Here is a 115,343-nt window from a genome sequence, read left to right on the forward strand (position 1 = left end):
GCCCCGCCCCGCGATCTTGCACTTTTGGTCGCGGCATATGGGGCGTATCGCCCATATCAGCGACCGAAACTGCAAGATCGGCAAGGGGGCGGGGGCTCCTGCCGTAGCATCCGGCAGGATTGCGCTGACCGGGTACCGACGTACAGGAGAACCCACATGAACCAGGCGACCAAGCCTGAGATCGGTCCGATCGAGGGCGCCCCACCGGCCGACCTCGTGATCGAGGACATCACCCTCGGCGAGGGAGCCGAGGCCCAGCCCGGCCAGGTGGCCCGCGTCCACTATGTCGGCGTCTCGCACTCCACCGGCGCCGAGTTCGACGCCTCCTGGAACCGCGGCCAGGCGTTCGAGTTCCCGCTCGGTGGCGGGCGGGTCATCGCCGGCTGGGACCAGGGCGTGGTGGGGATGCGGGTCGGCGGCCGGCGCAAGCTGACCATCCCGCCGCACCTCGGCTACGGCAGCCGGGGAGCCGGCGGCCTGATCAAGCCCAACGAGACCCTGGTCTTCGTGGTCGACCTGCTCGACCTCCGCTGACCCCGGAGCGTCCGGCGCCGGCCCCCGTGCCCGGCGCCGGACGCTCGCCCACGGCTCACACGGCGGCGAGCAGCGGCTCCGGTGCCGCCCCGACGACGACCGGGATGACCCGGCGCAGGCCGGTGGCCCGCAGCACCCGCTCCACCACCGGCGACGGGTTCACCAGCACCAGCTCGCCACCCTGGGCGCGCACTCGCAGTCGCGCGGCGACCAGCGCGCGCACCCCGGCAGCGGAGAGCATCAGCAGGTCGGAGAGATCCACCCGCAGCTCCGGCCGCGCCGGTGCCGCCCAGAGCGCACCACGGAACGCGGCGACGGTGGCGACGTCGATCACACCGACCGCTCGTACGCACACCGCCTCGTCGAAGACAGTCGTCTCGACGTGGAACCGCTCCTCGCGCTCTCGCATGAACCGAACCTATCGTCCGGCACCGACAGTTCCACCCTGCGTAGCGATGGTTCCGGGGTAATCCCAGGGCATGACCCGGGTGACCTCGGTGTCCACCCTAGGGTGGATCCCCAGGGTGGCGTGCTCCGCGTCACGCAGCGTACGGCCGGGCGGGTCCACGACGGACCGGCCCGGCGGGTACGCCCCGGTCAGCCGCCGCTGGCGGACGGCGTCGGTTCCGGCGAGCCACCGGCCACCGCCCCCGGATCCGGTGCCTGGGTCGGTGTTGGCCCCAGCCCGGGCGGCACGGGCAGGGCGCTGCCCTTGGCGAACTCGTCCCAGCTGACGTTCCAGGCCGTCCAACCGTTGCCCTCGTCGAGCGTCACCTCGGTGCCCTTGATGGTGACCAGGTCGCCGACCTGGGTGACCCCCATCAACCAGTCGGCGTTGGCCGCGGAGAGGTTGGTGCATCCGTGCGACACGTTGGTGTAGCCCTGGTCCCCCTCCGACCAGGGGGCACCGTGGATGAACTCGCCACCCCAGGTGAGCCGCTGGGCGTCCTCGACATCGACCACGTAGGGATCGGCCGAGCCCCGCGTGTCGAAGGTGGTGAGCTCGTGCTTCTCCATGATCACCATCTTGCCGCTGGAGGTCGGCGTGCTCGGCTTACCGAGGCTGACCGGCAACTTGCGCAGCAGCTTGCCGTCCCGGAGCACCGCCATCTGCTTGGTCGCGCCGTCGATCTCCAACTCGACCTGCCGGCCGATCTTCGAGGTGGCCCGCCGGTCAGCGTCGCCGACGTTCTCCTTGCCGATCGGGAGGCCCTCCAGCGCCGCACGGACGCTGATCGTCGTGCCCGGCCGCCAGAAGTCGGGTGCCCGGTAATAGACCTGGCTGCCGTCGGACACCCAGGACCAGGTGCCCGGCTGGGGCGGGTCCGTCTTCACAAACAAACGGCGCTGCACATCCACCCTGGCCTCTTTGGGAATTGGCGGGTCAAAGGCCACCGTTACTGGCATGGCCGTGCCGTACGTCCGGTTGCCTTCGAAGTAAAGGGTGCTGGTGATGGCCGGTTTTGACGATTTCGGCTGGGTCGTGAAAGTTGTCTTGCGGGTGACCGTCTTTCCGCGATCGCCGGTGGCGGTCACCTCCGCGGTGTAGGTCCGCTTCGGCTGCAGGGTCTTGCTCGGCACCCAGCCCGAACCGTCCTCGCGGGGCTCCGCCGCGACCGTGGCGCCCTTGTCGTCGGTGATCTGTACGGCGGTGATTCGACCATGCTTGACCTGGGTGCCGATCTCACCGCTGATCGGCACGTCCCGCGCCCCCTCGGCCGGCGTCACGGTCAACTCCGGCACGGCGGACCGCCCCTCGTTGCCCTGTTTACGGTCGATGGTGCACGCGCCCAACGCCAGCGGTGCCGCCGCGACGGTCACCGCCAGCAGCGCCAATCGCCCCCTCAGCGTCATGATTGTTCCCCCCGTTTGCTCCGTCCTCCGCCACATTCTCACCGGCAGCGCGGTGTCGATTTCGCAATTTCCCAGGAACAGCACGAATATTGCCAGGGACTTTTTCCGAGAATAGCGCCAGGCGTACCGGCGAACACGTCCGACGTACCGTCTGCGAGCGTTATCCGGCAAACCGAGGTCCGGTGCGTCCTGCCCGGCCGTGTCACGGCCGTACGTCGGCGGGCCCGGCGTCCGTTACGAGACGCCGGGCGCGCGGGGTCGGGGTCAAACAGCGGCGATCAGCAGTGCCGGCTGCTCAACGCAGTCGGCGACGTGCCGCAGGAAGCCGCCGGCCACCGCACCGTCGCAGACCCGGTGGTCGAAGGTGAGGCTGAGCTGCGTCACCTTGCGCACCGCGAGGTGCCCGTCGACCACCCACGGCTTGTCCACGATGCGCCCCACACCGAGCAACGCCGCCTCGGGATGATTGATGATCGGGGTGGAGCCGTCGACCCCGAACACCCCGTAGTTGTTCAGCGTGAAGCTGCCCCCGGTCAGCCGGGCCGGCGGCAACTCACCGGCCCGTGCCGCCGCGGTGGTCGCGGCGAGTTCGGCGGCCAGTTCCACGGTGGTGAGCCGGTCGGCGTCGCGCAGCACCGGGACGACCAGACCACGCTCGGTCTGTGCGGCGATGCCCAGATGCACCCCGGCGGACTGGATGATCCGTTGGCCCTCGGTGTCGACTCGGGAGTTGAGCTGTGGGTAGCGGCGCAGCCCCGACAGGCAGATCCGGGCAAGCAGGGCCAGGATGCTCACCGGACGGTCGGGACGGGCGGCGTTGATGGCGGCCCGGGTCTCCAGCAACGCGGTGGCGTCGGCGTCGACCCAGATCGTCACGTCGGGGATCTCCCGCCGGCTACGGGAGAGCTTGTCGGCGATCGCCCGGCGGATGCCGGTCAACGGGACGACCACGTCCGACGTACCGGGCGGGGCGAGCCCGACGTGCGCCGCCGGCAGGTCGGGGACGGCGGTTAGCCGGCCCTTGCCACTCGCGGCATCCGCCAACTCCCGGTCGGTCCCGACGACTGGCGGCGCCACGGCTCCGACGCCGCCCGAGGGGCCGGCCACGATCGCCGCGCCGGCGGCCGCCTCCACGTCGGCGCGGCGGACCACCCCGCCGGGACCGCTGCCGCGCAGGGTGGTCAGATCCACCCCATGCTCCCGGGCGAGCCGCCGCACGATCGGCGAGATGACCAGTGCCGGCGACCGATCCGACACGGCGGACGCGCCGGGCAGCGGGGCCGCGGTGGGTGCCAGCGGCGCGAGGCTCGGGTGCGGCTGCGCGGACACCGGTGGGCCGGCCGGCGCGGCAGGGTGCGCGACGGGCGCCACCCGGGGGCGGCGCCGCCGCCGGGCGGTGCTGTGACCGGTGCCGTACCCGATCAGCACGTTGCCGGAGCCGGCGCGCTCCTCCTCGCGGTAGACCGCGTGCCCGACGGGCTCGTCCGGCGCGCGCCGGGCACCGCCGCCGGCCGGCCCGGCGGCCTCGGTGCCGGCCGCGGCAACGGTGATCAGCGGCTGGCCGACCGGACGCACCTCACCCTCCGCGCCGTGCAGGGCGACGACCAGGCCGGCGTACGGGCAGGGCACGTCCACGACCGCCTTGGCGGTCTCCACCTCCACCACGCTCTGGTCGACGGTGACGATGTCGCCGACCGCGACCCGCCACCGCACGATCTCCGCCTCGGTGAGCCCTTCCCCGAGGTCGGGCAGGAGGAAAACACGTTCGCTCATGCCGGCACTCCGCTGCCTTCGGTCAGCCAGCGCGGGTCGGGCTGGTCGTCCCACTGCAACCGCGCCACCGCGTCCAGCACCCGGTCGACCGAGGGCAGGTGGGTGTGCTCCAGCATCGGCGCCGGGTACGGGATGTCCAGCCCGGCCACCCGCAGCACCGGGGCGTGCAGGGCGTGGAAACAGCGCTCCTGCACCCGGGCGGCGATCTCCGCGCCGACCCCGGCGAAGCCCTGCGCCTCCTGCACCACCACGCAGCGGCCGGTGCGGCGCACCGAGTCGGTCACGGTGGCGTCGTCGAACGGCACGATGGTGCGTACGTCGATCACCTCCAGGTCCCAGCCCTCCTCCCCGGCAGCCTCGGCGGCCTCCAGCGCGACCGGCACCGCCGGCCCGTACGCGACCAGGGTCGCGTCGCGTCCGGGCCGGCGGACGACGGCCCGGCCGAACGGTGCGGTGCGCGCCGGCAGGTCCGCCTCGGCGCTGGCGAAGTAGAGCTTCTTCGGCTCCATGAAGACCACCGGGTCCGGGTCGTCGATCGCCTCGCGCAGCAGGGAGTACGCGTCGGCGACAGTCGCCGGCGTGACCACCTTCAACCCCGGGGTGTGCGCGTAGTACGCCTCGGAGGAGTCACAGTGGTGTTCCACGCCCCCGATGCCGCCGGCGTACGGCACCCGGATCACCATCGGCACGCTCAACGCGCCCCGGGTGCGGTTGCGCAGCTTCGCCACGTGCGAGGCGATCTGCTCGAACGCCGGGTACGCGAACGCGTCGAACTGCATCTCGACCACCGGGCGCAGCCCGGACATGGCCAGCCCGACGGCGAAGCCGACGATGCCGGCCTCGGCGAGCGGGGTGTCGAAGCAGCGCTTGTCGCCGAAGCGGGCCTGCAGGCCGTCGGTGATCCGGAACACCCCACCGAGTTGCCCGACGTCCTCGCCGAAGACGACGACCCGCTCGTCGTCGAGCATCGCGTCGGCGAGCGCGGCGTTGAGCGCCTTCGCCATGGTCATGGTGGCCATCAGGCGTCTCCCTCCTGCGCCGCGGCCAGCTCGGCGCGAAGGAGTTCGCGCTGCTCGGCCAGTTGCGGGGTGGGCTGGGCGTAGACGTGTTCGAAGAGGCTGAGCGGGTCGACCGTGGGCTGGGCGTTCATCCGGTCGCGCAGCCGCGCGGCGTACGCCTCGGCTTCTTCGGCGATCTCGGCGACGGCCGCGTCGTCGAGCATGTCGCGCGTGCGCAGGTAGCTCTCCAGCCGGGTGATCGGGTCACGGTCGCGCCACGCCTCGACCTCGTCGGCGTCCCGGTAGCGGGTGGCGTCGTCGGCGTTGGTGTGCGGCTCCATCCGATAGGTGTGCGCCTCGACCAGGAACGGTCCCTTGCCGGCGCGGGCGTGGGCGACGGCCCGGCTGAGCACGGCGAGTACCGCCACCGGGTCGTTGCCGTCGACCTGCTCGCTGGGTACGCCGTAGCCGACGCCCTTGTAGGCCAGCGAGGGGGCGGCGGTCTGCCGGGACAGCGGGACGCTGATCGCGTACCGGTTGTTCTGCACGAAGTAGACGACCGGTGCCTTGAACACGGCGGCGAAGTTGACCCCCTCGTGGAAGTCGCCCTCGCTGGTGGCGCCGTCGCCGATGTAGACCAGCGCCACGGTGTCGCGCCCCTGGTAGGACTCGCCGTAGGCCAGGCCGGCGGCGTGCACGCACTGGGTCGCCAGGGGGGTGCACTGGGGGGCGGTGTACCGCGCGGCGGGGTCGTACCCGCAGTGCCAGTCGCCGCGTAGCAGGGTGAGCACCTCGACCGGGTCGATGCCGCGGGCGGTCAACGCCACCGACTCCCGGTAGGTGGGGAAGACCCAGTCGTCGTCATGCAGGGCCAGGACACCGCCGACCTGGCACGCCTCCTGGCCTCGCGAGGACGGGTAGACGGCGAGCCGGCCCTGCTTGGTCAGCGCGGTCGCCTGCGCGTCGAAGCGTCGTCCGACGACCATCCGCCGGTACATCTCGCGCAACGCCGCCAGCGGCGGCTCGGGGTAGTCGGCGCGGGCCGGTAGCGGGCTGCCGTCCGGGTTGAGCAGCCGGACCGGTTCGGCCTGGGGCAGCAGGGCGGCGGACGGGTGGGGCGCTGCCGGGGTGGCCGGCCGGCGCTTCCGCGGGGATGCCCTGCGGACCGCCTGGGGGGTGCTCGTCACGGCGGGACCTCCTGGACGTGTGGTGGCACTATGCTCCTGTGCTCGGATGATTGACTCAAGATGCCCGGTGAACGCGGGACGAATGACACGGCCGGGGGGGCGGAGATGAGCCAGGAGGACAACCTGAGGCCGGGCCCGGCGGCCGGAACGGGACGAACGGCCGTCGCGCTGGACGAAGTGGACCGGCGCATCCTCGACGAACTGGTCCGCGACGGCCGGATGTCCATCCGTACGCTCGCTGAACGCGTGCACGTCTCGCGCACCAACGCGTACGCGCGGGTGGAGCGGCTGCTGCGCGACGGTGTGCTCACCGGGTTCGGGGCACGGATCGCGCCGGAGGCGGCCGGGCTGGGCACCTCGGCGTACGTCGCGCTCACCATCGAGCAGAACACCTGGCGCGAGGTGTCCGCGGAGCTGGCCCAGGTGCGCTACGTCGAGCACGTGGCGCTGCTCAGCGGCGAGCACGACGTGCTCGCCCTGGTCCGGGCGCCGGACAACGCCACCCTGCGGGACGTGGTGCTGGACCGGGTGCAGGGCATCGCCGGGGTGCTCGCCACCCGCACCTGGCTGGTCTTCGACGAGTTCGACGGGGAACGCGGCCCGTGGACGTGACCGGCGCTCAGCTCTCGGGCGGCGCCTCCAGACCCTCCCGGTCGGCCAACGCCAACAACGGTTCGAGGGAGAAACGCCGCTCGTCGAGGCCGGCGTGCGGGTCCCCGCGCTCGGCGAACCGACCCGGCATGCTGGTGACGTCGAAATCCTCCGGCCGGACGTCGTCCAGCTCGGCCCAGTCCAACGGGGCCGAGACCAACGCGGCGGGGGTGGGCCGGATCGAGTACGCCGAGGTCATGGTGTGGTCCCGGGCCATCTGGTTGTAGTCGACGAAGACCGGCCGGTCCCGCTGCTCGCGCCACCAGGTGGTGGTGACCAGATCCGGGCGACGACGCTGCATCTCGCGCCCCAGCGCCAGCACCGCCCGCCGGCAGTCGCCGAAGCTCCACCGTGGCTCGATCGACACGTAGACGTGCAGACCCCGCCCGCCGGTGGTCTTGGGGTAGCCGGCCAGGCCCAACTCGTCGAGGAAGGCGCGCACCTTGTGGGCCACCGGCACCACCTGGTCGAACCCCACCCCCGGCAGCGGGTCCAGGTCGATGCGCAGCTGGTCCGGCCGCTCGACGTCGTGCTTGGTGACGGGCCACGGATGGAAGCGCAGCGTGCCCAGGTTGACCGCCCAGATCACCACCGCCAACTCATCCGGCGCGACCTCGTCCGCCGTCCGGCCGCTGGGAAAGGTGATGTGCGCGGTGCCCACCCAGTCCGGCGCCCCCGCCGGCACCCGCTTCTGGTAGAACGCGTCGCCCCGGTTGTCCTGCCGGGTGGCGATGGTCGCCCCCTCGAACACACCCCGGGGCCACCGCTCCAGCATGGTCGGCCGATCCCGCAGCGCGCGCAGGATGCCGTCACCAACGGCGAGGAAGTAACGCACCACGTCGAGCTTGGTCAGCCCCCGGTCGGGGAAGTACGGCTTGTCCGGGCTGGAGACGCGGACCGTCCGCCGCCCCACCTGGATCTCCTCAGCCGCGCCCGCCACGGCTCACAGGGTACGACGGGTCACCGACACGGGTGGGCGTACGGACGGACCGGGCGGCGCGGGCCCCACCCGGTCCACGGTGTCCGCGTCGATCAGCCGTTCTCCCGCTGCAGGCGCGAGATGAGCATCTGCTTGCCCTGCTCGCCCGCCTTGCGGTTGTTCTCCTGGATCTTGCGGAACCAGGTGGCGAGTTCGTTGTCCCCCCGCGACTCGGCGTCGGCGATGTACGTCTCCATCTGCCAGATGTGTTCCAGCGACATCTGAATCGCGTGGATCAGGTCGTAGTTCTTGTCCTTCACCGGGCTGGCCGGGTGCGTCATCGTGGCCACGGTTCACCTCCAGGTAGCTCCGTCAGGTCCCCGCCGGGTACCCCCGGCTCGGGCCGGCACACCCACCGGGCCGAAAGTGCGGCGACGGACCCGCCGACCGGGACCGGACAGACCGGTCGGGTGCCCCGGCCGGGGCGGGCGCGACGGCGTGGCGGCGGCGTACCCGGTAGGATTCCCTGCGGGCCGTGACTGGCGCATTGGAGATGGAGAACCATCGGGGAGCGGCCCCGTCACGAGGACGCATGCCGAGCGCCTGGGCCTTCCGCACGTCACCAGGAGGTCGCATGCCGCGCAACGTCGAGTCCACCGCCTTCAGCAGCGCACTCGAGGTGATCGGCGGTGTCGAGCCGCGCATCGCCGACGCCATCCGCGCTGAACTGGCCGACCAGCGCCAGTCACTCAAGTTGATCGCCAGCGAGAACTACGCCTCGCCGGCCACCCTGCTGGCCATGGGCAACTGGCTCAGCGACAAGTACGCCGAGGGCACGGTCGGCCGCCGCTTCTACGCCGGCTGTCAGAACGTCGACACGGTCGAGGCGCTCGCCGCCGAGCACGCCCGCGAGCTGTTCGGCGCGGCGCACGCGTACGTGCAGCCGCACTCGGGCATCGACGCCAACCTGGTGGCCTTCTGGGCGATCCTGGCCGACCGGGTGGAGGCCCCCGCGCTGCAGCGGGCGAAGGCCCGGCACGTCAACGACCTGACCGAGGTGGACTGGTTCGCGCTGCGTCGGGAGTTGGGCGACCAGCGGATGCTCGGCATGTCGCTGGACGCCGGTGGGCACCTGACCCACGGCTTCCGGCCCAACATCTCCGGCAAGATGTTCGACCAGCGCAGCTACGGCACCGACCCGGCGACCGGCCTGGTCGACTACGACAAGGTGGCCGAGGCGGCCCGCGAGTTCCGGCCGCTGGTGCTGGTCGCCGGCTACTCGGCGTACCCCCGGAAGGTGAACTTCCGGATCATGCGGGAGATCGCCGACTCCGTCGGCGCGACCTTCATGGTGGACATGGCCCACTTCGCCGGCCTGGTCGCCGGCAAGGTCTTCACCGGCGACTTCGACCCGGTACCGCACGCGCACATCGTCACCACCACCACCCACAAGTCGCTGCGCGGCCCGCGCGGCGGCATGGTGCTCTGCGGCCCGGAGCTGGCCGACCAGGTGGACCGGGGCTGCCCGATGGTGCTCGGCGGCCCGCTGCCGCACGTGATGGCCGCCAAGGCGGTCGCGCTGGCCGAGGCCCGTCGCCCCGACTTCGCCGACTACGCCCAGCGCATCGTCGACAACGCCCAGGCGCTGGCCGAGGGCCTGCTGCGCCGGGGCGCGAAGCTGGTCACCGGCGGCACCGACAACCACCTGGTGCTGATCGACGTCACCGGCTACGGGCTGACCGGCCGGCAGGCCGAGCAGGCGTTGCTGGATTCGGGCATCGTCACCAACCGCAACGCGGTGCCGCAGGACCCGAACGGCGCCTGGTACACCTCCGGCATCCGGATCGGCACGCCCGCACTGACCACCCGCGGGCTGGGCCTGGCGGAGATGGACGCCACCGCCGAGCTGATCCACACCGTGCTGAGCCAGACCACCGCCGGCACCGGCCCGGACGGCACCGCCAGCAAGGCGAAGTACGTGCTCGACCCGGCCCTCGCCGACAAGGTCAGCCGTCAGGCCACCGAGCTGCTTGCCGGCTTCCCGCTCTACCCGAACGTCGACCTGACCTGACCGGCGCACGGTTCGGCCGGCCCTGGCGCTGGTGAAGGCAGCCTGGGCCGGCCGGTCGGCGTTCAGTTGAGTGGGCGCTTGAGGTGGTAGCGGTGCACCTCGGTGCTGCCCTGGACGTTGTTCACGTCCTCGGCGGCCGTGACGAGTTCCCAGCCCTCCCGCCCGACCCGGTTGAGGTGCGCGACCGCGGTGTCGCCGTACGCCGTGACATCCGTTCGGGACCCGTCCGGCCCGTACCAGACGAAGGTGACATGAAAATTCCGGCCCTGCCCCTGGTAGCGGCGGACCAGCAGGGCGTACTCCCAGGCAATCATGCCGCCCATTATGACCGTCCACCCAGGACGGCGGCAGGGCGGCCGTCACAGGTTGCCAAGCGGTGAACACGGCAGGTCGAAGCTGTCGCTCAGCCGACCGGCACGGTCCGTAGCGCGCGGGCGGCGGCCGGATCCGCGCAGCCGGCGAGGGCCAGCGCGTCACGCAACTCGTCGGCGAGCAGCGCCAACCCGACGCTCGCCCCGGCCTCTCCCCCGGCAGCCAGCGCCCAGAGCATCGGCCGGCCGACCAGCACCCCGTGAGCCCCCAGGGCCAGGGCCCGCAGCACGTCGAGGCCGCCCCGGATGCCGCTGTCCAGCAACACCTCGCACCGGTCGCCCACGGCGGCGACCACCTCGGGCAGCATGCTGGCGCTGGCCGGCGCTCCGTCGAGCTGCCGTCCGCCATGGTTGGACACCACCACCGCACGCGCACCCGCGTCGACCGCCCGTACCGCGTCGGCCGGATCGAGGACGCCCTTGACCACCAGCGGCAGCTCGCAGTGCTCGCCCAGCCACCGCAGGTCCGCCCAGCCCAGCGCCGGTGCGAAGGCCCCGCCGCTGGTCGCCGCGACCGGGTTGACGCCCGGCGTACCGCCGTGGGCCAGGTCGTCGCGACCGCCGGGCAGGTTCGCCGGCACCAGATCCGGCGGCAGGCGGAAGGCGTTGCGCAGGTCCCGGTACCGTCGGCCGAGCACCGGCACGTCCACAGTCACCACCAGCGCCCGGCAGCCGGCGTCGCGCACCCGGGCCAGCAACTCCGCCACCAGTGCCCGGTCACGCAGCCAGTACAGCTGGAACCACACCTCGGCGCCGGTCGCGGTGACCTGCTCGATCGGCGTGCTGCCCAGGATGCTGGCCAGGTAGGGCAGATCGGCGGCCCGGGCCGCGCCGGCCAACCCGATCTCGCCGTCGGGGTGCACCAGCCGCTGGTACGCCATCGGCGCCACACCGACCGGCATCGCGTACTCCCGATCGAGCAGCCGGGTCCGCAGGCTGGCGGTGGCCACCCCGGCCAGCACCCGGGGCAGCACACCCACCCGGTCGAGCGCCCGTCGATTCGCCTCGAGGGTGATCTCGGTGCCGCTGCCGCCGTCCAGGTAGTCCCACACCTCCGGCGGCAGCACCGCTCGGGCCCGCTCAGCAAAATCAGCCAGACATACCGGCACGTCAATCTGCATGACCACACCTTAAGGAAGGGCCCCCTATTAACGCCTCGTGCATAGGAAGGGCCCCTTATTAACAAGTTCGGCTCGGGTGGCGGCGGTCACGGTGTGCTCCGGGTGCAGTACGGAAGCGTATGGTCGGGCGATGGCCAGTTGGGAAGACGTACGCCGGATCGCGCTGAGCCTGCCGGAAAGCGCGGAGCGACCCTCGTACGACGGACTGCCTGCGTGGAAGGTCCGGGACAGGTCCTTCGTCTGGGAGCGCCCGTTGCGCCGCTCCGACCTCGACGCTCTCGGGCCGGCGGCACCGGACGGGCCGATCCTGGGCGTACGGGTGGCTGACGTCGGCGTCAAAGAGGCACTACTCGCCGACGACCCGGGTCTCTACTTCGCCACGCCACATCTCGACGGCTACCCCATCGTGCTGGTCCGGCTGGACCGGATCGAGGTCGATGAGCTGACTGAGTTGATCGTGGAGGCGTGGTACGCCCGCGCCCCGAAGCGACTCGCCGCCGCCTATCGAGCCGAAACGGCACCGCCGCGCACCTGACCCGTGGGCTCGCCGAGTGCGCCCGGCGGCAGCCGGGCGCACTCCCATCACGGCCGAGGTGCAGGCAATCTTGGGCACTTTCTGCCCTCAGGGAGGCCTCGCGCGTCCAAGATCTACTGAGGTGCGTCCCGCAGGGCGGCGGGCAGCGCCTCGTGGTGCAGGACGACCAGGGTCGCGACGGCTCGGGTGAGCACGACGTACAGACGGTTCATGCCACGCGGCTCGGCGGCCACGATCTCGGCCGGTTCCACGACGATGACGTGGTCGTACTCCAGGCCCTTGACCAGACTGGCCGGGACCACCGCGACGTCGGGCGCGTCGATGAGCCCGGCGAGCGCCTCGGCCCGGTCGTCGGCGGCGATGACGGCGACGGCCGCGTCGCGCGGGGCCTGGCGGGCCGCGTCGCGGAGCGCGGCGTGGAGGTCGTCGACCTGCCGTACGGAAAGTGTGCCGCCGGGCCGGTACGACCGCGTGGGCGCGATCCCGGGGGCGAGAGCCCGTGCCGCGTATTCCGCGATGACCTGCGGCACCCGGTAACCGGTGTGCAGCTCCAGGGTCCGGATCTCCCGCTTGCCGATCCGGGCGAGCAGCTGCGGCCAGGACTCCGCCGCCAGCGGATGGGTCGCCTGCCCGAGATCACCGACGACGGTCATCGAGGCGTACTCGACGCGGCGTGCGATCATCCGGCACTCCATCGGGGACAGGTCCTGGGCCTCGTCGAGGATGACGTGCAGGTACGGCTCCTCGATGGCGGAGTCGTCGTCGGGTCCCTCGACCGGCAGCGGCTCGGCCAGCACCGGCACGTAGCCCTCCTCGCCGTGCGGGTCGAAACCGTCGGTCCAGCCGACGACGTGGTGCCCTTCGCGGAGGATGACCGCCTCGGCCCACCGCTGCGCGGCGCCGATCGCATCGTTGTCGATGGTCGGCCCGGCGAGCGCGATCGGGGTCGGGAGGTGGGGTGCGTACAGTTCCCATCCTTCCTGCAGCCCGCAGCTGAGCACGAAGGTCGCCACTGTCCGGGTGCCGATGGTCAGCTCGCGGAGCCGCCACTCGGGTTCCGGTGCCTTCGGTGCGGCTGGTGGCTCACCGAGCAGTTCGGCCAGTTCGTCGAGGAGCGGTACGTCGTCCACGGACCAGTCGGACCGGCTGCGGTACGTCGCGGCCAGCGTCTCGGCGTCCTCGGGGGCCAGGCCGATCACGCGTGCCGGGTCGCCGAGCCAGGAGAGCACCTCCGTCGGGGCCAGCGTGGGCCACCATGCCTGCCGGAAGCCGAGCAGCTCGTTGCGATCGCCGACGTCCTCGGCGAACAGCTCCCGATCGAGGTGCCTACCGTCCACCTTCTGCCACAGGGCGTCCACCAGCACGGCGGCGGCGGTCGGGCCGGCCGCGTTGGGCCTGGTGCCGCTCGCCTCGCACCGCGTGCGGACCCGACGGCGGACCACCGCCAGGTCCTCCGCGTCGAGCGTGAGCACCTGACCCGCGTACACCAGTCGCAGCCGGCGTGGTGCGCTCGGCGGCGGCTGCCAGATCAGCTCGACCAGCACGTTCCGCATGCGATCGTCGCCCTTGATCCGCGCGACGTGCGCGCGATCCCGGCGCGTGGCGGTCACCGAATCGACCAGCTCGCCGAGGGCCCGCAGGTGCACGCTCTCCTCGCCGAGCGAGGGCAGGACCCGGCTGATGTAGCGGGTGAAGACCGTCGAGGGGCCGACCACCAGGATGCGGCCGTCGGTGAACCGGCCCCGGTTGGTGTAGAGGAGGTACGCGGCCCGGTGCAGCGCGACCTGGGTCTTGCCGGTCCCCGGGCCGCCGCTGATCAGGGTGACGCCCCGGGCCGGTGCCCGAATGGCCTCGTCCTGTTCCCGTTGGATGGTGCTGACGATGTCGCGCATGTGCGGCCCACGGGAGCGGCGCAGCGCGGCCAGCAGTGCCCCCTCACCGAGCACGCGAAGGTCACCGGCCCGGTCCGGGGAGAGCACGTCGTCGTCGAGGTCGACCACCTTCGAACCGCGGCAGATGATGACCCGGCGGCGTACCACGCCGAGCGGCTCCCCCGGCGTCGCCCGGTAGAACGCCGCGGCGGCCGGCGCCCGCCAGTCGATCAGGAGCGGTTCCAGACCGTCGCGTACGCCCAGCCGGCCGATGTGAAAGCTCTCGCCGTCGTCGAAGTCGAGCCGGCCGAAGACGATGCCCTCCGCCTCGACGTCCAGCGCCCGCAGCCGCACGGCCGCCTGGTGCACCATCGCGTCCCGCTCCACCAGGCCGGTGGCCGGGCCGGCGGCCGCCCGCCGGTGGCCCTCACCGGCGAGGTCGTTCGCCCGCCTGCGCATCCCCTCCAGCAACTCGTAGACCCGGTCCACGACCTGCTGCTCGGCAGCGATCTCCCGGCCCCTGGCGTCAGACACAGTGCCCCCCGATACGCATGGCTTGACACGTCCGGCGAAGCGTATGACCAGTTCAGGGGTGGATAAATCAGTCTTCGCGACGATCCGAAAGGCTGTTTTGCCTCCTACAATGAAAGTGGCATCGGGAGGACGGGTCACTTCACGCCGGGGCGCTCCTGCGCCGCACCGGACGGCGACGCCACCGCAATCATCCGAGTCTCGTCCCGCCTTGGCGGCGCGGCGGGCGGTGCAGCGGGCGGTGCGGCGGGCGGAAGGACGATCCGGGGCCGAAGCTCGGCGGGTTCGGTCGGACAGTGCAGCGGGCCGGTCATGGAATCGCCACCCCCACGTCGGTGCGCGCGGGTGCGGCCCGCGGGTTCTACCTGCAGAAACCCTATGGCAGCACGCATTCACGTTGCCAGATGCAAATGGCTGATCGAAACGGCCGACTGGCGGGATTGCCGACGCGGTTCCCGAGGAGGCAGGATCGGTTCCATCTGTCGACGCTCGGTGAGCAACGGATGACACAGGCGATCAGGCCGGGACGGGGCCCGCAGGAGGTCCTCGGTGGGTCCGGCCGGCACCCGGACCAGGAAGACCACCGTCCCTCGTGTCATCGTCGCTCCTCTCCGGCCGGTGTCGATCCGCGCAGCACCAGCGCGCTGTTGAATCCGTCGAAGCCCCGTGCGCAGACCAGCGCCACCCGGGTACGCGGACGCCGATGCTGGCGCAGGAAGTCCAGCTCACAGCCGTCGGCGACAGTCTGCGGGCCGGCCGACGCGGGCAGCGTGTCGTGCCGGTAGGCGAGCAGGGCGGTGGCGACGTCCAGCGCCGATCCGCCCTGGTGTGCCCGCCCGGTCAACGCCTTGTGGGTGCTCACCGGCGCCGCCTCGCCGAAGACCGCCCGCAGCGCGGTGGCCTCGGCGCGGTCGTAGCGGGGCACCCCGAGCGCGTCGGGGACCACCATGTCCACCTCGGCCGGCTCGGCGTCGGCCCGGCCCAGGGCCAGCCGCATTGCCCGGGCGTACTGGTGCGGGTCGCCGATAGAGGTGGGCGAGGTGTGCGCGGCGTCGTGGGTGGCGCCCCAGCCGGCCACCTCGCCGTAGATCCGGGCGCCGCGGGCCGCCGCGTGATCGTGCTCCTCGACCACGAAGACCGCGCCGCCCTCGGCCGGCAGGTAGCCGCAGGCCGCGGCATCGAACGGCCGGTAGGCCCGCTCCGGGTCGGTCACCTCGCTGAGCAGGCCGGAACGCAGCTGGCAGGCCAGCGCGTACGGGCTCAGCGGGCACTCGGTCGCCCCGGCCAGCACCACGGAGGTGCCGCGCCGGATCGTGCGTACGGCGTGGGCGAGGCTGTCCAGCCCGCCGGCCGACTCGGTCACCAGCACCCCGCACGGCCCCTTGGCCTGGTGCCGGATGGACAGCTGCCCGACGCTGGCCGCGTAGAACCAGGCGATCGACTGGTACGCGCCGACCGTACGCGCCGGTGACGACCAGAGTCGTTGCAGCTCCCGCTGACCGAACAGGTTGCCGCCGGAGGAACTGGCCAGGGTGACCGCCCAGTCGTACGGGTCGGGTGCCTGCTCGGGCAGACCGGCGTCGGCCAGCGCCAGCCGGGTGGCCGCGAACCCGAGGTGGGTCCAGCGGTCGGTCTGCACCAGGATCCGGTTGTCGACGTGGCGGGCCGGGTCGAAGTCCGCCACCTCGCCGCCGAGCCGGGTCGGGTATTCGCTGGCGTCGAAGAGGGTGATCGGCCCGGTGCGGCGCTGGCCGGACAGCACCGTACGCCAGTGCTGCTCCGCGCCCACGCCGCTGGGGGCGACCACCCCGATCCCGGTCACCACCGCCCGACGCCGCCGCTCGGTCACGCCGGCACCTCCCGGGCGAGCCGGCGGAACAGCATCGCCGACTGGAAGCCGCCGAAGCCGCTGCCGACCGAGAGCGCCACGTCGACCGGCACTTCCCGGGCGGTGTTCGGCACGTAGTCCAGGTCGCACTCCGGGTCCCGGGTGGTCCAGTTCGCCGTCGGCGGCACCACGCCGAACTCGATCGCGAGGGCGCAGGCGGCCATCTCGATCGAGCCGATGGCGCCCAGCGAGTGCCCGACCATCGACTTGATGGAGCTGATCGGCACCCGGTACGCGGCCGGCCCGAGCGCCCGCTTGAACGCGGCTGTCTCGTGCCGGTCGTTCTGTCTAGTGCCGGAGCCGTGCGCGCTGATGTAGGAGATGTCCTCGGGACAGAGCCGGGCCTGCCGCAGCGCATCGGTGATGGCCAGCCCCATCTCTCGGCCGTCCGGGCGCAGCCCGGTCATGTGGTAGCCGTTGCTGCGACTGGCGTAGCCGGCGACCTCGCAGTAGACGTGCGCGCCGCGTCGCCGGGCGTGCCCGGCATCCTCCAGTACCAGCACCGCCGCCCCCTCTGCCAGCACGAAGCCCCGCCGATCGGCGTCGAAGGGCCGCGAGGCGTGTGCCGGATCGTCGTTGTCCGGGCTGGTGGCCTTGATGGCGTCGAAGGAGGCGACGGTGACCGGGGAGATCGGCGAGTCGGCCGCACCGGCGAGCACGATGTCCACCTCACCGTCGACGAGGAGCTGGTGGGCGTACCCGATGGCGTCGATGCCGGAGGTGCAGCCGGTGGAGACGACCTGCGCCGGGCCGTGCAGCCCGTACCGGCAGGCCACGTCGGCGGCCAGGCTGCTGGGCACCAGCGCCGGATAGAGGTACGGGCCGCCGAGCGCGGCGTCGACCAGCCAGTGCCGGCCACCGTCGCTGACGGTGACGTACTCCTGTTCCAGGGCCATGGTGCCGCCGACGGCGGTGCCGAGCACGACTCCGGCCCGGTCGCGGTCGGCGTCGGTCAGCTCCAGGCCACTGTCGGCGACCGCTTCGGCGGCGCAGGCCAGTGCGAACTGCACGTACCGGTCGGCGCGTTGTTGCTGCTCTGTGTTGAGGCCGGCGGCGTACGGGTCGAAGTCGCACTCGGCGGCGATCTGTGAGCGGAACGGCGACGGGTCGAAGAAGCTGATCCGCCGGGTCGCCGTACGCCCCTCGGTGAGGTTCTTCCAGAACCGGTCCCGGGTGACGCCGCCGGGCGCGACCACCCCGATGCCGGTGACCACGCTGCGACGGCCGGTCATGATGTTTCCCGCTGCTCGGCCGGCTCGGTGTCGACGTGACCCAGTTCCGGCCGGGGTGCCAACGGTCCGAGGTGGAAGACCACTTCGGCGGGCAGGTCGCCGGTGTTGCGCAGCCGGTGCCGGACGTTGCGAGCCACGAACAGCGCCTCGCCGGCGGCCAACGGCACCGGTTCGTCGTCCAGGTCGACGGTGATCGAGCCGCGTACGACGTAGAGAAACTCCTCGCTGTAGGGGTGGTAGTGCTCGGCGATGCGCTCCCCCGGCGCCATGGCGGCCACCCCCATGAAGCCGGAGGTGCTGCCGACGGTACGGGGACCGAGCAGGACCCGCAGCTCGCCGCCGCGACGCCGGTCGGCGGGCACGTCCCGGGCGGCGACCAGGGCCAGGTCAGTCATCGTCGTCCCCCGTCCCGGCACCGCGTTCCCCCGCCAGCCGCTCGATGCGTTCCTTGATCACTGCCAGCTGCACCGCGCTGTTGGTGTTGATCCGCTCGGTCATCCCGGCGTTGTCCACCGGTGCGGTCGGCTTCATCGCGAAGTCCTGCGTCCAGGTCATCCGGACGCCCTCGGGTTCCTGTCGATAGGTCCAGTGGATGTGCATGTACTCGAAGGGGCCGGTCTCCACCCGGTGGGCCCGCACCTGCCACGTCGTCGGATCGGGGGTACGCTCGCTGACCCAGCTCCACTTCACCCCGTTCTCGTCGGGGTGCATGGTCAGCCGGAACCGGACGGTGTCGCCGTCGCGCCCGAGGATCTCGACCTTCGCGTACTCGGTGAACAGGTCGGGCCAGCCGGCGACGTCGTTGGTGACCGACCAGACCAGCTCCAGCGGCGCGGCGATGAGGATGCTGTTCTCGGTGTGCCCGGGCGGATCGCTGGGCGGCGGCTCGGCGGACGCGGGCGTGTCGGCGGGGATCGCCGGTTCGGCACGCCCGGCGACCAGGTCGGCCACGGCGGGGATGCTCAGCTGGGCGGCCTGCTCGGGAATGGTCACCTGGTACCGGTCGGCGACGACCGCGGCGAGTTCGAGCAGCGCGAGGGAGTCCATCCCCAGCTCCTCCAGGGAGGCGGTCGGTGCGCGGGCAGCGGCGTCCGGGTCCAGGCCGCAGTTGGTCACCAGGATGTCGGTTATCTCGCCGGTCAGCGAGCGGCCGTCGGTGACGGTCATCGTCTCCTCCTCGGGGTGTATGGGGCTAACCGCGCGCGGTGGCGGTCACGCGCACCGTCCGTCGAAGCTGTAGAAGCAGCGGGCCATGGCGTCCCGGGGCGAACGCCAGTGGGGCAGGTACGGTGTGATGAAGGGCGCAGCCGGTACAGCGACCGGTGCCGGACACCCACCAGGCGTGGCAGTTCGGTCGTGACGGACTCGGCGAAGATCTCGGCCACCGCGTCCGCGGCGCCCGGAACCACCTTCGCGACGATCACCGTTCGATCCATGCCGGTCCTCCCCCGTGATTCGGTGGCGACGCCTCCCGGCGTCCCCGACGACTTCCGACACCATGCGGAGCCCGGCGTCACCGGAGCGTCATCGAGGCGGCGCGGCACGACCGCTCTTAGTGACGCTACGTTGACGCAATCTGTGAATATGCTGAACGCGCCGGATCGCACGGTCGGCAAGGTTGCCCAGTTCAGAGCCGACTTCATGGATGGCAACAGGTCGGTTTGTCGACATCGATGTTGACTCAGAGTAATCGCTATTGATAATCTTCGCGACGGTCTGACCCGGCTCCGCACGCACCCGCGCGCGGCCCAGCTAGTCGACGGCGGCGTCCCCGGCGAACGCGCCGGGGCCTGACCGAGACCCGCAGCCGACGTGTCAGGGGGTGCCGACGTGGCCGCCGATCCGCCCACCCCGACCACCGGAGAACACCGGTACGTCGAGGTAGAGCTGCACCTGCTCGGCGGCTTCCGCCTGATGCACGGCGGCACGCCGGTGCTGGTGCCCCGGGGCCTGCAACGGATCATCGCGCTGATCGGGCTGCGACCCGACGCGACCCGTACTCATCTCGCCGGGTTGCTGTGGCCCGAGGCCACCGAGGAACGGGCGCTGTCGTCGCTGCGGACCGCGCTGTGGCGGCTGCGCCAGGACCCGTACTGCCCGCTGATCATCACCGCCGACACGGTCCGTCTCGACCCAGCGGTACGGGTCGACGTCGACGAGCTGGAAGCCACGGCCGCCCGGGTACGCGACGGCCAGGCACCGGACGACGCCGCGCGGGCGCTCACCGCCGGCCGCCACGACCTGCTCCCCGGCTGGTACGACGACTGGGTGCTGACCAGCCGCGAGCGGTTGCGCCAGCTCCGGCTGCACATGCTCGAACAGGTCGCCAGCCAGCACCTGGCCGCCGGACGGCACGGCGAAGCCCTCGAGGCGGCACTGGAGGCGATGGCCGCCGAACCGCTGCGGGAGACACCGCACCGGCTGGTCGTCCGCATCCATCTCGCCGAGGGAAACGCCTTCGAGGCGGTGCACGCCTTCTACGTCTACCGGGATCTGTTGCTCCGGGAGCTGCGGCTGGAGCCCTCCCCCGCGATGACCGCGCTGCTCGACGAGACGCTCGAACCGATCCGCCGGGCCAGCCGGCCGGCACCCCGGCCACCCGGCCACCCGGCCACCCGGCCGACGTTCCAGGCCCGCTGACCGCCGTAACCGCGGCGTTCGGCCCGTTGAGGGGCAGGTTTGAGAGCCCTGGATACAGGGTGAGCCGACCCGGGCAGCGCCCTGCCGATCGGGGTGTCCACCTCGGAGCCGATGCCGACGTGGAAGGGCAGCACGGTCACCCTGCTCGGCGACGCGATCCACACCATGACTCCCGGACGGGGGTCGCGCCCCGTCGCCCTTGCCTCTCGTGAAAGCTCACCGGCTGCGCACAGGGGAGGTTGTCACCAGTCGTGTGATGTCACAGAGAAATATTTATGTCCGTGTGACATCACGACTGTTCGATGATGCACCCTTGGTGGCGATGCCCCTGCGGCGGCCCACATCCCACCCGCTCATCCCTGTCGATCAACCCCACACAGTCCGCTTCGTACCGGCCACCTGCGGTAGCTCTCCGCGCGTCCGCATGGACTGTTACCGAGGCTGGCTGTTGCCTCCGCCGCACGTGTGCAAAGCTGCGGCGAGCTTTTTTCGGGACGATCGGACGTGAACTTCAGGGAGGTTTGCCGTGGGCGAGTCCTTCGGTAACTGGCTGATACTGCTCGTGGTCCTGCTGGCCGGGCTGGCCGGAGGCTGGCTGCTGCTGCGCAGCCGGCGCAACGATGCGCCCGCGCCGACGAGCGACGCCACCGCGCAGGCGACCCAGCCGGCACAGGCGACCCAGCCGGCACCAGCCACGACCAACGACACCCAACAGTCGAGCACCACCGCAGCACCCGCCGAGCCGGCCGGCGCCGCACCAGCCGACGCCAAACCGGCCACCACCGCGCCAACCGCCGCCGAACCGGCCGACGCCGCACCAGCCGGCGCCGCACCGGCCACCACCGCGCCGACCGACGCCGAACCGGCCGACGCCGCACCAGCCGCCGCCGAGCCAACCACCTCCGACCCGGTCACCGCGCCCGTGGCGAGCACCGAACCGCAACCGGCGAGCACCGAGCCGCAATCGGCGAGCACCGAGCCGCAATCGGCGAGTGTCCCGGACGAGTCGCCGGTGACGCCTGTCGAGAAGACGACGGCGACGATCGTTGCCGGCTCATCGCCGGGACGTAAGGCGACCGCCAAGCGAGCTCCGGCCGCCAAGAAGACTCCGGCCACCACTGCCGAGGACGCCGACGACGACTTCCGGCGCATCCAGGGTGTCGGGCCGAAGATGGCCGCCGCCCTGCACGGCGCAGGAATCCGGACCTACCGCCAACTGGCGGACCTGGACGAGGCGGCGCTACGGGACGCGATCCGGGGTGCCGGGATGCGGGCCACGGCCAGCGTGGCCACCTGGCCCCAGCAGGCGAAGATCCTGGCTGCGCAGACCGGCGACGACGCCTGACAACTGTCGCTGAGCCGCCGGCAGCCTCCGCTGACCGGCGGCAAGATCCGCGCAACATCGGGGAAAGTGCTGCCTCGCCGACTGACGAGGCCGCACTTTCCCCGAAACTGCTGTCGAGGTCGAGCCCGCAGGGCTTGTACGTGCAAGCGAGGCGGCGAAGTCATCGTTAGCCGAGCGGTCGGGGTGGGTACAAGGCCCGTCACCTCGTACCCACCCCGACCGTGGAGGAACGCCATGCGCGGCACGTCGATATTCGGAGTTCTCGTCGTGATCTGGCTGATCATCGGCGCAGTCGCCGCCGGCCAGCGCGGCTACTACAACGACGAGGAGACCAACTGCGCCGAACTCGGCACCATCCTGGTCACCATCGTCGCCGGACCGTTGAACTACGTCGGTGCCAACCCGAAGGTCGACTGCGAACTGCCCCAACCCTCCGAGTGACGGCGGTGCGGGAATCGTTCCGCCCGCCTTCGGTCGGCGGGACCGGCGGCGGGCGGAGTGACGCGTCCCGAGGAATTCAGCGGAAGCAGTGCGAGACCGGCACATGTTGATGACTGCGCCATTCGCGCTCATGTTCCCGATGTCCTGGCAACGGCCGAGCCGGCACCGGACATGCGGGAGGGCCGGCCGACACCCCCCGGAGCCGGCCGACCCCCTGATCCCCCGTGGTCTGATCCGGGCGATGCCGCCCGGCTGATCGGACCGCCCCCGCGCTCCGCGCAGCGGAGCGCGGGGACCCCCCGTCCCGGCTACTGCAGGAACGCCCCGAGGGGCGACAGCAGCAACCGACCGAGCGCCGCGGCCGCGTCGTCGAGTCGCTTGCGCTCGCGTTCGTGTCGGTGCGGATCGTGCCGGCACCGCCAGATGCGTTGTGCGTTGCGCCAGGCGACATCGCGCGTGTACCCGATCAGCTCACCCTGGTACCAGTCGTCGATGTTGCCGTTGAGCATGTCGATGAGCAGTTGCCACCGATCCAGGTAACCCCGGCGCAGGTCGGGGATCTTGTCGGCGAAGATCTTGTTGATCTCCAGATAGTCGTGGTGCTGGTCGCTGCCGTCGACCGGCTCGGATTCCAGGTGGGCGAAGGTGGTCACCAGCGCGAACGGCAGATCGAAGTTGATGTGCGCGTTCACGCCGGCCGCCGCCGAGGGCAGTGGGCGCGCATCCGGGCCGCACATCCGCTCGAACAGGCACGCCCAGGCCTTCGGCGTGCCAGGGCTGCGGTCGCTCCACAGCCGCAGCGCGTCGAAGTAGCGAGCGGCGAACTCCACGTCCAGACGGGACATGAAGATCGGGTCGATGAACCGATCGGCGTAGAGGCCGTCCAGCACGCTGCTGGTGATGACGAGATACAGCCGGTTGAAGTCGGCCAGTGGACAGCTCTCCATCAGCGGAGGCAGCCGGACCAGCAGATTCTGCAACTCGGTCAGATGCTCGACCACGGCGGGCACGTCGGCCGGGTGATCGGCGAGCAGGTCGACCATGTCCTGATGGACCGGCCCCCAGACCGGTTCGGTCGCGTCGTCGCGGGACACCACCGCACCGAGTCCAGTGACTCGCTCACCCATGCCTTCTTCTCCGCCCTGGTCGCCAGCACCGCCGTACCTCGCCGGCACCGGGCTCAGCCTGTCAGTCAGGCGGAGCGGCGACATCAGTAGAACGACGTATCCGACACCTACCGGCGGCTACGCAGAAAGATGGCGCTGGCCTGGACCCGGGTACGCACATGCAGCTTGTCGAAGATGTGCGAGACGTGGACGCCGATGGTCCGTTCGCTGATGAACAGCCGCTGGCCGATCTCCTTGTTGGTCAGGCCCTCGGCCACCGCGGCGAGCACCTCGCGCTCGCGGGGGGTGAGCGCGGCGAGTTCGTCGCCGCCCGTCCCGGCCGGCGGCGCGGCGTCCACCGCCCGTTCCGCCAGCCCGATCCGGGCCCGGCCAGCGAGGGTAGCGATCTCCTCGGCCAGCGGCACCGCGCCGAGTCCCTGCGCCGTCTGGTAGGCCTGCCGCAACAGTTTGCCGGCGGTGGCGGTCTGGCGACGGCGGGACAGCAGCGCCTCGGCCTGCCGCAGCCGGGAGTAGGCCGCCGGATAGGGGTGGTTGCGGCGATCCCACTCGGCGGCGGCCCGCGCCCACAGTTCCGGGTCCGCTCCGTCGAGGCGGCTCACCTCGGCCGCGCAGAGCGCCAGGTACCCGTCGACGACGTCGCGTACCGGTCGGGCCGCCCGCTCGCTCTTGCGGGCCACCCGGTCGGCGATCTCCCTCAGCCGGCGCACCGCGGTGTCGTCGACCGCGACCGTGCGGCCGGCGTGCGCCTCGGCCTCGGCGCGCAGACCGTGCCAGACCAGCACGGCGAGAATGACCAGGTCGTCGGAGCGGGTCTCGGTGAGGCCGCGCTGCACCGTGTGGCGGGCCAGGTCGTGGCGTCCCTGCCACATCGCCAGCCCGGCGCGCAGGGTGAGCAGGGGGATGACGTGCCGGGCCCCGCCGCCGGCGAGCATGGTGGCGGCGGCGTCGAGATCCCGATCGGCGGCCTCGGTGTCGCCGTAGCCGACCGAGAGCCGGCACCGGGCCAGCAGCAGTTCGACCGCGTCCGCGCCGGAGGGCCGGTGCCGCAACGCCGCCGAGACGACCTTCTCCGCTTCGGACCACTGCCCCACCCGGAACAGGCCGTTGGCGGCGATGGCCAGCAGCCGGGTTCCGTAGCTGCGGCCCAACCCCAGTTCGGCCACCCGCTCGGCGCCCCGCCGGGCCACCACCACCCCCTCTTCGAGGATGTTCAGCGGGCCGGTGAGCAGCTCCGCCAGGTGCAGGTAGGCCAAGGCCACGTCCTCGGGGCGGCCCGCGCGCTCGGCGGTCGCCAGCGCCCGGCGCAGCACGGCCAGCCCGGCGTCCGGATCCTGGCGGTACGCCTCGGAGAAACCCAGCGCCATGCTGGCCAGCACCACCTCGGTGGTGGCCCCGTCAACTCCCTCGGCGAGGGCCAACGCCTCCCGCGCCCGCTGGCCGGCGTCGGCGTACCGGCCGAGGTGCAGCAGCAGCTCCGCCAAACGGGCGGCGGCGGTGGCACGCTGCCGAGGTGTGCAGTCGGCGGCCTGCAGCGCGTGCTGGTACTCCGCCTCGGCCAGCGCCGAACGGCCCGCGGCGGCGAGGTAACGGGCCCGGCGGATGTACAGCTCGCAGGCCGGGAGATCGCTGCCGGTGCCGGCCAGCTCCTCCAGCAGCGACAGCGCCCGGGCGTACTCACCACAGTGGTGGGCGGCCTCGGCCGCGTGCCCGAGCAGGGCGGCGCGGTCCACGTCGGGCAGGCCCTCGGTCAGCTCGACCGCGACCGACCAGTGCCGGTGCGCCTCGGCGTAGCCGTACAGTCGCTCGGCCTCCTGTGCGGCGGCCAACGCCGCCGGCAGCGCCCGCTCCGGTTCGCCAGCCAATCGCCAGTGATGCGCCAACCGGGCCTGGTGCAGCTCGCCGGACGCCGAGGCCAACGCCTCGGCGTAGCGGCGATGCAGCACGGCTCGTTCGGCGGGCAGCAGCTCGTCGGTGAGCACCTCCGCGACCAGCCGATGGCGCAGCCGGTAGCCGTCGTCGGAACCGACCAGCAACCGGTGCGAGACCGCCGCGCGGACGGCGTCCAGCAGGTCGTGCTCGGGCAACCCGACGACCTGGGCGAGCAGCCAGTGTTCGACCGGTTCGACCCCGGCGGCGACCGCGTGCACGGCCCGGCGCGCTGGACCGGGCAGGGCGTCCACCCTGGCCAGAAAGACTTCTCGCAGGGTGTCGGAGAGACCGTCCCGGCCGTCGCGCAGATCCCGGGAGAGTTCCTCGACGACGAACGGGTTACCGCCGCTGCGCCGCCACAGCTGCTCGGCCGCCTCCGATGCCAGCGGACGACGCACCACCGCCGCGGCGAGCTGCTCGGTCGCGGCTCGGTCCAGCGGGGCCAGGTCGAACACCCGTACCGACCGCAGCCGGCGCAGCTCGGTGAGCACCCGACGCAGTGGATGCGCGCCCTGAAGGGACTCCGAGCGCACCGCCGCGAGCACCGACAACTGGAGGTCACCCAGGCCGGCGAGCAGGTAGAGCAACAGCTGGCGGCTGGTCCGGTCGATCCACTGCAGATCGTCTAGCACGAGCACCACCCGGCGCCCCGCCGCGATCACGCTCAGCCCTCGGGAGACCCGCTCCAGCAGTGCGCCCGCCCCGTCTGGATCGGTGGCTTCCTCGGTGAACACCGCCAGCAGCGCACGGACCGAGGCAGCGGCGGGCGGGGCCAGGTCGGCGTCGAGTCTGCGTAATGCCTGGCGCAGCGGGTGCAACGGCGAGGCGTCGCCGATGTCCAGACAGGAGCCGGTGAGCACCAGGGCATCCCCGTCGCGCAGCCGCTCACCGACCTCGTGCAGCAACCGGGTCTTGCCCACGCCACTCTCGCCGGTGAGGAAGACGGCGGCGGTGTTTCCCGCCGCCTCGTCGAGCAGCGCGGAGCACACCGTCGCCAGCAGTTCGGCCCGACCGACGAGCGGCGTGCCGTCCACGTCGCTGGCCATGGCTCGCAGCCTAGCCACCGGCCGCCTGCTCGCTCTACCGCCGCCTGGTCCGACTCCTACGCCACGCGTCGGCATCGCGCCAAATGCTGGTCGCCGACACCTGGCCCTCGCCGCAGGTCCGGGCCATCGCGCACCGGCTCCCGATCAGTTTTGCGGGAGGAAGGCCAAGGCACGCTCCCAGGTCAGATCGGCGGCTGTCGGGTCGTGGTCGGGCACGGTCGGGTCGGTGAACAGGTGACCCGCCCCCGGATAGCGGTGCACCATCAGGTCCGCCCCGGCGGCGGTCATCGCCCGCTGCCACTGGTCGACCTCCTCGGGCGGGTCGTAGGCGTCGGGGTCGGCCAGATGCATCTGGACCCGCAGGCCGGGCCGGACGGCCGCCGGCGAACCACCGGTGCCGTGCAACAGCAGCAGGCCGGCCGTGTCGGGGCGCTCGGCGAGCATCGCACCGGCCACCCCGGCGCCCATCGAGAAGCCGGCGAGCACGGTGTCGGGCGGCAGCGGGTCGAGCGCGGCGCGAGCCCGGTCGAGGACGGCCCGCTGACCGATCCGGTCGAGCAGGGCGAACCCCTCCTCGACGGTGTCGACGGGCGGTTGGCCGTACAGGTCGGGCACCGCCACCTGATGACCGGCGGCGCGGAGCCGATCGGCGGCGGTCAGCACGGCCGGCCGCAGCCCGTACACGGAATGAAAAAGCACGACGTGTCCCATCGACACATCCTGCCGGGTGCGTACGACAACTCGGCCGCGCCGGGCCGACCACCGCTGGACGGGGTCAGCTTCGGTCGCGCTCGGCGGAACCCTCGCCCGGCGCCGAACCGTCGGTGGTCGGTCGCAGGGCCCGGCTGTGGCCACGGAACTCGGCGATCACCTCCGCATCGCCGCGGGTGACGGTGACGTCGTAGATCCCGCTGCGCCCGTAGCGGGTGCGTTCGACGGCCCGGGCGACCAGCAGGTCACCCTGCCGGGCCGGGCGGACGAAGGTGATCTCACCGCTGGCCGCGACGGTGGCCGGTCCGTGGCTGTTGCAGGCCAGCGCGAAGGCGGTGTCGGCCAACAGGAACACGAACCCACCGTGGGCGATCCGGTGGCCGTTGACCATGTCGGCGGTGATCCGCATCCGGGCGACCGCCACGCCGTCGCCAGCGCTGACCAGCTCGATACCGAGCCGGTTGGACGCGACATCGGCGTCGAACATCTCGTGCGCGGCGGTGCGCTGCGGATCCACACTGGCTCCTGGGCCCGATCGGGCGGGCAGGTCCTCGCCCTCGGTCGGACATCATGTCATCGTCGGCGGCGGCACCGAGAAATGGTCACGCTCAGCCGACGCCGGGGCCGGCGACACGCGGGTTCTGCGGGTCGATGTTGCCGGCCCGCAACAGCGCGTCGAGCTTGGCCTCGATCCGGTCGTCCGAGTCGCGGGACCGGGAGGAACCCCAGTAGTAGAAGAGCCCCCAGCCCGGCGGCCTGCCAGACCGGTTGGAAAAACTCGGACTGCCAGTGGCCATCACGGCCTTCTCTCGGCACGGCTTGCGATGGGCGATGTGCCCCTAACGAGCAGGTATGAAACAACTCAGGCGACGCAGTGCGCCTCGGAAACGGGTCGTACGCGCGGAGAGGGGTCAGGGGCGGCCGACCTCGCCGTCGATCCCACGATCCTCATCTTGCCAATGTCTCGTAATTGCAAAGTTATGGCAAGAGGTCTGGACAGCGTCGGCACCCGTAATTAGCGTGCTCGACATGAGTCCTTACATCGTCGACATAGACGCGTGGCAGGAAAGCTGGGATCGGCAACAGGAGGCGTACCTGCCGGACCGGGAGCACCGGATCAGCGCCATGCTCGACGCGGTCGACGCGATCCGCGACACCGCACCGCTGCGGCTGCTCGATCTGGCCGGCGGCACCGGCACCATCTCGCTGCGGGCGCTGCGCCGCTTTCCGGACGCCGAGCTGACCCTGGTCGACCTCGACCCCGCCCTGCTCGCCCTCGCCACCGCCGCGCTGCGCGACCGGGCCACCGTCGTCACCGCCGACCTGGGCCGCACCGACTGGCACACCGCCCTGCCACATCGCCGGTACGACGCGGTGCTCACCGCCACCGCACTGCACTGGCTGCCCGCCGACCGGCTGGCCACCCTTTACGGCGAGATCCGCGACCTGCTGCGGCCGGGCGGCCTGCTGATCAACGTCGACCACATGCCGGATGACGCCCTGCCGGAGCTGACCAAGCGCCTGCTGGCCCGGGCGCAGGAGCGACGGCAGGCCCGGTACGCGGCCGGTGCCGCCCTCTCCTGGTCCCAGTGGTGGGACCAGGCGGAACGGGACGAGGCGCTGGGCCCCCTGGTGCGGCAACGGCACGCCATCTACCCCGCCGGTCACAGCCCGGAGTGGAACCCGCCGATCTCCTGGCATCTCGCCGCCCTCACCAAGGCCGGCTTCACCGAGGTGGGCACCCTCTGGCGCGGCGGCCCCGACGCCGCCGTCGTCGCGGTCCGCTGACCGCCCGGCACCCTCAAGATCCGCACAACATCAGGGAAGATGCTGCCTCATCAGCCGACGAAGCAGCACTTTCCCCGAAACTGCTGCCGAGGGCGGAGCACGGCCGGGTGACCCGACGGCGTCGTGCAGCGAGGGTGGCGACTCCCTGGCCGTCGGGCGGTCACGCGTCCGAGGTCGGTGCGTCCGCCCGGGCCGGCGCCCCGGTGCTGTCGGCGGCGGGCGGACGGGCCGCGGGGACCAGCAACAGCGTCGGCAACAGCAGCAGCGGTACGACCACCAGCGCCCGCAGCGTGCCCACGTGGTCGCCGAGCAGGCCGAGCAGCGGTGGCCCGGCGAGGAACGCGGTGTAGCCGATCACCGCGACCACACTGACCCGCACGTGGGCGTGTTCCTCCTCGTCGGCGGCGGCGCTCATGCCGACCGGGAAGCCGAGCGAGGCGCCGATACCCCACAGCGCGACGCCGACCACCGCGAGCGGGCCGGAGCCGGCGAGCACCGCCAGGCCGGCGCCGACGATCGCGAGCACGATGGTCGTGGTGAGCACCGGTCCCCGCCCCCACCGGTCCAGCGCCACCGTTCCCAGGGTGCGGCCCACCGTCATGCCGACCACGAAGACACCGAAGACCGCCGCGCCGGCCGCCTCGCTGAAGTCGTATCCGTCGATGAAGGCCACCGCGAGCCAGTCGTTGGCGCTGCCCTCGGCGAACGCCGCGGCCAGCACCAGCAGGCCGATGAGCAGGGTCCGCGGCTCACGCCAGGCGGCCAGCAGCCGGCTGCGCCCACCGGCCGCAGTGCCGGCATCGGCGTCGGACTCGGCCGGTAGGAACGCCCGCGCCCCGAGCAGGGTGCCGGCGAGCACCAACGCGGCCAGCGCGCCGAGGTGCAGGCCGACCGGTACGCCCAGCCGAGCGGCGCCCGCGCCGAGGCCGGCGCCGGCCACCGAACCGAGGCTCCACGCGGCGTGGAAGCGGGGCATCACGGTCCAGCCGAGCCGGCGCTCGACGGCGGCGCCCTCGATGTTCATCGCCACGTCGCAGCTGCCGGAGCCGTAGCCGACGGCGAACAGTCCCAACGCCACCCCGGGCAGCGCCCCGAAGACGCCGGCCGACACGCCGGCAACGATCAGCCCGAGCGCCAGGATCAGTGTGGCCAGCGCCACCGCGCGGGCCGCGCCGAGGCGCTGGGTGACCAGGCCGGCGGTGGGCATGGCGAGAATCGCGCCGGCGGACATGGCGAGCAGCACCAGGCCGAGCCGGCCGGGGCTGAGGCCCAACTCGTCGCGGACCGCCGGCACCCGGGAGAACCAGGTCGCCACGGCCAGTCCGTTGAGCGCGAACACCACCGCGACGCCGTTGCGGGCGGCCAGCACGGCGCGGGACGCGCCCGGGCCGGGCGGGGATGTCACGGGGGTGGTGACGGTGGGGTCCACGTACGTTCCGGTCCTCTCCTCGGCGAGGTGCTGGCAACGATCACACACCTGGAAGCGCTACCAGCACAATCCGCTCCAGGCGCTTACCCGCCCGCCAGGCGGCGCGGCATGATGCGGATGGGCGCCCGCACCATCGGGCGGATGAGCGGCAACAGGGAGTACATCATGATCACGGCAGGCCGGCCGGTCACCCTCGACGACGTCGCCCGCGCCCCCGGGGTCTCCCGGTCGACAGCCGGCTGATCGGCCTTTCGTCCCTCAGTCCGCGGCGGCCAACGAGGTGAGTTCGGCGTACTCCGGCGAGGCCAGGAAGCGGGCCAGCATCTGTGCCGTACCGGGGGTGTAGGGTCGCCCGTCCAGGAGCTCGTCGGCGGAGAGGAAGACGAGGGCGGCACCCTCACCGAGCACGATGTCCTGCTGCCGGGCCCGGGTGGGGGCGCAGAAGTAGTGCTTGACGCGGTCCTGTTCGGGCAACTCCTGGCGGGCGTACCACCGCAGTCCCTCCGTCACCCGCAGTCCGGTCTCCTCCCGCAACTCCCGGCTGGCGGTCTTCTCCGGCGTCTCCCCCGGCTCCCCGTGCCCACCCGGCAGGCCCCACACGTTCGGGTGGTACGGGGCGTGCGCGTCGCGCAACTGCATCAGCAGCCGGCCGTGCCGGTCCACCAGCAGGACGCAGGAGATCGGAATCATGGTCCCACACTAGGAGGCGCGCAGCCCCGGGTTGCACCCTGCCGGCTATGGTTGTTGCTGTGATCGGGCTCGGCGTGCTCTGGTACCTCGTCGGTGTGTTGGCCGACGTCGGTGCCTCGAGCATGCTCTCCGGCACCGCTGCGGCGACCGGCGTCCTGCTGACCGTCCTGCTCGCCGCCGCGAATCTGCTGCACCGGGTGGTCACCGATCCCGACCTGCGGATCACCCGCCGGATGCTGCGCGAACGCTCCGGACGCACCGGCGTGCCCCGCCATCGCGACCCCGACGCCGCCGGCCGGGCCCGTCCCAGGGCCCCGACGACGCCCCTCGCGGTCGTCTGAGCCTGTTCCTCCCCGCTCCTCGGCGACCGCGACTGACTGTTCTTCGCCCTTTCCTCAGTCATCGGTCGCACTTCGAGGGGTGCTTCATGTCCATGATCTACGCAGCCATCTCGGCAATCCTGCTGTTCTGGCACGCCGCCTGGCAGTTGCTGTTCGGCGACGCGACCGTGCTGGGCACCAACTGGTCGTGGGTGCTCGGCATCGTGTTCCTGGTGCTCACCGTCCGGACCGTCCTGTTCCCGGTCTTCGTCAAGCAGATCAAGTCGCAGCGGGCGATGCAGGCGTTGCAGCCTCGGATCAAGGAACTTCAGGAGAAGCACAAGAACGACCGGGAGACCCTGCAGCGGGAGCTCGTCGAGCTCTACCGGACGGAGCAGGCCAACCCGCTGATGGGCTGCCTGCCGATGCTGGTGCAGATCCCGGTCTTCCTGGGCCTGTTCCACGTGCTGCGGCATCTCAAGCCGACCATGCCGGAACACCTCAAGACGCTGTACGGCTGGTCGGTCGCCCAGTTCGACAGCGCGTCGTCGGCGAACCTGTTCGGCGCGCCCATCGCGGCCAGCTTCCGTTCCACCGCGTCGGAGCTGGCCGTGCTCGGCGCCGACGGCATCACGGTCAAGGTGGTCGCCGCGGTCCTGATCGTCACGATGATCGCGACGACCTACCTGAGCAGCCGGCAGCTGATCCTGCGCACCGGGTGGGCAGCGGACCCGCAGCAGAGGATGGTGCAGCGGCTGATGCTCTACGGCATCCCGCTCTCGCTGCTCCTCTCGGGCCTGATCTTCCCGATCGGCGTGATCATGTACTGGGTGACCACGAACCTGTTCAGCCTCGGCCAGCAGACCTGGGTCCTCCGCAAGTACCCACCGCCACCGGCCAACACTCCCCCGCACCCCGCACCCGCCCCGGCCCCCTGAGCCGAGATCCTGGTACGTCACGAAGCCGTGACGTACCAGGATCACAGCGGGGTCAGTGGTGCAGCGTGGTGATGGTCCAGCGGGGGGAGGCGTTGGTGACGGGGGTGGCGTTGCCGGTGAGCGTGGTCCGGGCCCGGGCGTGACGGTGGGCGCTGGTGCCGACCCAGAGCTCGACGTCGCCGGGCTCCACGATCCGGGTCAGAGTGCGGTCGGAGAAGGCCAGCCGGGTGGTGGGCACCGCCAACTCGACCGTGACCGATTGGCCCGGCTCCAGGTGGACCCGCTGGTACCCGAGCAGCTGCGCCACCGGCCGGGTCACCGAGGCCACCAGGTCGTGACCGTAGAGCTGGACCACCTCGTCACCGGCGCGGGTGCCGGTGTTCGTGACGCGAACGGTCACCCGGATCGTCCCGTCGGTCGGCACCGTGGCGGGCACCGACAGGTCGTCGTACTCGAACGTCGTGTAGGACAGGCCGTGACCGAACGGCGCCGCGGGCGTCGTGGACAGGTTGGTCACCTCGTTGCCCTCGCCGAGCGCGGGATGCAAATAGGAGTACGGCTGCGCGCCGGCCGAAACGGGCAGGCTGACCGGCAGCCTGCCGGACGGGTTGACCCGCCCGGAGAGCACTCCCGCGATCGCTCCGGCGCCCTCCTCACCGGGGAAGAACGCCTGCACCACCGCCGCGCACCGGGCCAGCGCCCAGCCCAGGGCGTACGGCCGGCCGGTGAGCAGCACCAGGATCACCGGTCGACCGGTGGCCAACACCCGCTCGACGAGTTCCCGCTGGACACCGGGCAGTTCCAGGTCGTCCCGGTCACAGCCCTCGCCGACCGTGCCGCGTCCGAACAGGCCGGCGTGGTCGCCGACGACCAGTACGGCGACGTCCGCGCCGGACGCCGCCGCGACGGCCTCGCCGAACCCGGACCGGTCGTCGCTGTCCACGTCGCAGCCCCGCGCCCAGCTGACCATCTCGGCGCCGAACTCGACCCGCATCGCGTCGAGCACCGTCGGCGCCTCGACGCCGCTCTCCACGTCGGGATGCTGGGCGAGCACGTGGTTGAGGAAGGAGTAGCAGCCGAAGAGCGCTTCCTGCCGATCGGCGTTCGGGCCGATGACCGCCACCCGCCGGCCCGCTGACAGCGGAAGCGCTTCCTGGTTGCTGACCAGGATGATCGACTCCTCGGCGAGGCGGCGGGCGATCGCCCGGTGCTCGGGCGAGTCGAGGTCGATCGACCGGACCGGCTCGTCGGTGAAGGTGGCGTCAAGCAGCCCGAGCTCCAGCTTCTGGCGCAACACCCGCAACACCGCCCGGTCGATGACCGCCTCGTCGAGCCGGCCGGAACGCACCGTCTCGACCAGGGTCAGGTACGCGTCACCGGTCGGAAGCTCGATGTCGACGCCGGCGGTCAGCGCCTGCACCGCCGCCTCCGCGTGGTCGCCCGCGACGTGGTGCAACAGGTTCAGGAACGCCACGCCGAAGTAGTCGGCCACCACGGTGCCGTCGAAGCCCCACTGGTCCCGCAGCACTCCGGTGAGCATCGCCGGGTCGGCGGCGACGGGCACACCGTCGATCTCGGCGTAGGAGTGCATGACCGAACGCGCGTCGCCGTCGAGGATCGCCATCTCGAACGGCAGGAGCAGCACGTCGGCGAGTTCTCGCGGACCGGCGTGCACCGGGGCGAAGTTGCGCCCGGCCCGCGAGGCGGAATACCCGACGAAGTGCTTGAGCGTGGCGTGCACTCCCTGCGACTGCAGGCCCCGTACGTACGACGTGCCGAGCGTGCCGACCACGTACGGATCCTCGGAGATGCACTCGTCGACCCGGCCCCAACGCGGATCCCGGATCACGTCGAGCACCGGGGAGAGGCCCTGGTGCACGCCCAGGGCCCGCATCGACGCCCCGATCGCCGCCGCCATCTCGGCGACGAGGTCGGGGTCGAAGGCCGCGCCCCAGGCCAACGGGGTGGGGAAGGTGGCCGCCTTCCACGCCGAGAGCCCGGTCAGGCACTCCTCGTGGACGATCGCCGGGATGCCGAGCCGGGTGCCCGTCACCAGATCCGCCTGGAACTTCCACAGCCAGGACGCGCGGGCGGCGGCATCGACAGGGCGGGTGCCGTAGGCCCGGGTGAGATGGCCAAGTCCGTGCCGGGAGGCTTCCTCGAGCTTGCCGGCGCCGCTGAACTCACCCTGCAAGGGCGCGACCGCTTCGCCGTCCTCCTTCTCCCAGAAGCCGACCAGCTGCGCGATCTTCTCCTCGATTGTCATCCGGCCGAGCAACTCGCGTACCCGCGCCTCCCCCGCCGCCCGGTCGGACCGGTCGTGGCGCGGATCCGGCTGGGCCGGTGTTGTCGCCGGCGCGCCCACTACCCCGTGGACCTCAGTCATGCTGTGCATCCCCTTTTGTTGCTCGTGCCGCTGTCGCTCAGCCCTTGACCGCGCCCTGCAGGCCACCGACGATCTGTTTCTCGGCGAATGTGAAGAACAGTAGTGCTGGCAGCATCGCCAGCGACGTGAAGGCGAGGATTCCCGCCGTATCGGACGTGTACTGGCTGGAGAAGTTTTGCACCCCCAAAGGCAGGGTGTGCAGGCTGGCGTCGCCGAGGACCAGCAGTGGCAACAGGAACGCGTTCCAACTCGCCACGAACGCGAGGATCCCGACGGTGACGAGCGCGGGCCGCGACAGCGGCAGCACGATGCGCCAGAGGAAGCCGATCCGCCCGGTGCCGTCGATCGCGGCAGCATCCTCCAGTTCGCGGGGGATGGCGGACAGGAAAGGACGCAGGATCACGACGGTCAGCGGCAGTTGGAAGGCGACCTGCGGCAGGATCACCGCGTAGTACGAATTGATCAGGTTCAGGTCGCGCAGCATGAGGTAGAGCGGCAGGATCGCCGCTCCGGCCGGGAAGAGCAGGCCGAGGGTGAAGAAGGTGTACAGCACCTCACGCCCCCGGAAGGTGTACCGGGCGAGCACGAACGCGGCACTGACCCCGAGCAGCACGACGCCGAGCGTGGTGCCCAGGGCGATCACCCCGCTGTTGAACGTCTGCTGCCAGAAGTTGCTCTGCGTCAGCACCCTGGCGTAGTTGTCCCAGACCCACGGACTGGGCAGCCCGGCCGGGTCCGCGACGATCTGCGGGGTGGTACGGAAGCCGCCGATGATCACGTAGACCACCGGAGTGATCGACACGGCGGCTACCGCGAGCGCCAACGCGTAGGTCAGCGGGCTGCTCCACGTGAAGGGCCGGCGGTTGACCGACGAGGACTGCATGGCGTTCGCGGTCATGGTCACTTCGCCCTTCCGGTGACGGCGCCCTGGATGTCACGGCGCAGCAGGAAGCGCTGGAAGATCAGCGCCGCGACGAAGGAGATGACGAACAGGATCACGGCCACCGCGTTGCCGTAGCCCCACAGCCGGGCGAAGAACCCGTTGTCCACCATGTACGTCGCCATGGTGGCGGACGCCCCGAGCGACCGTACCGCGGGCACCGAGGTGACCCAGATGATGTCGAAGACCTGCAACGAGCCGATCATCGACAGGAACATCCAGATCCGGATCGTCGGGCCCAGCAGCGGCAGCGTGATGTGACGCTGCGTCTGCCACCAACTCGCCCCGTCGATGGCGGCGGCCTCGTTCAACTCCTGTGGCACGTTGGACAGGCCGGCGAGCAGGAGGATGATGGCGAAGCCGACGTACTTCCAGGTGAGGACGAACAGCAGCGTCCAGATGACGATGTCGAGGTCGGCGAGCCACGCCTGCACCAGACCGCCCAGGCCCACCGCCTGCATCAGCGCGTTGAGCGTGCCGGCGTCGGAGAGCAGCAGCTTCCACATGATGCCGACGGTGACCTCGGCCAGCACGTACGGCACGAACGCCAGCAGCCGGAACAGGGTGCGACCGCGGAAGTTCCGGTTGAGCAGCAGCGCCACGCCCAGTGCGATGGGGCCCTGGATCAGCAGCGAGCCGAAGACGATGATGGCGTTGTTGCGCAGCGCGTCCAGGAAGATCGGGTCCTGGAAGGCGAGGACGTAGTTGTCGAATCCGACGTAGTCGGTGGGCGGCCCGACGCCACGCCAACGGAAGAGGCTGTAGTAGAAGGCGAAGCCGATCGGCACCAGTACGAACATCACGTACACGATGACCGCTGGCGTGGTGAGACCGATGATCTCGTACCACTTGCGTCGGGTCTCGGCCGCGCGGTAGGACGAGCGCCTTGCGGGCCGGCGCCCCGCCGGCGGCGCGGTCGCGCCGCCGGCGAGGTCCAGGGTGGGGTTGGTGGAGGTCACTTGCGTGCGGCCGCCTTCATCGCCTCGACGACCTTCTCGGGCGTGCCGTTACCGGCGAAGATGGCGACGATCGCGTCGTTCATCGCGTTGCCGACCGTGCTGCCGAACGCGGTGTCCAGCCAGAGCTGCACGTAGGTCGCTTCGGTGGTGGCTTCCAGGATCGACTTCAGCGCGGGGTCCGCGACCCCGGCCTCGGCACCCTTGGCCACCGGCAGGCCGGTGCCGGTCTCGGCGTAGCCCTTCTGCACCTCGGGGCTGACGATGTACTTGAGGAACTCGACGCACTCCGGCGGGGCGTTCTTGGCGCAGGCGAAGCCGTCGCCGCCGCCCAGGGCCGCCTTCGGGTCACCGGGGGAACCGGCGATCGCCGGCACCGGGAACCAGCCGAGGAACTTGCTGAGCGCCTCCTTGTCGGCGGCGACCGTGTCCAGCGTGCCCTTGTTCCAGTCGCCCATCAGCTCCATGGCGGCCTTGCCGTTGGCGAGCAGGCCGTTGGCGCTGGTCGGGTCATTCTGCCCCGGCGTGGCGATGAAGTTGGGCTGGAACGGCTTCGTGTCGATGAAGGTCTTCAGGTCCTGGCCGGCCTTGACGAAGCACTGGTCGTCGAAGTTCAGCTCCAGGGAGGCCTTCTTCAGCGTATCGACCGAGCAGGCACGCAGCGCGAAGTTGTACCACCAGTGCGCGGCGGGCCACTTGTCACCCGCGCCGACGGCGATCGGAATCACGTTGATCGCCTTGAGCTTGGTGACCGCCTCGTTGAGCTCATCGAACGTGGTCGGCGGTGCCGCGATGCCCGCCTTGGCGAACATCTCCTTGTTGTACCAGATGCCCTCGATGCCCATCCGGTACGGCAGGCCGTACTGCTTGCCGTCCACCTGCCAGATTCCGGCCGCGCCGCCGATGTTGGCAACCTCGTCCTTGACCTGGTCGGTGATGTCCTTGAGGTAGTCGGCCTCGACCTGCTCGCGGATCTCGCCGCCGCCCCAGGACTGGAAGATGTCCGGCGGGTCACTGCTGAGCAGCGCGGCGGGAAGCCGGGTGCGCTGGAGCTGGTTGGTCTCGATGCCCTCGATCTCGATCGTGACCGTGGGGTGGAGGGTGTTGAAGTCCTTGGCGACCTTCTCCCAGTAGGTCTTACCGGGCCCGTCCTGCGAGGCGTTGTGCCACCAGGTCAGGGTCACCGGGTTCTTGAACAGCTCATTCTCGGATGGAGCCTCGCTCTCGCCGCCGCCGCCACATCCGGCGACAAGCAGAGCGGTGGTGATGGACAGCGCTAGGACGCTGCTTGCGCGGCGCTTTATAGCCACGATGTCTCCTCGACTAGTCAGTCGCGGTGCTTCGGCCTGCGGGGGAGTTTTTCAGCCCCGTCACGCAGTGTCAATCGGTGTCGATAACGTTTTCGACTCGGCTGCCGAGGGCCGCGATCTGCCCTCTATCATCATCAACGTGGCGTTCCCGCAGCGTGTCAACATGTCGGACGTGGCCCGTGCGGCCGGCGTCTCAGTGGCAACCGTATCCAAGGTCGTGAACGGCCGGTACGGCGTGGCACGCGCGACCATCGAGCGGGTTCAGCAGGTCATCCACCAGCTCGGTTACGAGGCCAGCCTGGGGGCGCAGAGCCTGCGCAGTCACCGTACGAACGTGCTGGGCATCCTGGTCGCCGAATTCGAGCCCTTCTCCACCGAACTGCTCAAGGGTGCGTCCACGGCGGTGGCCGGCACTGGCTACCAGTTGCTGGCCTACTCCAGCGGCGACGGTGCCGGCACGGCCGTCGGCTGGGAGAGACGCTCCCTCGCGCGCCTGTCCGGAACGCTCATCGACGGCGCCGTGATCGTCACGCCGACGGTGGTGGAGACCAAGCAGGGCTTCCACGTCGTCGCCGTCGACCCGCACACCGGCCCGTCGGGCCTGCCCACGGTCGACTCCGACAACTTCGCCGGCGCCGTGCTCGCGACCAACCACCTGCTGTCGCTCGGTCACCGTCGGATCGGGCACATCAGCGGACGCCCCGATCTCGAGTCGTCCCGCCTGCGGGAAGCCGGCTTCCGGCAGGCAATGGCCGATGCCGGCGTGGCCGTGGACGAGCGGCTGGTCCGCGTCGGCGGTTTCCGGATCGAGAGCGCCGCCGGCACCGCGGGCGAACTGCTCGCCCGTGCCGACCGGCCGACAGCGGTCTTCGCGGGGAACGACCTCTCCGCCATCTCCACGATGAACGTCGCCCGGGAGATGGGCCTCACGGTGCCCGACGACCTGTCCGTGATCGGCTTCGACAACATCCCGGAATCCGCCCTGGTCAACCCGCCACTGACGACGATAATGCAACCGCTGCAGCAGATGGGCGCCGAGGCCCTGCGCCTGCTCGTCGACCTGATCGCCGGCGCGGAGCGCGACATCCACATCCGGCTCCCCACCGAGCTGGTGATCCGCGCCTCCTGCCGGGCTCTGCCCGACTGACCGGGAGCCGTTTGGCGGTGTTTGCCGGTCCTCGCGCCATCTGACAGCGCGACGGGCCGCCGACGGTATTTCCGGGCCCCCGGCCCGCTCCTGAAAGACGTAACCGCGCCGACACGGTACGGAAACACGCCGGGTCGGCCCAGTCCCCGTCGATGGGAGAAACCTGTCATGAGCAGTGCAGGGAGACGTGCCCGCAGAGCCGCCCTGGTGGTCCTCGCGGGTGCGGCGCTGACCGGTCTGCTGGCGGTCACCGCAGCCACCGCCGCGCCCGTCGGAGCACCCGAGCGGGCTGCCGCGGCGGCCCGCACCGACGTCTACATCAAGGATGTCCCCACCGATGTCGGGCTCGAGCCGCACACGCTCGAACCGCTGTGGGCCAGCCCCGACATCAAGGTCTGCCCGACCGCCATCGAGTGCGCCACCAGCCAGAACCCGATCGTCGGAGTGACCAACTACGTCTTCGTCAAGCTGCGCAATCCCGGGCCGTACGGCTCGGGCACCAGCAGCGGTGTGCTCCGGGTCTACCGGACGACGCCCGGCGGCGGCGCGACCTGGCCGACGCACTGGACGCAGATCGGGGCGGTCAACGTCATCGCCGCCGCAGGCGTCACGACGGTCACCGTCCCGTGGACCGGGGTACCCGGGCCGGGTCACTTCTGCCTGACCGCCCGCTGGGAGTCCAGCACCGACCCGATGACCTTCGAGGGCCCGGACATCCACACCAACACCCGCTACAACAACAACATCGCGTGGCGCAACGTCGACTCGGTCCGGCTCACCCCGAGCGCGCCGCCGGTCGTGCGGCCCTTCGCCATCGGCAACACGCTGACCGTACCGTCCAGGAACGACCTGGTCTTCACGGCGGCCGAGTCGCTACGAAACGTGGGCGGCCGGGTGGTCGTCGACCTCGGTCCGGAGCTCTTCGAGCGCTGGCGGGCCGGCGGCGCGGTCGGCACGAACGTACGCGCGGTCGGCCGGACCCAGGTGGAGATCGTGGAGCCGGCCAAGGCCAGCCTGGGCAACCTGCAGCTCAACCCCGGTGAGCGGGTGGAGTTCTCGCTGCTCTTCTCGGCCGAGGCCCCGTTCGAGCGGGAAATCGCGCTCAACGTGGCCCAGTTCGGGCCGGACAACAGCGGGGCGAAGCGGGCCGACCTCGGTGGCGTGCAATATCTGATCAGCGCTGGGAGGCAGTAGTCCAGCTCCCTCGCGGGGGTCGCGGGCCGTCCGGCCCGCGGCCCCGTCAACGTAGACAGATCCAGTCGGTGACCACCGCGTGCCCGCCCGCGTCGGCACGGAGCTGAATCGGACCGGGCGGAGGAACACCCAGCGAGAAGAGGCCCACCGCGTCGACCGGAGCCTCGTCGTAGGTGCCGCTGGCCGTGCGGGCGCTGATCCGGCCGCCGCCGGCCGGTGAAAGCTGGCCGACGATCCCGGCGTCGCTCACCTCGATCTCCACCACCATCGGGCCGCCCTGGAAGGAGAGGGTGCGCGCGGAACCCGCCGAACGGGTCAGGGCGGCCAACTCCACCTCGCTCGCCGAGTCGAAGGTCAACTCGGCCAGGGTCAGCTCGGCGTCCACCGTCCGCCAGGCGAACGCCGCCCGCGCCGCCGTCACGTACTCCTGGGGAACTCCCCCGGCGTCCCACAGCGCCGCACCCAGCTCCGCCGTCAACCGGTCGTCATCGACCGGCGGCCACGGCTCCATCGCGTTCGCCCCCCTTCCTTTCGGCGGTGCCGACCAGACCAAGGTACGGAGCGAGGGCCGGAGAGTCGCGCAGCCTGCGCAGGCAGCGGGCCTGCGTCGGCCCGATGCTGCCGATCGGTACGCCCAGCCGGGCGGAGGCTTCCCGGTAGCTCAGCGGCGGGTCGGCCGTCAGCAGCGACAGCAGCTCCTGGCAGCGCGGCGGAAGCTGGGCGAAGCCCTCCCGCAGCGCCTGTCGCCGCTCGGCACGCAGCAGATCCTCGTCCGGCGTCGCGGCATCCGCCCAGGTCCCGTGGTACGCGTCGAGTGCGGCGTCGGACGGGTCGACCGGCTGGGTGCGCCGGCCGAGGCGGGACATCCGGTAACACTCGCGCCGGGTCGTGACGGCCAGCCAGGCGCCGAGCGCCTCCGGTTCGCGTACCTGATCCAGGTGTTCCACCAGCCGCAGCCAGACAGTCTGGTTCACATCGGCCGCGTCGGCGCCGACCAGGTCATGGGAGCGGATCACCGAATACACCAGCGGGGTGTATCGGCGCACCAGTTCGGTCCACGCTGCCTCGTCCCCGCGCGCCGCGTCGGAAACCAGGACGGTCACGCTCCGACCGGTCAACGCGACACCGCCGTTCCGGTGCTCATCCGACGAGCACGCCGTAGTCGGGATGCCAGCGCGGCGCCGCGAGCAGCGCCAGCTTCACCGCGTCGGCGCTCAGCCCGCTGGTGGTCATCAGGGCGGCGATCCGGCCGGCGACGTGTGCTGCGGCGAACGAGGTTCCCGCCCAGGTGGCGAACCCGTGGAACAGCCGGGTCGGCCGGCCCGGCAGCGGCAGCCTGCCGTCGACGTACGTGCTGTCGCGCCGACCGAGGGCGCAGGCGTCGACCCACGGCCCGAAGCCGCTGTAGGTCGCCGGCGCCGGGCCGCTGTTGCCCGCGGCGACCGCCGCGACCGCCAGGACCCGGTCCAGCGCGGCCGGCCAGACAGGCCGGTTGATGCCGGCGTTCCCAGCCGCGGCCACCACGGCGGTTGTCGGTGGCAGTCCGGCCACCGCGTTGGCCAGCGGCAGCGAGGGCTGGTCGTCGAGGGTGAAACCACCCAGCGAGAGATTCACCACGGACACCTCCGGCGCGAGCCGGCCCAGAGCAGCCACCAGCATCGCCTCGTCGCCGACGCCGGTGGGGTTCAATGCCGGCTCCGGGTCGACGCGTACGCCCGGCGCGGCCTGCCGGACCACCCCGGCGACGAACGTGCCGTGGCCACCCTGCGGAGCGAGCACGTCGCTGTGCACGTAGAGCGGGTCCTCGTCGTCGGGCTCCGGAAGGTACGCGCCGCCGAGCCACTCCGGGTGAACGGCACCGGCCTGCCGCCAGATGCCGGTGTCGCAGATGCCGACCGTCACCCCCGCCCCCTCGCCGAGTCGAGCCGGATCCGGCGGCGGCAGGGCGGCGGCCGCCCGGGGCGGCCCGCTCGGGTTGCCCATGATGTTGCCCAGGCCGAGCAGCACATGGTGCGGTTGGACGGTGGGCACCCGCTGGCCGGGCCACTGCCGGGGGTCGCGCAGCTTCGTCACGACCGCGGGGATGTCGGCCTCCCCGGCGAACAACAGCCGGGTGACGCCGGCGAACCGATCGGCGACGGTCGTCGGGTAGCCGCCGTCCTTGAGCCAGGCGGCGACCCGCTGGGCGTCGGCGTCGGCGGCGAGCAGTTGCCGGGGCCGGTAGAGAATCTCGCGGCCTGCGGTGGTGTGCCGCCGCACGTCGCGATCGGCGCTCAGCGCTTCGGCGAACGCGAGTTGGTAGGCCCTGTCGTCATCGGTGTCGCCGAGCGCCGGTGCCGGACGCAGCCCGACGCCGAGCGGCACTGCGGCCACGGCCAGGGCGGACGCCGCCAGGAGTCGCCGTCGGGACAGGCCATGATCGGGACACGGCGCGATGGGGTGATCAGGAAGCACGGGGTCCTCCAAGGATCGTCCGGACAGCGGCACGCGCCACTGGTGGCCGGCGCGTGCCGCTGTCAGCGGCGCGTGCGGCGAATCTCCCCGGACCTCACCGATTCTTCCAAATGATCGGCCAATGTCAATTGGCCGAGTGACGGACCCGTCACGTGGAGTCCGGTATCGACATTGACGCACCGCCATGAATGGTGAACGCTTTGTCCATGCCCGACAGCACCGATGCCGGTGCCGGGACCGCCCAGGCGGCGCTCGACACCGTCCAGCGCCGTCCCCGCGACGCGATCGCGATCGCCCAGCGGGTGCTCGCCGCCAGCCCCGACGACGACGAACGGTCCACCGCCGACCGCGCCATCGGCCTGGCCCTGCGGGAACTCAACGATCTGCCCGGCGCGCTACGCCACCTGCGACGAGCGGTCCGGATCGCCGCCAGCGCCCGGGCCCGCGCGCTGGCGCAGATGAGTCTCGGTTACGTACTGGCAAATGCCGGCCGTACCGCAGCGGCGCTGCGGGCCGTGACCGCAGCGTTGCCGGAGTTGACCGGCGCGGACGCCGGGCGGGCCCGGATGCAGCGGGGGGTGGTGCTGCACTACCGCGGCCGCTACGACGAAGCGGTTCGCGACTACGGCCACGCCATCGACATCGCCCAACGCTGCGGTGACCTGCTGCTGGAGGCACGGGCCCGCAACAACCGGGGCCTGCTCAAGACCCACCGGGGCACTGCCGGTGGCGACGACGACCTCTCCCGGGCCGCGGCTGTCTTCCACGAACTCGGCCTGGACCTCGCGGCGGCCGACGCCCGTTGGAACAGCGGGATCGCGGCCGGCCGGCGCGGTGACATCGCGGCGGCGCTGCGGTGCTTCGCCGCCGTCGGCGAGGAGTACCGCCGACTCGCCGTGCCCCGGCCGGCATTGCTGCTGGACCGCGTCGAGTTGCTGCTGTCGGTGCCGCTGGTCGACGAGGCGGTGCAGGTCGCCGCCGTGGCGATCCGGGAGCTACGCCGCCGCGGGATGGCCTCCGACCTCGCCGAGGCGCTGCTGGCCCAGGCCCGGGCCGCCCTGCTCGCCGGTGACCTCGACACCGCGATCGGAGCCGCGGCGGCGGCCCGGACCCGGTTCCGGCGCCAAGGCCGTCGGACCTGGGCCGCGTTCGCCCGGCACGTCGAGCTACGCGCCGAGTTCCGCCGGGGGACCCGTTCGCCGGCCCTGTTCCGGGCGATGGTGCGGACCGCCGACCAGCTCGACGCCACCGGATGGCCGGATCCCGCGCTGATCACCCGCATCGACGCCGGCCTGCTGGCGGCGGCTGCGGGCCGCACCGATCGCGCCAGGGAGCTGTTCGCCACGGCCGCCCGGACGCGTGGCCGGGGCACCGCCTCGCGGCGGGCTCAGGGCTGGTACGCCCTGGCGCTGTGGCGCCGGCTCGGCGGTGACGAATCCGGTGCGGCTCGGGCCCTCCGTCGCGGCCTGGCCGTGCTCGACCGGCACCGCACGTCACTCGGCGCCACCGAACTGCGGGCCCACAGCGGAGCGTACGGGCAGGAGCTGGCTGCCGAGGGTCTGGACATCGCCGTCCGGGCCGGGGCACCGGCTCGGGTCCTCGCCTGGGCGGAGCGGTGGCGCGCCAACACGCTTCGGATGCGCTCGGCGCTCCCACCCGACGACCCCGACCTGGTCGCCACCCTCGCCGATCTGCGGATGGTCAGCGGGCTGCTCGAAGACGCGGTGCTGGCCGACCGTCCGGTGCGTGCCCTGCGCGGCCGGCAGGCCCGACTGGAACACCGCATCCGCGACCTGGCCCGGCGGGTGCCTGGCGGGAGCGGGGTACTGGCCCCACCCACCGTGGGAGCCCTGGCCGAGCGGCTCGGCTCGCGTGTGCTGGTCGAACTCGTGGCGCACGGCGATCGGCTCCGGGCGGTGCTGGTCCGCGACGGCCGGTCCAGCCTGCACGACCTCGGCACGCTCGCCGAGGCGGCGAGGCTGGCCCGTTGGCACCGGTTCGGGTTGCGCCGCCTGATCACCACCGGGGACTCGGCCGCCGCGCGGGCCGGTGCCGCACACGCCGCCACAGCGCTCGACAGTCAGCTCTTCGATCCGTTGCGGCGACGCCTGGCCGACCGCGCCCTGGTGATCGTTCCAGTCGGAGTGCTGCACGGCGTCGGTTGGGCCGGGTTGCCGACCTGCGCCGGTCGCGCCGTCACGGTCGCCCCGTCGGCCACGGTCTGGCTCGCGGCGGATCAGCGAGAGGCAGCGGTCGGACCGGCGGTCCTGGCCAGCGGCCCGCGCCTGCCGGCCGGGCAGGCCGAGGTCCGCCGGTTGGCCCGAGTGCTGCCGGGGTCCCGGCTGCTCACCGGGGCGGACGCCACCGCCGACGCGCTGACCGCCGCCCTGGATGGCGCCGGGATGGTGCACATCGCGGCCCACGGGACGTTCCGCGCGGACAACCCCCAGTTCTCCACCCTGGAGCTCGCCGGCGGGCCGCTGTTCGCGTACGAGTGGGAACGCGTCACCCGCCCACCCGGCTGCGTGGTGCTCTCCGCCTGCGAGTCAGGCTTGACCGGCGTCCGTCCCGGCGACGAGATCATGGGATTCGCGGCGGTGCTGCTGGCCCTGGGCACCCGGTGCCTGATCGCCACGGTGCTACCGGTACCGGCCGAACCGACCACCGCGCTCATGCTGGACCTGCATCGACGGATGCAGGCCGGTGCCCGGCCGGCGCCCGCCCTCGCCGACGCCCAGCAGGCCTTCGTCGCCTCCGGTGATGGCACCGCCCGGGCCACCGCAGCTGCCTTCATCTGCCTGGGTGCCGGCTGAGGTGGTGCCCGACTACGGATTTCGCCAGGCGGGGACGCCGCAGGGATCCGCTACCGGCACCGTCGCACAGGACACCGCAACTCGCGGGCCTGCGCCACGAAACACCGCAACTCGCGGGCCTGCGCCACCAAACACCGCAACTCGCGGGCCTGCGCACAGGACACCGCAACTCGCGGTCTCAACCGGCCCGGAAACGCCGACACGCCGCAACCCACGCCGCCCACAGGGCCGGACACCCCGACATGCCGCATCCCGCGCCCGCCCTGGGCACCCCAACACCCCGACTTGCCGCAACCTGCACCGTTCGCAATCCCCAGGCAAGCACCCCAGCACCGCCCCAGGCACTCGCGGCCACCACGCCTGGCCCCACCTCGCCGCCACCATCTGTTGCCGGTTGCTCTGTGATCACGCTCCGAGGAGCGCACTCCGGCCGACGTCGTCCGCCTGGTAAAGGCGGAAACGCACCCGCCAGCCCTCACTCAGAGGGTGAGAGTGGCGGTGGTGCGGGGGTCGAGCCTGCCGTCGGCGACGACGACGTGGTAGCGGCCGTGCCGGCTGGTGCCGGCGGGGATGGTCGCGGTCTGCTCGAAGGCGAACGCGACGCAGACCCCCGGGTACATGGTGGTCCGCACGAACCACCGGTCGCCCGGTCCGAGGCCGCTGAAGACCAGGGTGTACGCCCCACCTTCCGGTGCCTGCCCGGTCATCGCCACCCATGGTTCGGCACACCCGTTGACCGCCTCCTCCCCGGTCAGCGAAGCGGTGAACACCTCGGGCGGTTCGGTGGCCACCGCCCGCCAGAAGAACCCGCCGTAGCCGGCCCCGCCGGGGCGGCCGTTGGTGGCCGGGCTGCCCAGCACGACGTCCCGGTCGGCGGGGGCGGTGAGGATGCTGGTCACCTCCAGCCGCCAGGCGCCGCCGTGACCAGGCATCGGACTCAGCGCGCCGCCGTGACCAGGCCCCGGACTCAGCGCGCCGCCGTGACCGGGCACCGGCGAGGCGGTGAGGGTGCGCCGCTCGGTGAGCAGGACGTCGCCGGCCGGGTCGCACCAGTGCAGCCGGTGGTCGAGCCGGTCGGCCGACCGATGCTCCCAGCCGGTGTGCACGATCCGGCCGTGGTCGGCCCGCCAGGTGTACCCGAGGTCGCGCACGTAGGTGCGCCCGCCCCAGAGGTTGGTGCCGTTCACGTCCTGCACGGCCAGGGAGGCCCCGAGGTGCCAGACGTGGTCGGCGGGAAGCGCGTCGCTGACCCGGGTGCCGGCCAGCGTACGCACCGGGTGCAGATAGGGCCGGGGCCCGTGTCGGGCGTCGAGGTCGGGGGCGAGCACGTACCGCGCGACCGGCGTACCGTCGACGAACAGGTGCGGATCGTCGCCGGCAGCCGGCGTACGGTCGACCGGCAGGTTCCGGCCGACGGCGTCGGCGGTGGTCACGACAGCTCCGCCTGGGCGACCGGCCGACGACGGGCGACGGCGTGCACGGCGGCCAGCGCGTACCCGGCGAGGATCGGCACGGCGACCGGGGTGACCAGCAGCCCGAGCAGCGCTGCCACCACGCCGGTGCCGGCCAGCCCGGCCCAGGTCGCGGGGTGGTCGAGGCAGGCGCGGGCAGCGCGGATGGCCGCCGACCACCACCCGGTGCCGCCGCTGCGGCCCACCTCGACCACGATCGCGGCGGCGTACCCGAGCAGGGCCGCCGCGACCACGGTGGTCAGGCTCAGCGCCGGTACGCCGCCCGGCACCCGACCGCTGGCCAGCGCGACCAGGTCGGCGACGAGCAGGCCGACGGCGACGAGCCCGATCAGGGTCACCGGCAGGCCGGGCAGCAGGCCCCGGCCGAACCGGGACAGCGTGCGCCGGGCGGTGGGCCAGGTGCCGGCGGTGAGGCGGTCGTGCACGGCCGCGCTGGCGGTGCCGACCGCGGCGCCGGCGGTCAACACCGGTGCCGCGGCCAGCACGGTCAGGATGCCCAGCAGCGCCAGATCGGCGGCGTCGCTGACCGTGTCGCGCCAGTCGCGGCGCTGCTCAGCCCTTGAGTCCACTGGTGTTGATCCCTTCGACGAGCATCCGCTGGAACGCGACGAAGAACACGAAGACCGGAAGCAGGGAGAGCACCGCCATGGCGAACATCGGGCCGACCGCGCTCTGGCTGGTCGAGTCGATGAACAGGGTCAGCGCCACCGGCACGGTGTAGTCGCTCAGGTTGGACAGGTAGACCAGTTGCCGGAAGAACTCGTTCCAGGTCCAGATGAACGAGAAGATCGCTGTGGTGACCAGCGCGGGCCGGCTCAGCGGCAGGATGACGTGCCGGAAGATGCCGAACGGGCCGGCCCCGTCGATCCGCGCCGCCTCGTCCAGCTCGCGCGGGATGCTCCGCATGAACTGCACCATGAGGAAGACGAAGAACGCCTCGGTGGCGAGGAACTGCGGGATCAGCAGCGGCAGGTACGGCCAGTCGCCGCCGACCAGACCGAAGCTACGGAAGAGGATGTACTGCGGCACGATCAGCACGTGACTCGGCAGCAGCAGGGTGCCGATCATGACGGCGAACCACACCCGGCGCAGCCGGAACCTCAACCGAGCGAAGGCGTACGCGGCCAGCAGGCAGCTCACCGCGTTGCCGATCACGGTGAGCAGGCTGACCATTGCGCTGTTGAGGAAGAACCGGCCGAAGCTGACGTCGAAGTTGGTCCAGCCGTCGGGGTAGTTGCCCGGGGTGAAGCGCTCCGGCAGCAGGCCGATGTTGTTGACGATCTCCTGCTGCGACTTGACCGACGTGCCGACCATCCAGATCAGCGGGTAGAGCACGACCGCGACGATGGCCAGCAGGACGACCAGCCGCAGCCAGGAACGGCTGCGCGGGCGTTGCGCGCGGGCCGCCACGGGCGGGGCGACGGTGCTCGCCACCATCAGCGGTCCTCCCCGTCGGAGTAGTGCACCCAGAACCGGCCGGTGCTGAAGAAGATCACCGTGATGATCGCGATGGCGATCAGGAAGACCCAGGCCATCGCGGAGGCGTAGCCCATCTCCAGGTCGGTGAAGCCGGTGATGTAGAGGTTGAGCGTGTACATCAGGGTCGAGTCGACCGGCCCGCCGGTGCCGTTGCTGAGCACGAACGCGGCGGTGAAGCCCTGGAAGCCGTTGATGGTCTCCAGCACCAGATTGAAGAAGATCACCGGGGAGAGCATCGGCAGGGTCACGTTGACGAACTGCCGGAACTTACCGGCCCCGTCCACCGCGGCGGCCTCGTACAGCTCGGTCGGCACCTGCTTGAGCCCGGCCAGGAAGATCACCATCGGCGCGCCGAACTGCCAGATGGCCAGCACCATCAGCGTCTCCAGGGCCCAGTCCGGGTCGTTGACCCAGGGCTTGCCCTCGATGCCGAAGAGAGCGAGGAAGGAGTTGAAGGCCCCCTCCCGGTTGAACATGTTCACCCAGACGATGGCCAGCGCCACACTGCCGCCGAGCAGCGACGGCAGGTAGAACAGGCCACGGAACAGCCCGACGCCGCGCCAGGCCCGGTTGAGCAGCAGGGCCACCCCGAGCGCCGCGGCGAGCTTCAACGGTACGGCGATCAGGGCGAAGTTGAGCGTCACGCGTACCGAGTGCCACCACGACGGATCGCTGATGAACATCCGTTCGTAGTTGGCCAGCCCGACCCACTCCACCTCGGACCACGGGGTGAGGATGTCGTAGTTGGTGAAGCTGAGGTAGAGCGACAACAGCATGGGGATCGCCGTGATGGCCATCAGACCGACGAGCCAGGGCGACAGGAAGACGTAGCCGGCCAGACCTTCCCCGTGCCGGATTCGTCCGGTCCCGCCCCGGGGGGCGGGGGGTCGGACGGATCCGGTGCCGCGGCGGGTCGGGTCGGGCGCCGTGGTCAGGGCCACGAACTGCTCCTCTCCGAAGTCCTGCGGCGGGGTCAGGAGACGATTGCCGCCTTGCAGGCCTCGACGAACTGGGCGGCGGCCTCGGCGGGCGCGGCCCGGCCGTACTGGGCGTTCTCGGCGGCCTTGGTCAGCTCGGATTTGACCTTGCTGTGGCCCTTGATCGGCACCTGGGGCGACTCGCCGAACTTCTCGGCCAGCTCGTTCTCGACCGTGATGGACTGCTTCATCGCCGGGTCGGTGGCGTCGTCGCTGATCACCCGGCGCAGGTCCAGGTTGGACGGCAGACCCCGGTCGGTGCCGAGCAGCTTCACCGCCTCCGGGTCATTGACCAGGAAGTTGATCACGTCGGCCGCGACGTCGGCGTGTTTGCTGCCCCGGAAGATCGACCAGTACATCGAGGCGCGGGCCCACTGGCCGCTCGGGTCACCGGGGTAGGCGATGACACCCAGCTCGTCGGCGGTGTTCTTCTTCAGCTCCGGCATCTGGTTCACCCAGACCCACGAGGTCGCGGCCTTGCCGGTCACCACGAGCTGCTTGGTGATGTCGGTGGCGTTGCCCTCGTGGATGACGTCCGGCGGCGGGGTGGCGCCCCGGTCGCGAGCGCCCTTCCACAGCTCGAACCACTTGGTCACGTCCTCGACGGTGAAGCCCAGCTCGTTGCCGGAGTAGAGGTCCTTGCCCTGCTGGCGCAGCCAGACCCAGAACGCCTTGTAGTCGGCGCTGGGGTCCTGGGTGCCGGGGATTCCGGCCTTCTTGCTGACCTGCTCGGCCCAGGCGACGTGCTCCTCCCAGCTCATCCCGGTGGTCGGCTCGGGCAGGCCGTTCTTGTCCAGCAGGGTCTTGTTGTAGACCAGGCCCTGGGTGTTCTCCCCGGCGGCCAGGCCGGCGAGCTTGCCGTCGACCACGCCGTACTGGAGCAGGCTGGGCGGGAACTTGGTGGTGTCGAGGTCACCGGAGTCCTGGTACTTCTTCAGGTCCAGCGTGGTGTTGCGGGCCGCGTACTCGGCGAGGAAGTTGTCGTCGATCTGGAAGATGTCCGGCGGGTTGCCGCCGGCGGTGAGGGTGGCCAGCTTGTCGAAGTAGCCCTGGTTGGCCTGCCAGGTCTTCTCGAAGGTGACGTCCGGGTTCTTCTCGGTGTAGAGATCGAGGGCCTGCTTGGTGAGCTGCGCCCGGGCCTCGCCGCCCCACCAGAAGATGGAGAGCCTGACCTTTCCGTCGGACGCCGCGTCGTCGTCGCCGCAGGCCGCGGCTGCGCCGATCAGCGGCAGGGTCACCACGGCGGCGAGCAGGCCGCGCAGGAATCGGCGACGCAGCAGAGGGGTACGGTAAGTGCGCCCGTCGGGGACGCTGGTGGCGGTTGCGGGGTGCATTGCGCTCACTCCTTGGCGTTAGGAGGCGACGACGTCACCGGCGACACGGTCGGGGTGCCCGGGTCCGCACGGCGATGCGGGCCCGGGCCTGCGGCAGTGGCACCGGGAGCGTCCCGGCCGGCGTAGGGCCCCGGCGCGGTGGAGTCGCGGATGACCAACTCGGTCTGGAGCATTACCTGTGCGGTGGTACGACGAGCGCCGACAGCCGCGGCGGCACCACTTCCCCGCCCGGTGCGTGGGAGTTCGGTGTCCTGTTGCAGCAACATGTCGACGGCCGTCCGGCCGGCGGCCGCGGTCGGCGTGGCCACCGTCGTCAGCTTGGGTCGGGTGAGCCGGCTCAGGGTGATGTCGTCGATCCCGACGACACTGATCTCCTGCGGCACCCGGACCCCGAGTGCGTCCAGCCCTTCGAGCAGGCCGATCGCCATCAGGTCGTTGTAGGCGAGCACGGCGGTGACACCGGCCCGACGGACCTGCTCCGCCTGGGCCAGACCGCCGGATTCCGTGGGTGGGTTCGGGCCGAGCACGGTCAGCTCCGCCCCGGCGGCCCGCGCCGCCGCGCCGGCGGCCCGCCGCAGCTCCCGGCTGGTCCAGGAGCCGCGCGGCCCGGCCAGCAGGGCGATCTCCCGGTGCCCCAGCCGGGCCAGGTGCTCGATGGCCGACCGGGCGCCCTGCCCGACGTCCATCAGGACGCACGGTAGGCCGGCCAGCTGACGGTTGACCACCACCAGCGGGACCTCCCGGCTGAGTTGCTCGATCAGGCTGTTGCTCATCCGTGGGCTGCACAGCAGCACCCCGTCGACCTGCTTGGCCAGCGCGTGGACCAGCTCCTCCTCGGCCGCGGCGTCCTCATTGGTGTCGGCCACGAAGACGTGGTAGTCGCGGTGGCGGGCCTGACTCTCCGCCGCTTTGATCAGCGGCGGGAAGAACGGGTTGGCGATGTCCGCGATGATCAGCCCGATGTTGTGCGTACGCCCGGTGATCAGTGCCCGGGCGGCCCGGTTGGGGCGGTAGCCCAGATCCTCGGCGCACGCCAGCACCCGCACCCGGGTCTCCGGGTTCACCAGGTGTGGCGCGGAGAAGGTGCGGGAGACGGTGGAGATGTGCACACCGGAGGCCCTTGCCACGTCCCGGATGGTGACCGGCATCAGCGCCTCCTTCATGTGTCGGCGGTCACGGTGCCGCCAATTAATGCAAACGGTTGCTCCACTGTCAACGGCGGACGGTTACAGATGTGTTGCGACAGCGCTTTCCGCACGCCTGCCAACACTCACCAAACTGGACATACAACGCGGATTCGCGTTGCCTTGTTGACGCGATGAGATCGATCGTGGTTACTTCACTGCAAAGGTTTGCACAAAGATCGAGGAGGATCGGTCTGTGTCACCGCAACCCGGCAGGCCGGCCCGGTATGCCGTCGTCGGCACCGGCGCCCGCGCCGAAATGTTCGTCCGGGCACTGGTCCGCGACCACGCGGGCACCGCCGAACTGGTCGCGCTCGCCGACGTCAACCAGATCCGGATGGACGCCCACAACCGGTGGCTCGGCGAGCTGGGGCATCCGCCGGTGCCGACGTACCACGCGCGTGACTTCGCCGCCATGCTGTCCAAGGAGCGGGTCGACGTGGTCCTGGTGACCTCGGTGGACGTCACCCACGACGAGTACGTGGTGGCCGGGCTGGAGGCCGGCTGTGACGTGGTCACCGAGAAACCGATGACCACCGACGCGCCCCGCTGCCAGCGCATCCTCGACGCGGTACGGCGCACCGGCCGGCGGGTGACCGTGGCCTTCAACTACCGTTACAACCCGCTGCACGAGCAGCTGCGGCGGCTGCTCGCCGAGGGCGCGGTCGGCGAGATCGGCTCGGTGCACTTCGAGTGGCTGCTCGACGTGCGCCACGGCGCCGACTACTTCCGCCGCTGGCACCGCGACAAGGCCAGCTCCGGCGGGCTGATGGTGCACAAGGCCAGTCACCACTTCGACCTGGTCAACTGGTGGCTGGACGCCACACCCGTGCAGGTGTACGCCGCCGGTCGGCTGTTCTTCTACGGCGAGAACGGGCGCCGGCACGGCTACGCCCGCGACTACGACCGGGCACACGATGCCCCCGCCGCCGACGATGACCCGTTCGCGCTGCGCCTGGCCGAGCACCCCCGGCTGCGCGAGCTGTACCTCGACGCCGAACGCTCCGACGGCTACCACCGGGACCGCAACGTCTTCGCCCCCGGGGTGAGCATCGAGGACGACATGGCGGTGCTGGCCACCTACTCCACCGGCGCGACCATGACCTACCACCTCACCGCGTACGCCCCCTGGGAGGGCTACCGGGTGATGGTCAACGGCAGCCGGGGCCGGTTGGAGCTGGAGGTCACCGAGAGCGAGTTCGTCAGCCCCGCCGCTGCCGGCTCGCTGAAGGGTGCCGCGTTGCACGGTGGCGAGGCCGCCGCCGAGGGTGGCGGGGCCACGCTGACCCTGCGGCCGTTCTGGTCACCGCCGCAGCGCATCGAGGTCGAGGGGTACACCCGGCACGGTCACGGTGGCGCGGACGCCCGGATGACCCGGGTGCTGTTCGGCGGCGTACCCGATCCGCTGGACCGCGCGGCCAGTGCCCGCGACGGCGCGCTGGCCCTGCTCACCGGCCTGGCCGCCAACCGCTCCTTCGACACCGGTGCCCCCGTGCGGGTCGCCGACCTGCTCGCCCTCGACTGACCTCGACCACAGGAGCCGCACCCCGTGCCCACCTCGACCCGACCCGACCTGCTCTTCCCCGCCGAACCGAGCCAACGCGCGCTGGCCCGGGAGTTGTACGCGCTGGTGGGACAGCTGCCCATCATCTCCCCGCACGGGCACGTCGACCCGGCACTGCTGGCCGAGGACCAGCCGTTTCCAGACCCGTCCCGGCTGCTCATCGTGCCCGACCACTACCTGACCCGGATGCTGCTCAGTCAGGGCGTACCCCCCGCCGAGCTGGGCGTGCCGACCCGCGACGGCAGCCCGGTGGAGACCGACGGCCGGCGGATCTGGCGGCGTTTCGCCGAGCACTGGCACCTGTTCCGGGGCACCCCCTCGCGCCTCTGGCTGGAACAGACCTTCACCAAGGTCTTCGACATCGACACCCGGCTGTCGCCGCAGACCGCCGACGAGGTGTACGACGCGCTCGCCGCCAAGCTCGCCGGACCGGATTTCCGGCCCCGGGCACTGTTCGAGCGGTTCAACATCGAGGTCCTCGCCACCACCGAGTCTCCCCTGGACGACCTGGGCCAGCACGCCAAGCTCGCCGCCGACGGCTGGGGCGGGCCCGGTGGGCGGGTGGTCACCACCTTCCGCCCCGACGACGTGGTGGACCTGGAGTTCGAGGACTGGTCGGCCAACGTCGACCGGCTCGGTGAAATCACCGGCGAGGACACCGGCACGTACGCCGGCTACCTGGCCGCGCTGCGCTCACGCCGGGAGGCGTTCATCACCGCCGGCGCCACCTCGTCCGACCACGGTCACCGCACCGCCCGCACCCTCGACCTCGGCGCGAACGCCGCAGCGGTGTTCGACCGGGCCCGCCGGGGCCGGGCCGAGCCGGGCGACAGCGAGGCGTTCGGAGCGCACATGCTGCTGGAGTTCGCCCGGATGTCGCTCGACGACGGGCTGGTCATGCAGCTGCATCCCGGCGCGGTGCGCAACCACAACCGGTGGCTGTACGCCCGGCACGGCCGCGACGTCGGCGGCGACATCCCGCAGGTCACCGAGTACGTGCACGCACTGGCCCCGCTGCTGGACGCGTACGGCAACGACCCCCGGCTGCGGGTGGTGCTCTACACCCTCGACGAGGACACCTTCACCCGCGAGCTGGCACCCCTCGCGGGCGGGTACGCCGCCCTGCTGCTCGGCGCGCCCTGGTGGTTCCTGGACTCCCCCGAGGTGCTGCGCCGGTTCCGGGAGACCGTCACCGAGACCGCCGGCTTCTACAACACCGCCGGGTTCGTCGACGACACCCGCGCATTCTGCTCCATCCCGGTCCGGCACGACGTGGCGCGCCGCGTCGACGCCGGTTTCCTGGCCCGGCTCGTCGCCGAACACCGGCTGCCCATGGACGAGGCCGCCGAGACCATCGTCGACCTGGCGTACCGGCTGCCGAAGCAGGTCTTCAAGTTCGGGGAGAGGCAACCATGACCACCATCACCGACATCACCGTGCACGACGTGCGGTTCCCGACCGCCGCCAGCGGCGACGGCTCCGACGCGATCAACCGGGGCGACTACTCGGCCACCTACGTGCAGCTGAGCACCGACGGCGGGCCGACCGGCGCCGGGTTCACCTTCACCAACGGCCGCGGCAACGAAATCACCTGCGCCGCGGTACGCGCCCTCGCCCACCACGTCGTCGGCCGTACCGTCGCCGAGATCACCGCCGAGCCGGTGGCCTTCTGGCGCTCGCTCGTCGCCGACGTGCAACTGCGCTGGCTGGGCCCGGAGAAGGGGGTCATCCACATGGCCACCGGCGCGCTGGTCAACGCCGTGTGGGACCTGCGGGCCAAGCTCGCCGGCAAACCGATGTGGCGCTACCTGGCCGAGCTGCCCACCGACGAACTGGTGGCCAACGTCGACTTCCGGCACATCACCGACGCCCTCACCCCCGACGAGGCCGCCGCCATCCTCGACAAGGGATTAATCGGAGGGGTGGAACGGCTCGCGGTGCTCGAGGAGAGTGGTTTCCCTTCGTACACCACGTCGGTAGGGTGGCTCGGCTACCCGGACGACAAGGTCCGGGCGCTGACCCGGGCGGCGTACGCGGCCGGGTGGCGGGCGATGAAGATGAAGGTCGGCGGCCCGCCCGAAGACGACCTGCGCCGGGCCCGCATCATCCGGGCGGAGATCGGCCCGGACGCGTTGCTGATGATGGACGCCAACCAGGTGTGGGACGTCGACGAGGCGATCACCAACATGACGGCGCTGGCTGAAGTCGACCCGTACTGGATCGAGGAGCCCACGCACGCCGACGACATCCTCGGTCACGCCCGCATCGCCCGCGCGGTCACCGAGCTGACCGGTGGCCGGTGCCGGGTGGCCACCGGCGAGGTGGCCGCCAACAAGGTCATTTTCAAGCAGTTGCTCCAGGCCGAGGCGATCGGCGTGATGCAGATCGACGCCTGCCGGGTCGGCGGCGTCAACGAGGTCCTCGCCCAGATCCTGCTGGCCGCGAAGTTCGGGGTGCCGATCTGCCCGCACGCCGGCGGCGTCGGGCTCTGCGAGTACGTCCAGCACCTGGCGATCTTCGACTACCTGCGCGTCGGCACCAGCCTGGAGGGCCGGATGGTGGAATACGTCGACCACCTGCACGAACACTTCGTCGACCCGGTCCGCACCCGCGACGGGCGCTACCTGCTGCCGGCCGCACCGGGCTACAGCGCCACCATGCACCCCTCCTCGATCGCCACTTTCCGCTTCCCGGACGGCCCGACGTGGCGGTGACCGTGGGCGCGTCCCGGCTCGACCTCGGCGCGCTGCGCCGGCTGCCGGCCGAGGCCCGGCCCCTGGTACGCCCGGGCACCGTCTCCGCCGGCATCGTGCACCTGGGGCTCGGTGCGTTCCACCGTGCCCACCAGGCCGTCTACACCGAGCAGGCGTTGGCCCTGGCCGGCGGCGACTGGGGCATCGTCGGCGTCGCCCCGCGCAACGCCGACCTGGTGCGGATCCTGGCCGCGCAGGACAACCTGTTCAGCGTGAGCACCCTGTCGGCTGCCGACCGGCACACCCGGGTGGTCGGGGCGCTGGCCGACGTCCGGCTGGCCGCCGCCGACCCGCACGCGGTGGTGGCGCTGCTGGCCGACCCGGCGATCCGGGTGGTCACGCTGACCGTGACCGAGAAGGCGTACCAACTCGACCCGGCCGGCGGAACGCTGCGTCCCGATCCGGCGCTGGTCGCCGACCTGACCACCGACCGGCCGCCGGCCACCGTGCCGGGGTTGCTGGTGCGCGGCCTGCTGGCCCGTCACGCCGCCGACGCCGGGCCGATCGCCCTGGTCAGCTGCGACAATCTGCCCGCCAACGGTCGCCGGCTGCGCGGCCTGGTCAGCCAGGCCCTGGCGTACGCGGGCACGCCGCAACCGGTGGTCGACTGGGTCGGCGCCCAGGTCGGTTTCCCGGGCACCATGGTGGACCGGATCGTCCCGGCCAGCACCCCGGACACCCTGGCGGCGGCCCGCCACGCGCTCGGCGTCGAGGATCTGGCCGCGGTGGCGGCCGAGCCGTACGCCCAGTGGGTTGTCGAAAACGACTTTCCCGGCGGCCGACCCGCCTGGGAGCGGGCCGGCGCGGTGCTCTGCGCCGACGCCGGGCCGTGGGAGCGGCTGAAGCTGCGCGCGCTCAACGGGGTGCACTCGGCCACCGCCTACCTCGGCGCGCTCGCCGGTTGCGAGACCATCGCCGACGCCCTCGCCCTGCCGCACCTGGCCACCGTGCTGCGCCGGCTGCTCGCCGAGGACGTGGCGGCCAGCTTCACCCCGCCCGACGGCGTCGACGTGGTCGACTACGGCGAGCAGGTGCTGGCCCGCTTCGGCAATCCGGCGATCCGGCACCGCACGTTGCAGGTGGCGATGGACGGGTCGCAGAAGCTGCCGCAGCGGATCCTGCACACCATCGCCGACCTGCGCGCGGCCGGCCGCCCGGCGCGCTGGGCCGCGCTGGTGCTCGCCGCCTGGATCCGGTTCGCCCAGGGCAGCACCGACGACGGCCGACCTCTCCCCCTCGACGACCCCCTCGCCGAGCAGATCCAGTCGGCGGCGGCCGCAGCCTCCCCCGCCGACGCGGTGGCAGCGATATTCGCCCTCGACGAGATCGTGCCGCCCGAGATCGCCGCCGACGCCCAACTCCACGCCGACGTCACCGCCTGGCTCACCGACCTGACCCACCACGGCGTCCCCCCCACCCTGGCCGGTGCGGTATGAGTGCAAGGAAGGGCCCCCTTTTAACGTCTGGTGTAGAGAAAGGGCCCCTTATTAACTCGCAGCACACTCCGCACGCGCCGCACACCCCGAGCGCGGCGCGGGTGGCGCGGGTGGCGCTGGTCGGGGCGAACGGGCACGGACGCTGGCATCGGCGGGTGATCGGCCGGCTGCACGATGCCGGGCGACTGCGGCTGGCCGCGCTGGTGGACACCCGGCCGATCGAGCCGGAGCCGGCCGCACCGGTGCCGGCCGACACGCGGATCTTCACCGATCACCGCGCGATGCTCGCCGAGGTCGCCCCGGACGTGGTGGTGATCTGCACCCCGCCGCACACTCACCTGCCGATCGCGCGCGACGCGGTGGCCGCCGGCGCCGATGTGCTGCTGGAGAAGCCGCCGGTCCTCTCCAGCGCCGAGCACACGGAACTGTCCGGGCTGTTGGCCAGCACCGGCCGGGTGGCCCAGGTCGGCTTTCAGGCGCTCGGCTCGGCGGCGCTGGCCGCGCTGGTCGACGCGGTCGTGGCGGGCCGGGTGGGTACGGTCACCGGAATCGCCACCGTCGCCGCCTGGCAGCGTCCGGACGCCTACTACGCCCGTTCCTCATGGGCCGGGCGGCGCCTCCTCGACGGCCGCCCGGTGCTCGACGGCGCGCTGGCCAACCCGCTGGCGCACGCGGTCATGCAGTGCCTGGCGGTGGCCGAGGCGGTCGCGGGCAAGCCGGTCGCGGGCGAGCCGGGCGAGGCCGTCGCGGGCAAGCCGGGCGCGGGCGAGCCGGGCGCGGGCGAGCCAGGCGCGGGCGAGCCAGGCGCGGGCGAGCCGGTCGAGGCGGTCGCGGGCGAGCCGGCGGCCATCGAGGTGGAGCGGTACCGGGTCCGGCCGATCGAAGTCGACGACACGGCGGTGCTGCGGGTACGACCCCGCCAGGGTCCGCCGATCGTGGCCGCGGTGACGCTCGCCGGGGAGGACTTCATCCCGGGAGAGGTGATCGTCACCGGTAGCGCCGGCCGGGCCGTGCTGGAGTACCCGACCGATCGACTGCGACTGCCCGGCGACGACACTTTCCGCGAGGTACCGGGCCGCCGGGGACTGCTGGAGAACCTGCTGGACCACCGGGCCGATCCCGGGGTGCCGCTGATCGCTCCCCTGGCCCGTACCGCTGCCTTCACCGCCGTACTGACCGCCCTGCAGGAGGCGCCCGACCCGACCCTGCTCGACGGCGACCTGGTCGATGCCGTCGGCGCGGGCCCGCAACGAGTGCTCCGCGTCCGCGGCATCAACGCCGTGCTGCGCCGTGCCGCCGAGGACGGCGCACTGCCGTCGGAGTGGGGCGTGCGGTGGGCGGTCCGACCATGGCGGGCGGCGATACCCGCGCCATTCCCGCTGCAGGAGACGACGGAATAGGAGAAGCCGCAAAGCCACTGCAAACAATCGGTCCACCCGCGACCGACGCCAACGCGATGACCAGTGGTTTCCCGACCCGAACAGGTCGGGGCAATTCCGGCCGAAGTGAAATACTGCAACAAACCTGCACATCCTTTATATTGACCCTGATAAAACAATAACCGTAACCTTCGTGACAAACGAAAACACGACGAAGGAACGGGATGAGTCAATGCGTAAAATCGCCGTGGGCACGGCATTGATCACGCTCACCCTGACCGCTGCCCCCGCCCCGGCAGCGGCCCACCCGCCGGTCGGCGGAGGCGGCCCGGCGGCGTTGTCCCCGCTGGCCCGGCAGCTCGCCCGGCAGCCCCTACCGGCCGGCGACGGCTGGGCCGCTGCCGGGCCGGGCACCACCGGCGGCGCGGCGGCCTCCCCCGACCAGGTCCATGTGGTCACCAGCCGCGCCGAACTGGTCGCCGCGCTCGGGAGCGACAACCCCAAGATTGTGTACGTCAAAGGCACCATCGACGGGTTCGAGGGCGCCGACGGTCGACTGCTCGACTGCACGGACCTGGCCGATCCCGGGTACTCGCTGGACGCCTACCTGGCCGCGTACGACCCGGCGGTGTGGGGACGGGCGGCGCCCAGCGGCCCGGTCGAGGAGGCCCGGCTGCGGTCGGTGTCCAACCAGACCCGGCACACCCAGGTCGAGGTCGGCTCGAACACCACCGTCATCGGGCTGCGCGGCGCGCGACTGGCCGGCCTGACTCTGATGATCGACCGGGTCTCGAACGTCATCGTCCGCAACATCACCTTCGACGACGCCCGGGACTGCTTCCCGGCCTGGTCCCCCACCGACGGCGAGACCGGCAACTGGAACTCCCAGTTCGACCAGATCTCGGTACGCCGCAGCGAGAACGTCTGGATCGACCACAACACCTTCACCGACGGCGACAACCCCGACCGTGCCCAGCCGAGCTATTTCGGCCGCCCCTACCAAGTGCACGACGGATCCCTGGACATCACCCACACCGCCAGCCTGGTCACCGTCTCCTGGAACCGGTTCGACGGACGGGACAAGGTGATGCTGATCGGCTCCTCCAACACTGTCGGTCCCGACGTCGACCGGCTCAAGGTCACCCTGCACCACAACCTGTTCGACCGGTCGTCGCAGCGGCTGCCCCGGGTCCGCTTCGGCCAGGTCGACGTCTACAACAACGCCTACCGGCTCGGTGGCGAGAGCTTCGAGTACGCCATCGGCGTGGGCGTGCAGTCCGCCGTGTACGCCGAGAACAACCACTTCACCCTCGACGCCGGCATCGGCGCCGCCGATCTGCTCTACAACTGGGACGGCACCGCGATCACCACTCGGGGCAACTGGGCCAAGCCCGCGGGCGGGGCGGCGCGTCCGGTCGACCTGGTGGCCGCGTACAACGTCGTACACGATCCCGACCTGTCGCCCGACGCCGGTTGGACTCCGGCGCTGCGGCACGGCCCGGTGCTGCCGGCTCCGCTGGTGCCGCTCGTGGTGGGCCCGCTCGCCGGCGCCGACCGCCTGCCGCTGTAGCTCGCCCCGCTCTGCGGCACGGCAAGTCACCACGGGCCGAGCGGCCCACCTGTTAAGAAGGGGTCCCTCCTATACACCAGGCGTTAAGAAGGGGCCCTTCCTTTCACCACCACTGGTTCTAGGACGAGGTGAGACGAGGATGAGACGACCAGTCGCACTACGGCTCCTATCGGCACTGGCCACGGCAGGGATGGGAGCGGCGGTCTGCGTGGCCGTCACGACGCCCCAGGCGTCGGCGGCCGTCGGCAGCGCCACCGGCTTCGCGACCCGCAACGGCGGCACCACCGGCGGCACCGGCGGGCAGACCGTACGCGCCACCACGGGTACCCAGATCCACGCGGCCCTGTGCAACCGGGCCAGCAGCAGCACCCCGATCGTCATCCAGGTCGAGGGAACCATCAACCACGGCAACACCACCAAGGTCTCCGGTTCGAGCTGCAACACCGCCGCCGACGTGATCGAACTCAAGCAGATCAGCAACGTCACGATCCTCGGGATCGGCAACGGAGCGGTCTTCGACCAGATCGGCATCCACATTCGCGAGGCCAGCAACATCGTCATCCAGAACGTGACCGTCCGGAACGTCAAGAAGTCCGGCTCCCCCACCTCCAATGGCGGCGACGCCATCGGCATGGAGGCCAACGTCCGCAACGTCTGGGTCGACCACGTCACCCTGGAGGCCTCCGGCGGGGAGTCGGAAGGCTTCGACGGCCTCTTCGACATGAAGAACAACACCCAGTACGTGACGCTGTCCTACAGCGTCCTGCGCAACTCCGGGCGCGGTGGCCTGATCGGGTCCAGCGAGAGCGACCTGTCGAACGACTTCATCACCTTCCACCACAACCTGTACGAGAACCTCGACTCCCGGGTGCCCCTGCTGCGCGGCGGCACGGCGCACATCTACAACAACCACTACGTGAACATCCGGGAGTCCGGCATCAACTCCCGGGCGGGGGGCCGGGCCAAGGTGGACAACAACTACTTCCGCAACTCAAAGGACGTGCTGGGCACCTTCTACACCAACCAGGCCGGCTACTGGCAGGTCAGCGGCAACATCTTCGACAACGTGACCTGGTCCAGCCGCAGCAGCGAGAACAACCCCGCCGGCCCCAACCCGACCTCCAACACCAGCGTCAGCATCCCGTACGCCTACAGCCTCGACGCGGCCAGTTGCGTACCGAGCGTCGTCAGCCAGACCGCAGGCGCCAACAAGGGCATCCGGACGTCGAACGGCAGTTGCACGCCGACGAATCCGACTTCGGGGCCGCCCGCGCCCACCACGCCCGCGCCGACCAGTTCCACGCCGGGGCCGACCTCGCCGCCGAGCGGGACCAACCTCAGCATCGGCGCCGGTTCCGACGGCTCCAGCAAGGCCAGCGGGACCAGCTACGGCGACGTACGGGACGGCAACATGAGCACCGCCTGGTCGCCGTCCGGCGCCACCGGACAGATCTCGATCAAGTGGGACACCAATACTCGGGTTTCCCGGGTGAACATCCGTGAGGCGTCCGGCGCGGTCGGCAACGTCCGCTCCTGGCGGCTGCTCAACCACGACACCGGCGCGGTGCTGGCCACCGGCAGCACGGCCGGCGTCATCACCTTCCCCGCGGTATCCCTACGCAAGATCACCTTCGACATCACCAGTTCGTCCGGCACCCCCCGGATCGCCGAGTTCGAGACGTACGCCGGATAGCAGCGCCGATCCGCTGGCGCCCGGCCGCGGCGGACGACGGATCGCCGAACCCCGACCTGACCGCCACCCCTTCCCTACCGATTATCACCGGGGCGAGGGCCGTCAGACCGACGGCCCTCGCCCTCCCCTTGCTGCCACCACCGGACGCTTTGCTCTGCTTCAACGGACGCAATGGTTTGGCGGTAAAAGCATTGCGTGGAGTGAAGCAGAGCAAAGGGTCCGTCAAGGGATGTGCCCGGCGGGCGCCAAGGGCACCACCCGGTCGGGCTCGACGGCGTACGGCAGAATCTGCGGGCGATGCACGCGGCGGCCATCCTCACCGCGCTCGCCGACCTGGCTCCGGCCGGGGCCGAGCGGGTCTTCGACGTGTCCGGGCCCGGCCGACCACTGGTCTGGCTGCCGGAGCCGCACCGGGGTCCGCGCACCGCCCGGCTGGACCGCCTGGCCGCGTTGGACACGCTGCACCGCGATGAGCGCGTGCTCCGCCGTGGCCTGGCCTTCCTGGTCGGTTCGGCAGACGTGGAGGGCGTACGCCGGCGAATCCGATTGCCGCTGCTGGCCCAGCCGGTACGTCTGGAGCGCGGGCTGCGCGGTTACCGCGTGCTGCCCGCCGGTGACCTCGAACTGACCTCGCTGATCGAGGACCGCGACCTCGCGGCCCGACTGGAGGCCGCACCCGGGCTGGCCGGACCCGGATGGCTGACGGCACCAGGCACCTCCGCCTGGCTGACCGCGGCGGCGCAGGCCGCTGGGCTGAAGGTGACCTCGGTCGTCGCGGCACCTCCGCGCAGCGTCGACGACGAGACACTCACCGGCGTGACCGCCGCCGCGATCTTCGTGACCCGGGACGTGTTCGCCGGTCGGCTCCGCGACACCCTGCTGAACTGGGCCGGCCGGCCCGGGCTGGCGGACACCGCACTGAGCAGGCTCTACCTCGGCACACCCGACACCACCGGCGGCGAGGCCGACGCAAGCCAGCCCAACGGCGGCGGGGCCGATCAGGATGACGTTCTGTCACCACTGCCACTGAACACCGCGCAGCGCGGCGTGATCCGGCGCATCCGCACCGAACCGGTGGTGGTGGTCTCCGGTGCGCCGGGCAACGGGAAGAGCCACGCTCTCGTCGCCGCGGCGTTGGACGCGGTGGACCGGGGCGGATCGGTGCTGGTGGCGACGCAGTCGGTACACGCCGCGGAGGTGTTGGGCGAGCTGCTACGCCGCCATCACGGGCCTCCTCCGGTGCTCTTCGGCGACGCCGAACGACGCGAAGCGGTCGCCACCGAACTGGCCGGCGGCAGCGCCGTCGGGGTGGCCGACGCACAACTGCGCCGCGACGCCGCCGCAGTGACGGCTGCCCGAGATCGGGTCGCCGCGATCCGATCCGGCATCACCGCGGCGCTGGAGCAGGAGCGACGCGCCGCCAGTCTGCCCGGCTGGCAGCCGCTGCTACCCGCCCTGAGCCACGACGCCCCGGCCGTGTTCGACCCGGACGCCGACCTCGCCGAGATCCGGGCCGCCCTGACCGGCGCGAACCAGGACGGCAACCGCTGGTGGCAGCGGCTACGGCGGACGTACGCCTCCGGTCGGCTCCGACGGCTGACCGGTGCCGGCCCTGACGTACCCGTGCAGCGGCTGATGGCCGCGGTGGACGCCGCGGCGGCGGTCCACGCTGCCGCGCGGCTACCCGCACTCGGCGGCACCGAGCTGACGTCCGCCTGGTCGGCGCTGGCCGAGGCGGACGCCGCGCTCGCCGACGCGGTCGGTGCGGCGCTGCGCCACCAGGCCACCAGCGCCCGGCGGTGGACCGGGAACGCCCGACGCGCCGCCAATGGGCTGGGCACCGCCCTGCGTGCCGGACGCAACCGCCGCCGGGAGCTGCTCGCCGGGCTGGATGCCGACGCCCTGGTGCGCGCGTTGCCCCTGTGGGTGGGCACGGTGGTCGACGTCGAGGACCTGCTGCCGCCGGTCGCCGGCATGTTCGACCTGGTGGTGCTGGACGAGGCGGCGCACGTCGATCAGCTGCGGGCCGCCCCGGTGCTGGCGCGGGCCCGCCGAGCGTTGGTCGCCGGCGATCCCCGGCAGTTGCGGTTCGTCTCCTTCGTCTCCGACGTCGAGGTGACCGCCACGCTGCACCGACACGGTCTGGACCGGGTCGCGGACCGACTCGACGTACGGCGGGCCAGCGCCTTCGACCTGGCGGCCGGTGCCGCACCGGTCACCTGGCTCGGTGAGCACTACCGGTCTGCTCCGCATCTGATCGGCTTCTCCGCCCAGCGGTTCTACGGCGGCAGACTGGAGCTGGTCACGCGGCACCCGGGCAACGAGCGGACCGACGCCATCGACGTGCTGACGGTCGCCGAGGCCACCGTGGTCAACGGCGTCAACCAGGCAGAGGTGGACGCGGTGCTCGACCTGATCGAGAAGCTGGCGAACCGGCCACCCGAGGGCGGGATCGCGGTGATCAGCCCGTTCCGGGCGCAGGCGGACGCGATCGAGGCAGCCCTGCTGTCCACGTACGACGTCAGCGAGATCGAACGGCTGGGCCTGCGATCCGGAACGGTGCACGCGTTCCAGGGCCATGAGGCGGACGTGGTGATCGCCTCCCTCGGACTGGTCGACGACGACTCGCCGTCGCGACACCGGTTCCTGGCCGAGCCGAACCTGTTCAACGTCCTGATCACCCGGGCCAGGAAGCACCTCACGGTGGTCACCTCCCTGCGCTCGCCCGAGGGCATCGTCGGCGACTACCTCCGTTACGCCGAGCAGCCGCCGCCCAGCCCGTCCGAGTCGGGCAACCGGGCACCGGACCCGTGGACCCGTGCCCTCGCCGTGGAACTCGAGCGGCTCGGGCTGCCGGTCCGGGCCGGCTATCCGGTCGGCCGGTGGAAGCTCGACCTGTGCGTCGGCGACGGCCCGGACGCGGTCGGGGTGATCTGCGGTGTGCACCCGGAGGGCGTGGCCGTGCACGTGGAGCGGCAGCGTACGCTCGCCCGCGCCGGCTGGCGCATGTACGACGTGTTCGCCAGCCACTGGACCGGCGACCCGATCCGGGCCGCCCTGGACCTTGCCGCCCGGATCACCAGTCCTCAAAAGTAGGCGAATCGGACCGGCTGCTCCAGCACGGCCGCAGCGGAGTCGACATCGGCCAGCCGCGCCGCGAGCGTGGCGGTCGCCAACCGGGTGGGAAGGGCTGCGCTGAACTTGAGCCCCGCGAGGGCTTTTTCGGTCACCTCCGGCAAACAGATTCGGTCCACGGCGTCGGCCGTCGCCATGCGCCACATGTCGCGGTCCAGGTCTGGCCGCAGCCGGATGGAGGCATCGTCGTAGCGCTGAGTCGAATCGGCTAGGTCGCCGAGGGTGGCGACCAGGGTGGCGTTGGCCCGGAAACCCGCCCAGGTCCACCAGCGTACGTCTCCTTCGCGGTCACGGACGATCAGTGTGCCACCCGGATGGACCTGGGAGGCGGCCTCTTCGCGCAGCATGCCCAGCCGCGTGCTGGCCCGCTGGGTTAGCCGGACCGGCGGATCGGCACCGAGCAGCACATCCCGCATGGCCCGAACCATCGGGTACGCCAGGCCCTGCGGTGCGCCGCCGGTCATCCAGAGGGCCTTACCTCCGCCTTCGGCCGGCTCCACGAAACAGCGGCGTCGCTTCCAGTCGACGTAGGTGACCCGCCAACTGCGCCCACCGAGGAGCAGCAGCCGGGGTCCGTCCACCCGCGCCGTCAACAACGCCGGATCGGTGCGGCCGATTTCGGTGCGCCCCGACAGCGCGGTGAACTGCGGCGGCGCGGTGAAGACCGCGAGCATGTCCATGAAGTGCCGACGGCCGAACCGACGTTCGGCCTCCGGCCCGATGAACAGCATCGAGGAGTCCTCGTCCAGGTAGCCGTGCTCGACGAGGTGCCGAACGACCACCTCCGCACTTGCGTCGAAGGGCATCAGCCCGTTCCACTCCTCCGCCCACGACCGGTCACCGATCCGCAGCCGCTGCAATGCGAGCGCAAGCATCTGTTGCGCAACGATGTGCCGCGGTTCCGGCGGCGGCACGACGGCCTCCACCCAGCCCTGTGCCCAGAGGTGCAACAGCGCCGCGGCGTGCAGCAGGCCGTCACCGTCGAGCGCCAGGAAGAGGCAGTTTCTGCTGTTGCCTGGGCGGCGACCGGTGCGGCCGATCCGCTGCAGGAACGCGGCGACGGTGCGCGGGGCGTTTATCTGGATCACCCGGTCGAGATCGCCGACATCGATACCGAGTTCGAGAGTGCTGGTGGCGACGATGACGCAATCTCGCTCCTGCGCGAAGGCCTGCTCGGCCCGTCGGCGTTCGTCGAACGAGAGGGACGCGTGAGACAGGAAGGTGGTCACCCCCTGCATCCGCAGTCGCTGGCCGAGCTCTTCGACCAGCGCGCGGGAGTCACAGAAGACGAGGCGCTTCTGCCCTGCGTGCAGAGCGGCGATGATCTTCGCGGCATTGTGCACCGACCCGACATAGTCCAGCTCGACGTTTCCGGGGGGCGCGGCAGTGGGCGTGGCGGTGGCGGCAGGAACTGTCACCACACCTGGAGCCACCACCTGGCCCGGCCGTTTGTCCCGCCCGGATCCCTGCAGCCAGCGCAAAAGATCATCGGGGTTGCCGACGGTCGCGGAGAGTCCGATCCGCTGCATCGGCATTCTCGTCAGTCGGGTCAGACGTTCGAGGACGGCAAGCAGGTGCCATCCCCGATCGTCGCCGGCGAAGGCGTGGACCTCGTCGACCACGATCGCCCGCACCTGCCCGAGAAAGACGTCGTGGTCGACGTTCGCGCTGACCAGCATCGACTCGAGGGATTCGGGAGTGGTCAGCAGGACATCGGGGCGTTCACGAAGGATGGCGCGACGGCGACTCGCCGTGACGTCGCCATGCCAGAGTGCCGCGCGTCGCCCGAGCCAGCCGGTGTAGGTCTCGAGCCGGGGAAGGAGGTTGTTCAACAGCGCCTTCAGGGGACACACGTAGAGCATCGACGTACCCGACCAGTTACCCTCCGCCATCCGGGTCAGCAGAGGGAACATCGCAGCCTCGGTCTTGCCGCCGGCGGTCGGGGCGAGGAGCAGTGCGTCGTCACCGTCGATCAACGGCCGGACGGCAGCTTCCTGCAGCGGGCGCAGCGCTGGCCACTGCAAGGTGTTGACAATATGGTGCAGCACCACCGGGTGCAGGACATCTCCTGCCGTCATCGGTCTTCGCGCACCTCGTTCAACCGCTCGAGCAACTTCTCGCTGAGTTCCTTGAAGTCCTGGTAGCACCGCTGCACCAGGGTTTGTGTGCTACCGAGGGCGCCGTCGGCCGAGCGAAGGTCGAACATCGGCTTCCGGGCATCGTGAGCCAGCGGCATCAGGCTCTGGTAATTCCGCAGAGTCGCGATCTCGAACGACTCGCCGGTCGATTCACCGGGCTCGTTCAAAACGGAGTTCGCGAACACCACAGGCACCCGATCGAGCCACCGTTGGTATGCCTTGACTGGCCGGTCGAGCCTCATCTTCGGCTGCATGACCACATAGCCCAGCGGCGTCATGGTGCCCCGGGGCGCTTCGATTCCCGGCGGCACGTTCGGCAGCACGTGCTTCTGCCACACTCGGCGCCAGTCGCGCAGCGCCGGGCCCAGGTTCCGAAGGCCACGCAGGGAGAAGAGATCGGCGGCGAGCGGCATCAACACGGTGTCAGCCGCCAGTAGTGCCGCTCGGTTGATGGCGCCGAGGTTCGGTCCGACATCGACGAGAGCGATATCTGCCCCCACGCGACGACCAGCATGGGTGATGAGGCGGTGGAAGGCCGTGGTCGTGCGCAGCGCCGCCGGGTCACCGATCAGACTGTTCGGCCACGCTGCGGACAGCTTGTCCTCGAATGCGCTGAGATTGAGGTCGCCCGGAATGAGCCAGAGACCTTCAGTGATCGGAACCGGATCCGTGAAGCTCACGTCTCGCTGGCAGCTCGTGTTGAAGGGCCGGGCCGGACGTAGACGATGTTGTCGAACCGGACCGGCGGCGTGTGTGACGCGGACACCCGTACCCGGATCACCGGCACACCCTGGTACGGCTCGACGCTGACGACCATCGACGGACGGTCCAGGATCCGGCCCTCGTCCCTGATACTGGTAAACGTCAGCAGCGCCTCATCCGAGGTGTCAAGGCCCCCGACCGGCCGTCCCTGCTTGTCGACTCCGACCAGCAGGTCGCCTCCGCCGAGCCGCGGGAGGTCGTTGGCCAGGGCGCAGATGGCCTTACGGATGGCGTTGCGGTCCTTTGCCTCCCGCTTGAACTCGAGCGCGGCCGTCTCCTGTGTGCCGAGGAGTTCAGCGAGGTCGCTACTCATGATCTGATTCTTTCCTACAGGTCGAGTGAAATCTCGTCAGCCCGGGTCGCGTTGCGTTCCACGTCGCTCAGCTCGGCACCGTTCAGCGTGAGCGCATAGTGCTGCCGCGGGTCGAAGTCGTCGAACTGGTCGACCCGGTCCAGCACGTCTCCCACCAGCTTCTTGAGGAAGAGGCGTGGCGCGATTCCGACCCTGCCCCCCAGTCCGCCGGCCACGGCCCGAGCCAGTTGGTCCAGGTACGCGTCGTCGACCAGGCGGCGCACCCGTTCCGGGGCGGCCGAGCCGTGGGCGTAGAGGTCGCGCACCCGGCCACCCAACTCGACCAGCGACTCGATGGTGAAACCGGCGAGGCGGATCTGCACGGCACGAGGATTGTCGAACCGGGCTTCCGTGGTGAAGTCGACAGCAAGCCGCTGCGCCAACGGCGCGAGACGCTGCACGCCCTGGGGCCCGTCGTAGAAGGCCGGCGTACCGGTGATGACCAGATACAGACCGGGGAAGCGGCCGGAATGCACCTCGTCGATGAGTTGCCGCAACGCGTTGAGCGCCTTGTCCCGCGCGTCGGAGCGCACCCGCTGCAGCGTCTCCACTTCGTCGAACACCAGCAGCAGGCCGGGGTGTCCGCTGTCCCGGAGCACCGCGAGCAGGCCCTGCAGAAAGCTCAGCGCGGCGAAGTGGTCCAGGTCGCCGCGTACCCCGGCGACCCGCCGCGCGGCGGCGGCGACGTGGGGCTGGCCGCCGAGCCAGGCGAGCACTGCCTCGGCGGTTGCCGCGTCGCCGGCGAGACTGGCCGACCGGTAGCCGCGCAGCGCCGCCGCGAAGGCCGGAGCGCTGCGGCTGATGGTGGCGAGCCGCTGGTCGAGCAGTTCGCCGACCGCGCGGTCCAGCGCGGCAACGTCGTGGGCTGCCACTATGCCGGCCGTCAGCACGTCCTCCTCCAGCGCGTAGAACCACCCGTCGATGACGGGCCGCAAAGCGCTGGGCGGGAATGTGGCGCTGGTCAGCCGCTCGGTGAGCCGCCGATAGACGGTTTCCAGCCTGTGCAGCGGCGTCTCGTTCTCCGAGATCTGCACCTCGGCGGTCGCGAAGTTGGCCCGCCTGGCGCGTTCGGCGATCCAGCGGGTGAAAAAGGTCTTGCCGGAGCCGTACTCACCTCGCACGGCCTTGAAAACGGAGCCGCCGGCCGAGACGGCGTCGAGTTCATCTCCGACCGCGGTGGCGAAACGGTCCAGCCCGACGGCGAGGAGATCGAGCCCGGCAGAGGGCACCGCCCCGCGCCGCAGGGCGTCGACCACCTCCCGCCGTCGGGCCGGGCTGACCGTGGTCACGATAGCGCTCCGGGCAGCCCGAACTGTTCCCGCATCAACGCCAGGTCCAACCGCACCGTCCGGCCCTCGTCGATGAGGGACAGGACCGCGTAGTTGTCGACGTTGAAGATGCGCTGCAGCGTGATGACGAACCCGGCGGCACGTACCGGCGACTCGCCGGCGCGTTGCGCAAGCACCGCCAGCGGCAGCACACCCTTCGCCTCCACCAGGGCCCGCATCGCCGCCTCGATTTTCCCGAGGTCGACCCGGCGCGGCGTGAGGCCGTGCTGCGCCTTGAAGAGTTCGGTGTCGAGCAACGCCTCCACCAGGGCACCGTCGCCGGCCGCCGGGGCCGCAGCGGCTGCCGACGTGACCTCGGGTACGTCGAAGAGCCCTTCCCCGGTCTGGGCGGGCGGCCTGCGTCGTTGCCTGGGAGCGGGTGCGGCCGGGGCTGGCGCGGTCTGCACGGCCGCAGTCGCGGGCCTCGCCTCCCACCAGTCCGGTTGACCGCCCGCCACGGGTGCCCAGCCAGCGGGCACGTCGCTGACGTTCGGCAGCAGGAACGCCAGCAGTGGGACGGTCACCTCGGCCAGCGAGGCGCCCCCGTGATAGCCGGCCTTACTCGGCCGGTAACGCAGCATCGGGTCCCAGAGTGCGACGATCCGGTTGTTCGGTGCCACCACCCGGGGCCCGGTCAGCTCGATCTCACCCGGCCCGCTCGGGCCCGGCCCGCCGCGGTGCCGGGCGGAGGCGGCGTCGGGTGCCTTGACGTACTCACCGCCGCGTTCCAGGACGTGCCCATGGTCGCTGGTGATGAGGACGGCCCGTCCGGCGGATCGGGCGAGGTCGAGCAGGCTGCGCAGGAACCCGACGTCGCTGAGCTGCCACCCCGGCTCGTCGCCCTCCCGGCCGTGCGCCAGCGAGTCGTCCACCGTGTTGATGACCACGGCGACCAGCCGGGACTGGTCCGCCATGGCGGCGGCGAGGTCGCCGGAGACCACCTCGCCGGCCCCACCCCGGGCCGGTCCTTTGTGGAACAGGCACGCGCCCTTGCCCCAGCGGCCCTCGTCGAACATTCGCGTCTCGTCGGCCTGCCGGCCGCTGCGCAGCGCACCGGCAAAGAGCGAGGTGCGGGACACAGCGGTCAGGGTCGGCAACGCGGCTACCATCGCGCGGCGGCGCCCGCTGACGGCCCCCGCCAGCGGGTCGTACTCGACCCAGTGCTCGGACAGCTGATCCGCCAACTCGACGGCGACGGCAGCGCTCATGCCGTCGAGCACGACGAGCAGGGTCGGGCGCTGCTTGCGGATCAGCGGCTCGACGACCTGCGGGAGGAAATTCTCGATGGTGAGCAGACCACCGTCGCTTCCGGGGCCGGTGGTCGCCCAGGCGGCCAAACGGTTCGCAAACGATTCGTCGAGATCGCGCCGGCGCCGCTGTGCCCGGTCGTGGATGGCGCGGAACGCGCGCTGCAGCTCGGGGTGCACGTCCTCACCGGCCCACACGTGGTTGAGCGCGAAGTCGACCCACCCCCACTCGGCGATCTGCCGGTCGACGCCGTCGGCGACGCTCACGGCCGGCTCGACCTGCGTGCCGAGCCAGCGTACGAGCCGCTGCGCCATCCGGACGCGGAGGATCCGGTCCGCCTCCGCGTCGGCGAGGCGGTGCGCGCGGAGTGCCGCCACGGCCTTGTCGAGCGCCGAATCGGCGGAGCCGTCCAGGCCGGCGAGGAGGGCATGCGCCGCGTCCTCGATGCGCTGGACGAAGCCGACCCGCAGGATGCTGCTGTGGCTGGCACTGCCCCTTGCGCTGAACTGGACGAGCAGTTCCTCGGCACGATCGAGGACCGCGTTGCCCCGCAGCCGCGTCTCCCGGTCCCGCGCGCCCAGCATCCCGGCCACCACCTGCACGGCCGCCGCTGCGAAACCCCGGACGGTCGGGTCGTCATCGAGATTGCCGAGATACTGGTCGATGCGCCCTCGGGCGCGGAGCGCATCTGGCGTATCCGTGCTCCACAGCGCGTCGCAAACCAGGCCGAGTGGCAGCGCGTCCGCACCGTGTCCGGCCTCGACCAGCGCGAAGAGCGCTCGCGCGGGCCGGCCGAGCTGCTCGATGAGCCACCGGGCGAGCCCGTCGCGTTCGCCCTCGCGCAGCAGCCCGAACGCCTCCACCGACCCAACCTCGGCGCTCCACCGCAGCAGGGCTGCCGCATCCAGGTCGTCGTGGCTCTCGCCCCTGCGCCGCAGACCAAGCCGCACGGAGGCGAGATGCCGCAGCGCGACATCCCGGGTGAGTACGCGGCTGGCCAGCTTCGGCCATCCGTTGGGCGGCATGGCGTCCAGCAGTGCCTCTCCCGCCCAGGACTCACCTTCCAAGGCGCTGTCCGGTACCTGCGCGCCGAACGCCTCGACGACCAGGTCCCAAGGCTCGACGGTGATCACCCGCTGCCGGAAGACGCGGCTCAACACGCCATGCCCGAGACGGGATTCCGGGATGTCGGTGAGCAGCACGAGCACCTCGGCGTCGCGCTCCGCGACGAGGTGTTCCCAGATCGCCAGCGGCGACACGCACGGCAGCACCCGGGCCTGGCGTCCACCCGGCAACTGCATGGTGGGGTCGTATGGCCAGTCCGGTTCGGCCCGTACGACCATCACCGGGTACGCATCGCCGTTGCGGTGCCGGTCGAGCTGCTGTGCCACCTTCTGCCGCAACGCGATCGGGCTGATCCGCAACGCCTGGGAGGACGCGGCTGCCTGAGTCACGGCACGATTCTCCAGGTCACCTCGATCGTGGCGTCGGGATGGTCTGCCGAGAACTCGCGCAGGTCATCCAGCGCGTCGGCCAGGGCGCTGCTCTTGACCTGCCGGCGCCCTCCCTGTGCGGGGAGGCCCGCCGCCGGCCCGCTACCAGTGCCGGAACCCGAACCTGCGCCACGACCGCTGCCCGGACCTGCGCCGGTGCCGCCGCCCCCACCGGTCGCCCGCCGGAGCAGCGCGGTGGCGTCGGTCTGCGCGCGACGCAGGGCCGCTCCGAGCGCAACGGTCAGCTCGTCGGCCTGGGCTGCCCGGCGCAGTTCGGTGAGGATCGCCGCAGCCTCGACCACGTGGGGTTCCGGCAGGTTGGCCACGATCTCGAAGGTGTCCCAGGGCGCCGACGCCAGTGCGGCCGAAACCTGGGCGGCGCTGCTGATGCTCCTGCCGGTCCGGTCGGGCGGGCCGGCAAGGTCGGCGCGGGCGAGACGCTCCACGGCATCCTTGGGCGAGGGCGCATCGGCCAGCCCATCGAGCAGGTCAGCGGCGGCGCGGGCGGTGGCGAGCCGTCCGGAATCCTGGTTCAGCCGCAGCCAGTCCGCGTGCTGTTCCAGCCGAGCCACCAGGTCGCTGACCGGCTGCCGATGCCGCCCCGCCTGCGTCAGCAGATCCCGGCCGAAGAGGGCCACGAGACGACCCCGGCGCAGCGCCAGCGACTGGAAGCCGAAGATGGCGGCCGCCCGGGATCGGGCCGTGTCCCAGTCCGCCTCGCTGGGCAGGCGTTCCTCGCGCAGCGTGTGGTCGAGGCTGATCCTGCCGAGCTCCGGTGCGGGAACGACCTGGCTGCCGTGCAGGTAGAACGCCCGGTCGGTCTGCTCGGCGAAGGTCGCCACCACCAGCTGCGCCACGATCGGGTCAAGGCCGCGCGGTTTCGGGTCGTCCATCCACCGCAGCAGGTCGGCGACCCGCAGTTCACCGGTGATGCCCTCGGCGGCCGCTCGGTGCTGGAAGTGCTGCGCCCACTCGCCGCCGATGACGAACGCTGCCTCGTGCATGGTGCCCAACCCGAGCGGGTTGGCGATGCGCCGCAGCGTCTGCCGGTGGACCCGCTCGACCTCGACCCGCCCTTCGGGCGACTCGACGGCCCGGCGGACGTGGTCGAGGACGACCTTGACCTCGGCCAGGCGGACCGGGTCGCCCTTGCGGTCGGGGTCGAAGTCGGGGTGCGCGGGGAACTGCTGGCCGAGCATCTGGTCGCCCAGGCTCCGCAGGGCGTCGTTGAACGCGGCACCCATCGGCAGCTTCGGCTCGAGCGCCCGGGTGAGCGAGTGCAGGTGATCGTCGAAGCCGAGCACCACGTCGGTCGCCTGCTTGGCCGCCAGACCGTACGCCTGCCGCAGGATCCCGGTCATCTTCGCCAGCAGCGCGCTGCGCTGGTTGGTCAGCGCGGCGTGTGCCCGCCGCCGGTCGTCGGGGTTGAGGTGCTCGGCGTGGCTGTCGAAACGCTGGCCCTCGAGCAGCTTGTCGATGATGACGAGCTTGCCCAACTCGGTGAGGCGCTCGACCGTCAGCGCGGCGGGGATCCAGCAGACGGTCCGGCAGGGCGTACGGCTGACCAAGTCCTGCACGCGCTGCCGGTCGTCGGCCGGGCCATGGCTGCCGTCGTCGAACGGATAGTCGACGATCAGCCGCCAGCCGGCCGGGTCGTTCGGGGAGAACGCCTCGTCCCGGATGTCGTTGGGGTCCCGGACGTTGCCGTAGACCAGCTCGATGATCCGGCGGCTTCCCCGCCAGGTCAGGCCCGCCTCGGCGAAGAACGAGTCACTCCACGGCACGCCGAGCTGCTGCCACAGCAGCCGCTGGATCATGTGCTTGCGGGCGCCCTCGTTGTCGTAGTGCTTGGCGGTGGCGAGCACACTGTCGACATCCACGCCGACCAGCTCCAGCGACACCACGGGGTCGTCGCCATCGCCGATGCGGATCTCGGCGAACTGGCCGGCCCAGTCGGCGAGCTTGCGCGCCACCTGGGCCACTTCGCCGCCGGGGATCGGGCTGGTGATGCTGCCGTGGTTCAGCGCCGACAGCCGCCGGGCGGTCAGGTTGCGCAGCGCCGGCACGCTCGGCGCCAGGGCGGCGAGCAGCAGCGTCTTGATCAGCCGGTCGTCACCGGTGAACGCGCGCACCCGGCCGGCGGTCTCCGCCGGCAGCGCGTCGCCGCAGCGGGCGGCGTCGAGGTCGTCGTCGGTGAGGCCATACTGGCCGAGCAGGTGGGGACGCAGCTTCAGGTCGTACAGCTTCTGGGCCATCTCGAACTCGGCCTTGAGCTTTTCGGTGAAGGGCTGGTCGCCGCCGCTGCTGATGACGTCGTAGAGGTCGCCGAGCGGGACGAGCTGGCCGAGCCGCAGGGTGTCGCGGCGGTCGACCAGGAGTTGGCGCATCAGCTTGAGTGCGGTCCGGGAGCGCTGCAACGCGCTGGAGACGTGCACGAGCGTCGAGATGAAGGCCGGGCTGAACGGGTACGTTGACCGGAACGCGTCGACGTCGGCGCCGCTGCCCGAGTCGGTGCCGAGCAGGGTGTCGAAGACCTCCCGGCGTACCTTCGTGGTGGTTTCGAAGGCCCGGGCGATCGCGTCGGCGGCCGTGGTGTCGCGGGGTTTGAGCAGTCGGCGGCGGGCGATCTCCGGAAGGTTACGGTCCTCCAGCTTGATCACGTCGAACCGGCCGCTGGCGAGATTCAGGGTGTCCTGGTAGCTCAGCTCGTGGGCGCCGGTGACCTCCTCGCCGACGAGTTCGCGCAGGTCACGCTGGCGGGCGATGAAGCTGATGACGGGGATGGGTCGGCGGGTGTCGCCGCCCTCGACGAAGTTGGTGATCTTCTGGATCTCGCGGGAGACGAACTGCTGGTCGCCGATCGAGTTGGCCAGCCAGAGGATCAGCTCGTCGAGGAAGAGGATCAGGCCGTGGTAGCCGAGCTCCTTGGCGTGCCGGCTGATCTCCGTCAGACCCCGGTCGAGGGAGATGAACGCTTCGGCGTCCTCCCGGGCATTACTGAAGAAACCGACGTTCCAGCTGGTCAGCAGGTCGTTGACCAGCTTGCGGCGCAGTTCGTCGGAGTATGCGCCAGCGAACGCGGCGTCGAGCCGCTCGCTGGTCCAGAAGGTCTCGCTGTCGCCCCACTCGTCCTCGGCGTCGCCGCCGGGCAGCCCGGCGATGAACTGCTCGTCGCCGATCTTGGCGCGGAGCGAGGCGGCCTGCTCCAGCAGCGAGTCGGTGCGGTGCACGGCCGGGATCGGGGCCTGCGGATGCAGCGCGCGGACCCGGTCGACGTAGCCGCCGAGCACCCGCTGCTCCAGCGAGCGGGCGTCGAGCAGGTGGTACGGCACCAACAGGAACTTGCGCCCGTCGAGCCAGACGCTGTGCTTGGCGACCAGCGGCGCGAACTCGTCCTTGCCCCGGGCAACGTGCTCGCCGCGCAGCAGCGCGTAGAGCACGGCCATGAAGTGGGACTTACCGGAACCGAACGAGCCGTGCAGGTAGGCCGCCTTGGACGCCTGCCCCTCCACCGCGGAGCGGATCAGCCCGAGCGCCTCGTCGAAGTTGCCGAGCAGCCGGTCCGTGACGACATAGTCGCGGAGCGTCGCATCGGCGTCGGCGACGCTGTCGGCGAGCTTGAGCACGAAGTCGCTGGTGCTCGTACGCTCCGGGATCTCGATGACATCGCGAAGCAGCGGCGCAGGGCTGGGCGAGGACATGCCGCCTACCGTACCGAGAAACGCCGTGCCGGCCGCGACCCAGGCGACCGCCATAGCGTCTGATGGCCGATGGGATGACCCGAGATGGCACTTGCCGCCAATCTCCTCCACCGGCACTGCTGTCAAATGAACGACCCAATGCTCTGCACTTGTTCCGCAACCGTGATTTTGCGAGCATGTCCGTTCACAGTCGTGACCTGATCATCCGACGCGCGCGTGCCAGTTCGGGTGCGCTCCATCAGGAAGGCATGGGGCTGACGATGGATGCCAACACCTACTCGCTGAAGCAGATCCTCACGCAGGATCGCAGGTACATCATCCCGACCTTCCAGCGTGACTACGAATGGACGCTCGAGGGCCAGTGGAAGCTGCTCTTCGACGACCTCGCGGAAACCGCCGACCGGCTCTTCCAGGCACGGCAGCAAGCTGCGATCAATGGCGAACCGCTGGCGAAGGCCGACAAGAAGGTCCCGCCCCACTTCCTCGGTGCGATCGTCTGTGATCAGCTCGCCGCCGCCGTCGGAGGGCTCGACCTTCGCGCCGTGATCGACGGCCAACAGCGTCTTACGACCGTTCAGCTCATCCTACGGGGCGTGCTGGACGTACTGATCGAACACGCCTCGCCTCGCGCCCGGCAGGTGCGCCGGCTGCTCGAGAACCACCCCGACATAGTGGACTCGCCTGAGGAGCAGCACAAGCTCTGGCCTCGCCGCAAGGACCGTGAGGTCTGGCCGTTGGCAATGGGGGACATGCTGCCGGACGAGGGAACGCACCTCTATCTGCAGGCACGCCGCTACTTTTCGGAGCGGACGCGGGAGGCGGTACACAACGCAGAACCCGAGCGCCTCGATGTCCTGGTCGATGCGCTGCTTGACCTCTTCAAACTTGTCGTCATCGATCTCGAGGACAACGACGATGCCCAGGTCATCTTCGAGGTGCTCAACGGGCGGCAGACTCCTCTCTCCGCTGCCGACCTGGTAAAGAACCTGCTGTTCCTTCGTGGTGAACTTTGCGACGAGAAGGAGCTGGAAAAGGTCTACGACACCTACTGGGCGCCGTTCGACGAGCAGTGGTGGAAGACGGAGGTCGGGCGAGGGCATGCCCAGCGTGGCCGACGAGACGTACTGCTCTCGGGGTGGCTCACTGCTGTGTCCCGGTCCGAGGCGAGTGTCAGCCACCTCTACAGCCAGGTCCGGGGTTACCTGGACGGTGCGGATCGAAAGACGGTCGACGTGCTGGCCGAACTGCACGATTTCGGGCGGGCCTACCGGGTGGTCGTCGGCGCTGAGCCGGCCGAGTCGGCGGCGCTTCGCCGGTCGTACCAGCGGATTGACGCACTCGGCATCACCACGGCTACCCCACTGCTGATGTGGCTGCGTACGCTGCCATCCGACTACATCTCGGTGGTCAGCCACGCGTCGGTGGCGCGCGCCGTCGAGTCCTGGGTCGTCCGCCGGCTTCTAGTCGGTGCCAACACCCGCGGCTACGGCAAAGTGTTCGTCGACGTACTGAAGGCTGCGGACCAGGCACCGGCCGACGACGCGTTGCTCATCGACGCCGTGCTGCGGGTACTCCACGGCGTTGACGGCATGCTCTGGCCCGACGACGACGAACTGGTCAAGGCGTTCGTCACCCGCAAGTTCTACGGCAACCTGACTCAGGAGCGAATCCGCCTGGCGCTCGGCTCCATCGACCAGCATCTACAGGAGAGCAACCCCAAGACCGAACCGGCCACCTTCCAGTACGAGAAGCTGCAGATTGAGCACGTCATGCCTCGGCAGTGGCGGCAGCACTGGCCCTTGGAATCGGCGGACGACGCTGGCCGGCTCTTCGAGGCGCAGCGCCGGGACGAGGCCCTGAACAGGATTGGCAATCTGACTCTGGTCACGCCGACCTTCAACGGAGCGGTGTCCAACGCCGGTTGGGCCGAGAAGCGCCCCGCCTTCGCCGAGCAGTCCAAGCTTCAGATCAACGGTCTTATCGCCATGCAGAATGCGTGGACGGTCGAGACGATTGAGGCGAGAGGGCGGGCACTGGCGAAGGTGGCTTGCGAGGTATGGCCCCGCCCTTTGCCATAGGAACCGGAGGGCCACATTTCGAGTACGTCGCTCGCTGCTGGCCGCAGAGCTCAGATGCGCGGATGTGCGTCCTCGATGCGATCAGCCTTGACGTACGCCAGGAAGTCGGCCTGCTCAGGTGCGGGCAGCCCCGCGAACGCCGAGTAGGCGACGGCCCGCGCGTGCGGCGTTTCCGCTGCCAGCAGCCCGATGATGGCGGCCCAGGCGAGCGAGACCGAGTGGAACACGCGGTCCCCGCGCAGCGCGGTGAGCCGGCTCAACTCCCCCAGCATGCTTGCCGCGTCGTCGTCCGCCCTGGCCCGGTCGACCAGCTCGAAAACGGCCTTGCCCCGGTACGGCCCACCGCCGCTGGCCAGCTCTGCCAACTCTTCGTTGCGCATCTGTCGCACTGGCGGCGGCGTGATGTTCGGCGGGTGGGGCACACTCATGGGGGCTCTTCTCCAAAAATCTTCGCGTACTCTTCGCGGATCAACCGGGTCAGGTGCTCGACGGAGTCCTGGTCACCGATGGACTCCGCATATCTGATCTCCTGTTGGTAGGCGCGCACCTCGTTCTCGTAGCGCACCACGGGGTCTTCGAACCAGCCTCTCATCCCGACCCAGCCTGCGGCCTGATCCTCGCGGAGATGCTGCATCTCGTGCAGCAACGCGCCGTACGAGGCATCCGGGTCGAGAATCAGGTGCCCCGGCTGGCCCGGTGACGGACTGGGCCCGTACGCGAGCCCGCCCTCGCGGAAGGTGATCTCGACGCCCAGTTCGCGCGCCTCGAGAATGGCCGCGTCCCACTGTTCCGGATGGGTGTCGCGGGCCGCACCCCACTTCCGGAGCGGATCGGCATCCGAGTGCAGCAGGTGTGTGTCGCGGGTCGGCGCTGGCGGCGGTGCCGAGGCACGGTCGCCGAGACGGCGTAGGACGGTCTGCAACTCCGCGATGAGTTCGCCGAGGCGTCGCAGGATCGGCGCCAGCCGACGCAGGCTGCTGACGAGTCCGTGCAGCAGCCGGGTGATGCGGGCCACCCACTTGGCGGCAAGGGCGGTGACCTGGGTGACGATCCAGGGAGTGGCCGCCCCCAGCGTGACGCCGGCTTCGGCAAGCCACACCCACAGGCGTACGGCCAGCACGGAGACGAACTCGGCGATGAGGTCGCGAACCAGTTCGCGGACCATGGCGACGAGTAGCCCGGCGCCGGTGGTGATCTCGGACATGGCGTTGCTGGCTCGGGCGAGGGCATCCAGTACGGCCTGATGCTCCCGGCTGTGCCGGCGATAGGTGTCGGAAGCCGCGCCCGTCCAGCCAGCGATCTGTCGGCTCACGGCATCGCCGAGCGTGACGCGCGACTCCCCGATCGCGCCGGTCACGTTACGCCAGGTCTGGGCGTACGCAGCGATCTGATCGGGATCGCCAGCCAACTCGTCGAGCGCATCGGAGAGCGGTTTGACATGCTCGATCAGCCAGCCGACGCCCCAGGCGACGAGCTGACCCAGCGGGTCGGTGACGAAGGCGAGGGCGTCCATGGAAACGGCGAAGCCGCCGATCGCCGTGTCGATCCATCCGCCTCCGGCGTAGCTCGCCAGCAGTCCGTCGATGTCCTCAGCGAGGTGGACGCCGCTGAGCGCGGTGGTGCTGTCCTGGCGGGAGGCGATGAGCGGGTTGGCCGGCTGGCTCATCGACCGGTACCGCGACCGAAGATTGCGGCCACGTTTTGGTCGCCGCTCTCGTAGCGGTTCGCGGTGGCGCGCAGGTCGTCTGCCGTACGCTGCAGCGCGTCGGTGGCTTCGTTCAACGCGTTGACGGTGGCCTGCTGCACCGGGTCCAGCAGGCTGGGGATGAGCTGGCAGAGTCGACCGTACGCATGCCGGCCCAGTTGTACCGATCCGGCTGCCCGGCGGCACTGATCGACCATTTCGGCGACCTCGTCGACACTGCCGGCGTGCTGGCGCAGCGCCTGGCCGTCAACGTCGAAGCCCGGCTCACCAACCATCGCGCTGCCGCCGGAAATCGCTGCGTCGGCCCTCTTCGTGGTCGTCGTCCACCTCGGGAAAACGCTGGGCGTAGCTCCTCACCACCGCACGGGCGGTCTCGGAGTCGGCGCCGACGGTCTGGGCGGCAATTCCAGCCACCGCCCCGGCGAGACGGCCCTGGGCTCGACGCATCGTCGTCATGATCTCCGCCGCGGCCCTCGCCCCAGACCAGCTCGACAACCGATCGTCAATCCGCAGGTCGGTGACAATGCCTGAGCCGGCCACCGTCACCCGTACCGCCCCATCGGCACCAGTAGCCGAGATCGACAACTCAGCGACCCGCTGCGACATCGCCTGCGCCTGCGCGGCCCGCTCCGACACGGACGCCGCCCAAGCATGCGTCCATTCCTCGGCCGCATCCGCCGCCGCGCCGAACGATTCATCCATCACAGCCGTTCCCCATGGCGAGCCACGATATCCACCGGCGCCGCTCGAACCCAGCCCTGTGTCGCATCTCGGCTACCCGCGAGGTAAGTCGTGGCCACTCTGACCAGAGCGGTAACGGTGGTGCCGATGCCGACGGCCGCTGCCGTCGCCGCCACCTCCCCGCCGACCAGCGCGATAACCAACAGCGCCGCCACGGCGGCCGTGCATACGGCCAAGACGCGGTTCACCATCGATTCTCGCCGCCGAGCCCTGTCGACTCGCCTCACTTTGCTCATCGGAACCTCCCGCGCCGATCCCACGACTTGCAGGACAGCAGGCATCAGCGACGACGGCTCCTCCGCGTACACGGCATGAAAGATGTTTGCGTGACATGAGATTCACGGCAGACATTTGTGTTGAGCTTCGATGTGGGAGGCCGCCGTGAGCGTCGAGCGCCGGTGGACCGAGCTGCCTGAGGCCAGACATGCGGCCGTCGTTGGCGACTACGGTTCGCTCCTGCGGGTGGCGCGGACCGCGGCACGGTTGACCCTGTCGGAGGCCGGTGAGCGGTGTGGCTACTCGGCGGCGACGTTGTCCCGCATCGAGCGAGGAAAGCAGCGGCTGACAGATGTCACCGTGCTGCGACGGCTGGCGGCGGCCTTCGACATTCCACCCGAACTCTTCGGACTCACAGATGACGGAGCCACTGGATCCCGTCAGTCGCGCAGCACGATCGGTAGGCTGCTCGGTGAAGGAGCGTACCGGGAGGTTGGAGACGATCCGTTGCGACGGCGTGACGTACTCGGCGGTCTGGCCGGCCTGGTCGGCTCAACTTTCGCAGCCGATCCGGAGGCCCTGGCCGCACCACCATCCCGGGTGGTCACCAGCCTCGAGGACATCCTCCTCGGCAATACCGTGCCGCCGGCGGGTCCGGTCGACGCGGCCCAGCTTCGGAGCGCCCTCGCCCATGCCTGGTCGGATTTCCGCGCGTGCCGCTATGCCAGGTTGTCAGCCAGGCTGCCGCAACTGGTCGCCACGGCAACGGCCCACTACGAGACGGTCGCCGATGGGCGACGAACGATGGCGGCGGCGACGCTGACCCGGACGTACCACCTGGCCACCCAGGTGCTGATCAAACTTCACGAGGACGCGATGGCCTGGTCCGCCATGGACCGCGCCCGGCAAGCGGCCCGCGAGGCGGACGACCCGTTGCTGTACGCGGAGACCGCCCGGATCTCGGCGATCGTGCTACGGCGTACCCGCCACGGTCAACGAGCCCAACAGACGCTGCTCAGCGCAGCGCAGTCTCTCGACGGCTGCACCAAGCTCACCTCCCCGGCCGAGGTCGCCGTGTACGGGCGGCTGCTGGCGACAGCCGCGTACACCTCGGCGCTCGCGGACCAGCGGGCCACCGCGTGGGAACTGTTGAACGAGGCCGACGAGGCGGGACGCCGGAGTGGGGCTGGTGGAGGGTTCGCCGGGGTCGACGTGGCGCTCTACCGGATCGGTGTCGCCCGGGTGCTCGGAGACTACGGCGCGGCCGTGGAGTACGCCCGCGCGCTACGCCCCGAACAGTTGGGCAACGTCGAACGGCGCGCCCGCTACTGGGAGGACTACGCCTTGGCGCTGCACGGCCGCGGCGCCCACCGAGAGGCGTACCGCGCGCTGCTCTGTGCCGAGCGGATCGCACCCCAGGAGGTCCGTTACCGGCCGTGGGCTCAGCAACTCACCACCGCCCTGCTCAGCGCAGACCGTCGCCAGGCACTGCCCGACCTGCGCGGCTTCGCCACCCGCATCGGCGTGGCACGCTGAGCGTCAGCGCGGGAGGACTCCCGTAGGCGGCACTCCGGTCCAGGCCCACATCTCTAGGACGCGGCGGTCGACCAGGGTGATGCTGAGTTGGCGGGCCAACTCAACTCCGTCGCCCGTAGTAAAGAACCCGTTGGTAACGATCATGCAGATCTCGCCTCGGTGGATTTCTCGGCAGGTGCCGGCGAAGCGTTGGATTGCGGCACTGCCGACCCGATGGTTGAGGCTGTGCCGTTTGCACTGCACCACCACCCGCCGCCCGTCGGGAGCAAGCGCCGTGATGTCCGCGCCCCGGTCACCGGCACCCCCACAGACCCGCACATCCCGGAACCCCGAGGCGTCGAGAATCCGAGCGAACCACTGCTCGAACTCCCCTCCGCTCATTGCATCGGTCACCGAGATCAACCGGTCCCGCTCGGCCTGTTCGGCTCGCTCGCGGGCGCGGTGCCTCGACACAGCGACAAGCACCGCGGCACCCGCCACGAGCACGATGATCACCAGGAATGCCGACCAGTACGGATGCCGCCGGACGAAATCGACGACGATGACGATCAGCCCCAATGTGAGCGCGCCCAGCAGCAGAACAAGCCCGCTGGCTCCCGAACTCCTCGAACCGGAGGGCCGGCGGACATCCGGCCTCCGGCGAGCAGCACCAGGACGCCGCCGACGGTAATGCCCCCGGACGCGTGCGCCGTTCTTCCTGACATGCGGCCTGACATACGGCATGAGACGCTCCCGAGTCGAGGGGAGCCTCAGTCTCACCTCGACGTCCGACACGTTCCATGCTTGACGGCTGATACCGTCGGCTTTCCGACAGCCGCAGCAAACATCGGTCGGCTCCTGCAAGGCACTATCGCGGGCATCTTGCCTGCTTGCAGGTATCGTTCGCGGTCACACCTCTCAATCTCGTCTGCTCAACGGGTCCGACGGCGGTGACGTCGCACGTAGGTGAAGCCATCGGGGAGGGGACGATCCACGACCCTCGCGGCGCGCATCGCCTCGCGGTGCGCCTCGATCTGTTCCGGCGAGGCATGTGCTCCTGCCGGAAGCCTCCGGACGAAGCCGTCCACCCAATGGTCACGACGTGACGCTGACCCGTCCTTCCTCTGCTTCTGAGTCGAAGCGAGGTCCACCACAGTGGGGGTGAAGCGCAAAAGTCCGGCCCGCTGCTGGCCAGCACGCGGCGGGAAGCTGGGCAGCCCGCTCCGGTCCAGGCTTCCTCGCACGCGCACGACACGCCGATCTCGGATCAGATCCCGCACAGCTGAGGGGATTCGACTGGCGCGGTGCGCCGGCAGGCCAAGCTCCAAACAGTTGCTCACCAAAGCCGCCTCGGCCAAGGTCGCACTCCCGTCGGAGCTGAGGTGGCCCAGCTTTCGGAGCGTACGCAGGACCCATCCGGTATCGGAAAGGTCGGGGGTCCCACTCTCCTGGTCCGCGCCCGGCGCGTTCTCCCGGACCACCATCCGGATGTCATAGCGATGTCGATAGGTGAGGTCATCGAGGCGCTGCGGCCGCGGCAAAAGATCCGTGGAGGCCAGGAAAAGCTCGTCCTCGGGACACCACCTCAGAAAAATCAGGGTCCCGGGTAGAAGGTCCTGCGGCCAACTCACTCCATGCAGCTCCCACCGATCGCCAAGGCGCCTGACTTCAGCGTTGCTCTCCGTCTGCCTGGCATGGTCCGCCTCACCGAGGTGGTCGACACGCATGCGGATACGTTTGCGGTCGGTTGGAGGTGCCGTCAGCCCATCGGGAAGGGCACACCACCTACCGGCGATCTGCGCCCGCCCCACCGCGATCGCCCATCGGATTTCTCCGGCGTCGGTGTTGCCGAGAGTCCGCTGAGCTGCCCCTATCTGTTGTGGCGGCTGTGGAGCAGCCGCCTCCGCCAGCGCGCGAAGCTCGTCAGAGATCTGGTCGGCCAACAACTTCACCGTCTGAGCACCGCGAGACTCCCGCCTTGACCGAAGGACGGCAAATCCCAGTCGCCGCGCCGCCGCCGGGCCCGCATGCGGCTCGGGACAGTTGTCCGCAGAGACGAACACCTTGCCGGGGCGGGGAATCAGCGACCGTAGCAGGTCACGGGTGCGTTCCGAGACGGCGAATCCAAGCGCCTCAGGCACCAGTCGCTTGTCTAGGACGAATCTCAGCACGGATACGGCTCGCTGGTCACGACAGATGACGTACACGCTGGTCAGCTCGCCGCCGAGGTCGAGAACGGTGCGACAGGCCGCGTGTAGCCACGCGTCATGGGCGTTGACGGCTCGGTCGACTCCGGTTCCCACTTCACCGTGCTCGGTCACCCAGGCGAACCCAAACCGTCCTGCGTCGCTGTACGAGATGTCCACCACGCCGACTACGCGTGCAACCTCTATCGGCACCTGCTTGCGCAGCTCAGGACAGATGAAGGTGAGTTCAAGGGCGCCCTGCTGCAAAGCCGCTCGTGCCTCGCCGGTGGAGGGTTCCGGGGTCTCCTCGGCAGCGATGCTCCGTGCCGTTGACTCTCGGCTCTCGGACTGGGTGTTCCCGGGTAGGTCCAGCGGCTGCAGTCGGGAACGCACAACACGCGCTATCAACGAGGCACAGTCGGCGTGACGCTCCCCACGGGACCGCTTCGGACAGCTATTTCGGTGTTCTTCGAGCGCACGGTCAACCTGCCGCGCCAGGGCGGGGTCGCTTTCTCGCACGGCCATCTGGGCCTCGGCCGCAGCGTCGACACGAGCTTTCGGCACATTGCGCGCTCGGTGAGTTTGGCTCGCCTGAGCGCGCAGATCTGCCACAACAAGCTGGGCTTCCAGGCATCGCGTGCTGCCCCGGGCATACGCTTCGCCGGCACGACGCAGGCGCGGCACAACGCCCTCGCCTCGCCCACCGGACAGGTCGGTTTCCAGTGACTGGCGGGCGCGCACGAGTTCCGTCACGATTTCTTCCGTACACTCCGCCCACTGTTCGGCCACTGCGGGATGCGCCATCGCCTGGTCACACTCCCATCGGTTGACCTCGGCCACGGCTTCACGCGTGAAGTCGGCCCGGTCCAGCTTCCTTAGGCGCTTGACTTCGGCCGGCAGCTCAACGGCGCGCTTCTCAGCCATTTGCAGCCACATCCAGACATCGGCAGTCGGAGGCTGAAGTGCATCGACCCGCATTCCTCTGCGACGCAGCGCCTTCGCGAAGGCTTTGTCGAAGGCGTGCGGTGCGACCTCACGAATGACTGCCGCCTCGACCTGTTCCTTGAACGAACCATCGGATGCCTGCTGAATCCGGGCATGGCAGGCAGCACGGAAGGCGTGGACCGCTTCTTCCCGGCGGAGCGCCAACTCTTCGCGCGTCACGGCCAACTCCTCGGCGGTGGCGCTGCCGTTCACTTGCGCCATCCGGACCTCGACGTCCACAAGCAACTCCGCGTACCTGATCGCGGCGATGGAGGACGGCTCGCCGGCACGTCGGCGATGAAGCTCACGCTCCGATGGGGAGAGCTGTTTTCCCTCGGCGATGGAGCGATGCAGGGCAGCGAGCCAGACCATGTCCCGGGGTAGCGGACTAGCGCTCCGATGTGTCTCCGGCTGCGCCTGCCCAGCGGGCTTTGCGGACGACGGCGTCGGGATCGTGCGGAGTTGGGGTGCTACCTGCTGCCGGTAACAACCGTTGCACAGCAGACGGGACCAGTCGCCCGAGACCGTCACGACGGAGGTGGACATGTTGGTACGACGACAGGTCGCGCAACGGAATGTCAGCGGCTTGTTGAGGGTGTACCGCTGCAGATTGCCGAGCGCGGGGTGGACTTTTCTGATCTGGTACCCGGAGGGGGGTCGTGATGTCATCCTGCCTTCCTCGGCAACGAGACTACTCACGTACGGGTCTCCCTGAGCCGCCCTCAAGCGGAGGGCGGTTCGGGTGCCTACTCGGGCTTCTCGTCGTCGCTGCGCCAACGGAGCGCTCGCTCAGCTATCAGGCCGGAGAGCCTGCCCGTCGCCGATGCGGCTCGGTCGAAGGTCTCGTTCCCGAAGCGTCTGGCGGTACCGACGCCATCCGCTCCTGTCTCGAGTGCCTTGTCCATCACCTCCTTGGCCGCATCCGTCCATCGTCTCGCCTCCGACGACTGTCGAGCACCCTCGATCCCCAGCCGCCCGTGGAAGTCCACGATGGCGACCGAGACATGGTTGCTCGACTGCACCACAGCCGGGGAGTCCATCGGGTGCAGCAGCACCTCTGCATTGGCGAGATCCGCAGCCGCATTCATGCGGTCCATCAGGCGCTCGGTGCATCGTGCGATGAGTTCCAGCCGGTTCTTCCGGGCAGTCTTCAGGCCAAGGCGATGCCCGTCCAACTCTTCTGGCGAGGCGTCCAGCACCCGGTCGAGTTCAAGCACGGCGATGGCGTCCTGCAGTTGGAAGCAGCGAGCCAGCACAGCGAGCCACTCCTGTGCCTTCGACTCTGCGTCCTTGGCCGCCTTGGCGAGATCACCGATGCTGGACTTGCGCTCCAACTTTTCCGCGAGCGCGTCGAGTTGCCGCAACGCGTACGCCTGAGTTTCTGCGATCGTCGCCGGTGCACCCTGCACCTTCGACCACGTGATCTCGTCGACCCGGCCCCTCGCGTCTCGAATGGTCATCGACTCCTCGATGACGAAGCCCACTCCGATCATGCGGGCCAACACCGCGTCCTTCTGGGCGCGGAGCACATCGTCGACCTTCTCGTCGATCGCGGCGAGATAGTCGGTGATCTCCTCCATGGTCTGCCGCATCGCCAGCTGCGCCATGATTCCCGCAGCACCAGCCAGCATCGCCGGGTTGCCCGCAACCGATCGGGGCCCCTTCGCGATCTGGAGCCATGACTTGATCGAGCCCGGCTCCCCCACCATGGCATGGCTGACGCCCGGAGTCTTGCTCGGCATCAGCCCGAATTTGTCCACAAGCTGCGCGGACTCCTTGGTCAGCTGCACCCAGCGGCCCGACTTGGCGGCAATGTCGGACCCTGCCTGCGCGGCCGTCGACCCGGCCTTGAGGACAGCGCTGAGCCGAGGCAGGCCAAGGTCCTTCGACGGCAGCCCCTCCGAGACGAGGAAATGTTCGACAGTCATCGGATCCCCGATGACCGCGAACCCATCACCGTCACTGATCAGGTGAACCTCATTGCCCATCGTCGCCTCCTGAACTGTGGGCAGGGCAGACAGCTACGCCCGCTGCTCTGATCACTGCTTCGCCTTGCGGCCGCGGTTGGTCTTCGGGGGGCGCCACGACGTCAGGGCGTCGTCGGTGAGGTGCAGGCGGTTGGTGGTTTCGGCGAGGAAGCCGGCGTAGATGTCGGCCGGCGAGGCACCCCACTCCGGGTCGAACTCGCCGTGCCACTGGCGTACCCAGGGAAGGATCTCGCGCAACCCCGCGACCAGCGGAAGCAGCCGGTCGGCGACCCAGCCGTCCTCCTGCTCGCGTGCCACGATCAGGGTGGCGAGGGCCTGGGCCTGCTCGCGGTGGTCCCAGCCGGCCCAGCCGATCAGCAGCGACGGGTCACCGTCGCGGCTGGCACCCGGGTACGACACGAAGCGTTCCTTGGGCACGTCGAGCTTGCCCCGATGCTTCCAGTAGCTGGCCTTGGCGAAGTCCGCCGAGGTGTACTTCGGCGGCACCGGGATCTGCTTGCGGAACTCCCGCTTCGCCGCCTCGTCGGGCAGCGCGTCCTCGGCCCGTTGCAGGTCCCACACCTGCTCCCAGTCGGCCCGCTTGGTCAGGCCGGACTCCTTGTAGCGCAGCGCCGCCAGGTGCGGCACGTGCTCGTCGGCGACCAGGTCGGCGATCACCTTGCCGAGATCCTGACCGGGCGCAAAGATGCCGGCGACGGTGAGCACGTCGGCGTCGCGGCGCAGCTCGTCGGCGAGCTGGGCGGTGGTCAGCGGACGCGGCTGCTCCAGGCCGTCGACGTGGTGGTACCACAGCTCCCGCGCCTCGCACCGGTCCAGCAGCCAGTCCCGCAGCGCCTTACGCTGCATCGCCTCCCACCCGTCGGTGGCCCACCGCCGCTTGCACTCCGGCCGCTCGATCAGCCCGATGTTGCGGTTGCCCTCGATGACCGCGATCCGCCGCTCCACGATTGCCCGGTACTCATCCGACCAGTGCCCCGGCAACTCCGTGATCGGCGTCGACCCGTGCCGCGCGAACCACTGCGTCTCCAGCCCCTCGTCGCGCATCTTCCGAGCGAGCACGATCTCGAACGCCCGCTCCCCCAGCTTCAACTCCGGCACCGAGCCGGCCGAGGCGGTCAACTCCTCGTCCAGCAGCCCGTAGAGCGAGTAGACCTGCCAGTCCAACTCCTCCTGCAACGCGATCATCCGCGCCCGCACCGAGTGCCACTCCCGCTCCGCGGCGTAGAGCCGCTCGCGGGTAGGCACCCCAGACCCCGCCACCGCCGCCGGACTCACCGCAGCAAGCCGCTGCGCCAGCCCGTCAATTTCCCGGCTCAATCCAAGCGGGTACGCCGAAGGCAGCGGAAATTCCTGCAGCTTGGTACCGGTGAACTCGTAGAACTTTTCCCAATCCTCGCTAGCGATCCCACCACCGATTCCCCCGTTCCCTCGATCGAAGCTAACCCGCTTTATCCAGAAGCATGCGGTCGAACTGTTGAGCAATCCGAGGAGCCGCAGGTGCTCGTCTTCCGAAGTCCCGTTCGGCAACTTGATCACGGGTGCAGTCTGTTTGAAGACCTTCCCACCCCGGTCTAAAACAAAGTGGTTGTGTGTCGAAACGAACGCAAACGCGATCGACAACGGCGTGCGGTAACGCTCCGCAAAGAACATTGAATACTCGAACCACTGTAATCCACGAGCAAGCTGATCGCTGCCGTAGGCGACTCGGTTCACGAGGATTCGCCGAAGCGGCCAGAGCGCGGATCGCACGATTGGGTGCGCTCGTGCCGTAAGGCTCTGCTCGTCATAGGGCCAGATCGACTCGATTGGCTCGCTTATCGCCCAGTCTCTTGTAACGTCGCCTTCAACGATTGGACGACGGTTCCCTTCGGGCACCTCACGCCGCCGAAGGTAGCCATCTCCCACCATGTAGGCGTTGTCCTCGCGGGTGACAGCTCCGAAACCGATCTCACGAGTCTCTGCGCGGAGGGCACGAGTTCCGGCGGCCTCGACGGCTGCTTGAAGATCGCCGGCACCTCCACCCCCGAGGCTCCAGGGGTGCGTGTTCAGGTGGACGCGGTCGATGTCAACGACGCTGATCCACTGGCTTTCTGAGCCAGGATCGCCGACTTGACCGACGATGGCCTGCCAGACGTGGCCCCTGCGCGGATCGGTCGGTGCGCTGGGCTCGCCGCGGATACCCATGACGGTGCGGATGGTGCCCGCCCGGCCTCGGTTGGTGTTGCGGCCCACCAAGATGACGGTCGGGGTGCCATGGCCCGGGATGTACGCGCCGGAGGTATCGATGACATGGGTCAGATTGACGTCGACAGCGAACAGCTTCTCAATCATCCGCTTGCCAAACTCGCGCTTAGTGAATGAGTTGGCGGTGACTTGCCCGACGTGCCCCGCGCCCTTCCCAGTACCGTCACCGGGCTTGGCGAGTTGGAAGAACCGCTGGGCGAACGGCACCGACAATGCGTATTCCCGGTAGCAGGTGTCGTACATGTCGCGGTAGGCCTCGTTGAGGCCTTTGTCCTTTACTGTAATGTAGGGCGGGTTGCCGACGACGACGTGAAAGCTTCCGGGGCTGAGAATGGCCGGGTGTTCCTGCACATCCTCGGTCGCGTAGGCGAACTCCGTCATGGGGTCCTCGCCGAACAGCATGGCCTGTCGCCGCTTGATCAGTGAGTCACCGACCGCCAGGTGCATTGGAAAGACGTACCCAGCCGAGTCGGCGAGGGTCTTGACACCAGCCTCCTGAAGGGCGGCTACCAGGAGGCGGAAGCGTGCGATGGCTACGGCGAAGGGGTTGATGTCGACACCGTGGACGGCGTCGAGGGCGAGGCGTACCCGCTCGTGAGGGTCGCGGTTGGGGGCGTGCTGCTCCCACTCGTTCAGCAGGCGGTGGAAGGCGCCGAGGACAAAGTGCCCCGAGCCGCAGGTCGGGTCGATCATTTTGACCACGTCGTGGCCGAACTCTTCGATCGCCGGAGTCAGCGTCAGGTCGAGGATGAACTCCTCGACGAACTCCGGCGTCTGGAGCAGAGCGTAGGTCTTGCGGGCCGCTTCGGAGAGGTCCTGATAGAGGTCGCCAAGGAAGCGGGTGTCCCACAACTCGTCGCGGAACTTGTGCACCAGGTCGCCCTGCTCGGTGCGCCGACGCCAGAAGGCGATCAGTTCCTTGGCTGCGTCATGCGAGAGCGGGATCTGGTAGAGCGGGTTGTGCCGCTTGTCGAAGAGTGACCTACCGGCCTGGGTGCTGGCGATGGCCTCGAAGCCCTGGTGCAGCCAGTCGCGCAGGGTCTTGTCGGGGTGGTCGCGGAAGAACTGCGCCTCGGCCTCCTCGGCGAGGACCAGGCGGTCCCCCGGGCCGGCGAGGTAGGGGTCGGGCAGCAGGCCGTTGTCCTCGCAGAAGCGTACGAAGACGGTGCCGAGCACCCAGGCGACAGCGACCTGAGTCACCCGCTCGTCGCGCCAGGCTGTCCAGGTGGCGGCGGTACGCCCGACCTTGAAGGCGCGGTCGTACTCGCCACGCAGCTTGGCGCGCACCTCCTCGACCGTCTCGGCCTGCTCCCGCAGGTCCTTCTCCAGGTTCTTGACCTGCTTCTGCAGGTCGGACAAGAGCAGCTTCCGGTCGATCACCCGAAGACTCTAGCCGTCCCGCTCAGGCGACGCAGGTATCCGTAAGGGCCGTTTCCGTCGCCGGGTCGCTACCTATGGCTCCCGCATCCAGGTCTTCGGATCGGTGACAAAGATGCCCTTGCCCTGGTGCCGCCGGATCACCCGAAGCGCTTCGAGGCGAACGTAGACCATCTGGATGGTCGATGAGCTGACCCCGAAGCGGTCGCTCATGTCGGCGATCGAGGGCAACTTCTCCCCCGGCTCGACTCTCCCGCTCCGCACGTCGCTAACGATCTCGTCAGAGATCCGGATGTAGTCCGGTGTCTGTGGCATGGCACTCCTCGCGTGGCACGCCAATTTGATCACGACACGCGCTCGCCAGACAACTCAGCGTTGCACAGACTCCACTTAGGCATATATGGTTGATCGGAAGCCGATCCTCGCGTGGCAACGAGTTCGGCTCATCCCCTGGTCGGGGCGGGTGTGTGTGCCCGTCCCGACCGATCGGACTGCTCTGTGGTCGTACCGCTGATTGGAGCTGCGGCGGCAGAGCGGGCGGGCCGTGCGGACGCCGGCCACGCACGGCCCGCCCTTCCACCCATCGAGCCTTCGCTCCCGGCTGCACCGGAAAGGATCGACGTGGCCCAGGTGTACCGAGGTGGCCACCTCTACGGGACCGGCCACCCGGCCCGGCTGACCCCGCACGAGGCCCGGACCCGCACGTTCGCGCCGCGTCGGCGCGGCGTCGACCCCCATGAGGTACGCCAGTTCCAGGCGCTGGTCGCCGACGAGCTGGCCGATCTGCACAAACAGGTTCGCCAGCTCGCCGACGAGAACGAGCGGCTCAAGCGGGCGCTGCGTGACTGGCAGGCCATGCACGCCCGCGACTGCCCACCGCGCAACTCCGGCCACTGGTGACCGCGCGCCCCTCCCCCGGCGACCTGCTGATCGTCGACCGCAGCGCCTCGGTGCAGTTCGCCGGGGACCGCGCGCTGGCCTTCCGCGTGGTGTCGGTGTCCGACCGACCGACGTACCACGGCTGGATCTGGCTGACCGGCTACGTGCTCAACCACCGAGGCGAGGCGATCGACAAACGCGAGATCTACGTCCAGCTCGCCGGCCTCCGGCACAACACCGGACCGTCAATCACACCGCCTCGCCCGTTGACCGGCTCTTCACCTCGACTGCCAACCAACGAAACGTCCCGTGGTCGCCATCGAGCTGGGAGTACTCCTGCCAGGCGAGCGGATAACTGCCGGCGAGCTGGCGCTCATTAGCTGCGAACCAGCTTCCTTCCGTCCCCCATCGCAGGATCCCGGTGAGCGTCCGGCCTTCGTGGATGCGGAACTCCTGATCCCGGGTACGCCGAGCGGTGACGGCGGGGCTCCAGAGCCGGCGATCGTTCGACAGTATGAGAGCGAGGCCGTTCATCGTTTCGTTGGCAAGACAGAACCGTTCCAGCCGGGCGATGTCGAAGACGAAGCCTTGCCGAGCCAGGTCGGTTGCCTCGTGTGTACGCAGGTGGAACGGTTCGTTCGTGCTCGGATCGGCGCCGTCCCAGCGCCGAGTGAAATACTTGAACTCGACCGCCGTCCGGCGCCCGTCGGCTCCAAGGCACAGGAGATCGAGATACTCGCGACCGCCCTGTGGCACCTCAAGCCGAACGCTGACAGACGGCGCCAGCGTGTGCAGAGCCCACGCGAACGCGTGCTGGAAGTCGGCCTCGGAGTGAAAGACGGGCCGCACGGCAGACAATTCATTCATGACGGCAGCGAGCTTGATCGAACCTGCGATCTCCATTCCGGCACCGTGCCACATCAGCCGGCTGTCAGGCGTCCGGCTGAAGGCCGGTGAGTGAAGTCCGGTCGGTCATCCCCAAAAGATCGCCATGGGATCAGAGTCGAGTTCCGCGAGGAGTACTCCGATGTCGGCGGTCGCCGGTGCCCGGTCGTAGCGGTGGAAGCGCATGTTGCGGTCCCGCCAGTAGAGGGTCCAGACACCAGTCGACTTGAGGTAGCGCAGCCGTGCCACGGGCAGTGCGCTCCAGTCCGCTCCGGGCTCTGCCCGCCATGCTGGCCGACGCTCCAGCACGGTCAGGTGGCGAGGTGCCTCCTCGCACTCGATGCGTACCTGGTCGCGGACCTGGGCCGGAACGCGCTGCTCGCACCAGCGGCGTACCTGGGCGACATCCGCCTCGGGAAGGCTCGACGAGGTTGGCGTCATGAGACCGCCGCCGTGCTGCGGTGGGCGTTGGCGACCCAGGCGTCGGGAAGGGCGATCCACTCGTTGTCGCCCACCCGCACCACCGCACCGTCCAGTTTGGGCAGCAGTGCCGGGTCCTCCATCGGGCAGAGCAGCCACAGGTCACCGGCACCGCTCCGCGCCGCCTCCGCCAACTCGTAGAGCCGCTCCATCGCCCGGTACCGCACCAGCACCGCCGCATCGTGCAGCAGCAGTGGCGCGTCGCCGGGCGACAGTGCGGCACGCAGCGACGGCGCGGCCCGCTCCCACGCCTGCTCGACGTACTCGCCCAGCTTGATGGCCGCACGGGAGCCGGCGGGAGCGACGTCCGCGCCGAGCACCGTCTCCCAGGTCGGCTTCGGGCGGCCGTCTACCAGGGCGTGCAGCTCGCGCAGGAACACCGACGCGACGTTGACCGGGCGGGCGTCGAAGCGGCGGACCAGTTCCTCCTGCGCAAACCGGTACCGGGACAGCCGTACCGTCAACGCCCGGAATCCGCCCGCGGACCGCGCCCCGGTCAGCCGCTCCTCGGTGCGCATCGCCGCGGCCAGCTCGGGCGACTCGGCGGTCCACCGGCTCGGCGCGCTGGTCGCCGACGGGCGGCGCTGCAGGATCGACATCGACGACGAGCCGGCGCGGGGCGGCGGCGGGACGTACCGGTCGCGGTCCCAGCGCAGATCGAAGCCGGCCTCGGCGAGCAGCCGGTCCAGCTTCGGGCGCGGCGGGAGCGACTCCAACTCGGGGAAGCGTGCGGCGACCCGCTGGGCGACCTGCTCCGGGGTGAGGCCGCGCCGTCCCTCGGGGGTGCTCGCCGGGGGCACCACGCCGGCCTGCGCGAGCCGCAGTGCCCGCACCGGGTCGAGGTCGCACGGGTACAGCTCCAGCCGCGCGGTGGCGGCGGCCCGCTCCGAGGCGACCGCGGCGAGCAGCACCCGACGCCGGTCGTCGATAGCCTCCGCGGCGCCGCCGGGCACGGTGACGGTCGCGAGGGTACGCAGCACCGTCGCCGGGCTGGGCAGCACCTCGCTGGCCGCCAGCTTGTCGGCGGCCTTGCCGAGCGCGTCGGCGTAGTCGAGCAGGGCCGGCGCGGCCGGGGTGTCCGGGGCGTCGTCTTCGCCGGCCTCCAGCGCCACGAGCAGCCGGTCCCCGCGCGAGTTCGGCTTCCCCTCGACGTCGGCGCGTCCGTGCCGGCGCAGCAGCAAACGCGGCTCGTCGGCGAGCGCGTCGATTTCCACGGCGGCCCGCACCGCGGCGACCGCGACCGCCATCCGCAGCTCGTCCCCGGTGCGGACCGACCCGCGGCTGGTCAACAGGGCCGTGGCCAACTCGCCCACGCCCATCACCCGGCCGCCGTCGCGCAACAGCTCGATGATCTGGGTACGCACACTGCCGACGACCGGCAGGTCGTGCCAGCGTTTACGCTGCTTGCCGAGGATCTGCGCGATCCGGCCGGAGGTCACGCCGACGGCGACGGCGACCTGCGGCTGCTGCGGCCAGAGTTGCAGCGGCGGCAGGTTGCCGGCGTCGTCGGGCAGGTTCAGCAGCAGGCGGGTGGCCTCCACCTCGGCGGCGTTACGGCCGGTCTTCGCCGGGACGAGCAGGGTGGCGATCGCGTCGAGGCCGACGCGTACCAGATCAGTGTCGCCGGTGTCGGCGGCGGTCTCGGTGGCGACCTCGGCGGTGGCCTCCTTGCGGGCGGTGGCCGAGCTGGGGATGGTTTCCCGCTCCCCCAGCCGGGTGCGCCACTCCTTGACCCGGCGTTGCAACTCCTGCCGGGTCCGCGCACCGAGTCCGGGCAAGTGTGCCAGCTTGTTGGCGACTGTCAGCAGTTCCCCGACGGTGGTGGCCTCCAGCCGGTGCGCGGCCGACACGGCGCGCGGGGTGAGGCCCGCGGCCTCCAGTGCGGTGGCCCGGGTCGCCTTGCCGGCGGCCTCGTCGCGGGCCGCCTCGGCGGCCTTCTCGTCGGGCTCGTCGTGGGTGATCTCCGGGTGGTCGGTGCCGACCGGGGTGCTGGCGTCGGAGCGGCGGAACACCTGCTGCCAGGCGTCGCGCATGTCCTTGAGCGAGGCGAAGCGCTGGCGGTGGTCGCGGTGCAGGGCCTGGTGGAAGAAGTCCACCAGCTCGTCTCGGATCGCCGGGTCGAACGCCTCCACGGCCAGCACCGGCGGGCCCTCAGTCAGCTGCGGCTCGGTGCCTCCGTCGCCCCAGACCGGCAGCTCTCCGGAGGCCATCTCGTGCAGGGTGACCGCGAGTGCGTACCACTCGGCGTGCTTGTCGTAGCTGGGCCGGTTGACGCTGCCGAGGAAGGGGTCGAGGTAGCGCTGCGTGCCGGCGCTGATCTCCTTGACCGAGACGCCGGCCAGGGAGAAGTCGAAGAGCACCAGCTGCCGGGTCCGGTTCGGGCGGATTCGGATGGCGATGTTGTCCGGCTTGATGTCGCGGTGGTAGACGCCCTCCCCCTCCAGGTAGTCCAGCGCGCCGAACAGGTAGTCGCTGTAGGTTTCCAGCTCGTCGACGGTCAAGCGGCCGTCGTCGCGCAGCTTGCGGGCGAGCGTCAGCTCGCCCGCGTGCTCCAGCACCACGATGGTGCGGTTGCCGATCCGCAGCGGCTCGGGCCGGGCCAGCCGGATCACCCGGGAGTCGGTCAGCGGCGCCAGCACCCGGGCCTCGTGGGCGAGCCGAGCGGCCTTCTCATCGGAGAGGCCGACCTTGAGCACCTCGTCCTTGCCGGTGCGCTCGTTGTGCGCCAGGAACGCCCGGCAGGTCGACCCGGTGCCGAGGCGGCGCTTGACGGTCCACTCGCCGACCCGCTCGCCGCCGCGCGCCTCCAGCGGATCCACCGGCTCCGGCTCCGGGTGCTCCGATGTGGTCGACGGTGGCGCGGTGAGCTCGTTCTCGACCTCTTCGAGCATCTCGACGAAGTCGGCGACGGTGGTGAGGCGCTGCGCCGGGATCGGCGCGGTGGCCGCCTGGATCAGCTCGTCGGCAAAGTCGGAGATGCCGTCGGCGGCCGCGGAGGCCCGCAGGCCGTTGTCCCGGGCCAGCCGGGCGAGCAACTCGGCGCGCTTCGCGGCCGGCGGCTGGTTGGTGAAGATCAGATATGCCAGCGCCCCGAGACCGAAGACATCCATCGCGACCGGATCCGGTCGCGGCGTCGTCAGTTCCGGAGCAAGGTACGCCTCGGCGGAACGCTCGATGTGCGAGGCCGCGTGCGTGGAGAGCGTCAGCGGATCACCGCTGCTCGCTCCGGCGGTGTCGGCGGCGCGGGTCGCCGTCTGCCAGTCGCTGATCTGCAACTGCGGGGTGAGCCACGCCTCCTCCTCGGTGCCGCCCCGCCTCCTGGGTCCGGGACCGACCAGGACGCTGCGCGCCGAGAGTGCACAGTGGTGCAGCCGGCGGCGGTGGGCGTACGCGACGGCCTCGGAAAGTTGCCGGATCATCGCGAGCCGGCTGAGCGCGTCGAGGCGGGGGCCGTATTGGGCCAGGTAGTGGTCCAGCCGCACCGAGCGGGGGTCATGCCGGAAGATCAGGGCAGGGCCCGCCTCGTGTGACTCCATCGAGTCGACCCGCACGATGCCCGGGTGGTTGATGTTGTGCAGAGCGAGCATCTCGCGCTTGGCGGCACGTTCGATGCTGGCCCGCTCCGTCTGCACCGCGTTGCGCTCGACGAGGTAGATGCGGATCCGCCGGTGCTCGCGCTCCAACTCGCGGTGGCGGGCGTGGTGGTCCTGCCACGTCGGGCCCAGGTCGAACGGCCGGCTCTCCAGCTCCCACGACCCGATCTGGTAGTGCTTACGGCTGCGGGCGATGCCGACGGCGTGCAGAAGGTCCGGCAGCGCGGCCGACATCTGCATTGTCACCCGGTGTTTCTCGTCCTGCGGCGGGCGCTGCAGCAGCGAGCCGATGGCCGGCAGCGGCCCCGGCTGGTGCCCAGGCGCCAGCTCCGGACCGTAGACCCCGTGCAAGTGGTGCTCGGAGAGTTCGACCCGTAGTCCGGGCTTGGAGAGGAAGACCGCCGCCTGCACGAACGGGAGCTTGACCGGGGCACCTCTGCGCCGGCCGGCGGCGGCTTGGAGCAGCGACTTGAGTTTCTTGGCCTTCAGATCGGCCAGGTGCAGGGGATTGTCGAAGACCCGCGTGCTGCCGTGGTGCGACAGGATCCAGTTGGAGCCGCTGGAGGCGAGCCGCCCGTTCAGGCTCTTGATCTCGATGAGGTAGAGCCCGCCCGGGGCAGCCACCAGCAGATCGACCTCGTGCGGATGGCCGGTCTGCGCAGTGAAGGTGAAGTTCGACCAGGCACGATAGGGCTCGGTGTCCGGCAACAGTGCCTGGACGTAGGCCAGCGCCTCCCGTTCGTGCGCGAACTGCGACGGGGTGATCGTCGTCCACCGGCCCTCCTGCATGTGCCAGATCCTATGCGGCGCGATCGAGCAGCCGGCACACCCGTGACCTGGCATCCTCGCCGAATGGAGACGACGGGTGGCGGACAGCGGGGCCTCGGGTGGGGGTGGGCGTGGGGTATAAGGGGTGGGTGAAACTGCCGTCTTATCTGGCCAGCATGCCGATGCATGCGATCACCGAAATGTACGGCGAGGTCGGGCTGCGGGAGCGGTTCCGGCTGGAGAGCGCGGTGTTCGACGCCGAGGGGCGGCGCCGGTTGGGTGAGGCGCTGGAGTTGGCGGCCACGCTGCACCACGCGGACCGGCGCTCGCGGGAGCCGTACCTCAACCATCTGCTCCGGGTGTCGATCCGGATGATGCATTACTACCGGGTGCGCGACGTCGACGTGATCGTGGCCGGGCTGCTGCACGACGCCGTCGAGGACCACCCGGCCGAGTTGGCCGGCGACCCCTGCGCGCCCGACCCGACCGATGCAGCGTTGGCGGTGCTCGCCGACCGGTTCGGCCCGAGGGTGGCGCGGCTGGTGGCGGCGGTCACCAACCCGCCCTGGGATCCGGGACGCGACCGCTACGAGCAGTACCACGAACACCTCGCCACGAGCCTCGACCGGGAACCGTGGGCGCGGGTCATCAAGGTCTCCGACTTCACGGACAACGGCGTGGGCGTGATCCACTCCGTGGGCCCGAAGGTCGAGTCGTCGGCCCGCAAGTACCGCCCCCTGGTGCCGCTCTTCCGGGACCTGGTCACCCGCGTCGACACTCCGCTGTCCGCGCCGGTGCGACAGCACATCCTCGACCAGCTCGACCTGGCCGAGGAACGCTTCAGCGCCATCCTCGACCAACCCGCCCACCCCATCTGACGCCCTGAGTCCCGCCTCGCCCGAGTCGAGGCGGGGCCGTCAGGTCGGAAGGTGTTCGTCGGGGGGCCTACCCGCCGGGGCGGTTCCCTTGTGCAGGCGGCTCATCAACAGGGTGGCCTGCGCGACGGACCCGCCGCCGACGCCGAGACTGTCGCGCGCCGCGCGGTAGAAGGCATCCCTCGCCTCGTTCGCACGGTGCAGCAGGTCGGGCAGGTCGTCGCCGGTTGCCGCACCGCGGGCGAGGCGCTCGACCTCCCAGACGGCGTCGCGCCACGCCCGTGCGGCGGCCACCGTCGGCCCGTCTCCGAGCAGCAGGACGTTCTCCCAGGCGATCGTGTGCCGCAGGTCGGCCTCGGCCAGCGCGGCCAGTTCCTGCTCCCGGTCGAGGTAGCCGCCGATCGTCCGGCTGGCGATCGTGTGCGCCTCCTTGAGCACGCGGGCGAATTCGGCGTACGCGTCCAGGCGCCGCTCGTCCCACCGCACCGTCTGGCGTCGACGCCACCGTGACCGGTCGGCGAGGGAGGTGGCGACGATCGTGCCGACGGTGCCGACCAGCACACCGAGCAGGGCCGGCAACTGCACGAGGAGACTCCCCATGGCGCACAGACTGCCAGTCGCCGGCAACCGACCCGCCGGCCGGTCGGGGTGCGGCTGGTGCCTACCCTTGGGCCACCAATGACGAGGGGAATTCATCATGCGTCTTGCGCGCGTACTCGCGCCCGCCGCGGTCGCGGTCGTCCTGCTCGCCGGCTGCGGGGGCGGTAACGACGGCAGTGCGGCGCCCACACCGTCCAGCACCGCACCCGCCAGCAACGGGATCGCGGACCAGACGGCGGAGGAGATCCTGGCCGCAGCGACCGAGGCCCTGAAGAAGGCGGGCTCCTACCAGATCAAGGGTGAGGCGGTGGATGACGGCGACAAGTTGTCCATGGACCTCCGGATCGCCGGTGACGATCTGGCCGGGACGATCGGTATGGGGAAGAGCAGCTTCGAGCTGCTGCTGGTGGGCGGCCAGCCCTACTTCAAGGCGGACGCCACATTCTGGAAGCAGGTCGCCGGGCCGGAGGGCGCCGGAATGGCCAAGCTGATCGGTGACCGGTGGGTCAAGGTCGGCAAGGACGACGACAACTTCAAGGGCCTCTTCGATCTCGCCGACACGCAGAAGATGCTCAAGCCCGACGGCACCGTCGTCAAGGGCGAGGTCAAGGAGATCGACGCCGGGCCGGCCATCGCGCTGGTCGACGATGAGGACAAGGGCACGTTGTACGTGGCGACGACGGGCGAGCCGTACCCGCTGCTCATCGAGGGGTCCGACGGTGACGTGGTGATCAGCGGATTCGGGGAGTCCTTCCCGGAGATCAAGAAGCCGGCCGAGGACGAGGTCCTCGACTTCAGCGAGTTCGCCTCCGGCAGCTGAACGGCACCGTAGTCGGCGCCGACACCGGGTCGGACAAGCGGCGGGGCGGGACCGATGTCGCGCCCCGCCGCGTTTGATGGTCCAGCTCAGGAGGTGTACTTCTCCAGGGCGAGCTCGAGCGCGGCGCTGTCCGGTTGGGCGTACGCCTTCATGGTCTCCTTGTTGTAGGAGATGAAGCCCGGGCAACGGACCGCCGGGGCGTTGATCCGTCCACCGTCGCCGATCTTCTCGCCGGTCTTGGCGGCGTAGAAGGTCAGCGTGTAGCGCGCGGAGACGTAGTCGACGGTGACCTTCTTGCCGGAGCTGTCGTACTCGCACTTGCGCGCCTCACCCTCGCTGCCCACCTCGAAGGCGAGGCAGCCGACGATGGAGACCGAGGCCCAGTCGTTCGTCCGGGCATAGTACGGCTTGTCGAAGCCGACCGACTTGCTCGTCCAGGACTCCTGGCGCTCCGGGGAGTTGGCGAAGGTGTACACCTTGGCGCCCTTCGCGGTGGAGTACGGGGCGGCGTTGAGGATCGGGCTGCCCTCGCACACCGCGGACATGTCGCTGGAGCTGCGGGCGGTGATCGCGTTGTTGTTGTTGGGCTGTTCCGCGGCCGGCGGGGCGGCCGAGGGGGCGCCGCTCTGCCCGGGCGAGGGCCCGCCGCTCTCGGTGGGCGAGCCGGTCGCGCCGGTGGCTACAGACGGTTCGTCGTCGTTGGAGAGCGCGAAGAAGCCGATGACGCCACCGCAGGCGACCAGCACCGCCATGACTGCGGCGCCGATGCCCACGCCGAGCCAGAGCCCGGGCTTCGAGGACTTCTGCGGCGGGGCGCCGTACGGCGGCGGGGGTGGTGGCGCGCCGAAGGCCGACGGGTATCCGGGCTGACCGGACTGGCCGATCGGGGAACCGGGCGGCATCGGCTGACCAACCGGAGAGCCGGGCGGCATGCCCCACGCGGCGTTCGGGTCCGGCTGCCCTCCGTACGGAGGGTAACTGTCACTCATGTGTAACCCTTTGTCGAAGTCGAGAGGTTTCCTGGCACATGATCACGGACAGAGTAGTGAGCCAGGCAAAACAGGGTGGAGACTCCGCCAGCGGTGTTCCGCAGGATGGACACGCTTGGTGACGGAGCCCGCCACGGTAGGCACCGGAGCCGGCGCGGGGCACTCCCCGACACTTCGATGCATCGAAATATTGCGTGATTGTTTCGTCGCATCGTAGGCTGCCGTGGGAGCGCTCCCGGCGATCTCCGTCCGAACTCGTCGGAGCTGCCGTACCCACCACCACGAGCAGATTGCGACGGTCCACATGAAGCATCCCCCGCGCCGCACCCGGCGCCTGTTGGTCACGGCCGGCGCCGTCGGTGCGCTGACCCTCGGCGCGCTGGCATCCCTGCCCACCACCAGCGCGATGGCCGCGACCGGCTGCTCCGTGACCTACACGACGAACAGTTGGTCCGGCGGATTCACCGCGAGCGTGACCATCACCAACCTGGGCGACGCGGTCAGCGGTTGGACGCTCGGATTCTCCTTCCCGGACGGTGGCCAGCGCGTCACCCAGGGCTGGTCGGCGACGTGGAGCCAGAGCGGCAGAGCCGTCACGGCGCAGGACCTGAGCTGGAACGGCTCGCTCGCCACCGGCGCCAGCACCAACATCGGCTTCAACGGCAGCTTCACCGGCGCCAACCCGTCGCCGACCTCGTTCACCCTCAACGGCACGGTCTGCACCGGCTCGACCGGTCCCACCACGCCGCCGCCGAGCACTCCCCCGCCCACGACACCACCTCCCGGCGGGCAGACCCCGGTGGCCATCAACGGGCAGTTGCGGGTCTGCGGGGTCAACCTCTGCAACCAGTACGGCCGGCCGATCCAGCTACGCGGGATGAGCAGCCACGGCATCCAGTGGTTCGGCAACTGCTACAACAGCGCCTCGCTCGACGCGCTGGCCACCGACTGGCGGGCGGACCTGTTCCGCATCGCCATGTACGTGCAGGAGCAGGGCTACGAGACCGACCCGACCGGCTTCACCAACCGGGTCAACAACCTCGTCGAGGAGGCCACCCGGCGCGGCATGTACGCGATGATCGACTTCCACACGCTGACTCCGGGCGATCCGATGCACAACCTGGAGCGGGCCAAGACCTTCTTCGCCACCGTGTCCGCCCGGCACGCGGCGAAGAACAACGTGATCTACGAGATCACCAACGAGCCCAACGGGGTGAGCTGGTCGACCATCAAGAACTACGCCGAGCAGGTCATCCCGGTGATCCGGGCCAACGACCCGGACGCGGTCATCATCGTGGGCACCCGGGCCTGGTCCTCGCTGGGTGTCTCGGAGGGCAGCAACCACACCGAGATCGTCAACAACCCGGTGAACGCCAGCAACATCATGTACGCGTTCCACTTCTACGCCGCGTCGCACCGGGACAACTACCGGGCCGAGGTGGAGCGGGCGGCGGCCCGGCTGCCGCTCTTCGTCACCGAGTTCGGCACGGTGGACTACACCGGTGACGGCGGTGTCGACCTGGCCAGCAGCACCCAGTGGTTGGATCTGCTGGACCGGCTGAAGATCGGCTACGCGAACTGGACCTTCTCCGACAAGGCGGAGGGCAGCGCCGCGCTGCGGCCCGGCACCTGCAACGGCAGCAACTACACCGGCACCTCCGTGCTCACCGCCTCCGGTGCCTTCATGCGGGAACGGATCCGTACCCCGGACAACTTCCCGACCAGCTGAGCCTGGTACCACCACCCGAGGCGGCCCCGGCGCATGCGCCGGGGCCGCCGTCGAAGTGGACCGCCCGGCCACCAGTGGGGAGCCTGGTGGCCGGGCGGCCGGTGCGGGTAGCTCTACCCGACTTCCACGCGAAGCCGTTGCACCGCAACAGCATCGGTCGCCATCTATAATGGATCCCGTCGCGCCGGGAAGCCAGCACCAGCACGATAGCCGGAAGAGATTACGCTGTCACCCGGAGTGTACGGACGATTTTCACTCCGGCACCGGGCCGAGCAGAGTGTCCACGGGCCCGCCCGAGCCCGCCGCATACTCCTGCAGGGGCACCTCGTCCGCCCGCCAGGCGGCCAGCACCGGCTCGACGATGCGCCAGCACTCCTCGGCCACGTCGCCGCGCACCGACAGCGTCGGGTCCGCCTCGAACGCGCCGCGCAGCACCTCGCCGTACGCCGGCAGTTCACCGGGGCCGAAGTCGGCCGTCAGGCGGACCTGGTCCAGGTCGAAGGGGTTGCCGGGGCCGTTGATGTTGAGGTCGAGGGCGAGGCAGTCCGGGCCGAATCCGATCCGCAGCCGGTCGGGACGTTCGTAGCCGGTGAGCCCGTCAGGCACTCGGGCCGCCTGCTTGAAGGTGATGATGGCCTCCTTGCGTACCGCCGACATGGCCTTGCCGGACCGCAACCGGAACGGCACCCCCGCCCAGCGCCAGGTGTCCACGGTGAGCACGACCTCGGCGAGGGTTTCCGTGCGGCGGGCCGGATCCACCCCCGGCTCGTCAATGTAGTTCCGCAGCCGGCGTCCGTCGATCTCGCCGGCCGTGTAGCGTGCCCGCCGACTGGCCACCACCGGGTCGTCGTCCCAGAGCCGGGCGGCCCGCAGCACCTGCGCCGTACGGCCCCGCAGTTCCTGAGCCCTGACGCTCGGCGGCGGCTCCATCGCGAGCAGCGCGAGCACCTGGAGCAGGTGACTCTGCACCATGTCGGTCAGCGCGCCGGCACCGTCGTAGTAGCCGGCCCGACCCTCCAGCCCGAGAGTCTCGTCGAAAACGATGTCCACGCAGGCCACGTGCGCGGAGTTGAGCACCGGTTCGAAGATCCGGTTGGCGAACCGCAGGCCGAGCAGGTTCAGCACCGTCGACTTGCCGAGGAAGTGGTCGATGCGGTGGACCTGTTCCTCCGGCACCAGGGTGGCCAGCAGGTTGTTCAGCGAGTGGGCCGAGATCCGGTCGACGCCGAACGGCTTCTCCAGCATCAGCCGGGTGCCGGGCGGCACGCCGATGCGGGCCAGCGCCGCCGCCGCGCGGGCGGTCACCATCGGCGGCAGCGCGAAGAAGATCACCAGCGGCCCGGCGCAGTCGGCCAGCAGGCGCCGCAGGCCCTCCTCGCTGGTCACGTCGGCGCGAACGTACCGGCTGGCCTTGATGACCTCGGACTCGCCTGCGCCGTCGGCGCCCACGGTGGCGAAGGAGTCGGCCACCCGGCGGCGCCAGCGTTCGTCGTCCCAGTCGTCCATGCCACTGCCGATCAGCCGCAGGCCGGGGAGCGCGCCGCTGGCCAGCAACGCACCGAGTCCGGGCAGCAGCAGCCGCCCGGTCAGATCGCCGCTGGCGCCGAGCACCAGCAACGTCTGCCGTACGGCTGTGGTGGTGACGGATTTCGCGGGGGCGGCTACGGGGGCGCGGGGTACCAGCGTCGTCATGCCTCCACCATGCCCTGCACCGGTCGACGGCCGGGCATGGGCCCCGGCGGCGCGGAGGCCGACCGTGACGGGTCCACCGCGTCCGGCTCGCGCCACGATCTTCGTGTGGCAGGCTGGTCCTACCCCCGCCGGCGCGACGAGCCCGGCGACGCGCCGACCCTGCGAGGAGACGATCGATCCGATGGCTGCGGACGTCACCACCACCGACGAGTGGCAGGCCCTGCGCAAGCACGCCGACGAGATCCGCGCGACGCACCTGCGTGACCTGTTCGCCGGCGACCCCGCCCGGGGCGAGCGGTTCACCGTCGAGGTGGCCGACCTGTACGTCGACTACAGCAAGAACCTGGTCACCGACGAGACCCTCGGCTTGCTGACCGCGCTGGCCGAGCGGGTCGGGCTCACCGAGCGGATCGCCGCGATGTTCGCCGGCGCCCACATCAACGGCACCGAGGACCGGGCCGTGCTGCACACCGCGCTGCGGCTGCCCCGCGACGCCGCGCTGACGGTGGACGGCCAGGACGTGGTGGCCGACGTGCACGCCGTACGGCAGCGGATGGCCGAGTTCGCCGAGCAGGTGCGCGCCGGGCAGTGGCGCGGGCACACCGGCGAGCGGATCCGCACCGTGGTCAACATCGGCATCGGCGGCTCCGACCTGGGGCCGGTGATGGCGTACGAGGCCCTGAAGGCGTACCGCGACGGCGGCATCAGTTGCCGCTTCGTGTCGAACATCGACCCCACCGACATCCACGACACCACTGCGGACCTGGACCCGGCGAGCACCCTGTTCGTGGTGGTGTCCAAGACCTTCTCCACCCAGGAGACCCTGGCCAACGCTCACCAGGCCCGGCGCTGGCTGCTGGCCGGGCTGAACGCCGGCGAGGAGGCGGTGGCCAAGCACTTCGTCGCGGTCAGCACCAACGAGCAACGGGTCAGCGACTTCGGCATCGACCCGGCGAACATGTTCGGCTTCTGGGACTGGGTCGGCGGCCGGTATTCGCTCCCCTCCGCGGTGGGCCTGTCGGTGCTGCTCGCCATCGGGCCGTCCCGCTTCGACGAGATGCTCGCCGGCTACCACGCCGTCGACGAGCACTTCCGCACCGCGCCGCCGGCCCGCAACGCGCCGATGCTGCTCGGGCTGCTCAACATCTGGTACGCCAACTTCCTCGGCGCGCAGACCCACGCGGTGCTGCCGTACTCGCAGTACCTGCACCGGTTCCCCGCGTACCTGCAACAGCTGACCATGGAGAGCAACGGAAAGTCGGTGCGTACCGGCGGGCAGCCGGTGTCGTACGACACCGGGGAGATCTTCTGGGGCGAGCCCGGCACCAACGGTCAGCACGCCTTCTACCAACTGCTGCACCAGGGCACCCGGCTGGTGCCAGCGGACTTCATCGGGTTCAACGAGCCCAACCACGACATCGGTGACATGCACGACCTGTTCATGTCCAACTTTTTCGCCCAGACCGCCGCGCTGGCCTTCGGCCGCACCGCCGACCAGGTCGCGGCGGAGGGCACCCCGGCGGAACTCGTGCCGCACCGGGTGATGCCCGGCAACCACCCCAGCACCACGATCGTCGCCGACCAGCTCACCCCGGCCACCCTCGGTCAGTTGGTCGCCCTATACGAGCACATCGTGCTCACCGAAGGCGCGATCTGGGACATCAACCCGTTCGACCAGTGGGGCGTCGAACTGGGCAAGGTGATGGCCAACCAGCTCGCACCGCTGCTCACCGGTGACCGGGCCGAGATGGCGGACCTCGACTCCTCCACCACCGCCCTGATCCGCCGCTACCGCGCCCAGCGCCGGCGCGACTGACAGGCTGGCGCGCGCCGTCGGCCGGCGGCGCGCGCCGGTGTGCACCTCGTCAGCCGCACCGTCCACGTCGAACGGCCCGATCGGAGTGAACGGCAGGCAACGGCGATCTTCACGTAACTGTCATCCAACCGTGCGGTCGACTCCAAGGTTGGTGCGCAAGGTGGTGGTCGATCGAAACGGCGCGTCTGGTCGCCGGCATCGACGACGAAGGAGACCGACTGTGGTGATGCCGTGGCCCTGGCCCATGCCCGACGACCACTCCTTCCGTGCCATCTGGGACGAGCCGCAGGGCCACGACGAGGACGTCCGCCTCGCCGCGCTGGTCGCGCAGCGGTTGAGCGCCGACTGGACGACCCGCCGGCAGCAGATCACGGTCCTGGTGCAGAACCGCGTGGTGATCCTCACCGGCCTGGTTGCCGCTGCCGAAACCCGGCGAGCCGCCGGTGAGCTGGCCTGGGATATCGAGGGCGTGGTGGACGTCTGCAACGCGCTGCGGCTGGCCGGTCCCCGGCGCGGTCGCCGCTGATCTTCGGCCCGCCCGCGTCACCCGGCACCGGTGCCGCGGGCGGGTCGGACAGCACCCACGGGCGTGCCGAGGCGTGGCTCAGGAGGCGGCGCCGCCGGCGCTCGGGCGGCCGGCTTCCAGCAGGGCGAGCGCGGCGCTCCGGTCGTCGGCGACGCAGAAGACCTCGGCCAGGCGGGTGACCTTGAGGACCTGCCGGATCAGCGGCGAGATCGTCACGACGCACAGACGCCTGCCACGTTCGGCGGCATCGCGGTGGGCGCGGGCGAGCAGCCCGAGGGCGGTGGAGTCGATCAGGTCGGTGCGGCCCAGGTCGACGATCACATGGCCGCCCATGTCGGTGGCGTGCCGCAGCGCCTGCCGAAGGGTGTCACCGGTGTCGAGGTCCACGTCACCGGCGACGGTCACCACGGTGACGTCGCCGACGTGCTCGATGCCGAGGATGCCGCCGGGTTCGCCGCCAGTCGCCGGCCCGAGCCGGGTGCAGTGGGCGCACCGGTGCGGCCCGGCGGCGAGCGGGGAGCCGCTCCAGCCGTGCTCGGAGAGCAACGCCCAGGCCACCTCGCTGTCGGAGGCCACGCGAGGGCCGGCGACGGTGTCACCGCAGCTGTCACAGGTCAGGGTGACCAGGTCATCCTCCAGGACGACGGCCATGGCGTGCTCCTTTCCGCGTCGGACGGTCGGCCACCCACCCTGCACGGGTCAGGTGGCGGGGACCACGCGGACATATGACGATTAGGTGACGAATCGTTGCGCGTGGCCCCGGTTCGGCGCACCCGATCGGGTGGTCGCGCGCGCCGAGCGGGTACGCCGTGGTGGGCCCGCCCATAGCATCGAGGGCAGTGGCCACGACGTGAGGAGTGGGTCGGTGACCGAGCCGGAGGAAGATCGCGAGAAGAGCAGGAAGACCGATCCCGTGCTGTTCTCACCCGACGGCGACCCGCATCACAACCCCGCCCAGGCCCCTCAGCCCGACGAGCATCCGCCGGTGCGGTTCACCCACGACGGCGAGACCGACATCGTCGGCGACGAACGGTAGGGCGCGACCGGTTCAGCCGCGCCGGTCGAGGGCGTCGGCCAGTTCGTCGTCGTAGGTGGCGAGTTCGCGCCCGTCTGCGGCGTAGGCGACCAGCCGTCCGTGGGCCATGGTCGCCGACCGGAACGAGAACGTCCGGACGCCCGGGTAGGCGGCCAGCAGCGGGATGCGGCGTGGCGGGCCGCCGGGGGCGGAGTGGTATTCGAGTCGATCCACCCGGGCGGAGACCACGCCGTTGACCCGTACCTTGGTCTTCTCGGTGCGGGTGTCGAAGGTGACCGGCGCATCGGTGCCGAAGTCGGCGCACTCCACCCGACTGCGACAGACGAAGAAGTAGCGCGGGTTGGCGACCTCTTCCGGCCCGTACGCCTTGAAAGTGGGATCGGCACCGGCGGGCAGCGGCTGCACGGCGAAGAACGCCAGGATGCCGGCGGTCGCGACGCCCGCCCGCAGCCAGGCCCGCCGGAGGGTGACGCGGCAGGCGGGACGGGCGGCGACCGCGACCGCGCCGAAGCCCGCCAGGCACAGCAGACACACGCCGAGCGTGCGGGCGTTCTCGAAGAGGAACTGCACGCCGGGCCGCGTCGACACCGGCCCCAGCACCGCCCCCAGGGACAGCACCATGCTGGTCAGCAGCGCGGCGCCGGCCAGCCGCCGGGTCACGCCCGCCGCACCGATCAGCAGCATCGCGGCCAGCACCGGCCACACCTGGTGATGCGTCCAGGACACCGGAGACGCGGCCACGGTGGCGCAGCCGACGAGCACCGCCGCGTGCCCGGAGCGCCCCTGCCCGGCCAGTTGCCGGGCCCGGAACAGTGCCACCGCACAGACGACGGCCACCAGCGCCGCCCAGACCAGTGGCAGGGCCTCGCCGGGCAGGCCGAGGCGGAGCAGCATCCCGTGCACGGACTGGTTGCCCAGCGACGCCAGGTTGCCGATCCGGGAGGTCTCGGTCATGGTGCCCGCCCAGTAGGTCAGGCTCTCCCCGGGCAGGATCACGAAGGCGAGCGCGCCGCACGCGAGGAAGGTGACCGCCGCGCGGGCGGCGTCGCGGTACCGGCCGCAGACCAGGAAGTAGACCACGAACAGCAACGGGGTGAGCTTGATCGCCGCAGCCACCCCGACCAGCACGCCGCGTACCCGCGACGGTCGGCCCATGCCGTCGAGCAGCGCCACGAGCACCAGGAAGATGCTCACCTGGCCGAAACGCAGGTTGCTCTGCACCGGCGCGGAGAGCATGAGCAGCACCGCCACCGCCGCCACCGCCAACGGCCGGCCAGCACGCCCGGTCTCCAAGGCACGACCGACCGGCACGGCGAGGGCGACCACCGCCGCGCAGGTCGCCGTCAACCAGACCGCTTCGACCACGCCGAGCGCGACGGTGGTGATCGGCCAGAGCACGAGGGCCGCGAACGGCGGATAGGTGAAGGGACCGCCGTTGGCCGCCACGTAACCGTAGAGCGGGCGTCCGGCGCGCAGGTCGGTCAACGCACCGTGATAGATGTGCAGGTCGGACAGGCGGTCCGGACGCCGCAGGACGAGCGCGACCGACACCAGGGCGGCCACCACGAACCCGGCCCACAGCAACACCACCCGACGATCCCGCATGGAACGAGGATAGAAAGTTGTCGTCGTTGCCGCCGCCGGGGATCGCGCGGACCCGTCGACGCCTTGCCGGGCCGACACGCTGCAACGATAATCATCTATGTTCCTGAGCCGGACGAGGTCGGGCGCCGGGCAGCCCTCGATCGGAACATCGGCCTGTCCACTTCCGTTCGGAGGACCTGACTCCATGAAGAAGACGATCAGATTGTGGTGCGCCGCCCTGGCGGCCATCGCCCTGACCGCGCTGATCGCGCTGTCGGTATCGAGCCCGGCGTCCGCCGCGACGCTGACCGAGGTGACCAACTTCGGCAACAACCCCAGCAACCTGCGCATGCACCTCTACGTACCGGACCGGGTCGCACCCCGACCCGGGCTCCTGGTCGTGGTCCACTACTGCACCGGCAGCGGGCCCGCGATGCACACCGGCACACAGTTCGCGTCCCTGGCCGACCAGTACGGCTACATCGTGATCTACCCGTCGGCAACCCGCAGCAGCAAATGCTTCGACGTCTACACCGCCCAGGCCCTGCGGCGGGGCGGTGGCAGCGACCCGGTCGGCATCATGTCGATGGTCGACTACGTCACGGCACGGTACCCCGTCGACCCCGCCCGGATCTTCGCCACCGGCACCTCGTCCGGGGCGATGATGACCAATGTCCTGCTCGGGCTCTATCCGGACGTGTTCGCCGCCGGCGCCGCGTTCGCCGGCGTGCCGTTCGGCTGCTTCGCCACCACCGGCGGTTCCGAGTGGAACAGCGAATGCGCCAACGGGCAGATCATCCGCACCCCGCAACAGTGGGGTGACCTGGTGCGCAACGCGTACCCGGGTTACACCGGTCCGCGACCGCGGATGCAGATCTGGCACGGCACCAACGACGACATCCTGCGTTACCCGAACTTCGGTGAGCAGGTCAAGCAGTGGACCAACCTGCACGGGCTGAGCCAGACCCCCACCTTCACCGACAGCCCGCAGGCCGGCTACACGCGCACGCGCTACGGCAGTGCCGGGGGCAACGCGCCGGTCGAGGCGATCAGCATGCAGGGCGTGACGCACAACCTTCCGGTCGACGCCGCCCAGGCCGTACGCTTCTTCGGCCTCAACGTCACGAACCCGACGCCGACGCCGACGTCGAGCCCGACCCGGCCACCGACCCCCACCCCGACGCCGACGGTGACGCCGACGGTGTCCCCCACCACCCCGCCGCCGAGCCCGACGCTGCCGCCGGGCGCCGGGTGCCAGGTCCGGTACGAGGTCAACGCCTGGAACACCGGGCTGACCGCCTCGGTGACCATCACCAACACCGGCTCCACCGCCGTGAACGGCTGGAGCCTGGCGTTCACCCTGCCCGCCGGGCAGACCATCACCAACGGCTGGAACGCGACGTACTCCCCGACCTCCGGCGCGGTGACCGCGCGCAACGTCTCCTACAACAGCACCATCGCCCCGAAAACCTCCACCACCATCGGTTTCCAGGCAAACCACAGCGGTAACACCGATCGGCCGGCTTCGTTCACCCTCAACGGAATGTTCTGCTCGACCTGAGCCGGGCGCACCTGTCGCCGGGGCCGGCACGGCTGCCCGCTGAGCCGGCCCCGGCCGCTGGAAGCACGCCACCACCGACCCCTACCCGGAGGAACCCGCATGCTGTTCCGGACAACGACCCGACGACCACGCCGCTGGCTGGTCGTCGCCGCCACGCTGGCCATGTTCGGCGCCGCCACCGCGGTCGCCGCGCCGAGCGCGATGGCCGCCACCGTCGACCCGAACGCCACCTACGTCTTCGTCAACCGACACAGCGGCAAGGCGATGGACGTGTGGAACTGGTCCACCGCCGACAACGCCCCGATCAATCAGTACGCCCGCAACGACGCCGCGGTGCAGCAGTGGCGCTTCGTCGACGTCGGCAGCGGCTACTACCAGATCCGCTCGGTGCACAGCGGCAAAGTCCTCGAGCTGCCCAACGCCACCGACGGCGTGCAGCTGGTGCAGAACGCCGCGGCCGGCGGCAACACCCGCCAGCACTTCCGGCTGGCCGACTCCGACGGCGGCCACGTCCGGTTCATCAACCGGCATTCCAACAAGGCGCTGGACGTGTGGAACTGGTCCACCGCCGACGGCGGCATGATCTCCCAGTACCAGGACGTCAACGGCGCCAACCAACAGTGGCGGCTCGTCGCCCTCGGCACCGGCGGCGGCAGCGACTGCGGCAGCGGCGCCTTCCAGGCCGAGGCGGTGCTCAGCGGCGGTACGTGGAGCGCCCGCAACGGCGGCACGACGGTCTACACCGGCGGCGACATGCGCTCCGCCGTACAGGCCGCGGTGAACAGCCTCAGCGCCGGTCGGACCAGCAAACAACGGGTCGTCGTACGCGGATCCGGATCGATCAGCGCCGGCTCCCGCATCTCACTGCCCAGCTACACCACGATCGACGTGTGCGGCACGATCAACGTGACCGGCTCCGGCAGCGGTGACCAGGCGCCGATCTACTCCCGTGGCACCACGCAGATCGAGGTGCAGCACCTCACCGTGACCGGTTCCCCGTTGTACGGCATCTTCCTGCGCAACGTCACCGACGTGGTGCTCGGCCAGATCGACATGCGCCTCTCCAGTGGGCTGGGCGTACGCATCGACAACCGGGGCGACACCAGCCAGTGGACCCGCAACGTCCGCATCGACAACGTGTACGTCTCCGGTGCCAGCTCACACGCGGTGGAGACGTACGGGGTGGACGGGTTGACCGTGGGCACCGTGACCGCGCGCAACGTCGGTGAGTCCGGACTGCTGCTCAACCAGACGATCAACGCCACGGTGACCACGGTCGATGCGGAGAACGCGGGCACCGGCACCGGGTACGCGGCGTTCCGGATCGCCAACCGGGCCGGCCGGATCGGCTCCGGCTACCCGACCAACATCCGGGTGGGCAGCGTACGGGCGCGTGGCGGTGGCCGGGGCATTTTCTGCGTCTCGGAGTCCGGCGGCCTGGCGGTCAACCGGGTCGACATCGCCAACACCGGCAACAACGCCATCCTCCTGGAGAACTGCTACGGCGTGGACATCGCCGCGGGTGGTGGCACGATCAGCGGCGGCGGGGAGGTGCGCCTGGCCGCCCGCGCCGAGTTCCCCGGCAACCGGGATCTGACCCTGCGCAACTTCACGTTGGTCAACAGCCGGATCCTGGAGAACCCCTGCACGACCAACCTGACCATCAGCAACATCGCCTTGAACAACTCGACGATCAGTCGCTGCTGAGCAATCCGGCCCAGCTACGCCGAGCCGGGCCGGCGCGCGAGGCGCCGGCCCGGCCGACTTGTTAAGAAGGGGCCCTTCCTATACACCAGGCGTTAAGAGGGGGCCCTTCCTTTCACTCAGTTGGCGGTGCAGGTGGGGGTGGCGGAGGGGCCGGTGCCGGTGCCCTGGAAGCCGAACTCGGTGCTGGTTCCGGGGTCGACCGTGCCGTTGTAGCTGGCGTTGCGGAACGTCACGTTGCCGCTGCTCCCGCTGGCCTGGGCGCTCCAGGTGTTGGTCACCGTGCTGCCGCCGGGTAGCGCGATGCTCACCGACCAGCCGTTGAGTCTGCTGGAGCCGGCATTGACGCGGACCGTGGCGACGAATCCTTCGTTCCACTGGTTCAGCGACACCGAGGCGGTGCAGCCGGCGCCACCGGGCGGCGGCGTGGTCGGCGGCGCAGTGGTCGGCGGCGGCGCGGTGGTGGGCGGCGGCGGTGCGGTGGTGGGCGGCGGGGTCGTGCCGCCGGCGTTCAGCGCCTCCAGGGTGGAGTTGTACGCCTGCTTCTTGTTGCCGCTGTTGTCGAAGAGCAGCGGGGTGCCACCGGAGCGCCACGAGTCGGAGTCACGGATGCCCCAGACGGTGATGCCGGTGCAGCGGGGCACCGCGAGGCAGTCGGTCACCACGTTGCGGTAGGTGTTGGCCTGCTGCGTGCCGGAACCCTCGATGTCCAGCTCGGTGATCTGCACGTCCACCCCGAGGGCGGCGAAGCTGGACAGCGTGGTGCGGTAGTTGCTCGGGTACGGCGAGTTCGGGTTGAAGTGCGACTGGAGGCCGACGCAGTCGATCGGCACACCCCGCTGCTTGAAGTCCTGCACCATCCGGTAGACGGCCTGGGTCTTGGCGTGGGTCCAGTCGTCGGTGTTGTAGTCGTTGTAGCAGAGCTTTGCGCCCGGGTCGGCGGCACGCGCGGCGCGGAACGCCGCTTCGATCCAGTCGTTGCCGGTGCGCTGCAGGTTCGAGTCGCGCCGCGCGCCGCTGCTGCCGTCGGCGAACGCCTCGTTCACCACGTCCCACGAATGGATCTTGCCGCGGTAGTAGGTCGCCACCCGCGTGACGTGGTTGAGCATCGCGTTGCGCAACGTGGTGCCGGACATGTTCTGCATCCAGCCGGGCTGCTGCGAGTGCCAGGCCAGCGTGTGGCCGCGCACGGACATGCCGCGCGAGATGGCGTGGTTGACGATGCGGTCCGCGTTGGTGAAGTTGAACTGCCCCTGCTGCGGCTCCGTCGCGTCGATCTTCATCTCGTTCTCGGGGGTGACCGAGTTGAATTCGCGATTGAGGATGCCGACGTAGGTGGAGTCGGAGAGTTTGTGCGCCGCCACCGCGGTGCCGAAGTACCGGCCCTTCTCGGCCGCGGAGGCACCCAGGGTGGTCGCCGCGCTGGCGCTGGAGGCCACCGCCACGCCGGTGGCGACGAGGGCGAGTCCGACCACGGCCGAGACCAGCGCGGTACGCGGTCGCGATCGGGTCGCCGGCCGCCCGCTGGCGCGGGCGAAGGCGTTGTTCATGGCATGAGCCTTTCGACGAAGCCGTGCTGATGGGAAGCCGGCCCCGACTACTGCCCAACACGGTGGTTCTCCGTCGCGGCGCGTTCGCCCGGATGCCGCGCCGGCCGGTGCATCAGCCGGCCACCATGAGTAGATCGAGGCTGTTCTATCGGAACAATATCGAAACATGTCCGTAAGCTCAACGTGCCCCGACCGTCTTCTTCGGACCGGCGCGCGCCACCGTTCCGGCCCGACCCGCATTTAAGCACAGCCAGGGGCCCGGACGGTCGGGATCGCGGGGACCGAAAGTTTCGGTGCTGCCGGTCGCCCGATCGGCCGACCGGGCGGCCGACCGGCCGGGCGAAAAGCGGCCAGCCGAGGCGTTGTCAGCCGGGGACCGGGACGGCACCGGGCCGTGCCGCCGCGACCGGCTCCCCGAGCAGGGCGGCCAACCAGCGCAGCTGACGCCGGACGTGGGTCGCATCCCCATGCTCATGGCCGTTGAACGGGTACACGTGCATGCTCCGCTCCGGCACCGGCCCTCCGCTGGCGGCGCCGTACTGGTTGTAGGCGGCGAACCCGGTGCTGGGCGGACAGACGTGGTCGCGCAGCCCGATGCCGAAGTGCGCCGGAGCGGTGGCCCGCCGGGCGAAGCTGACCCCGTCGACGTAGGAGAGCGTGTTGCGCACCGCCGCCTCGGCGTCGCGGTTGACCGAAAGGTAGTTGACGATCTCGCCGTACGGGCCGACGTCGGTGATCTCGATCGCCCGCTGGACGTGGCAGAGGAACGGCGCGGTGGCGAGCACGGCGGCGACGTCCGGTACGAGCCCGGCGACCGCGAGCGCCAGCCCACCGCCCTGGCTGTTGCCCGCGACGACCACCCGCCCCGCGTCGACGCCTGGCAGGGCGCGGGCCGCCTGGACCGCCCGCACCGCGTCGGTGATGAGCCGGCGGTAGTAGTAGCCGGCCGGCGACAGGATCCCCCAGGTCACCGGTGAGTGCCCGCCCGGCGCGCTGCCGTGCGGGTCGGGCGTGTCACCGACGCCGTACTGCCCCGACTGCCCCCGGGCATCGACCAGCAGGCGTGCGTACCCGGCGACCGGCC

General features: G+C 70.6%; 92 protein-coding genes, 1 pseudogene and 1 riboswitch (1 of these 94 running past the window's edge). Of the genes and pseudogenes, 32 read left to right on the forward strand and 61 right to left on the reverse strand.

The annotated features are described in order from the left end of the window. The first annotated feature begins 156 nt into the window (after positions 1-156). Entirely contained in the window at positions 157-534 is a 378-nt protein-coding gene (locus Vqi01_RS01170; RefSeq protein ID WP_204032110.1) for an FKBP-type peptidyl-prolyl cis-trans isomerase, read from the forward strand. A 55-nt stretch (positions 535-589) separates the two neighbouring features. Here the strand turns inward: Vqi01_RS01170 and Vqi01_RS01175 are convergent, their stop codons facing one another. The 5 genes from Vqi01_RS01175 to pdhA form a co-directional block, all read right to left on the reverse strand. Continuing rightward, on the reverse strand, positions 590-943 hold the full coding sequence (locus Vqi01_RS01175) for an STAS domain-containing protein (protein ID WP_204032111.1): 354 nt from the start codon (positions 941-943) through the stop codon (positions 590-592). Positions 944-1,131: 188 nt separating this feature from the next. After that, on the reverse strand, positions 1,132-2,388 hold the full coding sequence (locus Vqi01_RS01180) for a L,D-transpeptidase (RefSeq protein ID WP_204032113.1): 1,257 nt from the start codon (positions 2,386-2,388) through the stop codon (positions 1,132-1,134). Between the two features lie 264 nt (positions 2,389-2,652). Then, positions 2,653-4,161, reverse strand: coding sequence for a dihydrolipoamide acetyltransferase family protein (locus Vqi01_RS01185; protein WP_204032115.1), 1,509 nt, complete (start codon positions 4,159-4,161; stop codon positions 2,653-2,655). Beyond that, positions 4,158-5,180 carry an alpha-ketoacid dehydrogenase subunit beta gene (locus Vqi01_RS01190; protein WP_204032117.1) on the reverse strand — a complete coding sequence of 341 codons (1,023 nt, stop codon included), beginning with the start codon at positions 5,178-5,180 and terminating at the stop codon, positions 4,158-4,160. The genes Vqi01_RS01185 and Vqi01_RS01190 overlap by 4 nt, the downstream gene beginning before the upstream one ends. Then, complete coding sequence (gene pdhA, locus Vqi01_RS01195) at positions 5,180-6,346, reverse strand: pyruvate dehydrogenase (acetyl-transferring) E1 component subunit alpha (protein WP_204032118.1); 1,167 nt, start codon at positions 6,344-6,346, stop codon at positions 5,180-5,182. The genes Vqi01_RS01190 and pdhA overlap by 1 nt, the downstream gene beginning before the upstream one ends. A gap of 105 nt (positions 6,347-6,451) precedes the next feature. Here pdhA and Vqi01_RS01200 point away from each other — a divergent pair, with 105 nt between their 5' ends. Next, the gene (locus Vqi01_RS01200; protein ID WP_204032120.1) at positions 6,452-6,958 is read left to right on the forward strand and encodes an Lrp/AsnC family transcriptional regulator; all 507 of its coding nucleotides are present in this window, start codon (positions 6,452-6,454) and stop codon (positions 6,956-6,958) included. A gap of 7 nt (positions 6,959-6,965) precedes the next feature. On the opposite strand, the gene Vqi01_RS01205 is transcribed toward Vqi01_RS01200, so the two are convergent. Beyond that, positions 6,966-7,937, reverse strand: a complete 972-nt coding sequence (locus tag Vqi01_RS01205) for a DNA polymerase domain-containing protein (RefSeq protein ID WP_204032122.1) — start codon at positions 7,935-7,937, stop codon at positions 6,966-6,968. A 92-nt stretch (positions 7,938-8,029) separates the two neighbouring features. Beyond that, complete coding sequence (locus Vqi01_RS01210; protein ID WP_204032378.1) at positions 8,030-8,257, reverse strand: hypothetical protein; 228 nt, start codon at positions 8,255-8,257, stop codon at positions 8,030-8,032. A gap of 184 nt (positions 8,258-8,441) precedes the next feature. Then, a riboswitch (ZMP/ZTP riboswitch) is annotated at positions 8,442-8,532 on the forward strand. Between the two features lie 18 nt (positions 8,533-8,550). On the opposite strand from Vqi01_RS01210, the gene Vqi01_RS01215 reads away from it, so the two are divergent. Beyond that, positions 8,551-9,987, forward strand: a complete 1,437-nt coding sequence (locus tag Vqi01_RS01215) for a glycine hydroxymethyltransferase (RefSeq protein WP_204032123.1) — start codon at positions 8,551-8,553, stop codon at positions 9,985-9,987. A gap of 62 nt (positions 9,988-10,049) precedes the next feature. Here Vqi01_RS01215 and Vqi01_RS01220 read toward each other — a convergent pair whose 3' ends face one another. Then, entirely contained in the window at positions 10,050-10,310 is a 261-nt protein-coding gene (locus tag Vqi01_RS01220) for a hypothetical protein (protein ID WP_204032125.1), read from the reverse strand. Between the two features lie 80 nt (positions 10,311-10,390). Continuing rightward, positions 10,391-11,479: an alpha-hydroxy acid oxidase gene (locus Vqi01_RS01225; RefSeq protein ID WP_204032127.1), complete on the reverse strand. Its 1,089-nt coding sequence runs from the start codon at positions 11,477-11,479 to the stop codon at positions 10,391-10,393. A gap of 130 nt (positions 11,480-11,609) precedes the next feature. Here Vqi01_RS01225 and Vqi01_RS01230 point away from each other — a divergent pair, with 130 nt between their 5' ends. Continuing rightward, entirely contained in the window at positions 11,610-12,014 is a 405-nt protein-coding gene (locus Vqi01_RS01230) for an MmcQ/YjbR family DNA-binding protein (protein WP_204032129.1), read from the forward strand. 113 nt (positions 12,015-12,127) lie between these two features. Here the strand turns inward: Vqi01_RS01230 and Vqi01_RS01235 are convergent, their stop codons facing one another. The 6 genes and pseudogenes from Vqi01_RS01235 to Vqi01_RS01260 form a co-directional block, all read right to left on the reverse strand. Beyond that, positions 12,128-14,419 (reverse strand): HelD family protein, encoded by a 2,292-nt coding sequence (locus Vqi01_RS01235; RefSeq protein ID WP_204032130.1) that lies wholly within the window; start codon positions 14,417-14,419, stop codon positions 12,128-12,130. Between the two features lie 592 nt (positions 14,420-15,011). Then, positions 15,012-16,265, reverse strand: coding sequence for a beta-ketoacyl synthase N-terminal-like domain-containing protein (locus Vqi01_RS01240; RefSeq protein ID WP_204032132.1), 1,254 nt, complete (start codon positions 16,263-16,265; stop codon positions 15,012-15,014). Then, positions 16,262-17,536, reverse strand: a complete 1,275-nt coding sequence (locus tag Vqi01_RS01245) for a beta-ketoacyl-[acyl-carrier-protein] synthase family protein (protein WP_204032134.1) — start codon at positions 17,534-17,536, stop codon at positions 16,262-16,264. The genes Vqi01_RS01240 and Vqi01_RS01245 overlap by 4 nt, the downstream gene beginning before the upstream one ends. Then, a complete protein-coding gene (locus tag Vqi01_RS01250) occupies positions 17,533-17,931 on the reverse strand; it encodes a cupin domain-containing protein (RefSeq protein ID WP_204032135.1) in 399 nt (132 codons plus the stop codon). Before Vqi01_RS01250 ends, Vqi01_RS01245 begins: the two co-directional genes overlap by 4 nt. After that, complete coding sequence (locus Vqi01_RS01255; protein WP_204032137.1) at positions 17,924-18,703, reverse strand: SRPBCC family protein; 780 nt, start codon at positions 18,701-18,703, stop codon at positions 17,924-17,926. Before Vqi01_RS01255 ends, Vqi01_RS01250 begins: the two co-directional genes overlap by 8 nt. A gap of 45 nt (positions 18,704-18,748) precedes the next feature. Then, positions 18,749-18,972: pseudogene (locus Vqi01_RS01260) on the reverse strand (TcmI family type II polyketide cyclase). A gap of 394 nt (positions 18,973-19,366) precedes the next feature. Here Vqi01_RS01260 and Vqi01_RS01265 point away from each other — a divergent pair. The 3 genes from Vqi01_RS01265 (at position 19,367) to Vqi01_RS01275 (ending at position 21,962) form a co-directional block, all read left to right on the forward strand. Beyond that, on the forward strand, positions 19,367-20,176 hold the full coding sequence (locus tag Vqi01_RS01265; RefSeq protein WP_239098097.1) for an AfsR/SARP family transcriptional regulator: 810 nt from the start codon (positions 19,367-19,369) through the stop codon (positions 20,174-20,176). A 526-nt stretch (positions 20,177-20,702) separates the two neighbouring features. After that, entirely contained in the window at positions 20,703-21,521 is an 819-nt protein-coding gene (locus tag Vqi01_RS01270) for a helix-hairpin-helix domain-containing protein (protein ID WP_204032139.1), read from the forward strand. A 234-nt stretch (positions 21,522-21,755) separates the two neighbouring features. Beyond that, a complete protein-coding gene (locus tag Vqi01_RS01275; protein ID WP_204032141.1) occupies positions 21,756-21,962 on the forward strand; it encodes a hypothetical protein in 207 nt (68 codons plus the stop codon). A 308-nt stretch (positions 21,963-22,270) separates the two neighbouring features. On the opposite strand, the gene Vqi01_RS01280 is transcribed toward Vqi01_RS01275, so the two are convergent. The 5 genes from Vqi01_RS01280 to Vqi01_RS01300 form a co-directional block, all read right to left on the reverse strand. Continuing rightward, positions 22,271-23,089, reverse strand: a complete 819-nt coding sequence (locus Vqi01_RS01280; RefSeq protein ID WP_204032143.1) for a DUF5995 family protein — start codon at positions 23,087-23,089, stop codon at positions 22,271-22,273. 107 nt (positions 23,090-23,196) lie between these two features. Then, the gene (locus Vqi01_RS01285; RefSeq protein WP_204032144.1) at positions 23,197-26,064 is read right to left on the reverse strand and encodes a helix-turn-helix transcriptional regulator; all 2,868 of its coding nucleotides are present in this window, start codon (positions 26,062-26,064) and stop codon (positions 23,197-23,199) included. Between the two features lie 144 nt (positions 26,065-26,208). Beyond that, positions 26,209-26,919, reverse strand: coding sequence for a dienelactone hydrolase family protein (locus Vqi01_RS01290; RefSeq protein ID WP_307824992.1), 711 nt, complete (start codon positions 26,917-26,919; stop codon positions 26,209-26,211). Further along, complete coding sequence (gene paaI / locus Vqi01_RS01295) at positions 26,840-27,262, reverse strand: hydroxyphenylacetyl-CoA thioesterase PaaI (protein WP_204032382.1); 423 nt, start codon at positions 27,260-27,262, stop codon at positions 26,840-26,842. The genes Vqi01_RS01290 and paaI overlap by 80 nt, the downstream gene beginning before the upstream one ends. A 121-nt stretch (positions 27,263-27,383) precedes the next feature. Continuing rightward, positions 27,384-27,572, reverse strand: coding sequence for a hypothetical protein (locus Vqi01_RS01300; RefSeq protein WP_204032148.1), 189 nt, complete (start codon positions 27,570-27,572; stop codon positions 27,384-27,386). A 232-nt stretch (positions 27,573-27,804) separates the two neighbouring features. Between Vqi01_RS01300 and Vqi01_RS01305 the strand changes: the two genes are divergently transcribed. Beyond that, entirely contained in the window at positions 27,805-28,563 is a 759-nt protein-coding gene (locus Vqi01_RS01305; RefSeq protein WP_204032149.1) for a class I SAM-dependent methyltransferase, read from the forward strand. A 160-nt stretch (positions 28,564-28,723) separates the two neighbouring features. Here the strand turns inward: Vqi01_RS01305 and Vqi01_RS01310 are convergent, their stop codons facing one another. Together Vqi01_RS01310 and Vqi01_RS01315 are read right to left on the reverse strand one after the other, a co-directional pair. Next, on the reverse strand, positions 28,724-29,992 hold the full coding sequence (locus Vqi01_RS01310; RefSeq protein WP_204032384.1) for an MFS transporter: 1,269 nt from the start codon (positions 29,990-29,992) through the stop codon (positions 28,724-28,726). 258 nt (positions 29,993-30,250) lie between these two features. Beyond that, the gene (locus tag Vqi01_RS01315) at positions 30,251-30,682 is read right to left on the reverse strand and encodes an NUDIX hydrolase (RefSeq protein ID WP_204032151.1); all 432 of its coding nucleotides are present in this window, start codon (positions 30,680-30,682) and stop codon (positions 30,251-30,253) included. 47 nt (positions 30,683-30,729) lie between these two features. On the opposite strand from Vqi01_RS01315, the gene Vqi01_RS01320 reads away from it, so the two are divergent. Then, positions 30,730-31,023: a DUF6412 domain-containing protein gene (locus tag Vqi01_RS01320; RefSeq protein ID WP_239098098.1), complete on the forward strand. Its 294-nt coding sequence runs from the start codon at positions 30,730-30,732 to the stop codon at positions 31,021-31,023. 86 nt (positions 31,024-31,109) lie between these two features. Next, positions 31,110-31,940, forward strand: coding sequence for a membrane protein insertase YidC (gene yidC, locus Vqi01_RS01325; protein WP_204032153.1), 831 nt, complete (start codon positions 31,110-31,112; stop codon positions 31,938-31,940). 52 nt (positions 31,941-31,992) lie between these two features. Here yidC and Vqi01_RS01330 read toward each other — a convergent pair whose 3' ends face one another. Genes Vqi01_RS01330 through Vqi01_RS01345 form a run of 4 tightly spaced genes read right to left on the reverse strand, consistent with a single transcriptional unit; the run spans position 31,993 to position 37,532 of the window. Continuing rightward, positions 31,993-34,326 carry a beta-xylosidase/alpha-l-arabinosidase gene (locus Vqi01_RS01330; protein ID WP_204032154.1) on the reverse strand — a complete coding sequence of 778 codons (2,334 nt, stop codon included), beginning with the start codon at positions 34,324-34,326 and terminating at the stop codon, positions 31,993-31,995. Between the two features lie 37 nt (positions 34,327-34,363). After that, the gene (locus tag Vqi01_RS01335; RefSeq protein ID WP_204032156.1) at positions 34,364-35,224 is read right to left on the reverse strand and encodes a carbohydrate ABC transporter permease; all 861 of its coding nucleotides are present in this window, start codon (positions 35,222-35,224) and stop codon (positions 34,364-34,366) included. A gap of 2 nt (positions 35,225-35,226) precedes the next feature. After that, complete coding sequence (locus tag Vqi01_RS01340; protein ID WP_204032157.1) at positions 35,227-36,225, reverse strand: carbohydrate ABC transporter permease; 999 nt, start codon at positions 36,223-36,225, stop codon at positions 35,227-35,229. Next, complete coding sequence (locus Vqi01_RS01345; protein WP_204032166.1) at positions 36,222-37,532, reverse strand: ABC transporter substrate-binding protein; 1,311 nt, start codon at positions 37,530-37,532, stop codon at positions 36,222-36,224. Before Vqi01_RS01345 ends, Vqi01_RS01340 begins: the two co-directional genes overlap by 4 nt. 139 nt (positions 37,533-37,671) lie before the next feature. Between Vqi01_RS01345 and Vqi01_RS01350 the strand changes: the two genes are divergently transcribed. After that, entirely contained in the window at positions 37,672-38,679 is a 1,008-nt protein-coding gene (locus Vqi01_RS01350) for a LacI family DNA-binding transcriptional regulator (RefSeq protein ID WP_204032169.1), read from the forward strand. A gap of 168 nt (positions 38,680-38,847) precedes the next feature. Then, positions 38,848-39,873, forward strand: coding sequence for a hypothetical protein (locus Vqi01_RS01355; RefSeq protein ID WP_204032171.1), 1,026 nt, complete (start codon positions 38,848-38,850; stop codon positions 39,871-39,873). A 46-nt stretch (positions 39,874-39,919) separates the two neighbouring features. Here Vqi01_RS01355 and Vqi01_RS01360 read toward each other — a convergent pair whose 3' ends face one another. Genes Vqi01_RS01360 through Vqi01_RS01370 form a run of 3 tightly spaced genes read right to left on the reverse strand, consistent with a single transcriptional unit; the run spans position 39,920 to position 42,327 of the window. Further along, a complete protein-coding gene (locus Vqi01_RS01360) occupies positions 39,920-40,384 on the reverse strand; it encodes a hypothetical protein (protein WP_204032173.1) in 465 nt (154 codons plus the stop codon). After that, positions 40,359-40,991 (reverse strand): RNA polymerase sigma factor, encoded by a 633-nt coding sequence (locus tag Vqi01_RS01365; protein ID WP_204032175.1) that lies wholly within the window; start codon positions 40,989-40,991, stop codon positions 40,359-40,361. The genes Vqi01_RS01360 and Vqi01_RS01365 overlap by 26 nt, the downstream gene beginning before the upstream one ends. 22 nt (positions 40,992-41,013) lie before the next feature. Next, a complete protein-coding gene (locus Vqi01_RS01370) occupies positions 41,014-42,327 on the reverse strand; it encodes a S8/S53 family peptidase (protein WP_239098100.1) in 1,314 nt (437 codons plus the stop codon). Positions 42,328-42,533: 206 nt separating this feature from the next. Between Vqi01_RS01370 and Vqi01_RS01375 the strand changes: the two genes are divergently transcribed. Then, positions 42,534-45,140, forward strand: coding sequence for a CHAT domain-containing protein (locus tag Vqi01_RS01375; protein ID WP_204032179.1), 2,607 nt, complete (start codon positions 42,534-42,536; stop codon positions 45,138-45,140). 479 nt (positions 45,141-45,619) lie between these two features. Here the strand turns inward: Vqi01_RS01375 and Vqi01_RS01380 are convergent, their stop codons facing one another. From Vqi01_RS01380 to Vqi01_RS01405, 6 genes are read right to left on the reverse strand one after another with little or no spacing between them, the layout of a single operon-like run. After that, the gene (locus Vqi01_RS01380; RefSeq protein WP_204032181.1) at positions 45,620-46,573 is read right to left on the reverse strand and encodes a DUF6807 domain-containing protein; all 954 of its coding nucleotides are present in this window, start codon (positions 46,571-46,573) and stop codon (positions 45,620-45,622) included. After that, positions 46,570-47,181, reverse strand: a complete 612-nt coding sequence (locus Vqi01_RS01385) for a hypothetical protein (protein ID WP_204032183.1) — start codon at positions 47,179-47,181, stop codon at positions 46,570-46,572. Before Vqi01_RS01385 ends, Vqi01_RS01380 begins: the two co-directional genes overlap by 4 nt. Further along, positions 47,165-48,049, reverse strand: a complete 885-nt coding sequence (locus Vqi01_RS01390) for a carbohydrate ABC transporter permease (RefSeq protein WP_204032185.1) — start codon at positions 48,047-48,049, stop codon at positions 47,165-47,167. The genes Vqi01_RS01385 and Vqi01_RS01390 overlap by 17 nt, the downstream gene beginning before the upstream one ends. Continuing rightward, positions 48,049-49,032, reverse strand: coding sequence for a carbohydrate ABC transporter permease (locus Vqi01_RS01395; RefSeq protein ID WP_204032187.1), 984 nt, complete (start codon positions 49,030-49,032; stop codon positions 48,049-48,051). The genes Vqi01_RS01390 and Vqi01_RS01395 overlap by 1 nt, the downstream gene beginning before the upstream one ends. 32 nt (positions 49,033-49,064) lie before the next feature. Beyond that, the gene (locus tag Vqi01_RS01400; protein WP_204032189.1) at positions 49,065-50,402 is read right to left on the reverse strand and encodes an ABC transporter substrate-binding protein; all 1,338 of its coding nucleotides are present in this window, start codon (positions 50,400-50,402) and stop codon (positions 49,065-49,067) included. Between the two features lie 5 nt (positions 50,403-50,407). Beyond that, positions 50,408-51,550, reverse strand: a complete 1,143-nt coding sequence (locus Vqi01_RS01405) for a LacI family DNA-binding transcriptional regulator (RefSeq protein ID WP_204032190.1) — start codon at positions 51,548-51,550, stop codon at positions 50,408-50,410. Between the two features lie 232 nt (positions 51,551-51,782). Between Vqi01_RS01405 and Vqi01_RS01410 the strand changes: the two genes are divergently transcribed. From Vqi01_RS01410 to Vqi01_RS01445, 8 genes are all read left to right on the forward strand, one after another. Then, positions 51,783-53,111 carry a Gfo/Idh/MocA family protein gene (locus Vqi01_RS01410; protein WP_204032192.1) on the forward strand — a complete coding sequence of 443 codons (1,329 nt, stop codon included), beginning with the start codon at positions 51,783-51,785 and terminating at the stop codon, positions 53,109-53,111. A gap of 24 nt (positions 53,112-53,135) precedes the next feature. Next, complete coding sequence (gene uxaC, locus Vqi01_RS01415; RefSeq protein WP_204032194.1) at positions 53,136-54,566, forward strand: glucuronate isomerase; 1,431 nt, start codon at positions 53,136-53,138, stop codon at positions 54,564-54,566. Continuing rightward, positions 54,563-55,864, forward strand: a complete 1,302-nt coding sequence (locus tag Vqi01_RS01420; protein ID WP_204032196.1) for an enolase C-terminal domain-like protein — start codon at positions 54,563-54,565, stop codon at positions 55,862-55,864. The genes uxaC and Vqi01_RS01420 overlap by 4 nt, the downstream gene beginning before the upstream one ends. Continuing rightward, complete coding sequence (locus tag Vqi01_RS01425) at positions 55,855-57,339, forward strand: mannitol dehydrogenase family protein (protein ID WP_204032198.1); 1,485 nt, start codon at positions 55,855-55,857, stop codon at positions 57,337-57,339. Before Vqi01_RS01420 ends, Vqi01_RS01425 begins: the two co-directional genes overlap by 10 nt. Continuing rightward, positions 57,336-58,739, forward strand: coding sequence for a Gfo/Idh/MocA family protein (locus Vqi01_RS01430; RefSeq protein ID WP_204032200.1), 1,404 nt, complete (start codon positions 57,336-57,338; stop codon positions 58,737-58,739). Before Vqi01_RS01425 ends, Vqi01_RS01430 begins: the two co-directional genes overlap by 4 nt. A gap of 211 nt (positions 58,740-58,950) precedes the next feature. Then, positions 58,951-60,288, forward strand: coding sequence for a pectate lyase family protein (locus Vqi01_RS01435; RefSeq protein WP_204032202.1), 1,338 nt, complete (start codon positions 58,951-58,953; stop codon positions 60,286-60,288). A gap of 139 nt (positions 60,289-60,427) precedes the next feature. Next, the gene (locus tag Vqi01_RS01440; RefSeq protein WP_204032204.1) at positions 60,428-61,981 is read left to right on the forward strand and encodes a pectate lyase family protein; all 1,554 of its coding nucleotides are present in this window, start codon (positions 60,428-60,430) and stop codon (positions 61,979-61,981) included. 231 nt (positions 61,982-62,212) lie between these two features. Next, a complete protein-coding gene (locus Vqi01_RS01445) occupies positions 62,213-65,077 on the forward strand; it encodes an AAA domain-containing protein (protein WP_239098101.1) in 2,865 nt (954 codons plus the stop codon). Here the strand turns inward: Vqi01_RS01445 and Vqi01_RS01450 are convergent. The 6 genes from Vqi01_RS01450 to pglY are packed head-to-tail and all read right to left on the reverse strand — an operon-like array spanning position 65,068 to position 76,138. Continuing rightward, positions 65,068-67,194: a DEAD/DEAH box helicase gene (locus Vqi01_RS01450; protein WP_204032206.1), complete on the reverse strand. Its 2,127-nt coding sequence runs from the start codon at positions 67,192-67,194 to the stop codon at positions 65,068-65,070. The two genes, Vqi01_RS01445 and Vqi01_RS01450, sit on opposite strands and share 10 nt — an antisense overlap. Continuing rightward, a complete protein-coding gene (locus tag Vqi01_RS01455) occupies positions 67,191-67,934 on the reverse strand; it encodes a ParA family protein (RefSeq protein ID WP_204032208.1) in 744 nt (247 codons plus the stop codon). The genes Vqi01_RS01450 and Vqi01_RS01455 overlap by 4 nt, the downstream gene beginning before the upstream one ends. After that, complete coding sequence (locus Vqi01_RS01460; protein ID WP_204032210.1) at positions 67,931-68,329, reverse strand: AlbA family DNA-binding domain-containing protein; 399 nt, start codon at positions 68,327-68,329, stop codon at positions 67,931-67,933. The genes Vqi01_RS01455 and Vqi01_RS01460 overlap by 4 nt, the downstream gene beginning before the upstream one ends. Positions 68,330-68,343: 14 nt before the next feature. Further along, positions 68,344-69,657 (reverse strand): BREX system ATP-binding protein BrxD, encoded by a 1,314-nt coding sequence (gene brxD, locus Vqi01_RS01465; protein ID WP_239098102.1) that lies wholly within the window; start codon positions 69,655-69,657, stop codon positions 68,344-68,346. Next, positions 69,654-72,398 carry a BREX-2 system phosphatase PglZ gene (gene pglZ / locus Vqi01_RS01470; protein ID WP_204032212.1) on the reverse strand — a complete coding sequence of 915 codons (2,745 nt, stop codon included), beginning with the start codon at positions 72,396-72,398 and terminating at the stop codon, positions 69,654-69,656. The genes brxD and pglZ overlap by 4 nt, the downstream gene beginning before the upstream one ends. Beyond that, positions 72,395-76,138, reverse strand: coding sequence for a BREX-2 system ATPase PglY (gene pglY, locus Vqi01_RS01475; protein ID WP_204032214.1), 3,744 nt, complete (start codon positions 76,136-76,138; stop codon positions 72,395-72,397). Before pglY ends, pglZ begins: the two co-directional genes overlap by 4 nt. Positions 76,139-76,200: 62 nt before the next feature. On the opposite strand from pglY, the gene Vqi01_RS01480 reads away from it, so the two are divergent. Beyond that, the gene (locus Vqi01_RS01480) at positions 76,201-78,216 is read left to right on the forward strand and encodes a DUF262 domain-containing protein (protein ID WP_204032216.1); all 2,016 of its coding nucleotides are present in this window, start codon (positions 76,201-76,203) and stop codon (positions 78,214-78,216) included. Between the two features lie 50 nt (positions 78,217-78,266). On the opposite strand, the gene Vqi01_RS01485 is transcribed toward Vqi01_RS01480, so the two are convergent. The 5 genes from Vqi01_RS01485 to Vqi01_RS01505 are packed head-to-tail and all read right to left on the reverse strand — an operon-like array spanning position 78,267 to position 80,970. Continuing rightward, complete coding sequence (locus tag Vqi01_RS01485; protein WP_239098103.1) at positions 78,267-78,644, reverse strand: hypothetical protein; 378 nt, start codon at positions 78,642-78,644, stop codon at positions 78,267-78,269. Next, the gene (locus tag Vqi01_RS01490) at positions 78,641-79,882 is read right to left on the reverse strand and encodes a WXG100 family type VII secretion target (RefSeq protein ID WP_204032217.1); all 1,242 of its coding nucleotides are present in this window, start codon (positions 79,880-79,882) and stop codon (positions 78,641-78,643) included. Before Vqi01_RS01490 ends, Vqi01_RS01485 begins: the two co-directional genes overlap by 4 nt. Further along, a complete protein-coding gene (locus Vqi01_RS01495; RefSeq protein WP_204032219.1) occupies positions 79,879-80,196 on the reverse strand; it encodes a type VII secretion target in 318 nt (105 codons plus the stop codon). Before Vqi01_RS01495 ends, Vqi01_RS01490 begins: the two co-directional genes overlap by 4 nt. Continuing rightward, positions 80,186-80,623 carry a YbaB/EbfC family nucleoid-associated protein gene (locus tag Vqi01_RS01500; RefSeq protein ID WP_204032221.1) on the reverse strand — a complete coding sequence of 146 codons (438 nt, stop codon included), beginning with the start codon at positions 80,621-80,623 and terminating at the stop codon, positions 80,186-80,188. Before Vqi01_RS01500 ends, Vqi01_RS01495 begins: the two co-directional genes overlap by 11 nt. After that, entirely contained in the window at positions 80,623-80,970 is a 348-nt protein-coding gene (locus Vqi01_RS01505) for a hypothetical protein (RefSeq protein WP_204032223.1), read from the reverse strand. The genes Vqi01_RS01500 and Vqi01_RS01505 overlap by 1 nt, the downstream gene beginning before the upstream one ends. Positions 80,971-81,043: 73 nt before the next feature. Between Vqi01_RS01505 and Vqi01_RS01510 the strand changes: the two genes are divergently transcribed. Then, positions 81,044-82,414, forward strand: a complete 1,371-nt coding sequence (locus tag Vqi01_RS01510; RefSeq protein ID WP_239098104.1) for a helix-turn-helix domain-containing protein — start codon at positions 81,044-81,046, stop codon at positions 82,412-82,414. Between the two features lie 3 nt (positions 82,415-82,417). On the opposite strand, the gene Vqi01_RS01515 is transcribed toward Vqi01_RS01510, so the two are convergent. From Vqi01_RS01515 to Vqi01_RS01535, 5 genes are all read right to left on the reverse strand, one after another. Continuing rightward, positions 82,418-83,188, reverse strand: a complete 771-nt coding sequence (locus Vqi01_RS01515; RefSeq protein ID WP_204032226.1) for a restriction endonuclease — start codon at positions 83,186-83,188, stop codon at positions 82,418-82,420. Positions 83,189-83,325: 137 nt separating this feature from the next. Beyond that, positions 83,326-86,262: a hypothetical protein gene (locus Vqi01_RS01520; RefSeq protein WP_204032228.1), complete on the reverse strand. Its 2,937-nt coding sequence runs from the start codon at positions 86,260-86,262 to the stop codon at positions 83,326-83,328. A 47-nt stretch (positions 86,263-86,309) separates the two neighbouring features. Continuing rightward, complete coding sequence (locus Vqi01_RS01525; protein WP_204032230.1) at positions 86,310-87,551, reverse strand: hypothetical protein; 1,242 nt, start codon at positions 87,549-87,551, stop codon at positions 86,310-86,312. Between the two features lie 51 nt (positions 87,552-87,602). Beyond that, a complete protein-coding gene (gene pglX, locus Vqi01_RS01530; RefSeq protein WP_204032238.1) occupies positions 87,603-91,175 on the reverse strand; it encodes a BREX-2 system adenine-specific DNA-methyltransferase PglX in 3,573 nt (1,190 codons plus the stop codon). 72 nt (positions 91,176-91,247) lie between these two features. Beyond that, a complete protein-coding gene (locus tag Vqi01_RS01535) occupies positions 91,248-91,487 on the reverse strand; it encodes a winged helix-turn-helix domain-containing protein (protein ID WP_204032240.1) in 240 nt (79 codons plus the stop codon). 306 nt (positions 91,488-91,793) lie between these two features. Between Vqi01_RS01535 and Vqi01_RS01540 the strand changes: the two genes are divergently transcribed. Next, on the forward strand, positions 91,794-92,072 hold the full coding sequence (locus Vqi01_RS01540) for a DivIVA domain-containing protein (protein WP_239098105.1): 279 nt from the start codon (positions 91,794-91,796) through the stop codon (positions 92,070-92,072). 228 nt (positions 92,073-92,300) lie between these two features. Here the strand turns inward: Vqi01_RS01540 and Vqi01_RS01545 are convergent, their stop codons facing one another. The 3 genes from Vqi01_RS01545 to pglW form a co-directional block, all read right to left on the reverse strand. Then, entirely contained in the window at positions 92,301-92,954 is a 654-nt protein-coding gene (locus tag Vqi01_RS01545) for a hypothetical protein (protein WP_204032242.1), read from the reverse strand. A 69-nt stretch (positions 92,955-93,023) separates the two neighbouring features. Beyond that, positions 93,024-93,377: a DUF3024 domain-containing protein gene (locus tag Vqi01_RS01550; protein WP_204032244.1), complete on the reverse strand. Its 354-nt coding sequence runs from the start codon at positions 93,375-93,377 to the stop codon at positions 93,024-93,026. Then, on the reverse strand, positions 93,374-97,798 hold the full coding sequence (gene pglW, locus Vqi01_RS01555; RefSeq protein WP_204032246.1) for a BREX system serine/threonine kinase PglW: 4,425 nt from the start codon (positions 97,796-97,798) through the stop codon (positions 93,374-93,376). The genes Vqi01_RS01550 and pglW overlap by 4 nt, the downstream gene beginning before the upstream one ends. A 128-nt stretch (positions 97,799-97,926) precedes the next feature. Here pglW and Vqi01_RS01560 point away from each other — a divergent pair, with 128 nt between their 5' ends. Further along, positions 97,927-98,655 (forward strand): HD domain-containing protein, encoded by a 729-nt coding sequence (locus Vqi01_RS01560; RefSeq protein ID WP_204032248.1) that lies wholly within the window; start codon positions 97,927-97,929, stop codon positions 98,653-98,655. A gap of 39 nt (positions 98,656-98,694) precedes the next feature. On the opposite strand, the gene Vqi01_RS01565 is transcribed toward Vqi01_RS01560, so the two are convergent. After that, complete coding sequence (locus Vqi01_RS01565; protein WP_204032250.1) at positions 98,695-99,252, reverse strand: hypothetical protein; 558 nt, start codon at positions 99,250-99,252, stop codon at positions 98,695-98,697. A 97-nt stretch (positions 99,253-99,349) separates the two neighbouring features. Here Vqi01_RS01565 and Vqi01_RS01570 point away from each other — a divergent pair, with 97 nt between their 5' ends. Next, positions 99,350-100,072 carry a hypothetical protein gene (locus Vqi01_RS01570; RefSeq protein WP_204032252.1) on the forward strand — a complete coding sequence of 241 codons (723 nt, stop codon included), beginning with the start codon at positions 99,350-99,352 and terminating at the stop codon, positions 100,070-100,072. An 86-nt stretch (positions 100,073-100,158) separates the two neighbouring features. Here the strand turns inward: Vqi01_RS01570 and Vqi01_RS01575 are convergent, their stop codons facing one another. After that, complete coding sequence (locus Vqi01_RS01575) at positions 100,159-101,061, reverse strand: hypothetical protein (protein ID WP_204032253.1); 903 nt, start codon at positions 101,059-101,061, stop codon at positions 100,159-100,161. Positions 101,062-101,365: 304 nt separating this feature from the next. Between Vqi01_RS01575 and Vqi01_RS01580 the strand changes: the two genes are divergently transcribed. Next, entirely contained in the window at positions 101,366-102,790 is a 1,425-nt protein-coding gene (locus tag Vqi01_RS01580) for a cellulase family glycosylhydrolase (RefSeq protein ID WP_204032255.1), read from the forward strand. A gap of 252 nt (positions 102,791-103,042) precedes the next feature. On the opposite strand, the gene Vqi01_RS01585 is transcribed toward Vqi01_RS01580, so the two are convergent. Then, on the reverse strand, positions 103,043-104,482 hold the full coding sequence (locus tag Vqi01_RS01585; protein WP_204032257.1) for a glucose-6-phosphate dehydrogenase: 1,440 nt from the start codon (positions 104,480-104,482) through the stop codon (positions 103,043-103,045). Positions 104,483-104,663: 181 nt separating this feature from the next. On the opposite strand from Vqi01_RS01585, the gene pgi reads away from it, so the two are divergent. Both pgi and Vqi01_RS01595 read left to right on the forward strand, forming a co-directional pair. Continuing rightward, positions 104,664-106,298, forward strand: coding sequence for a glucose-6-phosphate isomerase (gene pgi / locus Vqi01_RS01590; RefSeq protein WP_204032259.1), 1,635 nt, complete (start codon positions 104,664-104,666; stop codon positions 106,296-106,298). A 226-nt stretch (positions 106,299-106,524) separates the two neighbouring features. Further along, a complete protein-coding gene (locus Vqi01_RS01595) occupies positions 106,525-106,824 on the forward strand; it encodes a BON domain-containing protein (protein ID WP_204032395.1) in 300 nt (99 codons plus the stop codon). Positions 106,825-106,902: 78 nt separating this feature from the next. Here Vqi01_RS01595 and Vqi01_RS01600 read toward each other — a convergent pair whose 3' ends face one another. Further along, the gene (locus Vqi01_RS01600; RefSeq protein ID WP_204032261.1) at positions 106,903-107,475 is read right to left on the reverse strand and encodes an STAS domain-containing protein; all 573 of its coding nucleotides are present in this window, start codon (positions 107,473-107,475) and stop codon (positions 106,903-106,905) included. A 214-nt stretch (positions 107,476-107,689) separates the two neighbouring features. On the opposite strand from Vqi01_RS01600, the gene Vqi01_RS01605 reads away from it, so the two are divergent. Further along, complete coding sequence (locus Vqi01_RS01605) at positions 107,690-107,860, forward strand: hypothetical protein (RefSeq protein ID WP_204032262.1); 171 nt, start codon at positions 107,690-107,692, stop codon at positions 107,858-107,860. Between the two features lie 12 nt (positions 107,861-107,872). Here the strand turns inward: Vqi01_RS01605 and Vqi01_RS01610 are convergent, their stop codons facing one another. Further along, positions 107,873-109,465, reverse strand: coding sequence for a glycosyltransferase 87 family protein (locus Vqi01_RS01610; protein ID WP_204032264.1), 1,593 nt, complete (start codon positions 109,463-109,465; stop codon positions 107,873-107,875). A gap of 184 nt (positions 109,466-109,649) precedes the next feature. Here Vqi01_RS01610 and Vqi01_RS01615 point away from each other — a divergent pair, with 184 nt between their 5' ends. Together Vqi01_RS01615 and Vqi01_RS01620 are read left to right on the forward strand one after the other, a co-directional pair. Next, on the forward strand, positions 109,650-111,005 hold the full coding sequence (locus Vqi01_RS01615) for an extracellular catalytic domain type 1 short-chain-length polyhydroxyalkanoate depolymerase (RefSeq protein WP_204032265.1): 1,356 nt from the start codon (positions 109,650-109,652) through the stop codon (positions 111,003-111,005). A gap of 99 nt (positions 111,006-111,104) precedes the next feature. Beyond that, positions 111,105-112,712 (forward strand): RICIN domain-containing protein, encoded by a 1,608-nt coding sequence (locus Vqi01_RS01620; RefSeq protein WP_204032267.1) that lies wholly within the window; start codon positions 111,105-111,107, stop codon positions 112,710-112,712. Between the two features lie 116 nt (positions 112,713-112,828). Here the strand turns inward: Vqi01_RS01620 and Vqi01_RS01625 are convergent, their stop codons facing one another. Both Vqi01_RS01625 and Vqi01_RS01630 read right to left on the reverse strand, forming a co-directional pair. After that, positions 112,829-114,259 carry a glycoside hydrolase family 10 protein gene (locus Vqi01_RS01625; RefSeq protein ID WP_204032269.1) on the reverse strand — a complete coding sequence of 477 codons (1,431 nt, stop codon included), beginning with the start codon at positions 114,257-114,259 and terminating at the stop codon, positions 112,829-112,831. 365 nt (positions 114,260-114,624) lie between these two features. Next, a protein-coding gene (locus Vqi01_RS01630) for an acetylxylan esterase (protein WP_204032271.1) crosses the window boundary here: on the reverse strand, positions 114,625-115,343 show its 3' portion. Its footprint extends 313 nt past the window's final position; only the last 719 of its 1,032 coding nucleotides appear in the window; the start codon falls outside the window, past its right edge; its stop codon occupies positions 114,625-114,627.

It is taken from the genome of Micromonospora qiuiae (genome assembly GCF_016863555.1).
Classification (GTDB): domain Bacteria; phylum Actinomycetota; class Actinomycetes; order Mycobacteriales; family Micromonosporaceae; genus Micromonospora; species Micromonospora qiuiae.

What these genes read in the sequence shown, in the direction of transcription:
- Vqi01_RS01170 (WP_204032110.1), top strand. Translation starts at nt 157, where the DNA reads ATGAACCAGGCGACCAAGCCTGAGATCGGTCCGATCGAGGGCGCCCCA.
- Vqi01_RS01175 (WP_204032111.1), bottom strand. Translation starts at nt 943, where the DNA reads ATGCGAGAGCGCGAGGAGCGGTTCCACGTCGAGACGACTGTCTTCGAC.
- Vqi01_RS01180 (WP_204032113.1), bottom strand. Translation starts at nt 2,388, where the DNA reads ATGACGCTGAGGGGGCGATTGGCGCTGCTGGCGGTGACCGTCGCGGCG.
- Vqi01_RS01185 (WP_204032115.1), bottom strand. Translation starts at nt 4,161, where the DNA reads ATGAGCGAACGTGTTTTCCTCCTGCCCGACCTCGGGGAAGGGCTCACC.
- Vqi01_RS01190 (WP_204032117.1), bottom strand. Translation starts at nt 5,180, where the DNA reads ATGGCCACCATGACCATGGCGAAGGCGCTCAACGCCGCGCTCGCCGAC.
- Vqi01_RS01200 (WP_204032120.1), top strand. Translation starts at nt 6,452, where the DNA reads ATGAGCCAGGAGGACAACCTGAGGCCGGGCCCGGCGGCCGGAACGGGA.
- Vqi01_RS01210 (WP_204032378.1), bottom strand. Translation starts at nt 8,257, where the DNA reads ATGACGCACCCGGCCAGCCCGGTGAAGGACAAGAACTACGACCTGATC.
- Vqi01_RS01215 (WP_204032123.1), top strand. Translation starts at nt 8,551, where the DNA reads ATGCCGCGCAACGTCGAGTCCACCGCCTTCAGCAGCGCACTCGAGGTG.
- Vqi01_RS01220 (WP_204032125.1), bottom strand. Translation starts at nt 10,310, where the DNA reads ATGGGCGGCATGATTGCCTGGGAGTACGCCCTGCTGGTCCGCCGCTAC.
- Vqi01_RS01225 (WP_204032127.1), bottom strand. Translation starts at nt 11,479, where the DNA reads ATGCAGATTGACGTGCCGGTATGTCTGGCTGATTTTGCTGAGCGGGCC.
- Vqi01_RS01230 (WP_204032129.1), top strand. Translation starts at nt 11,610, where the DNA reads ATGGCCAGTTGGGAAGACGTACGCCGGATCGCGCTGAGCCTGCCGGAA.
- Vqi01_RS01245 (WP_204032134.1), bottom strand. Translation starts at nt 17,536, where the DNA reads ATGACCGGCCGTCGCAGCGTGGTCACCGGCATCGGGGTGGTCGCGCCC.
- Vqi01_RS01250 (WP_204032135.1), bottom strand. Translation starts at nt 17,931, where the DNA reads ATGACTGACCTGGCCCTGGTCGCCGCCCGGGACGTGCCCGCCGACCGG.
- Vqi01_RS01255 (WP_204032137.1), bottom strand. Translation starts at nt 18,703, where the DNA reads ATGACCGTCACCGACGGCCGCTCGCTGACCGGCGAGATAACCGACATC.
- Vqi01_RS01275 (WP_204032141.1), top strand. Translation starts at nt 21,756, where the DNA reads ATGCGCGGCACGTCGATATTCGGAGTTCTCGTCGTGATCTGGCTGATC.
- Vqi01_RS01280 (WP_204032143.1), bottom strand. Translation starts at nt 23,089, where the DNA reads ATGGGTGAGCGAGTCACTGGACTCGGTGCGGTGGTGTCCCGCGACGAC.
- Vqi01_RS01285 (WP_204032144.1), bottom strand. Translation starts at nt 26,064, where the DNA reads ATGGCCAGCGACGTGGACGGCACGCCGCTCGTCGGTCGGGCCGAACTG.
- paaI (WP_204032382.1), bottom strand. Translation starts at nt 27,262, where the DNA reads ATGTTCGACGCCGATGTCGCGTCCAACCGGCTCGGTATCGAGCTGGTC.
- Vqi01_RS01300 (WP_204032148.1), bottom strand. Translation starts at nt 27,572, where the DNA reads ATGGCCACTGGCAGTCCGAGTTTTTCCAACCGGTCTGGCAGGCCGCCG.
- Vqi01_RS01305 (WP_204032149.1), top strand. Translation starts at nt 27,805, where the DNA reads ATGAGTCCTTACATCGTCGACATAGACGCGTGGCAGGAAAGCTGGGAT.
- Vqi01_RS01315 (WP_204032151.1), bottom strand. Translation starts at nt 30,682, where the DNA reads ATGATTCCGATCTCCTGCGTCCTGCTGGTGGACCGGCACGGCCGGCTG.
- Vqi01_RS01320 (WP_239098098.1), top strand. Translation starts at nt 30,730, where the DNA reads ATGGTTGTTGCTGTGATCGGGCTCGGCGTGCTCTGGTACCTCGTCGGT.
- yidC (WP_204032153.1), top strand. Translation starts at nt 31,110, where the DNA reads ATGTCCATGATCTACGCAGCCATCTCGGCAATCCTGCTGTTCTGGCAC.
- Vqi01_RS01330 (WP_204032154.1), bottom strand. Translation starts at nt 34,326, where the DNA reads ATGACTGAGGTCCACGGGGTAGTGGGCGCGCCGGCGACAACACCGGCC.
- Vqi01_RS01335 (WP_204032156.1), bottom strand. Translation starts at nt 35,224, where the DNA reads ATGACCGCGAACGCCATGCAGTCCTCGTCGGTCAACCGCCGGCCCTTC.
- Vqi01_RS01355 (WP_204032171.1), top strand. Translation starts at nt 38,848, where the DNA reads ATGAGCAGTGCAGGGAGACGTGCCCGCAGAGCCGCCCTGGTGGTCCTC.
- Vqi01_RS01360 (WP_204032173.1), bottom strand. Translation starts at nt 40,384, where the DNA reads ATGGAGCCGTGGCCGCCGGTCGATGACGACCGGTTGACGGCGGAGCTG.
- Vqi01_RS01375 (WP_204032179.1), top strand. Translation starts at nt 42,534, where the DNA reads ATGCCCGACAGCACCGATGCCGGTGCCGGGACCGCCCAGGCGGCGCTC.
- Vqi01_RS01390 (WP_204032185.1), bottom strand. Translation starts at nt 48,049, where the DNA reads ATGGTGGCGAGCACCGTCGCCCCGCCCGTGGCGGCCCGCGCGCAACGC.
- Vqi01_RS01400 (WP_204032189.1), bottom strand. Translation starts at nt 50,402, where the DNA reads ATGCACCCCGCAACCGCCACCAGCGTCCCCGACGGGCGCACTTACCGT.
- Vqi01_RS01405 (WP_204032190.1), bottom strand. Translation starts at nt 51,550, where the DNA reads ATGCCGGTCACCATCCGGGACGTGGCAAGGGCCTCCGGTGTGCACATC.
- Vqi01_RS01420 (WP_204032196.1), top strand. Translation starts at nt 54,563, where the DNA reads ATGACCACCATCACCGACATCACCGTGCACGACGTGCGGTTCCCGACC.
- Vqi01_RS01430 (WP_204032200.1), top strand. Translation starts at nt 57,336, where the DNA reads ATGAGTGCAAGGAAGGGCCCCCTTTTAACGTCTGGTGTAGAGAAAGGG.
- Vqi01_RS01435 (WP_204032202.1), top strand. Translation starts at nt 58,951, where the DNA reads ATGCGTAAAATCGCCGTGGGCACGGCATTGATCACGCTCACCCTGACC.
- Vqi01_RS01440 (WP_204032204.1), top strand. Translation starts at nt 60,428, where the DNA reads ATGAGACGACCAGTCGCACTACGGCTCCTATCGGCACTGGCCACGGCA.
- Vqi01_RS01450 (WP_204032206.1), bottom strand. Translation starts at nt 67,194, where the DNA reads ATGACGGCAGGAGATGTCCTGCACCCGGTGGTGCTGCACCATATTGTC.
- Vqi01_RS01460 (WP_204032210.1), bottom strand. Translation starts at nt 68,329, where the DNA reads ATGAGTAGCGACCTCGCTGAACTCCTCGGCACACAGGAGACGGCCGCG.
- pglY (WP_204032214.1), bottom strand. Translation starts at nt 76,138, where the DNA reads ATGTCCTCGCCCAGCCCTGCGCCGCTGCTTCGCGATGTCATCGAGATC.
- Vqi01_RS01480 (WP_204032216.1), top strand. Translation starts at nt 76,201, where the DNA reads ATGGCCGATGGGATGACCCGAGATGGCACTTGCCGCCAATCTCCTCCA.
- Vqi01_RS01485 (WP_239098103.1), bottom strand. Translation starts at nt 78,644, where the DNA reads ATGAGTGTGCCCCACCCGCCGAACATCACGCCGCCGCCAGTGCGACAG.
- Vqi01_RS01490 (WP_204032217.1), bottom strand. Translation starts at nt 79,882, where the DNA reads ATGAGCCAGCCGGCCAACCCGCTCATCGCCTCCCGCCAGGACAGCACC.
- Vqi01_RS01495 (WP_204032219.1), bottom strand. Translation starts at nt 80,196, where the DNA reads ATGGTTGGTGAGCCGGGCTTCGACGTTGACGGCCAGGCGCTGCGCCAG.
- Vqi01_RS01500 (WP_204032221.1), bottom strand. Translation starts at nt 80,623, where the DNA reads ATGGATGAATCGTTCGGCGCGGCGGCGGATGCGGCCGAGGAATGGACG.
- Vqi01_RS01525 (WP_204032230.1), bottom strand. Translation starts at nt 87,551, where the DNA reads ATGGGCAATGAGGTTCACCTGATCAGTGACGGTGATGGGTTCGCGGTC.
- Vqi01_RS01535 (WP_204032240.1), bottom strand. Translation starts at nt 91,487, where the DNA reads ATGCCACAGACACCGGACTACATCCGGATCTCTGACGAGATCGTTAGC.
- Vqi01_RS01545 (WP_204032242.1), bottom strand. Translation starts at nt 92,954, where the DNA reads ATGGAGATCGCAGGTTCGATCAAGCTCGCTGCCGTCATGAATGAATTG.
- Vqi01_RS01550 (WP_204032244.1), bottom strand. Translation starts at nt 93,377, where the DNA reads ATGACGCCAACCTCGTCGAGCCTTCCCGAGGCGGATGTCGCCCAGGTA.
- pglW (WP_204032246.1), bottom strand. Translation starts at nt 97,798, where the DNA reads ATGCAGGAGGGCCGGTGGACGACGATCACCCCGTCGCAGTTCGCGCAC.
- Vqi01_RS01565 (WP_204032250.1), bottom strand. Translation starts at nt 99,252, where the DNA reads ATGGGGAGTCTCCTCGTGCAGTTGCCGGCCCTGCTCGGTGTGCTGGTC.
- Vqi01_RS01570 (WP_204032252.1), top strand. Translation starts at nt 99,350, where the DNA reads ATGCGTCTTGCGCGCGTACTCGCGCCCGCCGCGGTCGCGGTCGTCCTG.
- Vqi01_RS01575 (WP_204032253.1), bottom strand. Translation starts at nt 101,061, where the DNA reads ATGAGTGACAGTTACCCTCCGTACGGAGGGCAGCCGGACCCGAACGCC.
- Vqi01_RS01580 (WP_204032255.1), top strand. Translation starts at nt 101,366, where the DNA reads ATGAAGCATCCCCCGCGCCGCACCCGGCGCCTGTTGGTCACGGCCGGC.
- Vqi01_RS01585 (WP_204032257.1), bottom strand. Translation starts at nt 104,482, where the DNA reads ATGACGACGCTGGTACCCCGCGCCCCCGTAGCCGCCCCCGCGAAATCC.
- pgi (WP_204032259.1), top strand. Translation starts at nt 104,664, where the DNA reads ATGGCTGCGGACGTCACCACCACCGACGAGTGGCAGGCCCTGCGCAAG.
- Vqi01_RS01595 (WP_204032395.1), top strand. Translation starts at nt 106,525, where the DNA reads ATGCCGTGGCCCTGGCCCATGCCCGACGACCACTCCTTCCGTGCCATC.
- Vqi01_RS01600 (WP_204032261.1), bottom strand. Translation starts at nt 107,475, where the DNA reads ATGGCCGTCGTCCTGGAGGATGACCTGGTCACCCTGACCTGTGACAGC.
- Vqi01_RS01610 (WP_204032264.1), bottom strand. Translation starts at nt 109,465, where the DNA reads ATGCGGGATCGTCGGGTGGTGTTGCTGTGGGCCGGGTTCGTGGTGGCC.
- Vqi01_RS01615 (WP_204032265.1), top strand. Translation starts at nt 109,650, where the DNA reads ATGAAGAAGACGATCAGATTGTGGTGCGCCGCCCTGGCGGCCATCGCC.
- Vqi01_RS01620 (WP_204032267.1), top strand. Translation starts at nt 111,105, where the DNA reads ATGCTGTTCCGGACAACGACCCGACGACCACGCCGCTGGCTGGTCGTC.
- Vqi01_RS01625 (WP_204032269.1), bottom strand. Translation starts at nt 114,259, where the DNA reads ATGAACAACGCCTTCGCCCGCGCCAGCGGGCGGCCGGCGACCCGATCG.